The organism is Paracoccus tegillarcae (genome assembly GCF_002847305.1).
Taxonomy (GTDB): Bacteria; Pseudomonadota; Alphaproteobacteria; order Rhodobacterales; family Rhodobacteraceae; genus Paracoccus; species Paracoccus tegillarcae.
Map to the genome: position 1 here is coordinate 592,739 of NZ_CP025408.1, position 111,178 is coordinate 703,916.

General features: G+C 62.1%; 113 protein-coding genes, 2 tRNA genes and 1 pseudogene (2 of these 116 cut by a window edge). 66 read left to right on the plus strand and 50 right to left on the minus strand.

What is annotated here, in order from left to right; genetic code table 11:
• From CUV01_RS02975 to CUV01_RS02995, 5 genes are all read left to right on the plus strand, one after another.
• Positions 1-1,736 carry the 3' portion of a hypothetical protein gene (locus CUV01_RS02975; protein WP_101459162.1) on the plus strand. 499 nt of this gene lie to the left of the window's left edge, so 1,736 of the gene's 2,235 nt are visible here — the last part of the coding sequence; the start codon falls outside the window, past its left edge; the stop codon is at positions 1,734-1,736.
• A 25-nt stretch (positions 1,737-1,761) separates the two neighbouring features.
• On the plus strand, positions 1,762-2,055 hold the full coding sequence (locus CUV01_RS02980) for an FtsB family cell division protein (protein ID WP_101459163.1): 294 nt from the start codon (positions 1,762-1,764) through the stop codon (positions 2,053-2,055).
• Between the two features lie 158 nt (positions 2,056-2,213).
• A complete protein-coding gene (gene pdhA / locus CUV01_RS02985; protein WP_232962457.1) occupies positions 2,214-3,296 on the plus strand; it encodes a pyruvate dehydrogenase (acetyl-transferring) E1 component subunit alpha in 1,083 nt (360 codons plus the stop codon).
• Between the two features lie 14 nt (positions 3,297-3,310).
• Entirely contained in the window at positions 3,311-4,684 is a 1,374-nt protein-coding gene (locus tag CUV01_RS02990; protein WP_101459164.1) for a pyruvate dehydrogenase complex E1 component subunit beta, read from the plus strand.
• Between the two features lie 12 nt (positions 4,685-4,696).
• Positions 4,697-6,022, plus strand: coding sequence for a pyruvate dehydrogenase complex dihydrolipoamide acetyltransferase (locus tag CUV01_RS02995; protein ID WP_101459165.1), 1,326 nt, complete (start codon positions 4,697-4,699; stop codon positions 6,020-6,022).
• 240 nt (positions 6,023-6,262) lie between these two features.
• Here CUV01_RS02995 and CUV01_RS03000 read toward each other — a convergent pair whose 3' ends face one another.
• A complete protein-coding gene (locus CUV01_RS03000; RefSeq protein ID WP_101459166.1) occupies positions 6,263-7,033 on the minus strand; it encodes a division plane positioning ATPase MipZ in 771 nt (256 codons plus the stop codon).
• A gap of 393 nt (positions 7,034-7,426) precedes the next feature.
• On the opposite strand from CUV01_RS03000, the gene CUV01_RS03005 reads away from it, so the two are divergent.
• Positions 7,427-7,873 (plus strand): GNAT family N-acetyltransferase, encoded by a 447-nt coding sequence (locus CUV01_RS03005; RefSeq protein ID WP_101459167.1) that lies wholly within the window; start codon positions 7,427-7,429, stop codon positions 7,871-7,873.
• Positions 7,874-8,097: 224 nt separating this feature from the next.
• On the opposite strand, the gene rpmE is transcribed toward CUV01_RS03005, so the two are convergent.
• The 10 genes from rpmE to CUV01_RS03055 form a co-directional block, all read right to left on the minus strand.
• Positions 8,098-8,319 (minus strand): 50S ribosomal protein L31, encoded by a 222-nt coding sequence (gene rpmE / locus CUV01_RS03010; protein ID WP_101459168.1) that lies wholly within the window; start codon positions 8,317-8,319, stop codon positions 8,098-8,100.
• Between the two features lie 12 nt (positions 8,320-8,331).
• On the minus strand, positions 8,332-8,721 hold the full coding sequence (gene rplS / locus CUV01_RS03015) for a 50S ribosomal protein L19 (protein WP_101459169.1): 390 nt from the start codon (positions 8,719-8,721) through the stop codon (positions 8,332-8,334).
• Between the two features lie 4 nt (positions 8,722-8,725).
• Positions 8,726-9,580, minus strand: coding sequence for a tRNA (guanosine(37)-N1)-methyltransferase TrmD (gene trmD, locus CUV01_RS03020; protein ID WP_101459170.1), 855 nt, complete (start codon positions 9,578-9,580; stop codon positions 8,726-8,728).
• Positions 9,573-10,073, minus strand: coding sequence for a ribosome maturation factor RimM (rimM, locus tag CUV01_RS03025; protein ID WP_101459171.1), 501 nt, complete (start codon positions 10,071-10,073; stop codon positions 9,573-9,575). The genes trmD and rimM overlap by 8 nt, the downstream gene beginning before the upstream one ends.
• A gap of 3 nt (positions 10,074-10,076) precedes the next feature.
• Positions 10,077-10,475 carry a 30S ribosomal protein S16 gene (gene rpsP, locus CUV01_RS03030; RefSeq protein WP_101459172.1) on the minus strand — a complete coding sequence of 133 codons (399 nt, stop codon included), beginning with the start codon at positions 10,473-10,475 and terminating at the stop codon, positions 10,077-10,079.
• Between the two features lie 51 nt (positions 10,476-10,526).
• Positions 10,527-10,823, minus strand: coding sequence for a chorismate mutase (locus tag CUV01_RS03035; RefSeq protein WP_101459173.1), 297 nt, complete (start codon positions 10,821-10,823; stop codon positions 10,527-10,529).
• A complete protein-coding gene (locus CUV01_RS03040; protein ID WP_101459174.1) occupies positions 10,820-11,359 on the minus strand; it encodes a GNAT family N-acetyltransferase in 540 nt (179 codons plus the stop codon). The genes CUV01_RS03035 and CUV01_RS03040 overlap by 4 nt, the downstream gene beginning before the upstream one ends.
• Before the next feature lie 82 nt (positions 11,360-11,441).
• A complete protein-coding gene (locus CUV01_RS03045) occupies positions 11,442-11,963 on the minus strand; it encodes a GNAT family N-acetyltransferase (RefSeq protein WP_101459175.1) in 522 nt (173 codons plus the stop codon).
• Positions 11,963-13,459 carry a signal recognition particle protein gene (gene ffh, locus CUV01_RS03050; RefSeq protein ID WP_101459176.1) on the minus strand — a complete coding sequence of 499 codons (1,497 nt, stop codon included), beginning with the start codon at positions 13,457-13,459 and terminating at the stop codon, positions 11,963-11,965. The genes CUV01_RS03045 and ffh overlap by 1 nt, the downstream gene beginning before the upstream one ends.
• A gap of 288 nt (positions 13,460-13,747) precedes the next feature.
• Entirely contained in the window at positions 13,748-14,335 is a 588-nt protein-coding gene (locus CUV01_RS03055; RefSeq protein ID WP_101459177.1) for an FMN-dependent NADH-azoreductase, read from the minus strand.
• Positions 14,336-14,383: 48 nt separating this feature from the next.
• On the opposite strand from CUV01_RS03055, the gene CUV01_RS03060 reads away from it, so the two are divergent.
• Entirely contained in the window at positions 14,384-15,289 is a 906-nt protein-coding gene (locus tag CUV01_RS03060) for a LysR family transcriptional regulator (RefSeq protein ID WP_232962459.1), read from the plus strand.
• A gap of 65 nt (positions 15,290-15,354) precedes the next feature.
• Here CUV01_RS03060 and CUV01_RS03065 read toward each other — a convergent pair whose 3' ends face one another.
• Positions 15,355-15,804, minus strand: a complete 450-nt coding sequence (locus tag CUV01_RS03065; protein ID WP_101459178.1) for a bleomycin resistance protein — start codon at positions 15,802-15,804, stop codon at positions 15,355-15,357.
• Between the two features lie 213 nt (positions 15,805-16,017).
• Here CUV01_RS03065 and CUV01_RS03070 point away from each other — a divergent pair, with 213 nt between their 5' ends.
• The 4 genes from CUV01_RS03070 (at position 16,018) to CUV01_RS03085 (ending at position 19,270) form a co-directional block, all read left to right on the plus strand.
• The gene (locus tag CUV01_RS03070; RefSeq protein WP_101459179.1) at positions 16,018-16,596 is read left to right on the plus strand and encodes a peroxidase-related enzyme; all 579 of its coding nucleotides are present in this window, start codon (positions 16,018-16,020) and stop codon (positions 16,594-16,596) included.
• Complete coding sequence (locus tag CUV01_RS03075) at positions 16,593-17,531, plus strand: DMT family transporter (RefSeq protein WP_232962461.1); 939 nt, start codon at positions 16,593-16,595, stop codon at positions 17,529-17,531. Before CUV01_RS03070 ends, CUV01_RS03075 begins: the two co-directional genes overlap by 4 nt.
• Complete coding sequence (locus CUV01_RS03080) at positions 17,528-18,436, plus strand: DMT family transporter (RefSeq protein ID WP_101459180.1); 909 nt, start codon at positions 17,528-17,530, stop codon at positions 18,434-18,436. Before CUV01_RS03075 ends, CUV01_RS03080 begins: the two co-directional genes overlap by 4 nt.
• A 78-nt stretch (positions 18,437-18,514) precedes the next feature.
• A complete protein-coding gene (locus CUV01_RS03085; protein WP_101459181.1) occupies positions 18,515-19,270 on the plus strand; it encodes a carbonic anhydrase in 756 nt (251 codons plus the stop codon).
• 58 nt (positions 19,271-19,328) lie between these two features.
• Here CUV01_RS03085 and CUV01_RS03090 read toward each other — a convergent pair whose 3' ends face one another.
• Both CUV01_RS03090 and CUV01_RS03095 read right to left on the minus strand, forming a co-directional pair.
• Complete coding sequence (locus tag CUV01_RS03090; RefSeq protein ID WP_232962463.1) at positions 19,329-21,287, minus strand: protein meaA; 1,959 nt, start codon at positions 21,285-21,287, stop codon at positions 19,329-19,331.
• A 99-nt stretch (positions 21,288-21,386) separates the two neighbouring features.
• Positions 21,387-22,391 (minus strand): acyltransferase family protein, encoded by a 1,005-nt coding sequence (locus CUV01_RS03095; protein WP_157994766.1) that lies wholly within the window; start codon positions 22,389-22,391, stop codon positions 21,387-21,389.
• Between the two features lie 387 nt (positions 22,392-22,778).
• On the opposite strand from CUV01_RS03095, the gene ccrA reads away from it, so the two are divergent.
• Together ccrA and CUV01_RS03105 are read left to right on the plus strand one after the other, a co-directional pair.
• The gene (gene ccrA, locus CUV01_RS03100; protein WP_101459184.1) at positions 22,779-24,071 is read left to right on the plus strand and encodes a crotonyl-CoA carboxylase/reductase; all 1,293 of its coding nucleotides are present in this window, start codon (positions 22,779-22,781) and stop codon (positions 24,069-24,071) included.
• 424 nt (positions 24,072-24,495) lie between these two features.
• Complete coding sequence (locus CUV01_RS03105) at positions 24,496-24,702, plus strand: cold-shock protein (protein WP_101459185.1); 207 nt, start codon at positions 24,496-24,498, stop codon at positions 24,700-24,702.
• 80 nt (positions 24,703-24,782) lie between these two features.
• Here CUV01_RS03105 and CUV01_RS03110 read toward each other — a convergent pair whose 3' ends face one another.
• Positions 24,783-24,989, minus strand: coding sequence for a hypothetical protein (locus tag CUV01_RS03110; RefSeq protein WP_101461824.1), 207 nt, complete (start codon positions 24,987-24,989; stop codon positions 24,783-24,785).
• Positions 24,990-25,076: 87 nt separating this feature from the next.
• Between CUV01_RS03110 and CUV01_RS03115 the strand changes: the two genes are divergently transcribed.
• Positions 25,077-26,612 (plus strand): ATP-dependent DNA helicase, encoded by a 1,536-nt coding sequence (locus CUV01_RS03115; protein WP_101459186.1) that lies wholly within the window; start codon positions 25,077-25,079, stop codon positions 26,610-26,612.
• A 3-nt stretch (positions 26,613-26,615) separates the two neighbouring features.
• Here CUV01_RS03115 and CUV01_RS03120 read toward each other — a convergent pair whose 3' ends face one another.
• The 3 genes from CUV01_RS03120 to CUV01_RS03130 form a co-directional block, all read right to left on the minus strand.
• On the minus strand, positions 26,616-27,134 hold the full coding sequence (locus tag CUV01_RS03120; protein WP_101459187.1) for an ABZJ_00895 family protein: 519 nt from the start codon (positions 27,132-27,134) through the stop codon (positions 26,616-26,618).
• Between the two features lie 88 nt (positions 27,135-27,222).
• Positions 27,223-28,017, minus strand: coding sequence for an EcsC family protein (locus CUV01_RS03125; RefSeq protein WP_232962465.1), 795 nt, complete (start codon positions 28,015-28,017; stop codon positions 27,223-27,225).
• 61 nt (positions 28,018-28,078) lie between these two features.
• Positions 28,079-28,594 carry a GNAT family N-acetyltransferase gene (locus CUV01_RS03130; RefSeq protein ID WP_101459189.1) on the minus strand — a complete coding sequence of 172 codons (516 nt, stop codon included), beginning with the start codon at positions 28,592-28,594 and terminating at the stop codon, positions 28,079-28,081.
• A 135-nt stretch (positions 28,595-28,729) separates the two neighbouring features.
• Here CUV01_RS03130 and CUV01_RS03135 point away from each other — a divergent pair, with 135 nt between their 5' ends.
• Together CUV01_RS03135 and CUV01_RS03140 are read left to right on the plus strand one after the other, a co-directional pair.
• A complete protein-coding gene (locus CUV01_RS03135; RefSeq protein WP_101459190.1) occupies positions 28,730-29,332 on the plus strand; it encodes a flavin reductase family protein in 603 nt (200 codons plus the stop codon).
• Positions 29,329-29,862, plus strand: a complete 534-nt coding sequence (locus tag CUV01_RS03140; protein ID WP_101459191.1) for an adenine phosphoribosyltransferase — start codon at positions 29,329-29,331, stop codon at positions 29,860-29,862. The genes CUV01_RS03135 and CUV01_RS03140 overlap by 4 nt, the downstream gene beginning before the upstream one ends.
• 30 nt (positions 29,863-29,892) lie before the next feature.
• On the opposite strand, the gene CUV01_RS03145 is transcribed toward CUV01_RS03140, so the two are convergent.
• The 9 genes and pseudogenes from CUV01_RS03145 to coxB form a co-directional block, all read right to left on the minus strand.
• Entirely contained in the window at positions 29,893-30,474 is a 582-nt protein-coding gene (locus CUV01_RS03145) for a GNAT family N-acetyltransferase (RefSeq protein ID WP_101459192.1), read from the minus strand.
• The gene (locus CUV01_RS03150; protein ID WP_101461825.1) at positions 30,474-31,682 is read right to left on the minus strand and encodes a M16 family metallopeptidase; all 1,209 of its coding nucleotides are present in this window, start codon (positions 31,680-31,682) and stop codon (positions 30,474-30,476) included. The genes CUV01_RS03145 and CUV01_RS03150 overlap by 1 nt, the downstream gene beginning before the upstream one ends.
• Positions 31,683-31,747: 65 nt before the next feature.
• Positions 31,748-33,130 carry a threonine synthase gene (gene thrC, locus CUV01_RS03155; protein ID WP_101459193.1) on the minus strand — a complete coding sequence of 461 codons (1,383 nt, stop codon included), beginning with the start codon at positions 33,128-33,130 and terminating at the stop codon, positions 31,748-31,750.
• Positions 33,131-33,140: 10 nt separating this feature from the next.
• The gene (locus CUV01_RS03160) at positions 33,141-33,812 is read right to left on the minus strand and encodes an SURF1 family protein (RefSeq protein WP_101459194.1); all 672 of its coding nucleotides are present in this window, start codon (positions 33,810-33,812) and stop codon (positions 33,141-33,143) included.
• 254 nt (positions 33,813-34,066) lie between these two features.
• Complete coding sequence (locus tag CUV01_RS03165; protein ID WP_101459195.1) at positions 34,067-34,867, minus strand: cytochrome c oxidase subunit 3; 801 nt, start codon at positions 34,865-34,867, stop codon at positions 34,067-34,069.
• A gap of 27 nt (positions 34,868-34,894) precedes the next feature.
• Positions 34,895-35,458 carry a cytochrome c oxidase assembly protein gene (locus CUV01_RS03170; RefSeq protein ID WP_101459196.1) on the minus strand — a complete coding sequence of 188 codons (564 nt, stop codon included), beginning with the start codon at positions 35,456-35,458 and terminating at the stop codon, positions 34,895-34,897.
• Complete coding sequence (locus CUV01_RS03175) at positions 35,455-35,682, minus strand: hypothetical protein (RefSeq protein WP_101461827.1); 228 nt, start codon at positions 35,680-35,682, stop codon at positions 35,455-35,457. The genes CUV01_RS03170 and CUV01_RS03175 overlap by 4 nt, the downstream gene beginning before the upstream one ends.
• Positions 35,682-36,599 (minus strand): heme o synthase, encoded by a 918-nt coding sequence (cyoE, locus tag CUV01_RS03180; protein WP_101461826.1) that lies wholly within the window; start codon positions 36,597-36,599, stop codon positions 35,682-35,684. Before cyoE ends, CUV01_RS03175 begins: the two co-directional genes overlap by 1 nt.
• Before the next feature lie 418 nt (positions 36,600-37,017).
• Positions 37,018-37,833: pseudogene (gene coxB / locus CUV01_RS03185) on the minus strand (cytochrome c oxidase subunit II); the annotation flags it as partial.
• 172 nt (positions 37,834-38,005) lie between these two features.
• Between coxB and tldD the strand changes: the two are divergent.
• From tldD to CUV01_RS03245, 12 genes are all read left to right on the plus strand, one after another.
• A complete protein-coding gene (gene tldD / locus CUV01_RS03190) occupies positions 38,006-39,427 on the plus strand; it encodes a metalloprotease TldD (RefSeq protein WP_101459198.1) in 1,422 nt (473 codons plus the stop codon).
• Positions 39,428-39,501: 74 nt separating this feature from the next.
• Complete coding sequence (gene dprA, locus CUV01_RS03195) at positions 39,502-40,674, plus strand: DNA-processing protein DprA (protein ID WP_101459199.1); 1,173 nt, start codon at positions 39,502-39,504, stop codon at positions 40,672-40,674.
• Between the two features lie 215 nt (positions 40,675-40,889).
• On the plus strand, positions 40,890-43,586 hold the full coding sequence (gene topA, locus CUV01_RS03200) for a type I DNA topoisomerase (RefSeq protein ID WP_101459200.1): 2,697 nt from the start codon (positions 40,890-40,892) through the stop codon (positions 43,584-43,586).
• A gap of 84 nt (positions 43,587-43,670) precedes the next feature.
• Positions 43,671-44,336 carry a DUF998 domain-containing protein gene (locus CUV01_RS03205; protein WP_101459201.1) on the plus strand — a complete coding sequence of 222 codons (666 nt, stop codon included), beginning with the start codon at positions 43,671-43,673 and terminating at the stop codon, positions 44,334-44,336.
• 60 nt (positions 44,337-44,396) lie between these two features.
• On the plus strand, positions 44,397-45,101 hold the full coding sequence (locus tag CUV01_RS03210) for a CoA transferase subunit A (RefSeq protein WP_101459202.1): 705 nt from the start codon (positions 44,397-44,399) through the stop codon (positions 45,099-45,101).
• Position 45,102: 1 nt separating this feature from the next.
• Positions 45,103-45,729: a 3-oxoacid CoA-transferase subunit B gene (locus CUV01_RS03215; protein WP_101459203.1), complete on the plus strand. Its 627-nt coding sequence runs from the start codon at positions 45,103-45,105 to the stop codon at positions 45,727-45,729.
• Positions 45,730-45,937: 208 nt separating this feature from the next.
• Complete coding sequence (locus tag CUV01_RS03220; protein ID WP_101459204.1) at positions 45,938-46,366, plus strand: Lrp/AsnC family transcriptional regulator; 429 nt, start codon at positions 45,938-45,940, stop codon at positions 46,364-46,366.
• A 45-nt stretch (positions 46,367-46,411) separates the two neighbouring features.
• The gene (locus CUV01_RS03225; protein WP_232962468.1) at positions 46,412-47,020 is read left to right on the plus strand and encodes a hypothetical protein; all 609 of its coding nucleotides are present in this window, start codon (positions 46,412-46,414) and stop codon (positions 47,018-47,020) included.
• Positions 47,017-47,514 (plus strand): GNAT family N-acetyltransferase, encoded by a 498-nt coding sequence (locus CUV01_RS03230; protein ID WP_101459205.1) that lies wholly within the window; start codon positions 47,017-47,019, stop codon positions 47,512-47,514. Before CUV01_RS03225 ends, CUV01_RS03230 begins: the two co-directional genes overlap by 4 nt.
• A 9-nt stretch (positions 47,515-47,523) precedes the next feature.
• Positions 47,524-47,913 carry a tol-pal system-associated acyl-CoA thioesterase gene (ybgC, locus tag CUV01_RS03235; protein ID WP_101459206.1) on the plus strand — a complete coding sequence of 130 codons (390 nt, stop codon included), beginning with the start codon at positions 47,524-47,526 and terminating at the stop codon, positions 47,911-47,913.
• Positions 47,910-48,815 carry a D-amino acid aminotransferase gene (locus tag CUV01_RS03240; protein WP_101459207.1) on the plus strand — a complete coding sequence of 302 codons (906 nt, stop codon included), beginning with the start codon at positions 47,910-47,912 and terminating at the stop codon, positions 48,813-48,815. Before ybgC ends, CUV01_RS03240 begins: the two co-directional genes overlap by 4 nt.
• 2 nt (positions 48,816-48,817) lie before the next feature.
• On the plus strand, positions 48,818-49,534 hold the full coding sequence (locus tag CUV01_RS03245; RefSeq protein WP_101461829.1) for a sulfotransferase-like domain-containing protein: 717 nt from the start codon (positions 48,818-48,820) through the stop codon (positions 49,532-49,534).
• Between the two features lie 103 nt (positions 49,535-49,637).
• Here the strand turns inward: CUV01_RS03245 and CUV01_RS03250 are convergent, their stop codons facing one another.
• Positions 49,638-50,657, minus strand: a complete 1,020-nt coding sequence (locus CUV01_RS03250; RefSeq protein ID WP_101461830.1) for an alpha/beta hydrolase family protein — start codon at positions 50,655-50,657, stop codon at positions 49,638-49,640.
• 117 nt (positions 50,658-50,774) lie between these two features.
• Between CUV01_RS03250 and CUV01_RS03255 the strand changes: the two genes are divergently transcribed.
• The 11 genes from CUV01_RS03255 to folD all read left to right on the plus strand — a co-directional run bounded on the left by CUV01_RS03255 (position 50,775) and on the right by folD (position 62,299).
• Positions 50,775-51,785 (plus strand): helix-turn-helix domain-containing protein, encoded by a 1,011-nt coding sequence (locus tag CUV01_RS03255; protein WP_101459208.1) that lies wholly within the window; start codon positions 50,775-50,777, stop codon positions 51,783-51,785.
• 235 nt (positions 51,786-52,020) lie between these two features.
• Positions 52,021-52,713, plus strand: coding sequence for a protein TolQ (gene tolQ, locus CUV01_RS03260; protein WP_101459209.1), 693 nt, complete (start codon positions 52,021-52,023; stop codon positions 52,711-52,713).
• Positions 52,714-52,716: 3 nt separating this feature from the next.
• Positions 52,717-53,169, plus strand: a complete 453-nt coding sequence (locus CUV01_RS03265; RefSeq protein ID WP_101459210.1) for an ExbD/TolR family protein — start codon at positions 52,717-52,719, stop codon at positions 53,167-53,169.
• Between the two features lie 4 nt (positions 53,170-53,173).
• A complete protein-coding gene (locus CUV01_RS03270) occupies positions 53,174-54,748 on the plus strand; it encodes a protein TolA (RefSeq protein ID WP_101459211.1) in 1,575 nt (524 codons plus the stop codon).
• A gap of 239 nt (positions 54,749-54,987) precedes the next feature.
• Positions 54,988-56,307: a Tol-Pal system beta propeller repeat protein TolB gene (gene tolB / locus CUV01_RS03275; protein ID WP_422385874.1), complete on the plus strand. Its 1,320-nt coding sequence runs from the start codon at positions 54,988-54,990 to the stop codon at positions 56,305-56,307.
• An 8-nt stretch (positions 56,308-56,315) separates the two neighbouring features.
• Complete coding sequence (locus CUV01_RS03280) at positions 56,316-56,843, plus strand: OmpA family protein (protein WP_101459213.1); 528 nt, start codon at positions 56,316-56,318, stop codon at positions 56,841-56,843.
• Positions 56,840-57,775, plus strand: a complete 936-nt coding sequence (locus CUV01_RS03285) for a tetratricopeptide repeat protein (RefSeq protein ID WP_232962470.1) — start codon at positions 56,840-56,842, stop codon at positions 57,773-57,775. Before CUV01_RS03280 ends, CUV01_RS03285 begins: the two co-directional genes overlap by 4 nt.
• Positions 57,768-59,033, plus strand: a complete 1,266-nt coding sequence (tilS, locus tag CUV01_RS03290) for a tRNA lysidine(34) synthetase TilS (RefSeq protein WP_101459214.1) — start codon at positions 57,768-57,770, stop codon at positions 59,031-59,033. The genes CUV01_RS03285 and tilS overlap by 8 nt, the downstream gene beginning before the upstream one ends.
• Positions 59,034-59,119: 86 nt before the next feature.
• Positions 59,120-61,015: an ATP-dependent zinc metalloprotease FtsH gene (ftsH, locus tag CUV01_RS03295; protein WP_101459215.1), complete on the plus strand. Its 1,896-nt coding sequence runs from the start codon at positions 59,120-59,122 to the stop codon at positions 61,013-61,015.
• A gap of 106 nt (positions 61,016-61,121) precedes the next feature.
• A complete protein-coding gene (locus CUV01_RS03300; RefSeq protein WP_422385860.1) occupies positions 61,122-61,427 on the plus strand; it encodes a chorismate mutase in 306 nt (101 codons plus the stop codon).
• Complete coding sequence (gene folD, locus CUV01_RS03305; protein ID WP_101459216.1) at positions 61,424-62,299, plus strand: bifunctional methylenetetrahydrofolate dehydrogenase/methenyltetrahydrofolate cyclohydrolase FolD; 876 nt, start codon at positions 61,424-61,426, stop codon at positions 62,297-62,299. The genes CUV01_RS03300 and folD overlap by 4 nt, the downstream gene beginning before the upstream one ends.
• 52 nt (positions 62,300-62,351) lie before the next feature.
• Here folD and CUV01_RS03310 read toward each other — a convergent pair whose 3' ends face one another.
• The 3 genes from CUV01_RS03310 to CUV01_RS03320 form a co-directional block, all read right to left on the minus strand.
• On the minus strand, positions 62,352-63,662 hold the full coding sequence (locus CUV01_RS03310; protein WP_101459217.1) for a TRAP transporter large permease: 1,311 nt from the start codon (positions 63,660-63,662) through the stop codon (positions 62,352-62,354).
• Entirely contained in the window at positions 63,659-64,153 is a 495-nt protein-coding gene (locus tag CUV01_RS03315; RefSeq protein ID WP_101459218.1) for a TRAP transporter small permease, read from the minus strand. The genes CUV01_RS03310 and CUV01_RS03315 overlap by 4 nt, the downstream gene beginning before the upstream one ends.
• Positions 64,154-64,242: 89 nt before the next feature.
• The gene (locus CUV01_RS03320; RefSeq protein ID WP_101459219.1) at positions 64,243-65,244 is read right to left on the minus strand and encodes a TRAP transporter substrate-binding protein; all 1,002 of its coding nucleotides are present in this window, start codon (positions 65,242-65,244) and stop codon (positions 64,243-64,245) included.
• 339 nt (positions 65,245-65,583) lie between these two features.
• Between CUV01_RS03320 and CUV01_RS03325 the strand changes: the two genes are divergently transcribed.
• Entirely contained in the window at positions 65,584-65,895 is a 312-nt protein-coding gene (locus CUV01_RS03325; protein WP_101459220.1) for a cupin domain-containing protein, read from the plus strand.
• A 54-nt stretch (positions 65,896-65,949) separates the two neighbouring features.
• On the opposite strand, the gene CUV01_RS03330 is transcribed toward CUV01_RS03325, so the two are convergent.
• The 6 genes from CUV01_RS03330 to CUV01_RS03355 form a co-directional block, all read right to left on the minus strand.
• A complete protein-coding gene (locus tag CUV01_RS03330; protein WP_101461833.1) occupies positions 65,950-66,693 on the minus strand; it encodes an SDR family NAD(P)-dependent oxidoreductase in 744 nt (247 codons plus the stop codon).
• A gap of 20 nt (positions 66,694-66,713) precedes the next feature.
• Positions 66,714-69,068: a DUF4962 domain-containing protein gene (locus CUV01_RS03335; RefSeq protein ID WP_101459221.1), complete on the minus strand. Its 2,355-nt coding sequence runs from the start codon at positions 69,066-69,068 to the stop codon at positions 66,714-66,716.
• Positions 69,069-69,152: 84 nt separating this feature from the next.
• Positions 69,153-70,724 carry a type 2 periplasmic-binding domain-containing protein gene (locus tag CUV01_RS03340; RefSeq protein WP_101459222.1) on the minus strand — a complete coding sequence of 524 codons (1,572 nt, stop codon included), beginning with the start codon at positions 70,722-70,724 and terminating at the stop codon, positions 69,153-69,155.
• Between the two features lie 26 nt (positions 70,725-70,750).
• Positions 70,751-71,632 carry a carbohydrate ABC transporter permease gene (locus tag CUV01_RS03345; protein ID WP_101459223.1) on the minus strand — a complete coding sequence of 294 codons (882 nt, stop codon included), beginning with the start codon at positions 71,630-71,632 and terminating at the stop codon, positions 70,751-70,753.
• Positions 71,633-71,645: 13 nt separating this feature from the next.
• Positions 71,646-72,641, minus strand: a complete 996-nt coding sequence (locus CUV01_RS03350) for an ABC transporter permease (protein WP_101459224.1) — start codon at positions 72,639-72,641, stop codon at positions 71,646-71,648.
• Positions 72,638-73,741, minus strand: coding sequence for an ABC transporter ATP-binding protein (locus CUV01_RS03355; protein ID WP_101459225.1), 1,104 nt, complete (start codon positions 73,739-73,741; stop codon positions 72,638-72,640). The genes CUV01_RS03350 and CUV01_RS03355 overlap by 4 nt, the downstream gene beginning before the upstream one ends.
• A 324-nt stretch (positions 73,742-74,065) precedes the next feature.
• On the opposite strand from CUV01_RS03355, the gene CUV01_RS03360 reads away from it, so the two are divergent.
• Positions 74,066-74,767: a GntR family transcriptional regulator gene (locus CUV01_RS03360; protein WP_101459226.1), complete on the plus strand. Its 702-nt coding sequence runs from the start codon at positions 74,066-74,068 to the stop codon at positions 74,765-74,767.
• 43 nt (positions 74,768-74,810) lie between these two features.
• On the opposite strand, the gene CUV01_RS03365 is transcribed toward CUV01_RS03360, so the two are convergent.
• From CUV01_RS03365 to CUV01_RS03375, 3 genes are read right to left on the minus strand one after another with little or no spacing between them, the layout of a single operon-like run.
• Positions 74,811-75,863, minus strand: coding sequence for a Gfo/Idh/MocA family protein (locus CUV01_RS03365; RefSeq protein WP_101459227.1), 1,053 nt, complete (start codon positions 75,861-75,863; stop codon positions 74,811-74,813).
• A gap of 57 nt (positions 75,864-75,920) precedes the next feature.
• Positions 75,921-76,868 (minus strand): TIGR02186 family protein, encoded by a 948-nt coding sequence (locus CUV01_RS03370; protein ID WP_232962472.1) that lies wholly within the window; start codon positions 76,866-76,868, stop codon positions 75,921-75,923.
• A complete protein-coding gene (locus CUV01_RS03375; protein WP_101461835.1) occupies positions 76,868-77,785 on the minus strand; it encodes a sulfite exporter TauE/SafE family protein in 918 nt (305 codons plus the stop codon). The genes CUV01_RS03370 and CUV01_RS03375 overlap by 1 nt, the downstream gene beginning before the upstream one ends.
• A 134-nt stretch (positions 77,786-77,919) precedes the next feature.
• Here CUV01_RS03375 and surE point away from each other — a divergent pair, with 134 nt between their 5' ends.
• Genes surE through CUV01_RS03390 form a run of 3 tightly spaced genes read left to right on the plus strand, consistent with a single transcriptional unit; the run spans position 77,920 to position 80,565 of the window.
• Positions 77,920-78,714, plus strand: coding sequence for a 5'/3'-nucleotidase SurE (gene surE, locus CUV01_RS03380; protein ID WP_101461836.1), 795 nt, complete (start codon positions 77,920-77,922; stop codon positions 78,712-78,714).
• Complete coding sequence (locus tag CUV01_RS03385; RefSeq protein WP_101459228.1) at positions 78,711-79,367, plus strand: protein-L-isoaspartate(D-aspartate) O-methyltransferase; 657 nt, start codon at positions 78,711-78,713, stop codon at positions 79,365-79,367. Before surE ends, CUV01_RS03385 begins: the two co-directional genes overlap by 4 nt.
• A 43-nt stretch (positions 79,368-79,410) precedes the next feature.
• Positions 79,411-80,565 carry a LysM peptidoglycan-binding domain-containing M23 family metallopeptidase gene (locus CUV01_RS03390; RefSeq protein ID WP_101459229.1) on the plus strand — a complete coding sequence of 385 codons (1,155 nt, stop codon included), beginning with the start codon at positions 79,411-79,413 and terminating at the stop codon, positions 80,563-80,565.
• 86 nt (positions 80,566-80,651) lie between these two features.
• Here CUV01_RS03390 and CUV01_RS03395 read toward each other — a convergent pair whose 3' ends face one another.
• The 3 genes from CUV01_RS03395 to CUV01_RS03405 are packed head-to-tail and all read right to left on the minus strand — an operon-like array spanning position 80,652 to position 83,929.
• Positions 80,652-81,869, minus strand: coding sequence for a hypothetical protein (locus CUV01_RS03395; protein ID WP_101459230.1), 1,218 nt, complete (start codon positions 81,867-81,869; stop codon positions 80,652-80,654).
• A gap of 24 nt (positions 81,870-81,893) precedes the next feature.
• Entirely contained in the window at positions 81,894-83,276 is a 1,383-nt protein-coding gene (locus tag CUV01_RS03400) for a TolC family outer membrane protein (RefSeq protein ID WP_101459231.1), read from the minus strand.
• The gene (locus tag CUV01_RS03405) at positions 83,273-83,929 is read right to left on the minus strand and encodes a protein-L-isoaspartate O-methyltransferase family protein (RefSeq protein ID WP_101461837.1); all 657 of its coding nucleotides are present in this window, start codon (positions 83,927-83,929) and stop codon (positions 83,273-83,275) included. The genes CUV01_RS03400 and CUV01_RS03405 overlap by 4 nt, the downstream gene beginning before the upstream one ends.
• A 138-nt stretch (positions 83,930-84,067) precedes the next feature.
• Between CUV01_RS03405 and CUV01_RS03410 the strand changes: the two genes are divergently transcribed.
• The 11 genes from CUV01_RS03410 (at position 84,068) to CUV01_RS03460 (ending at position 96,767) form a co-directional block, all read left to right on the plus strand.
• A tRNA-Cys gene (locus tag CUV01_RS03410) sits at positions 84,068-84,141 on the plus strand.
• Positions 84,142-84,215: 74 nt separating this feature from the next.
• On the plus strand, positions 84,216-85,421 hold the full coding sequence (locus CUV01_RS03415) for a 3-deoxy-D-manno-octulosonic acid transferase (RefSeq protein WP_101461838.1): 1,206 nt from the start codon (positions 84,216-84,218) through the stop codon (positions 85,419-85,421).
• 21 nt (positions 85,422-85,442) lie between these two features.
• Positions 85,443-85,883, plus strand: a complete 441-nt coding sequence (locus tag CUV01_RS03420) for a DUF1178 family protein (RefSeq protein WP_101459232.1) — start codon at positions 85,443-85,445, stop codon at positions 85,881-85,883.
• A 96-nt stretch (positions 85,884-85,979) separates the two neighbouring features.
• Positions 85,980-86,600 carry a GNAT family N-acetyltransferase gene (locus CUV01_RS03425; RefSeq protein WP_101459233.1) on the plus strand — a complete coding sequence of 207 codons (621 nt, stop codon included), beginning with the start codon at positions 85,980-85,982 and terminating at the stop codon, positions 86,598-86,600.
• Between the two features lie 95 nt (positions 86,601-86,695).
• Positions 86,696-87,952: an aspartate kinase gene (locus tag CUV01_RS03430; RefSeq protein ID WP_101461839.1), complete on the plus strand. Its 1,257-nt coding sequence runs from the start codon at positions 86,696-86,698 to the stop codon at positions 87,950-87,952.
• Between the two features lie 63 nt (positions 87,953-88,015).
• Positions 88,016-90,262, plus strand: coding sequence for a phosphoenolpyruvate--protein phosphotransferase (gene ptsP / locus CUV01_RS03435; protein ID WP_101461840.1), 2,247 nt, complete (start codon positions 88,016-88,018; stop codon positions 90,260-90,262).
• A gap of 112 nt (positions 90,263-90,374) precedes the next feature.
• Entirely contained in the window at positions 90,375-91,631 is a 1,257-nt protein-coding gene (locus tag CUV01_RS03440; RefSeq protein ID WP_101459234.1) for an AGE family epimerase/isomerase, read from the plus strand.
• A 206-nt stretch (positions 91,632-91,837) separates the two neighbouring features.
• Positions 91,838-93,154 carry a flagellar hook protein FlgE gene (locus CUV01_RS03445; RefSeq protein ID WP_101459235.1) on the plus strand — a complete coding sequence of 439 codons (1,317 nt, stop codon included), beginning with the start codon at positions 91,838-91,840 and terminating at the stop codon, positions 93,152-93,154.
• Positions 93,155-93,224: 70 nt separating this feature from the next.
• Entirely contained in the window at positions 93,225-94,649 is a 1,425-nt protein-coding gene (flgK, locus tag CUV01_RS03450; protein ID WP_157994767.1) for a flagellar hook-associated protein FlgK, read from the plus strand.
• 1 nt (position 94,650) lies between these two features.
• Entirely contained in the window at positions 94,651-95,667 is a 1,017-nt protein-coding gene (locus CUV01_RS03455) for a hypothetical protein (protein ID WP_101459237.1), read from the plus strand.
• Positions 95,664-96,767 carry a flagellar basal body P-ring protein FlgI gene (locus CUV01_RS03460; RefSeq protein WP_422385861.1) on the plus strand — a complete coding sequence of 368 codons (1,104 nt, stop codon included), beginning with the start codon at positions 95,664-95,666 and terminating at the stop codon, positions 96,765-96,767. Before CUV01_RS03455 ends, CUV01_RS03460 begins: the two co-directional genes overlap by 4 nt.
• Positions 96,768-96,983: 216 nt before the next feature.
• On the opposite strand, the gene CUV01_RS03465 is transcribed toward CUV01_RS03460, so the two are convergent.
• Genes CUV01_RS03465 through CUV01_RS03480 form a run of 4 tightly spaced genes read right to left on the minus strand, consistent with a single transcriptional unit; the run spans position 96,984 to position 100,529 of the window.
• A complete protein-coding gene (locus tag CUV01_RS03465) occupies positions 96,984-97,745 on the minus strand; it encodes an ATP-binding cassette domain-containing protein (RefSeq protein ID WP_101459238.1) in 762 nt (253 codons plus the stop codon).
• Positions 97,742-98,686, minus strand: coding sequence for an iron chelate uptake ABC transporter family permease subunit (locus CUV01_RS03470; protein ID WP_101461842.1), 945 nt, complete (start codon positions 98,684-98,686; stop codon positions 97,742-97,744). The genes CUV01_RS03465 and CUV01_RS03470 overlap by 4 nt, the downstream gene beginning before the upstream one ends.
• On the minus strand, positions 98,679-99,626 hold the full coding sequence (locus CUV01_RS03475; protein WP_101459239.1) for an iron chelate uptake ABC transporter family permease subunit: 948 nt from the start codon (positions 99,624-99,626) through the stop codon (positions 98,679-98,681). The genes CUV01_RS03470 and CUV01_RS03475 overlap by 8 nt, the downstream gene beginning before the upstream one ends.
• Positions 99,627-99,629: 3 nt before the next feature.
• Positions 99,630-100,529, minus strand: a complete 900-nt coding sequence (locus CUV01_RS03480) for a siderophore ABC transporter substrate-binding protein (protein ID WP_101459240.1) — start codon at positions 100,527-100,529, stop codon at positions 99,630-99,632.
• Between the two features lie 103 nt (positions 100,530-100,632).
• Between CUV01_RS03480 and CUV01_RS03485 the strand changes: the two genes are divergently transcribed.
• The gene (locus CUV01_RS03485; protein ID WP_101459241.1) at positions 100,633-100,926 is read left to right on the plus strand and encodes a DUF2218 domain-containing protein; all 294 of its coding nucleotides are present in this window, start codon (positions 100,633-100,635) and stop codon (positions 100,924-100,926) included.
• Positions 100,927-101,078: 152 nt separating this feature from the next.
• Here CUV01_RS03485 and CUV01_RS03490 read toward each other — a convergent pair whose 3' ends face one another.
• The 3 genes from CUV01_RS03490 to CUV01_RS03500 all read right to left on the minus strand — a co-directional run bounded on the left by CUV01_RS03490 (position 101,079) and on the right by CUV01_RS03500 (position 102,908).
• Positions 101,079-101,261 carry a hypothetical protein gene (locus CUV01_RS03490; protein WP_101459242.1) on the minus strand — a complete coding sequence of 61 codons (183 nt, stop codon included), beginning with the start codon at positions 101,259-101,261 and terminating at the stop codon, positions 101,079-101,081.
• A gap of 90 nt (positions 101,262-101,351) precedes the next feature.
• Positions 101,352-101,428, minus strand: a tRNA-Arg gene (locus tag CUV01_RS03495).
• A gap of 55 nt (positions 101,429-101,483) precedes the next feature.
• Positions 101,484-102,908, minus strand: a complete 1,425-nt coding sequence (locus tag CUV01_RS03500) for a sensor histidine kinase (RefSeq protein ID WP_101461843.1) — start codon at positions 102,906-102,908, stop codon at positions 101,484-101,486.
• Positions 102,909-103,156: 248 nt separating this feature from the next.
• Between CUV01_RS03500 and rpmH the strand changes: the two genes are divergently transcribed.
• From rpmH to CUV01_RS03550, 10 genes are all read left to right on the plus strand, one after another.
• The gene (gene rpmH / locus CUV01_RS03505) at positions 103,157-103,291 is read left to right on the plus strand and encodes a 50S ribosomal protein L34 (protein WP_101459243.1); all 135 of its coding nucleotides are present in this window, start codon (positions 103,157-103,159) and stop codon (positions 103,289-103,291) included.
• 47 nt (positions 103,292-103,338) lie between these two features.
• The gene (rnpA, locus tag CUV01_RS03510; protein ID WP_101461844.1) at positions 103,339-103,737 is read left to right on the plus strand and encodes a ribonuclease P protein component; all 399 of its coding nucleotides are present in this window, start codon (positions 103,339-103,341) and stop codon (positions 103,735-103,737) included.
• The gene (gene yidD, locus CUV01_RS03515) at positions 103,734-104,003 is read left to right on the plus strand and encodes a membrane protein insertion efficiency factor YidD (protein WP_101459244.1); all 270 of its coding nucleotides are present in this window, start codon (positions 103,734-103,736) and stop codon (positions 104,001-104,003) included. The genes rnpA and yidD overlap by 4 nt, the downstream gene beginning before the upstream one ends.
• Positions 103,993-104,874 carry a tRNA 2-thiocytidine(32) synthetase TtcA gene (gene ttcA, locus CUV01_RS03520; RefSeq protein WP_101459245.1) on the plus strand — a complete coding sequence of 294 codons (882 nt, stop codon included), beginning with the start codon at positions 103,993-103,995 and terminating at the stop codon, positions 104,872-104,874. Before yidD ends, ttcA begins: the two co-directional genes overlap by 11 nt.
• Before the next feature lie 64 nt (positions 104,875-104,938).
• Positions 104,939-106,240 carry a GGDEF domain-containing phosphodiesterase gene (locus tag CUV01_RS03525; RefSeq protein ID WP_157994768.1) on the plus strand — a complete coding sequence of 434 codons (1,302 nt, stop codon included), beginning with the start codon at positions 104,939-104,941 and terminating at the stop codon, positions 106,238-106,240.
• 180 nt (positions 106,241-106,420) lie between these two features.
• The gene (yidC, locus tag CUV01_RS03530; RefSeq protein WP_101459247.1) at positions 106,421-108,274 is read left to right on the plus strand and encodes a membrane protein insertase YidC; all 1,854 of its coding nucleotides are present in this window, start codon (positions 106,421-106,423) and stop codon (positions 108,272-108,274) included.
• Positions 108,274-109,020, plus strand: coding sequence for an MOSC domain-containing protein (locus CUV01_RS03535; RefSeq protein WP_232962483.1), 747 nt, complete (start codon positions 108,274-108,276; stop codon positions 109,018-109,020). Before yidC ends, CUV01_RS03535 begins: the two co-directional genes overlap by 1 nt.
• Positions 109,017-109,667 carry a ribosome biogenesis GTP-binding protein YihA/YsxC gene (gene yihA, locus CUV01_RS03540; RefSeq protein ID WP_101459249.1) on the plus strand — a complete coding sequence of 217 codons (651 nt, stop codon included), beginning with the start codon at positions 109,017-109,019 and terminating at the stop codon, positions 109,665-109,667. The genes CUV01_RS03535 and yihA overlap by 4 nt, the downstream gene beginning before the upstream one ends.
• Positions 109,668-109,728: 61 nt before the next feature.
• Positions 109,729-110,628: an acetylglutamate kinase gene (gene argB / locus CUV01_RS03545; RefSeq protein WP_101459250.1), complete on the plus strand. Its 900-nt coding sequence runs from the start codon at positions 109,729-109,731 to the stop codon at positions 110,626-110,628.
• A protein-coding gene (locus CUV01_RS03550) for a ferredoxin (protein WP_232962485.1) crosses the window boundary here: on the plus strand, positions 110,618-111,178 show its 5' portion. It continues 66 nt past the right edge of the window; only the first 561 of its 627 coding nucleotides appear in the window; its start codon is at positions 110,618-110,620; its stop codon lies beyond the right edge, outside the window. Before argB ends, CUV01_RS03550 begins: the two co-directional genes overlap by 11 nt.

Below are 111,178 nucleotides of genomic sequence, written 5' to 3' on the forward strand. Positions count from 1 at the left end.
TTCCGGTCGGCCAGGGCGCGGGCAAGTTGCCCGGCGCATTGCTGCTGGCGATGACAGGCGGGCTGGTATTTGCAGGCTGCCTGATCTGGCTGCGGTACAAACAAAGGCCGCGCCATTCCTACATGATGAGGGCGTTCATAACGGGTCTTGGCGCGATGTCAGCACTCACGATGGCCGCCGCGCTGCTGATCTGGTTGGGTCAGGACACACCCTGGATCGAGGCGTTGCGCCTGTCGGCCTGCCAATCGGTCGAAACGACGGCCTGCTGGACTCGCGACTATCAGGACGTTGCCCTGATCGCCTGGCTGTCGACGCTGTTTACCGGGCTGGTCTGGCTGGTGGCGATGGTCATTCTTCTGGCGCTGTTCATGACCACCACGCTGACGGATCTGGGCCTGCGCCGCACATTGCTGCTGTTCGGCATCCCGATTGTCCTGATGGTTGCGGTGCAGGTCTCTGCCAACCGGACCTGGCCCTGGCTTTTGCTGACAGCCCTTTTCGTGGCCGTGCTGGGACTGGCGCTCAGCCCGCCCGCCCGCGGCATGTTTCGCCGCAGCCTTGACCGCATCACGCGCTTTTTCGGCCAACGCGAATTGATCTATCAATCCATCTGCAACGCGATGCTGATCCTGTGGATGCTGATCACCGCCGCGCTGTGGGCCCTGTTCTCGGGCATGGTGAAGCAAATCGGCGGGTCCGAGGCCGATCCAAGCCTGCTGACGATGATCTATCAGGACTATTCCAGCCTGCTGACCAGCGCCCTGGCCTATGTGATGATCGCGGTCGGCACCTTGCTGGCCATCGGTGCGGTGCCAGTCATCATCCGGGGGGTCAGGCGCAAGCATCTGGCACAGGAAACACCCACCGGGCTGGATGTCTGGTGCGGGCGGCTGATCCTCAATCCGGTGCTGAACCTGTTGCTGTTCATCCTGATCCTGTGGATGGCGTTTGGCGGTCTGTTTCAGGCTGCGGTCACCGCCATGACGGTTTTCGGCGAGGCTTATCGCGATCCGTTCACCGGCGCTGTCTTTCTGAACGGGGTAAACGCGCAGACGGGCCAACAGATCTGGACCGCTGACTCGGCCATCACCCGGCTCAGTAATTTTCACACCGGCATCACAGATCTGAACCGGCTGGCACTCGTGGCAGCGGGTGTCCTGGGATTGGTGATCTATCGCGGTTGGAATTTCATTGCCAACGCTCTGGGCATCGCCCGCGACATTTCGGTTTATGCCGCGCGAACGCACGGGGCCAAACCGATGGACGGCAACACCAGCCGCTATGTCCAGCGCCAGCGGATCCTGGCGCGGTTCAGGCTGGTTCATGACCATCTGGCGCGGCAGATGGATTATGACCGGCTGATCGTCGTGGCCCATTCGCAAGGCACGGTGATTGCGGCGCAGTCGCTGGCGCAGAACGATCTGCCGGACCGGCCGCGCGTGTTGCTGACCATGGGATCGCCGCTCACGCATATCTACGGGCAGTACTTTGCCAAGGCCTTTGGCCTGCAACCTTTGCCCGGCAGGCTGGTGCGCTGGATCAACATCTTTCGCTGCGACGATTTCGTCGGCACCCGCGTGCGCCTGGACGACGGTGTCATCGAAAACCTGCGGGTCGAGGCGAACGGACATACCGGCTATTGGACCGATCGAAATGTCTGGTCGGCACTGCGCAAGGCGCTGGCCATCACCCCTTCTGACAACAGGGATTCCCCTGACGCGCCACATGTGGCATGATTCGCCAAAACAATGAGCAGTCACCATGTCGCAGCGTTTCTCGATCAGTTCAGCCGTTTCCTTCGTCGCGGCAGCAGGCCTTGGCCTTTATTTCGCCTTTGCCGCCGTTCAGGGCCCTTCTGGCATCCTGCGCCGGGTGCAACTCGAATCCGAGACCGTCGCCCTCGAGGCCGAGCGGCAGGCACTGATGGAAGAAACATCGCAGATGCAAAACCTGACGCATCGGTTGTCCGACGACTATCTGGATCTGGATCTGCTGGACGAACGCGCACGCGCCGTTCTGGGCACGATCCGTGCCGACGAAGTCATCCTGCGCTGATCATTCAGTGCCTAGTCGACCAGCATTTACACAGCTTTTGCGCGAATTTCATCTGCCGTGATATCGGCTGACGTTTGCTGCATTGCACCCCCCGTTCTGATCGTCTACGGATAGTTTAACGCTGAACTATTCCGACCTAAGGCAAGGGGGATGACCGAATGGCCAGGAAAACCACAGCCGCCAAATCGTCAAGCACGGCAGAAAAAGCCAAAGCCAAATCGACTCCGTCGAAGGCCAAGGCAAATCTGTCCAAGGACGATCTGCTGAAATATTATCGCGACATGCTGCTGATCAGGCGGTTCGAGGAAAAGGCCGGCCAGCTTTATGGCATGGGTCAGATCGGCGGTTTCTGCCACCTCTATATCGGTCAGGAAGCCGTCGTCGTGGGCCTCGAGGCCGCAGCCGACGAAGGCGACAAGCGCATCACCAGCTATCGCGACCACGGCCACATGCTGGCCTGCGGCATGGAGCCGCGCGGCGTGATGGCCGAGTTGACCGGCCGCGAGGGTGGTTACTCCAAGGGCAAGGGCGGCAGCATGCACATGTTCAGCCGCGAAAAGCACTTTTACGGCGGACATGGTATCGTGGCAGCGCAGGTGCCCCTGGGTGCCGGTCTGGCATTTGCCGACAAATATCTGGGCAATGACCGCGTGACCTTCACCTATTTCGGTGATGGCGCGGCCAACCAGGGTCAGGTCTATGAAACCTACAACATGGCCGAACTGTGGGATCTGCCGGTCGTTTTCGTGATCGAGAACAACCAGTATGCCATGGGCATGAGCGTCAAGCGCTCGACCAAATCGACATCTCTTTTCGGGCGCGGCGAAGCCTTTGGCATTCCCGGCGAACAGGTCGACGGCATGGATGTGCTGGCGGTCAAGGCCGCTGGCGAAAAGGCTGTGGCGCACTGCCGCGCGGGCAAGGGGCCCTATATCCTTGAGGTGATGACCTATCGTTATCGCGGTCACTCGATGTCGGACCCGGCCAAGTACCGGACCCGCGAAGAGGTGCAGAAGATGCGCGACGAACGCGATCCGATCGAAAATGTCCGCACCATGCTGCTGGATGGCAAACATGCCAGCGAGGATGATCTGAAGGCCATCGACAAAGAGATCAAGGAAGTCGTCAACGATTCCGCCAAGTTCGCCCAGGAAAGCCCTGAACCGGCGCTGGAAGAACTGTGGACCGACATTTACGCCAAAGAGCTGCCGCAAGGTGCAGCCGATGAAGCTGAGGCCTGAGGGGGGACATAAACATGGCAACCGAAATTCTGATGCCCGCCCTGTCCCCCACCATGGAGGAAGGCACGCTGGCAAAATGGCTGAAAAAAGAGGGAGACGAGGTCAAATCCGGCGACATCATCGCCGAGATCGAGACCGACAAGGCAACGATGGAGTTCGAAGCCGTGGATGAGGGCATCCTTGGCAAGATCCTGATCGAGGAAGGCACCGAAGGGGTCAAGGTCAACACCCCGATCGCCGTCATGATCGAGGAAGGCGAAAGCGCCGACGACATCGAAGCGCCGGCCGCCGCCGAGGAAAAACCATCCGAGCCAGAGGCCAAGGACGAGCCTGCTTCAGCCCCGGCTGCAGCCACCGCGCCCGCACCCAAGGCCGACCGCAGCCCGGATTGGCCCGAAGGGACCAAGATGAAATCCATGACCGTGCGCGAGGCTCTGCGCGAGGCCATGGAAGAGGAAATGGACCGCGACGACACCGTCTTCCTGATGGGTGAAGAGGTCGGCGAATATCAGGGCGCCTACAAGATCAGTCAGGGTCTGCTCGAGAAATTCGGCCCCAAACGCGTCGTCGATACGCCGATCTCGGAAATCGGCTTTGCAGGGATCGGCACGGGCGCGGCCCTTGGCGGGTTGCGGCCCATCGTCGAGTTCATGACCTTCAACTTCGCGATGCAGGCCATCGACCACATCATCAACTCGGCCGCCAAGACGCTGTACATGTCGGGCGGTCAGATGGGCTGCTCCATCGTGTTTCGCGGCCCGAACGGTGCCGCTGCCCGCGTTGGTGCCCAGCACAGCCAGGACTATGCCGCCTGGTACGCGCAGATCCCCGGCCTCAAGGTGGTGATGCCTTACACCGCGGCAGACGCGAAGGGCCTGATGAAAACGGCCATCCGCGATGCCAACCCGGTTATCTTCCTTGAGAACGAAATTCTCTATGGCCGCAGCTTCGAGGTGCCGGACATGGATGATTTCACCATCCCGTTCGGCAAGGCACGCATCGCCCGCGAGGGCAGTGATGTGACCATCGTCAGCTTTGGCATCGGCATGACCCATGCCCTTGACGCGGCCGAGAAACTTGCCGCCGACGGCATCGAGGCAGAGGTGATCGATCTGCGCACACTGCGCCCGATGGACACCGAAACCGTGCTTGAATCGGTCAAGAAGACCAACCGTTGTGTAACGGTCGAAGAAGGCTGGCCGGTTGCCAGCATCGGCAGCTATCTCGGCTCGGTCGTGATGCAGCAGGCGTTCGATTATCTTGACGCGCCCGTCATCACCCTGACCGGCAAGGACGTTCCGATGCCCTATGCCGCCAATCTGGAAAAGCACGCTCTGATCACCCCGGCCGAAGTGGTCGAGGCGGTCAAGAAAGTCACCTACAAGTAAGGAGAACGCGAGATGCCGATAGAAATCCTGATGCCCGCGCTGTCTCCGACGATGGAGGAAGGCACACTGGCCAAATGGCTGGTGAAAGAGGGCGATACCGTTTCCTCGGGCGACATCATGGCCGAGATCGAAACCGACAAGGCCACGATGGAATTCGAGGCTGTCGATGAAGGCACCATTGGCAAGATCCTGATCGAAGAAGGCAGCGCCGGGGTCAAGGTCAACACCCCCATCGCCGTCCTGCTGGAAGATGGCGAAAGCGCCGATGATATTGGTGACACCTCGTCCAAGGCCGCGCCGGCCAAGGATGACGACGCCGAGGCCAAGGACGAAACGCCAAAAGACGACGCCCCGAAAGAGGCAGATTCAGGCGGATCCAAGGCCGCACCGGCACCAAGCAGCGACAAGGGCGACCGCATCTTTGCCTCGCCACTGGCCCGCCGCATCGCCAAGGACAAGGGCCTCGATCTGGGCTCCATCAAGGGCTCCGGCCCGCATGGCCGGATCGTCAAGGCCGACGTGCAGGATGCCAAGCCCGGTGCCGCACCGGCCAAGGCCGCCGACGCAGCGAAAGCCGATGCACCCAAGGCCGCAGCGGCAGCGCCGGCTGGCCCATCCGCCGAAACCATCCTCAAGATGTATGCGGATCGCGAGACTGAAGAGGTCGCGCTGGACGGCATGCGCCGCACCATTGCCGCGCGCCTGACCGATGCCAAGCAGACCATCCCGCATTTCTATCTGCGCCGGTCGGCCAAGCTGGACGCGTTGATGAAGTTCCGCGGCACGCTGAACAAGCAGCTGGAAGCGCGGGGTGTGAAATTGTCGGTCAACGACTTTATCATCAAGGCCTGCGCGCTGGCCCTGCAAGAGGTCCCGGATGCCAATGCTGTCTGGGCGGGTGACCGCATCCTCAAGCTCAAACCCTCGGATGTCGCAGTCGCCGTGGCCATCGAAGGCGGCCTGTTCACCCCGGTTCTGAAGGACGCGCAGCAGAAGACGCTGTCGACCCTGTCAGCCGAGATGAAAGATCTGGCAGGGCGCGCCAAGAACAAGAAGCTTGCCCCCCACGAATACCAGGGCGGCAGCTTTGCGATCAGCAACCTCGGCATGTTCGGCATCGAGAATTTCGACGCCGTGATCAACCCGCCGCATGGCGCGATCCTGGCCGTTGGCTCGGGCATCCAAACCCCGGTGGTCGAGGATGGCGAGGTGGTGATCCGCAATGTCATGTCCATGACCCTCTCGGTCGATCACCGGGTCATTGACGGCGCGCTTGGTGCACAATTGCTGAAGGCCATCGTCGAGCATCTGGAAAACCCGATGGGCATGCTGGCCTGACAGGTTTGCGACTTACGACGATTAAAGGGGGCCGCGCGCCCCCTTTTTCATGACCGGGGCTCAGTCCGCGCGCAGCGGCCAGAGCGCTACCAGATCACGCAAACCAGCGCCGGTCGGCCCTTTCCTTTGCCCCATCCTCCAGGCCCTTTCTTCTTCATCCAAATATCCGGCGGCGGCACCGCCTGGTGCATCGCGGGTTCGGAAATCCGGCGCGACGAGCAGCCCCGCCCTGGGCGCTGGTCAGAAGCGAACCGAAACGCCCGGCAGCTTCAATTCTGCAATCAGATCGCGCAACTCCTGACGCGCAGCGATGTTGGACATGCTCAGCGACTCGGTGCCGATGTCCTTCAGATCCAGCAGCGTCAAACCACGCGGAAAGAGTTCGCGAAAGATCACCCGCTCGGCAAAGCCGGGCGCTACGCGAAAACCGATGCGGCGCGACAGGTTGCTCAGCGCATCGCCCACCTTGCGCTTGTTGTGCATGGCCTGCGTCCCAAGCCGGTTGCGCAACACCAGCCAGTCGATCGGGCCCGCACCGGCCTGAACGCGCATCTGCCGTGCGGCCCAGACCATTTCTGCATAGATCGACGGCCCCAGTACCTCGCCATCAGGCGACATGCGCGCCAAAAGATCAAAGTCGATAAAGCTGTCATTCAGCGGCGTGATCAGGGTGTCGGCCATCGCATGGGCCATCTGGCTAAGCTTGGTATGAGAGCCGGGGCAGTCCAGCAGAATGAAATCGCAGCGCGTTTCCAGATCGGCCATGACCGGGCTCAGCGGATCGCTGCCCTCGGCCAAACCGGCCAGCTCGGGCGTCGGCAACTCGATCCCTTCACGCGCAGAAAAGGCCATGCGGTTTTCCAGATAGCGGCGAAAACTGCCCTGCCGCACATCCAGATCCAGCCCACCCACGCGATGCCCCATCCGCGCCAGCGCGGTGGCCACATGCATCGAGGTCGTGGATTTCCCGGACCCGCCCTTTTCATTGCCGACGACGATGATATGCGCCAAGAATTCCGCCCCGTTCCGATCCGGCGTGACCCTAGCCGCAACATCTGGTGATGAAAAGCGGCGGCAGCACAAAAAAATGTGGATAGGTCGGGAGGTTGTGGGAGGGGTGCGGCGTGGTACCGCGGTGGAAGAGCGGACGGTGGGTTTTAGCACGCAAGGTCGAATGCTGCACGGGTGTCTGCTATCACCAGAGAACCAAAAATCTCCAACAACTGCGTCGGTTTTGAAGGGAGGTTGTGGCAGCGCCAGATCAGGTGATTTGCGAATGTGCCAAAAACCACCGTTTTAGGCGCGTAGTTTCTGTCAGGGGGTATTTGTCCGGTCTGCGGGACGAAACTGCCGTTCGATGCGGACAATCGACAACACAAATGAGGTGGTTCATGATCAGACAGCATGAACTACGTGTTTCGTCTGGCAGTGCCATCGGACGCTGAAGCCTGCTCCCAAATCATTCAAGATTGGGGCGATGAAACACCGTGGATGGTCCCACTGGATAACCTTGCTCCCATGAAAGAGTTTTGGAGCTTCATATTCGAGGAAGAAATCGGGTGGGTCGCCCACAGAAATGGACAAATCTTGGGGTTTTGTGCCCGTACCGAAGACAACATTACCGGGCTTTACGTCGCCAAGAAGGCGCGCGGCAAAGGTTTAGGCAAGGCATTGCTGGACCTCGCCAAAGAAGATCAGCAGTGGATCACTGTGTGGGCCTACGAGAAAAACGAAGACGCGCGACGCTTTTATCGACGTGAGGGTCTAATTGAAATTGGTCGTGAGATGGAAGTGTTTGAAGATGGATCAAGCCTAATGGACATCGAGCACAGGTGGACCAGAGCCGAGTAAACCTTGGTCACTGCAAGCTCGTTCCTGACCTTCTCCGCACAGCATGATGTGCCAAAACTCAACCGTTTGTGTCACCGGCGCAAACGACCGTTTGTTGCACGGTTCGCCGATCCAGTGGCACCTTTGAAGAGAAGATCTGGCAGGTCCCGCAAGGCGGACCCAGACCCCGAAATGCAAAACGCCGCCCCGAGGGACGGCGTTCGCATCTTGCGCTGGCAGGCAGATCAGAAGCCCAGGCCGGCGTATTTGTTCTTGAACTTCGACACGCGGCCGCCGGCATCCATCAGCTTGGCCGAACCGCCGGTCCAGGCCGGGTGCACGGTCGGGTCGATGTCCAGGGTCATGGTGTCGCCCTCGGCGCCCCAGGTCGAGCGGACCTGATAGGTGGTGCCGTCGGTCATCTTGACGTCGATCATGTGATAATCGGGGTGAATGTCTTTTTTCATCGCTCGGCCTCCTTACGCTTTGGCATCGGCGCTTTTGGGCGCGCGGTAGTTGGTTTTCTCGACGATACGGGCCGACTTGCCGCGACGATCGCGCAGGTAGTACAGCTTGGCGCGGCGGACTTTACCGCGGCGCACAACGGCGATCGAATCGATGTTGGTCGAGTATAGCGGGAACACACGTTCCACGCCCTCACCAAACGAGATCTTGCGGACGGTGAAGCTTGCAGCGATACCGTTGCCACCCTTGCGGGCAATGCAAACGCCTTCGTAGTTCTGCACACGGGTCCGCGTGCCTTCGGTCACTTTGTAACCGACACGGACGGTGTCTCCGGCTTTGAAATCCGGGATATCCTTGCCAAGCGCGGCGATTTGCTCGGCTTCCAGTTGGGCGATCAGGTTCATCGCATTAATCCTTTTCATGCTCGCGGTGATCCCGCGATTGGTCTGATGCGCCCGAGAGCTGTCGGTCCTTTGTCGGGTCCATAACGCTGGTCTCGCAATATGCCCGCCACAGGTCGGGGCGGCGTTCTTTGGTCAGGCTTTCGGCCTGTTCGCGCCTCCAAGCAGCAATGGCCGCGTGATTGCCGGACATGACAACGTCCGGTATCTTGCGGCCTTCCCACTCGGCGGGGCGAGTATACTGAGGGTGCTCAAGCAGACCTTCGGAAAAGGATTCCTCGGCCAGTGACGCCTGATTCCCCAGCACGCGCGGTATAAGACGAACCGTCGCGTCGATCAAGACCTGAGCTGCAAGCTCTCCGCCGGTCAGAACATAGTCGCCAATGCTGATTTCTTCGATGCCTCTCGCGTCCAGAACACGCTGGTCGACGCCCTCGAACCGGCCGCAGATCAGCGTCACACCCGGCCCCTCGGCAAGGGCGCGCGCACGGGCCTGGGTCAGCGGTCGCCCACGCGGCGAGAGGTAAAGCACCGGCAGCCTGGGATCGGCCTGATCAAGCGCCGCGGCCATGACGTCGGCGCGGATCACCAGCCCTGCCCCACCACCCGCAGGCGTGTCATCGACGTTGCGATGCTTGCCCAACCCGTGGTCGCGCAGCGCAATGGTGCGCAGGCTCCACAGCCCCTCTGCCAGCGCCTTGCCGGTCAGTGAAAGGCCAAGCGTGCCGGGAAAGGCCTCGGGGAACAGGGTAACGATGTTGGCCGTCCATGCACCCTTGACCTGTGGTTCCTCCATCAGGTCGCTCGGCGTCAGGCTGGCGCGGATCGACAGACGCCCGTGCGATTTGGGCGCGTCACTCATCTTCGGCCGGTGGATCGACGACGATGCGTCTGACGGTCAGATCAACCGTCGGCACCACCTCACGAGTAAACGGCAGCAACAGGACCTTGGGTCCCGCCACTTCCAGAATATCGCCAGCGCCGTGGTCATAGATGGCACGGACCTGGCCCAGCACACGCCCGCCGGTATCGACGACCTCCAGACCGATCAGATCGGCATGGTAGAATTCATCGTCGGGCAGGTTGGGCAAGGCATCGCGCGGCGCCCAAAGCGTTGTGCCCTTCAGCGCCTCTGCCTGCTCGCGGGTATCGACCCCCGGCAGGCGTGCCCCCAGCCCGCCGGTGACGGGCCGGGTCAGTTTAATGGCGAATGACCGCTTGCCATCCTCGGTCACCAGCGGGCCATAGCTGGCGATGTCCTGCGGATCGGCGGTAAAGCTTTTCAGCCGCACCTCGCCACGGATGCCAAAGGCGCCCGCGATCGCACCGACACAGATCCGGCCCGCATCGGCCATGGATTATTCCGCGCTTTCTTCGGCAGCGGCCTCTGCAACGGGCTCTTCTACCGGGGCGCTGGCTGCTGCTTCACGCTCGGCGCGCTTGGCGGCACGGTCTTGTGCGGCCTTGCCGGGCTCGCCTTTTTTCAGGTTCTTGCGCTCGGACTTTTCCTTGACGCCGGCAGCTTCCAGAAAACGGGCGACGCGGTCGGTGGGCTGGGCGCCCTGGTCCAGCCAGTGCTGAACGCGTTCCATGTTCATCTTGATGCGCTCTTCGCTGTCTTTCGGCAAAAGCGGGTTATAGGTGCCCAGCTTTTCGATGAAACGACCGTCGCGCGGCATACGCGAATCGGTGGCGACGATCGAATAGAACGGACGCTTTTTCGAGCCACCACGGGCCAGACGGATCTTCATTGCCATTGGGTTATCTCCTTTAGAATGGCGGTGTCATGGTGCGCGCAGGCACGCACCCTATGATTGAAAGGTCTCGTGATGCCGTATGACTTCGGCGATCACGAAATTCAGGAATTTGCGCGCGAATTCCGGGTCGATATCGGCCTCGCGCGCGAGGCGTTCCAGCCGTTCGATCTGCTGCGCTTCGCGGGCAGGATCGGACGGCGGAAGGGCGTGTTCGGCCTTGAGGCGGCCGACGGATTGGGTGTGCTTGAACCTTTCGGCCAGCGTATAGACAAGGATCGCGTCCAGCCGGTCGATGCTGTCGCGATGGCCTTTCAGCAGCTCGGCTGCGCGGGCGACGGGATCAGTCATGCGGACCCTTTCCTGTGGCGGTAGACATGGTTGATCTCGTCAGCGCCCGTATCAAGGCTGGGCGCATCCGCGTCCAGCCGCGCGCCAAGACGTTCGGCCAGCGCGATGGAACGGGTGTTTTCGGCGTCGATATAGCTGACCGCCGTGTCCCAACCCAGATCGTTGAACACATGATCCAAGGCGGCGCGGGCGGCTTCGGACGCGATGCCCCTCCCTTCGCCAGCGGGATGCCAGATCGACCAGCCGACCTCGCGTTCGGGCCAGCCTGCGGGGAACCACGGGCCGGTTATGCCCAGTGCCGCGTCGCCGCCCTTTTCGGTGATGACGAACATGCCAAAGCCGCGCATCACCCAATGGCCGATCACATGGCCAAAGGCGCGCCAGCTGTTCCGTTCCGTCATTTGCGATCCGCCGCCGATATATTGCGCACGGTCGGACAAATGAAAATCTCGCCATGCAGGCCAGTCGTCGCCCGTGGGCGCGCGCAGGATCAGACGCTCGGTTTCCAGAACCGGGGTATTGGCGAGCCCGATCATAGGGCACCTGCCGTCCCGGCATGGCCGGGGGCGCTGCCCCCGGACCCCCGGGATATTTGAGTAAAGAAGAAATCCATTGCGGTCATGCTGCCACCTTCGGGTGGCGATAGATCAGGCAGGGTTCGCCCACCACTTCGCCCTCACGCTCTATCGTTGCGCCCATACGTTCGGCCAAGCGGCGCGAGCGCAGGTTGTCGGGGTGGATCTGCGATATCATCGGGGCCAGACCCATTCCCCGATAGGCGTGGTCGCGGATAGCCATGGCTGCCTCATAGGCATAGCCCTTGCCTTCGAACCCTTCATAGATGTGCCAGCCCAGTTCAGGCTCGGGCCAGGCATCATGTTCGATCAAGCCGATGCGCCCGACGATGGTGCCGGTCACCTGTTCTTCGACCGACCAGAAGCCAAAGCCTTTCAACACCCAATGACCAATGCCCGACGTAAAGCTGCGCCACGTGTTCCAGCGATCGGATGGGCCGCCAATGAATTGCGTCCGCTCTGACGCCCCAAAGGCAAGCATAGCGCCAAAGTCCGCCTCGCGCGGTTCGCGCAGGATCAGACGCTCGGCCGTCAGGACCGGAATATCGACGGACAGGGTGGGCATTACTTCTTACCGAACAACCCCGACAAACCACTGGGCAGCCCTGCCCCGCCAAGCTGTCCGCCCAACCCTTTGGGATCCTGCAGCATCTCGGTTGCTTCGGCCATTTTCGATGGATCGACGTCGCCCATATCGGGCAACCCGCCGCCTTTGCCCTGCATTGCGCGCATGGCCTGTTTCAGCATGCCGCCCTTGCCCATCTTGCCCAGCTTTTTCATCGTATCGCCCATCTGCCGCTGCATTTTCAGCAGGCGGTTCAGTTCCGATACGTCCAGCCCGGCACCGGCGGCGATGCGTTTCTTGCGGCTGGCTTGCAGCAGCGCAGGATTGGCGCGTTCCTTTTTGGTCATCGAATTGATCAGCGCGATCTGACGGCGCACGGCGCTGTCATCCATGCCAGCCTCTTCGGCCTGTTTTGCCATCTTGGCCATGCCGGGCATCATCTGCATGATCGAGCCCATGCCGCCCATTTTCTGCATCTGCTCTAGCTGGTTCCTGAGGTCGTTCATATTGAACAGACCCTTCTGGAACCGCTTCATCATGCGCTCGGCCTGCTCGACCTCCAGAACCTCTTGCGCTTTTTCGACCAGCGAGACGATATCGCCCATGCCCAGAATACGGCCGGCGATGCGCTGTGCGTCGAACCCTTCCAGCGCGTCCATTTTTTCGCCAAGGCCGACGAAGCGGATCGGCTTGCCGGTCACGGCGCGCATCGACAGGGCAGCACCGCCGCGACCGTCGCCGTCCATCCGCGTCAGCACCACGCCCGAGACGCCGACCTTTTCGTCGAACTCGGTCGCGACGTTGACCGCGTCCTGACCTGTCAGGCCATCGACGACCAGCAGGGTTTCTCGCGGGTTCGCCACATCACGGACGGCTTGCACCTCGTCCATCAGCACCTGGTCGATGTGCAGACGACCGGCCGTGTCCAGCATATAGACGTCATAGCCGCCAAGGCTCGCCTGCTGCTTTGCGCGCTTGGCGATCTGAACGGCGGATTCGCCCTTGACGATGGGCAGCGTATCGACACCGATCTGTGTGCCCAGGATCGCCAGCTGTTCCATGGCCGCCGGGCGATTGGTATCAAGGCTGGCCATCAGCACGCGCTTTTTCTCGCGATCTTTCAGCCGTTTTGCCAGCTTGGCAGTCGTCGTCGTCTTGCCCGAGCCCTGAAGACCGACCATCAGGATCGGCGCGGGCGGGTTGTCGATGCGCAGCGCCTCGGGTGCATCCTCGCCTTGCAGGACCTTGATCAACTCGTCATGGACGATCTTTACGACCTGCTGGCCGGGCGTCACCGATTTGGTGACCGACGCGCCGGTGGCCTTGCCGGTCACCGATTTGACGAAAGATCGCGCGACGGGCAGCGAAACATCGGCCTCCAGCAGTGCTGTGCGCACTTCGCGCATGGCGGCGGTGACGTCATCCTCGGTCAGGGCGCCCTGCTTGGTCAGGCGATCGAAGACGCCGCCCAAGCGGTCTGACAGGTTCTCGAACATCACGGGCCTCCTGTGGTCCAAAACAAAATTGCCCCCGTGGGCGCAACGCGCTGACGGAGGGCGATCCCCGGTATCAAACGGGGACCGGAAGGATCGACCTTCCGGGAGTTGCGGATCAGATAGGCGATAACGCGTGGCAAGTCAACGCAGGCCGCCGCCGGTTCCGGGGCCGCGAGCCTGACCAACGGGATGCCGGCCTGCGGTCAGGTCCCAACGACAAGCCGCCGAACCACAAAGGGCCCGGCGGCTTATCCAGTTCAGCACGCAACGCGATACGTGCGCGTGGCCTCAGGCGGCCAATTGATCGACAGCCTCATGCGCACGGGCCAGTGTCTCGTCTGCGCCAAAGGCCATGCGGTCGGCTGCGACGAATTCGACATCGGTGATGCCGAAAAAGCCCAGCATATGCCGCAGGTAGCCTGAGGCGAAGTCGATGTCAGAGCCCAACTGCGTCCCATCCGACGACAGCGCAACGATCGCGCGCTTGCCCTTGAGCAGGCCTTCGGGGCCGGCTTCGGTATATCGGAAGGTCTCGCCCTTGCGAGCCAGTTGGTCCAGCCAGTTCTTCAACTGCGCGGGAATGGCAAAGTTATAGACCGGCAGCGCAATGACCAGCGTGTCAGCGGCGCGAACTTCGTTCAGCAACTCGTCTGCATAGGCGGCGATGGCGACCTGATCGGCGTTTCTTTGATCGGCGGGGGTGAAGACCGCGCCCAACCAGTTGCCGTCAATCGCGGGGACGCCGATCACATCGCGAGTGGTTACAACCGCCTTGGGATCGGCAGCGGTCAGGCGGGCGAGGACCCGGTCTGCCAGTCCGGCCGAGACCGAGGCTTCACGCGGTTTGATGGTGCTGTCGATGCGCAGAATGTTCATGTTCTTGTCCTTTGTGTTCCGTTGACTGTCAGATAGACGGTTGCACAAATGAACAAAACGCCGATAAATGCGCATTATCTGTTCACATTCGCACAGGATGACATGGAAGATTGGGACGGCATCCGCACCGCATTGGCGGTCGCACGGGCAGGCACGGTCAGCGGCGCGGCGGCGGCACTTGGCGTCCACCATGCGACGGTGATTCGTCATATCGACGCGCTGGAGGACCGGTTGGGTGCGCGCCTGTTCCAGCGCCACCCGCGCGGCTATACGCTGACCGATGCCGGGCGTTTGCTGGAACAATCGGCGACCGCGGCAGATGCCCGCTTTGCGCAACTGGCCGCACAGATCGCGGGGGCCGCGCAACGGATCGAGGGTGCGCTGACCGTCACCGCACTGCCGGGCCTGACGCAGCGGATCATGCCGGCGCTGTCGGCACTGCTCGCGGCGCATCCCGCATTGCGGCTGAACTACACCACCGATGCGCGGCTGTTCCGGCTGGAAACGGGCGAGGCGCATGTGGCCATCCGTGCGGGTGCGCGACCCTCGGCGCCGGATTACGTCGTCCAGCCTTTTGGTCAAACCCAGGTGCGCCTTTACGCATCGCCGCAATATCTGGCGCGGCACGGGCCTGCCGACGATCTGGCCGGGCATCTGTTCGTCCTGCCCGGCGAAGAGGGCAGCGGCGCACCCTTTATGCGCTGGATCGAAGCCAACCTGATCCAGCCCGAGACCGCGCTTATCAGCAATGACAGCAGCGCCCTGCTGCAGGCGATCCGGCAAGGACTGGGCATCGGCTTTCTGGAAATCGATCAGGCCGAAGGGCTGATCGAGATCACCTCGCGCGAGGAGTGGATTTCCCCGTTGTGGCTGGTGACCCATGTCGATCTGCATCGCACGCCCAAGGTTCAAGCGGCGCTGGCCGCATTGAAGGGCGAGCCGCTGACAGACTGAACCGTTGCACACCGTCCGCTAAGGGGCCCGGCTGCGACAACCACAATCAGCGGCCTGCCGGTTCTTCAGCCCATCGCGCCCGCAGCGTCGCCGGCGCCCGGAGGCCTGGCCCCCAGATCCTCGAAAAAGCGCAGAAGATAGCCGTCGGGATCGGCCACGACGAATTGCCGGTTGCCGACGTCTTCATCATTGCGGCGATACCAGCGATCCTCAAGCGGCAGGAACAGTTCCAGACCGTCGGCCTTTAGCCTTGCGAGAACCGGCGCAACCTCGTCCAGTTCGATCTGCAGGTTCAACCCTCGACCAAAGGGTGGTTGCATCGGACCGCGTGCCTCTTCGAAATTGCGGCCAAGGCCCAATTGATCCAGCATCAGCGCTGAATTGCCCAAGGTCAGATAGGCGAAACCCTGTTCGGGCCGCGAATAGGCAACGGCAAAGGGCAAGATCCGGGTGTAGAAATCCAGTGAGCGGGCAAAGTCAGAGACCTTGATCTCAGCGACGATGGTGGCGGTCATTCTGTCCGTTCCGGTGCAGGCATCAGGATAGGGCGGCCATTCCGGCCAACCGACAAAGCGAGTCAACGGCGGCCTGCACCCTGCCGCAACTGAAGGCGGCAGATCGCGAATGCCGTGCCCGATCTGCGTGCCCCGTTGCGCGCGGCGCGCTCTAGGGTAGAACCGTCTTATATCCGCTACGATCCTACCGCCCTGACCGTCAAGGAGACTGCCATGCAAGACGAACCCAAGCCGATCAGCCGCTTTCCCGTGCCTGATCTTGCCGCCCTGCCCGACGACATCCGACTGGTCATTGAAAAGGTGTCCGAGAAATCCGGCTTCGTTCCGAATGTGTTTCTGGCACTGGCACATCGCCCGGCCGAATTTCGCGCCTTTTTCGCCTATCATGACGCGCTGATGGAAAAGGACGAGGGGCTCAGCAAGGCCGAACGCGAGTTGATCGTTGTTGCCACCAGCGGCCTGAACCAGTGCCAGTATTGCGTCGTTGCCCATGGCGCGATCCTGCGCATCCGCGCCAAGAATTCCCTGATCGCGGATCAGGTGGCAGTAAACTGGCGCAAGGCCGATCTGACCGACCGCCAGCGGGCCATGCTGGCTTACGCCGAAAAGGTGGCGTTGAATGCCCAGCAGATTGACGATGCCGATCACGCGGCACTTGCCGACGCAGGCTTCAGCCAGGACGAGGTCTGGGATATCGGCGCCATCACCGCGCTTTTCGGCATGTCCAACCGGCTGGTGAACGCGGGCGACATCCGACCCAATGACGAGTTCTACATGCTCGGACGACAATGAACCGTCCGCGCATTCCTGTCCTGACGACGGCGATCGAGACGCGCATGGGGCCGGCGGAATGGGGTCAGTTGCTGCTGCTGTCGCTGATATGGGGCGGGTCGTTCTTTCTGATCGCGATCGCCGTCAGGGATCTGCCCGTACTGACCATCGTCAACGCCCGTGTCGGTGTGGCGGCGCTGGTGCTGTGGGCAATCGTCCTGGGTTCGAGGCGGCGCATCCCGCGTGATCCACACCTTTGGCTGGCGTTTCTGATCATGGGGTTTCTGAACAACATTGTTCCCTTTGGGCTGATCGTCTGGGGGCAGACGGCGATTCCGTCGGGGCTGGCCTCTATCCTGAATGCCACGACGCCGCTGTGGACGGTGATGATCTCGGCGCTGCTGCTCAGCGATGAGGGTGCCACCCCGATGAAACTGGCCGGCGTATTTCTGGGCCTGGGCGGCGTTGCCGTGATGATCGGGCTGGATACGCTGGCCGGGTTGGGCCATGCGGTGCTGCCGCAACTGGCAATTCTGGGGGCTGCTATATCTTACGCCTGTGCTGGCGTCTTTGGCCGCCGCTTTCGCTCGATGGGCGTCGATCCGATCGTGACTGCCGCCGGCATGGTCACCGCCTCGACACTTCTGATGGCGCCCCTCACCCTTGGCGTCGACGGGCTGTCCGGTTTTGACGGCAAATCGATCCCGTGGCTGGCCGTGATCGTGCTGGGCGTTTTGTGCACCGGGCTGGCCTATGTTCTCTATTTCCGTATCCTCGCCAAGGCCGGCGCGACCAACCTTTCGCTGGTGACGTTCATGGTGCCGATCTCGGCCATCCTCTTGGGCTGGCTGTTTCTGGGCGAAACGCTTGGCACCGCACATCTGTTGGGGATCGCGATGATTGCTGCGGGGCTTGCTTTGATTGACGGGCGACTGATCGCGCGGCGCCCGGCATGAGCCACGGGATCGCGCATACCGCCCCGCGTTCAGAGGCGCTGCGCGGGCACGCCGCAATGCTGCTGTTTTCGGCGCTGGTCGCAGGCTCTTTCAGCTTGGGTGTGCGCGCCGCCAATCTGATTGATCCGGCAGCCATCAACGCTGCCCGGTTTGTGATCGCGGCAGCCGTGATCGGCGGATATGCCATGACATTTGGTCCGGGGCTGCCGCGCAGCGCATGGACCTCACCCTGGCGCTATCTGTTGCTGGGCGGCGTATTTGCCACCTATTTCGTGCTGATGTTCGAGGGGCTTAAAACCGCGCCACCCGTCTCGGCCGCCGCCGTCTTTACCCTGACGCCGCTGATGGCGGCGGGCTTTGGCTGGTTGCTGATGCGCCAGCGCATGACACCCAACATCGCCTTTGCCCTGGCGCTTGGTGGCGCGGGCGCAATGTGGGTCATCTTTCGCGGCGATCTTGCCGCAATGGCGCGGCTGGATTTCGGGCGGGGCGAGGCCATTTACCTTTTGGGCTGCGCCGCCCACGCGCTTTATACGCCGCTGGTCCGGCGTTTGAACCGGGGCGAGCATCCCGTCACTTTCAGCTTTGGCACGCTGATCGCGGGTGCGATCCTGCTGCTGATCTGGGGCTGGGATGCGATCCTGGCAACCGATTGGACCAATCTGCCACCCATCGTCTGGATCACGCTTGGCTATATCGCGGTCTTCGCCAGCGCGACCAGCTTTGTTCTGGTCCAATATGCGACGCTGCGCCTGCCTGCTGCCAAGGTGATGGCCTATACCTACCTGACGCCGATCTGGGTCATAGCGATCGAAGCAATCGTCGCCCAAACGCAGCCCGGCATGGTGATCCTGCCCGGCGTTGTGGCCACGGTTATCGCATTGACCCTGCTGCTGCGCGACTAAAATCCGAGGTTGAAAATGTTCGGAATAGATCGCGCGATCAAACGTTGAACCATCGGACGCAAACCAGAGGAGCATCCTATGACCACGCTGAATACGATCAAGACATGCGCATCAGTGACAATGGCGCTATGCCTGCTGACCGCGACTGCGGCGGCAAATGAACTGCCGCATTGGGACTATGAGGGCGAGTCCGGACCCGAGGAATGGGCAAACCTGCACGAGGATTACAGCGCCTGTGGCCTGGGCGATCAGCAATCGCCGATTGATGTCGTGACCACCGAGGTGATCGAGGCAGAACTGCCCGAGATCGCGATCAACTGGGGTGACGCCGTGCCGCTGAAAGTGGTCAATAACGGTCACTCGATCCAGGGCATCGCGCCCGAAATGGGCGAAGCGACGATCAACGGGCGTGACGATACGCTGAAACAGTTCCATTTCCACGCCCCATCCGAGCATATGATCGACGGCGAACGCTTTCCGGCCGAGGTGCATTTCGTCCACGAGGCTCCGGACGGGACGCTGGCAGTGATCGGCATTCTGCTGGAAGGCGGCGGCAGCAATCAACTGGTCGAGGACATGATCGCCGTCGCCCCTGAAACAGTCGGCGAAGCCGAGATCGAGGCGCATAACCTGCATGATCTGCAGCCCGACGACCTGTCCGTCTATCGCTATCTGGGGTCACTGACGACGCCGCCCTGCAGCGAGAATGTCGACTGGAACCTGCTGCAGACGCCTGTCCAGATATCGGATGCCGCGCTGGAGCGTCTGACCGAGCTGTCGCATAACGACGCGCGCCCCGTGCAGGATCTGGCCCGACGCTTTGTTCTGAAATAATTTTTCATGATACGCTCGCGGGGCAAGCTTTTCTGCCCCGCGAAACCTGCGCCTTGCGTCAGGCGGCCTTTGCGCCTGGCTCAACCAGCGCCACGATGTCCATCATGATCGTGTTCAACTGGAAATCCTTGGGGGTATAGACGCGCGTCACACCCATGCCCAACAGGCGCTTGGCGTCCTCGTCGGGAATGATGCCGCCCACGATGACCGGAATATGGTCCAACCCGGCCTCACGCATGCGGTCCATCAACTCTTCGATCAGCGGCAGATGACTGCCCGACAGGATGGACAGGCCGACGACATGGGCCTCTTCCTCGACCGCGCGGGTGACGATCTGCTCGGGCGTCAGGCGGATGCCCTCATAGGTGATATCCATCCCGCAATCGCGCGCGCGAAAGGCGATCTGCTCGGCCCCGTTCGAATGACCGTCAAGGCCCGGCTTGCCGACCACGAATTTCAGCCGCCGACCCAGACGGGCACTGACCGCATCGACAGCCTCGCGAATATCATCCAGCCCTTCGGTCTTGTTCGATGGGCTTGCGGAAACACCGGTCGGGCCGCGATATTCGCCATGGACCTGCCGCATCACACCGGCCCATTCGCCGGTCGTAACGCCGGCTTTTGCGGCCTCGATGGAATAGGGCATGACGTTGCGACCTTCCTGCGCGGCCACGCGCAGCGCGGCGAGGGCGGCCTCGACGGCCCCCTCGTCGCGGCCCGCGCGCCAGTCGTTCAACCGGGCGATCTGCTCGGCCTCGACCGCCGGGTCCACGACCATGATACCGCCGTCGCCCGCCGTCAGCGGCGAGGGCTCTCCCTGTTGCCAGCGGTTCACGCCGACAACCACGGTTTCATTCGACTCGATCCGGTTCAGCCGCTCGGCGTTCGATTCCACGAGGCGCGATTTCATATAGTCGATCGAGGCAATCGCCCCGCCCATATCGTCCAGCATATCCAGTTCGGATCGCGCACCCTCTTTCAACTCGGCCACCTTGGCCTCGATCGCCGGATTGCCGTCGAACAGATCGGCATATTCCAGCAGATCCGTCTCATAGGCCAGGATCTGCTGCATTCGCAGCGACCATTGCTGATCCCAGGGGCGCGGCAGGCCCAGGGCCTCGTTCCACGCGGGCAATTGCACGGCGCGCGCACGTGCATTCTTTGACAGCGTCACCGCCAGCGTTTCCAGCAAAATGCGGTAGACGTTGTTTTCGGGCTGCTGCTCGGTCAGGCCAAGGCTGTTGACCTGCACACCATAGCGAAAGCGGCGGTATTTCGGATCTTCGATGCCATAGCGTTCCGCCGTGATCTCGTCCCACAACTCGGTAAAGGCGCGCATCTTGCACAGTTCGGTCACGAAGCGGATGCCCGCATTCACAAAGAACGAGATCCGACCCACCATGGCCGGGAAATCAGCCTCGGGCACCTTGTTCTTCAGATCATCCAGCACCGCGATGCCGGTCGCCAGCGCATAGGCCAGTTCCTGCTGCGGCGTCGCCCCGGCCTCTTGCAGGTGATAGGAACAGACGTTCATCGGGTTCCATTTCGGCAGATGCTCGCGCGTATAAGCCGCAACATCCGTGATCATCGCCAGCGATGGCTTGGGCGGGCAGATATAGGTGCCGCGCGACAGGTATTCCTTGATCAGATCATTCTGCACCGTGCCCTGCAGTTTGCTGACATCGGCGCCCTGCTCTTCGGCTGCGGCGATATACAGCGACAACAGCCACGGCGCCGTCGCGTTGATCGTCATCGAGGTGTTCATCTGTTCCAGCGGGATCTGATCGAACAGCGCGCGCATGTCGCCCAGATGGCAGACGGGCACGCCGACCTTGCCGACCTCGCCGCGGGACAGCAAATGGTCGCTGTCATAGCCGGTCTGGGTCGGCAGATCGAATGCCACCGACAGGCCGGTCTGCCCCTTGGACAGATTGGTCCGGTAGAGCGCGTTCGATTTCTCGGCGGTCGAGTGGCCCGCATAGGTGCGGAACAGCCAGGGTTTGTCCTTCTCGGCCATGACGTCGTTGCCTCGCAAGAATCTTTCAGTTCCGGCACCGATACCGAAACAAAGCTGCGCCGTCAATTCGCTGCAGCGCGGCGACGCCCGAAAATCCCTTTATGCGGCCGCGGCACGAACAGTCTGCCGGTTCCTGGCCCCCGGTCGCAGCCCCAGCAGCATCAGGCGCGTCGGTCCGGTGCGCAATGCCAGCAGGTGCAGCACGATGGGAAACGCGATGCCCGCCAGTGTTCCGATCGCCGCCTGCAACCAAAGCGAATCGATATCCAGGGCCACCATGGCGCGGCGCGCAGCCGACGTCGCAAGGATATGGTACAAATAAATGGTCAATGAGAACGCGCCCAGCCAGCGCAACCAGCCCACCACCGGCAGCGCAAGGAACGCCGCGACGCACAAGCCCGTCCCGAATGCCAGGCTTTGCAGATCCAGCCGGTTCGCCGACAGTTCACCGGTGCGCGACAAATTCGCCAAATTCATCGTCAGTCCGATGGCGACCGCGACCATCGCGACCGCCACGATCATCCAACGCCGCTGCAACAGTTGATGCAGGTTGCGCATGATGGCCACGCCAAGCAGGAAATAGACAAGCAACGTCGTCACCCGATGCGCTGACATCACTTCGGTCGGGATACGCAGACCCAAAGCCGCAGCCAGTGCCGAGGCAGCCAGCGCCGGGTAGAGCACCCGCCCTCCGCTCAGAACATCAGCGGTGCCGTAGAATACAAAGATCAGCAGGATCGCCTGCAGGAACCAAAAGATCGAATAGCTGCGCAGATACGGTTCCCACAGGGGACCGCCAAGCGCGTCATCGGTGCCCAGCACCGTCGCAAAGATCAGGAACACGCTGATCGCGACCAGCCCCGGCAAGGCAAGCCGCCGCAGCTTGCCGGTCATGAAACGGCCCAGATCCGCAGGCTCGACCGGTTTGAGCGCATAGACAGCGCCTGCGATGAACGCGAACAGTGGCATGCGGACATCAACCATCAAGTCGGCGTAATAGCGCAGCGGATGGGGATAGCCGACGTCAAGGCCCCCACCCTCACCGCCGCCGATCACGTGAAAGCTGACAAGCGCAATAATCGCGATGGCGCGGACGGTTTCCATCGGCAATTCAGATGACAATACGGGTCTGTTTTTGTGTACGGTTTCGGGCATCAAAAGACATCCATGGCGTGCCGCCTGAAAATTGATGGACTGTCGGCGGCGTTTTAAAAAATGAATTCTCGCAACCTTAGCGCGACTCGCGACCCAAGGCAGCGCAGGGGCGAGACAGTCGGCATTTCAGGCGCGATACTGCCGATATCGCGAGAATTGAGAGGATTAAGAGGCATATTTCCGCTGCACCGCAGCTAAAATCCCTGCGGGGCGACACCCTCTCGGACACATTGTTACTCAAATAGCCCGGTTTACAGTTGCAATGTTGCGCCGAGCATCTTAGGAAAGCCCAAAGCCGCCGCGATTCTGCACCGCAGCACGAGACAGGAGAAAACAATGGCTCTGGACGCCCCCACCCCGATTGCAACTTATGATGCGCCGGAAAAAGACCTTTACGAAATCGGTGAGATGCCGCCCCTGGGCCATGTCCCCAAGCAAATGCACGCTTGGGCGATCCGCCGCGAGCGTCACGGCGAGCCGGAACAGGCGATGCAGCTCGAGGTCGTTGACGTGCCGGTCCTCGACAGCAACGAGGTGCTGGTTCTGGTGATGGCGGCAGGCGTCAACTATAACGGCATCTGGGCCGGTCTGGGCCAGCCGATCAGCCCGTTTGATGGCCACGGCGCCGACTATCACATCGCCGGTTCCGACGCCTCGGGCATCGTCTGGGCTGTGGGCGACAAGGTCAAACGCTGGAAGGTCGGTGATGAGGTCGTCATTCATTGCAACCAGGATGACGGCGACGACGAGCATTGCAATGGCGGCGACCCGATGTTCTCGCCCACGCAGCGTATCTGGGGCTATGAGACCCCCGACGGCAGCTTTGCGCAGTTCACCAACGTGCAGGCCCAGCAGTTGATGCCGCGCCCGCGCCACCTGACCTGGGAAGAATCGGCCTGCTATACGCTGACCCTGGCCACCGCCTATCGGATGCTGTTCGGCCACGAGCCGCACGAGTTGAAACCCGGCATGAACGTGCTGGTCTGGGGCGCGTCGGGCGGACTGGGGTCCTATGCGATCCAGTTGATCAACGCGGCGGGCGGCAACGCCATCGGCGTCATCAGCGAAGAGGACAAGCGCGAGTTTGTCATGGGACTGGGCGCCAAGGGCGTCATCAACCGCAAGGATTTCAAATGCTGGGGTCAACTGCCCACGGTGAACACGCCCGAATACAAGGAATGGTTCACCGAGGCGCGCAAGTTCGGCAAGGCCATCTGGGACATCACCGGCAAGGGCAACAATGTCGACATCGTCTTTGAACATCCGGGCGAGGCGACTTTTCCGGTCTCGACCCTGATCTGCAAAAAGGGCGGCATGATCGTCATTTGCGCCGGCACCACCGGGTTCAACTGCACCTTTGACGTCCGCTACCTGTGGATGCATCAAAAGCGCGTGCAGGGCAGCCATTTCGCGCATCTGAAACAGGCCAGCGCAGCCAATCAACTGATGCTGGAACGCCGCCTTGACCCGTGCATGTCCGAGGTGTTCCCCTGGGCCGAGATCCCGCAGGCGCATACCAAGATGTACAAGAACCAGCACAAGCCGGGAAACATGGCCGTTCTGGTGCAGGCACCCGTCACCGGCCTGCGCACCTTTGAGGACGCGCTGGAGGCTGGCAAACGCGGATAACGCAGCCACCGACGCCATCACTGACGCAAGCGGCGGGATCATCTCCCGCCGCTTTTCTCATCAGGCGCTATCGTCATGCGTGTGCGCACCGAGGTTTTTTGCGCAGCGCCCAAGGCAAATTTGCCGCCGCCTTGACGGTCCGAGCGCACAGAATTCGTCGCCCCTGATTTGACCGGTCGGTCAGGATATACCCGCGCGCCAGCACAAGGCTTAGGCAGCGCTGCTCTCAAAGCGCGAATCTCTGCCGATCTGCAACGAACATACGCAATACTCTTGATTTTTTGACGATGGACGCGCATATGCCGCTTGCGACGTTACTCTTTCGACCTTCTGTCTCCGTTCTATCCGGCTTCAGTCCTCGATCGTTACCTGACTGCGCCGGGCCACCGCATGTTGCGGGTGGTACATGAAAAGGAGAATCACGATGGCTAAAGGCACCGTGAAATGGTTCAACGCAACCAAAGGCTTCGGCTTTATCGCCCCTGAGGGCGGCAAGCGCGACGTGTTCGTGCACATCTCGGCCGTTGAGCGCGCCGGTATCCAGGAACTGAATGACGGTCAGGCCGTCACCTTCGACATCGAAGCTGGTCGCGACGGTCGCGAATCGGCAACGAACCTGGCACTGGCATAAGCTAGCCCAGTTGCAAAAAGATTGGGCGGTCCCGTGCGGGCCGCCCTTTTTCATTGCGTGATTGATGCAACCTGACGCTGTTACATCTGTATCTCACCCCGATCAGCATAGCGGCATTTCCACTCTCGCACCTGATCCTTTGGATGCGCCTCCAGCCATCGCGCCAACTCGAACTGCCCTTGCAACATGCAGGTAAAAAGGCCGTTCTGTTCCTGAAACAGCAGGCTGTGATCGGTGCACTGATCGGGCGCACGTATCAGGCAGGCGACGAAGAACAGTTCGATCACGGCGGGACCTCCTGCCTGTATCATACATGATTCGACGAAAAGCGCGCGGTCTCTTCGCTTTCCGCGCGGCGCGGTTTATCAGAGTGCATGACCGCCCTTCCCACTCTTTCCCCCGACCAGGCCGAAGCCTGGGATGCCGTGGCCGAAACCTTTGCCCTGGCAGGCGTGGACCTGACCGCCGAAGAATTGATGCCGCCCCAGCCCGGCAAGGGCCGTGTGATGGCGGTGGTCGGCAAGGCGGGCTCGGGCAAGACCATGCTGCTGGCCCAGATCACGGCGGCCCTGCGCGAGGCCGGGGTCGAACTGGTCAGCGGCGATTACGAGGGGAAACGGCGCAAGGATCGCCGCACCGTCGCCATTCTGGCACCGACGAACAAGGCGGCCTTTGTGCTGCGGATGCGCGGTGTGCCGGCGACCACGATCCACCGGATCCTCTATACGCCGGTCTATGACCCCGAATATGAGAAGATTGCCGAATGGCTGGCCGGCAATGGCACACGCCCCACGGTTGAGGGCCTGACGGACACCGCGCTGGATCGCGCCAAGGCCTTTTATGACCAACATGCCAGCATTCCCGGCGCGCTGGCAGCGGCGGGCCTGCGCGGGTCCGACTTTATCAAGGGCTGGAAACGCCGCGAGGATGGTCTGGATATCGGGTTGATCGACGAAAGCTCAATGCTGGACGAACGCCAGTTTGAGGATCTGCGCGAGATATTTCCGACGCTGGTGCTGTTTGGCGATCCGGCCCAGCTGGCCCCTGTGGGGCAGTCCGGGGCAATGGTCTTTGACCGGCTGGCCAGCTCGCAAAAGCTGATCCTGAACCGCATCCACCGGCAGGCCGATGACAGCCCCATCCTTGATCTCGCCCATGCGTTATCCGACGACACCCTCGATTTTGCTGGGTTCGAACGCATGATCCGCGAGGCCGCCGCCTCGGACCCGCGCGTGGTCTGGGCCGAGCGCGTGGAAAGCGACCTGATGGCGCGCAGCCCGGTGCTGGTCTGGCGCAATGCCACCCGGATCCGGTTGATCCACGCCTTTCGGCTGGGTTTCGGCGCACCGGGCGATGCGCTGCTGCCGGGCGAGCCGTTGATCTGCGACGGGCTGGAACTGCCGCTGAAGCATCGCAAGAAGCGCATCGACCTTGAGGCGCGCGGACTGATCAAGGGCGCGCAGGTGGTCTATCTGGGACCGGGCAAAAAGCCCGGCTTTGCCCGCCTGCATGTGATCGGCGCCGAAGAGCCCCGCCTGTCCGCGGCCAGCATCATCAAGATCGAGATGCCGGATATCGAAGAACCCTTTATCCCTTCGGCTGCACATATGGGCGCGGCATTCCTGCATGGGGCTGCGGTCACGATCCACAAGGCGCAGGGCAGTCAGTGGCCCGATGTGCAGGTTTTTGGCCCCGATATCAGCGCTGCCGCATGGTCCAACCGGACCGAGGCGGGCATTCCCCTGTGGAAACGCCTGGCCTATGTCGCCATCACCCGCGCGCAAGAGCGACTGCTCTGGGTCACCCGCGCACGTCTGGCCAGACCGACCCAGCCATTGGGGATCGCGGATCTGCAGCAGCCGAGCGCCGCGCTGGAACTGCAGCCTACCGAAGAGGCCGATCCCGGCTAGGGATCAGCGAGCTTTCGCGTTGGCCTTGGCCGCAGCCTTTTGTTCGCTGGCGTTCTTGCGTTCTTGCCGTTTGACGCCACCGCGCGCCGCTGACCAGAACATCAGCGAATTGCAGAACATCCCGAACGCCGCTGCAAAGATCAACAGGCTCGACAGAACCGGCCAGACATCGCCCTGCTCAAAGGCCACCGGATCGACCATCTGGAACAGCGCATCCAGCCCGCCGCCCTGCCACAGCGCGATAACGCCCAGAAGCAGGATCAGCGTGGTCAACAGCCCAAAGTTCAGCGCCGTGCGCCAGCTTGCCGCACGAGCCGTCTGTTTGAAGAATTCGGTGCCGGCCTGCATTCCTGCGACCATCGGCATCATGAACAGCAGCAGCACAAAGGGATACTGCACGCCGGCATAGGTCTCGAACGCCCAAGCGAGGCCCCACAAGACAGCGGCGGAAAAAATCAGCGTGGCGATATAGATGAGGACCAGCCGCCCCATATCTGCATGCGGTTGAACGTCGTCGGCCATCGAAACACCCCTTGAACACAACTTTACCGCGCACCTAACGCAGTTTTCCGATCATGGCCAGCAGACCGGTTGGCCGCGTCGCGCCGCCCTAGCTGCGGCGGGCGCGGCGGGGTTTCTGTATCCGCTCGATCGACATGCGCAACGCCTCGATCAGGGCCTCTTTCGGAATGCCGGTCTCTCGCGACAGGCGCGCCAGGCCGAAATGCACGCGCGCCAGTTCCTGATAATAGCGCGCAAAGGTATAGTTGATCGACGCCCCGGCCACGGCGCCAAAGATCGGCGTGGCCTGTGCTGCCAGCTTCTGGCCCAGAACCACGGCAAAGCGCGGCGCGACACGGGTGATCAGGGTTTGCACCGTCTGCCCGGTGATCGACAGCCGCGCAGCCAGCAAGGCCAGATCCGCGCCGTCATCCTGGGCCATCGGGCCGCCGGCGGCAAAGATGCGCAGGCATTCTGCCCGAACCTCTTCGGATTGCGGGTCCAGACCGTGTTCTTCGGCAATTTCCAGCATCGCGCGCAGGAACATGGTGATGGTAAAGGGTAATTCGATGATCGCACCCGGCAGACCAGCCACGCCGCCTGCCGCGCCCGACGCGGTGCTGACCAGACGATTGAACCATTCGCCCCGGTCGCGCACCACCTTGCGAGAGCCCTCGGCGGCGTCGAACGCGCGCATCAGCGCATTGCGGGTGAGCCGGTCCAGACGCCCGCGCACGAAACCGGGCAGGCGCTCGATCAGATGCTCGGCACTGGTGCCGACGGTGTTCAGAATATCCAGCCCCAGCCCGCCGGCATCAAGATAGCGGCGTGCCAGACGGTCGATCTCGGTATGAACCGAGGGGTCGTTTATGGGGGGCAGAACATGTTGCTGCAATGCCGTCATCCGAAACATTCCCTTGTCACGAACCGCCTGCGCGGCCCAGTCAGATATGGGGGTTCGGTCGCTATTCCGCCAGTGCAGCCTTGTCCTTGCCGCTGTTCTCGCGGGTGACCGTTCCCCTGATATCAACCCACGCGCCCGGCCTAAGTTCCAGCCCAAGCACCCGATCAGGGTTGGTCGGCGGCGGCATTTCGACATCGCTCAGCCGCGAAAAGCCAAAGCGCGCGTAATAGGGCGCATCGCCCACCAGCAGAACCCGCGACCAGCCGCGCTCGGTCGCGCGGATCAGGCTGTCGCGCATCAGGATCGCGCCCAGCCCTTCGCCCTGCGCGGTTGGGTGCACGGCGATGGGGCCCAGCAGCAGCACCTTGCGTTCGCCGATGCGGGCGGGCCAATAGCGGATCGCGGCCAGCAGGATCTGGTGGCCATCGCGCAACGTCAGGCAGAGATCGGCAATGGGCGGCACGCCGTCGCGCAGGCGGTAAGATGACAGCGCCGTCCGACCGGGTGCGAAGCACAGGTCATACAGCGCCTCGACCTCGTGATAATCGGCATCGGTTTCGGGGCTGATCTGATACATCGAACCTTCCAGTGACTTGCGCCGCTTAGCATGGCAAACCGTCCGCTTGAACCCGCCGCGCTGCGAATGATTGCAGACCCGGCAAAGCAGTGTCACTGTGCCCCCTCAGTGACGGCGCAGTAACGGAGACCCGCGATGTTCTACCAGCCAGAGGCCGGCCATGGCCTGCCGCATAACCCGTTCAACGCCATCGTCGCGCCCCGGCCCATCGGCTGGATCTCGACGCGGGGGCCACAAGGCGACAATATTGCCCCCTATTCATTCTTCAACGCCGTCGCCTATACCCCGCCGCAGGTCATGTTCGCCTCGACCGGGGTCAAGCCCGACCGGACCGGCACCAAGGACAGCGTCGCCCAGATCACCGAAACGGGGGTGTTCTGCGTCAATATCGCCAGCGCCGACATGCAGGATGTCATGAACGCGACCTCGGCCCCCCTGCCCGCCGGCGACAGCGAATTCGAGGCCACGGGGCTGGAGGCCACGGAATGCAAGACCATCGATTGCCTGCGCGTGGCCAATGCCGTGGCCACGCTGGAATGCCGGATGGGCCGGATCGTGCAGTTGGCGGGCGAGGCAAACTACGCCGTCTTTGGTGTGGTCAGCGGCGTCCATATCCGCGACGATTGTCTGGTTGATGGCCGTTTTGATCCACGCGCCGCAGGTGGCTGGCTGGCTCGGCTTGGCTATATGGATTATTGCAGCGTGACCGAACTCTTTGAATTGAAGCGCCCGAAATGACCCGCACCGTCAAGGACTATATCCGGACCATCGCCGACTTCCCGCATGAAGGGATCATGTTTCGCGATGTTACCACGCTGTTTGCGGATGCGCGCGGCTTTCGCATGGCCATCGACCAGTTGCTGCACCCTTATGCCGGGGAACCGATCGACAGGGTTGTGGGCCTCGAGGCACGCGGTTTCATCCTTGGCGGCGCGGTGGCGCATCAGCTTTCAACGGGCTTCGTGCCGATCCGCAAAAAGGGCAAACTGCCCGGCCCGGTGATTTCCGAAGCCTATGCGCTGGAATATGGCGAGGCGGTGATGGAGATCCACGATGACGCGCTGCGCGCCGGCGAACGCGTGCTGATCGTGGATGATCTGCTGGCCACAGGCGGCACTGCCGAGGCCGGGATCAAGCTGTGTCACAGGCTGGGTGCCACGGTGATCGGCTGCGCTTTTGTCATCGACCTGCCCGAACTGGGTGGCCGCAAGCGGCTAGAGGCAATGGGCATGGAAGTGCACGCGCTTTGCGCCTTTGACGGGGCGTGATTGCACGGGCTGGCAGGGGGCCTGACGGATCTATCGTACCTCGGTCCGCCCGCGCCGATCGCTGCGCAAATTGGCATAGAGGACATGATTGCGCCAACGCCCGTTGATCTGCAGATAGCTTTGCGCGACGCCCTCGTATTTGAAGCCGCATTTTTCCAGCACCCCGCGCGAGGCGGTGTTTTCGGGCAGGCAGGCGGCCTCGACGCGGCTGAGTTCCAGCGTGGTAAAGGCGTGATGCACGACCATGTCGATGGCTTCGCGCATATAGCCCCGGCGCGCGTGTTGCTGACCGATCCAATAGCCGATGACGCCCATCTGAGCGGGGCCGCGGCGGATATGGTTCAGCGTGATCGCCCCAAGCAAGGCACCATCACGGCTGAGGATGAACAGAGGCAGCGCCGCATCGCTGCGACTGGTGCGCTGCGCCCAGTAAACCCGGTTGGTAAAGCTTTTCCGGGTCAGGTGATCCTCGGCCCAGACCGGCTCCCACGGGGTGAGAAAGTCGCGGCTGCGGGCGCGCAGAGAGGTCCAGGAATTGAAATCACCATGCGCCGGCAGGCGCAGGATGATCCGTTCGGATTCCAATCGGACCGGACGGCGGCGCAGAAACATCAGGCGGCAAGCCTTTCGGCCAAGGCCTCGCGCGCAGGCGCGGTCGCGACCGGACCATACAGCGCCAGCGCAGGCCGCGCATCGAGCAGCAACCGCTCGGCGTGATCGCGGATCTGCGTGGCTGTGACCGCAGCGATGCGGTCCGCGACCTCGGCGGCATCAGGTACGCGCCCCCAGATGGCCAGCGTCCGGGCCAACCGCTCGGTCTGGTTCGAGGGGCTTTCCAACCCCATCAGCAACCCGGCGCGCAGCTGTGCCTTGGCGCGGGCGATCTCGGGCGCGGACAGGCCATCGGCGGCACGGCGGATCTCGTCCACCGTCAGGTTCGCCAGATCGACGATATCCTCGGCGCCGGTGCCGGCATAGACGGTCAGCATTCCGGTATCATCGTGAAAGCCCGATTGCGCAAAGATCGTATAGCAAAGCCCGCGTTCCTCGCGGATCTTCTGAAACAGCCGCGAAGACATGCCACCGCCAAGTGCATTGGCAAAGATCTGCGCCGCATAGAAATCATCTGAGCGATAGCCCGGCCCTTCCAGCGCCAGCGCGAAATGCGCCTGTTCCAGCGATTTCAGGTGCCGTGCCTCGGCGCCCTGCCAGCGGGCCGGATCGCGCGACACGGATTGGCGCGGGGCCAGATGGCCAAAGGCAGTCTCGGCCATGCGCACGATGCTGTCATGATCGACCGCACCGGCGGCGGACACGATCATGCGATCCGGCGCGTAATGTTCGCTGACAAAGCCTGACAGATCGCTGCGGGAAAAGCCGCTGACACGTTCCGCCGGGCCCAGGATGGTGCGACCGATGGCCTGATCGGGATAGGCCGCCTCTTGCAGCCAGTCGAAAATCACATCATCGGGCGTATCCAGCGCCTGCCCGATTTCCTGCAGGATCACGCCGCGCTCGATCTCGATCTCGCGTGCGTCGAAAACCGGGTTCAGCACGATGTCAGAGATCACGTCAAAGGCCAGCCCGACATCGGCTTGCAGCACCCGGACGTAATAGGCGGTCACGTCGCGCGAGGTATAGGCATTGATGAAACCGCCCACATCCTCGATCGCCTCGGCGATCTCAACCGCACTGCGCCGCGCCGTGCCCTTGAAAGCCATGTGCTCGAGAAAATGCGCAATACCGTTCTGCTCCGCCCGCTCATCGCGCCCACCGGCGCTGACCCAGACCCCAAGCGCGGCCGAATGCAGCCCCGGCATGAACCGGGTCACGACGCGCAGGCCGTTGGGCAGGGTTGTAATGCGCAGGTTGGGATCTGATTGGGTCACGCGATTCTCCGTTCAAGGATCAGCGATTTAAGCGCATCGTTGTCGTTTTCAACCCGCGTGACACGTTCGGGCAAGTCGAAAATATCCGCCATATGCGGCGGCAGGTCGGGGCGAATGCCGATGGCAGCCTCGACCGCATCGGGGAATTTCGCCGGATGCGCGGTGGCCAGCGTGATCATCGGCACGCCCGGTTCCAGATGATCGCGCGCGACCTGTACGCCCACGGCCGTATGCGGGCAGATGATCTGGCCGGTTTCCTCGCGGATGGTGCGGATCATCGCGGTGGTTTCATCCTCGCTGACCCGACCCGAGGCGTATTGATCCTGCAAGGCTTGCAGCGCGCCCTGACTGATGCTGAAGCCACCTGCCTTCAACTCGTCCATCAACTGCCGGATCGCACCCGCATCGCCGCCATAAGCCATGAACAGCGCGCGTTCGAAATTGCTGCTGACCTGGATATCCATGCTGGGGCTGATCGAAGGATGCACCTCGCCCATGCGATATTCGCCGGTGGTCAGCGCGCGGTGCAGAATGTCGTTCTGATTGGTTGCCACGACCAGACGGCGGATCGGCACGCCCATGGCACGGGCAATCGAGCCTGCGAAAATGTCACCGAAATTGCCGGTGGGCACAGTGAAATCAACCTCGCGATATGGCGCGCCAAGGCTGACAGCCGAGGTGACGTAATAGACGATCTGCGCCAGAACCCGGCCCCAGTTGATGCTGTTCACGCCCGCCAGCCCGACCTGATCGCGGAAGGCATGGTCATTGAACAGATCCTTCAGCCGGGCCTGACAATCGTCGAAATGTCCGTCCATCGCCAGCGCATGCACATTGGCATCATCGGGCGTGGTCATCTGGCGGCGCTGCACCTCGGACACGCGGCCATGCGGGAACAGGATGAACACATCCACATTGGACAGACCACGGAATGCCTCGATCGCGGCGCTGCCGGTATCGCCGCTGGTCGCGCCGACAATGGTGATCCGCTGACCCGAGCGCGCAAGCGCGATCTGGAACAGCTGACCGATCAGCTGCATGGCGAAGTCCTTGAAGGCCAGTGTCGGGCCGTGGAACAATTCCAGCAGGTGATGGCCGGGGGCCAATTGCGTCAGCGGCGCGCGCGCGACGTGACGAAAGCCCTGATAGGCACGGGCGATCGCGCCCTGCAATTCCTCGTCGGAAAAGCTGTCGCCGGTAAAGGGTTTCAGCACGCGAAAGGCTGCCACTTCGTAGGGCAGCCCCTCCAGCGCGCCAATATCTGACAGGGCCGGCACCGTCTCGGGCAGATACAGCCCACCATCGCGGGCCAGGCCCGTCAGCATGGCCTGTTCGAAGTTCAGCACCGGGGCCTCACCCCGCGTCGAGACGTAACGCATCCGCAGTTCCTTAGTATTTCCGCTGCCTGATACGCCAGATCAGACCGACTGTCATCCCTGCCCAGACAGCCGCGATCATGAACCATTGCGCGGCATATGACAGGTGATTGTTGGGAATACCCTCGATTGCCACGGGGATCGGTTCGACCCCCTGCGCATCCCCCCGAACAAAGCTGGCCACGACAAGGATCGGCTGCGTGTTCAGTTGCGCGGCCATTGCGGGCACGTCGCGGGCGAACCAGATATTCTCGGACAGGTTCGGATCAGGGGTCGAGCTGCCCTTTTCATCCGGCCAGTGCAGATTGCCGCTGACCTCCAGCCGCGTGGGCGGGCGGGCGATATGGCGCGCCTCTTGCGGAACAAAACCCCGATCCAGCATGATCCGGCGGCCATCATCGGTGACAAAGCTCGAAACGATCTGATAGCCGCCGCCCTGCTCCTTGGTGCCCGACAATACGTCGATCTCCTCGCCCGTCGTGGTGCCGCTGACGGTGACAGGGGCGTATTTCATCGACGGATCGACGGTCGCGGGCAAGGCCATGGCGGGCGCATCGATCTGAGCCTGAATTTCGTCCAGCATGCCCTGTTTCCAGTCCAGCCGCTTGAGCTGCCAGACGCCAAGGCTGATCAGGATGGCACAACCGATCACACCGATCAGAAGGGGGGCGATAATGCGGCGCATGTCAGTGAGGGTCTCCAAGCGATGGCATGGCGTGCTGCGCGAGGAGGTTGCGCCGACAAGTCCGCGTGACATCATTTGCGGGGTTGGTCCGCAGCCGACGAGCATTACATTGACAGATAAACGGCTGCCACCGCGCGCCCGATATGCGGGCTGTCGCGGCACCGTATCCATGCCCGGCTTTCAGCATTGCGCACCTCCAATGAAAAACGCGCGGAGCATTACCCCCGCGCGTCTGCTATTTTGCTGTCGCGGGATCAGCCGCCCCAGATATAGACCGCGAAGAACAGGAACAGCCAGACCACGTCAACGAAGTGCCAGTACCAGGCAGCAGCCTCGAAGCCGATGTGATTTTCCTGTGTGAAATGACCGCGCATAAAACGGATCAGGCAGACGGTCAGGAAGATCGTCCCGATGATCACGTGAAAGCCGTGAAAGCCGGTCGCCATGTAGAAGACGGCACCATAGATGTTGCCCGACAGGCCAAAGGCCGCGTGGCTGTATTCGTAAGCCTGCAGGATGGTGAAGAACACACCCAGCACGATGGCGATGGCCAGACCCCAGATCGTGGTCTTGCGGTCATTGTCATGGACAAAGGCATGGTGCGCCCAGGTCACGGCAACACCCGACAGCAGCAGCACCAGCGTGTTGATCAGCGGCAGATGCCAGGGATCGAAGGTGACGATGCCCTCGGGCGGCCAGACCCCATCCTTGATCGGGCTTTCGGGGCCCATCGGATACAGCGCATTCTTGAAGAAGGCCCAGAACCAGGCGACGAAGAACATCACCTCGGACATGATGAACAGGATAAAGCCGTATTGCAGGCCGATCCGCACGACCGGTGTGTGATCGCCTTCCTGGCTTTCATGGATCACGTCGGTCCACCACGAGAACATGCAATACAGCACGCCGGCCAGCCCCATCAGGAACATCCACGGCCCCTGATCCTGCATCCACATCACGCCGCCAAACAGCATGACAAAGACCGAAATGGCGCAGATAAACGGCCAGATCGAGGGCGGTAGGATGTGATAATCGTGGTTCTTAGCGTGCGCCATGTTTCGCCCCGTCGTTCCTGGATTTCGTCAGTTTACAGCGTCGGCTGGCGCAAGGTCCAGCGCCGCCTGTTTTGGTTCTGTCCGGTGAAAGGTATAGGACAGCGTGATATCCCGCACCCATTTCGCGTCGCGATCATCGACCAGTTCCGGATCGACGTAAAAGTTGATCGGCATCTCGACCCGCTCGCCGGGTTGCAGCGTCTGTTCGGTAAAGCAGAAGCATTGCACCTTGATGAAGTAATACCCCGCCACATCAGGCGCGACATTGTAGCTGGCCGTGCCGGTGATTGGCTCGTCCGAATTGTTGACCGCCTCGTAAAAGGCCATCGCATTCTCGCCGATCTTCAGCTCCATCTTGGTTTCCATGGGGCGGAAGGTCCAGTCGAGGTTTTTGTCGGTATTCGCGTCAAAGCGGACCCGGACCACCTCGTCGATCATCTCATCCGAAGGCTGCTCGGCTGTTTGGGTCGTGCCGCCATAGCCGGTCACCTTGCAGAACCAGTTGTAAAATGGCACCGCAGCCCAGGCCAATCCGCCCATCAGCACGACGACGCCAACCAGCATCGAGACTGTCCGTTGTTCGCGGGTCATTGGCTTGCCTCCTCTGCGGTCTCGCCGGCAGCCGCCGGTGCTTCCTCTGCGGGCAGGACCGATACGCGCGGCTGATGGTCATAAGCTTCCATCGTGTCGCCATTCTGCACCTTGACCACGGTCAGGGCAAATACCAGGGCGACAAAGCAGACCAGCACCAGTCCCAGCCCGACATTACGCGAGCGGCGGCGCTGGTGGATCTCGTGTTCGGTGCGCAGCGCCATCACCATGCCCCCACCCAGCTTTGAACCAGCAGCGCCAGGAAATGCAGAAACAGGTAATAGAGCGACAGCCGGAAATATCGCTTTTCCACAGTATAGCCGTCTTGCTCGGCAGCCAGTTCGTCGCGGCGCATGATCCGCCAGCCACCCAGAATGAACAGCAGGTTCAGCACGGCCGCGACGGCCAGATAGATCGGCCCGCCGACGCTGGTAAAGCCCAGCCACAGCGCAAAGGGTGCCAGCACCAGCGAATAGGCAAAGATATGACGGCGGGTCGCTGCGCGGCCATGCGTGACCGTCAGCATCGGCACGCCGGCCTTGTGGTAATCTTCCTTCATGAACAGCGCCAGCGCCCAGAAATGCGGCGGAGTCCAGAAAAAGATCAGCGCGAACATCAACAGCGATTCGATGCTGATACCGCCGGTGGCACAGGCCCATCCGATCATCGGAGGGAACGCGCCGGCGGCACCACCGATGACGATATTCTGCGGCGTCGAACGCTTGAGCCACATCGTATAGATCACGGCATAGAAGAAGATGGTAAAGGCAAGAAAGCCGGCCGCGAACCAGTTCGCCGCAAGCCCCAGCATCAGCACCGCCACACCTGACAGCGCCACGCCAAGGGCCAGAGCCTCGGGCCGCGCCACGCGGCCTGCAGGGATCGGCCGCCCCTGCGTGCGGTGCATCACCGCGTCGATATCGGCATCATACCACATGTTCAGCGCACCCGATGCACCGCCACCCAAAGCGATGAACAACACCGAACAGAAGGCGACAAAGGGATGCATGTCGACCGGCGCCACCCACAGCCCGACAAAGGCTGTGAACACCACCAGCGACATGACCCGCGGCTTCAGCAGCGCGACGTAATCGCCAAACTGTGCCTCGGGGGCGCCTTCATATGCGTGGATATCCGCCATTGCCCGATCAGTTGCCAGCCGGAGCGGCTTCGCCATCGGCGGCGGGTTCTTCTGCAGCGGCTTCGTCTGCCGCGGGCGCATCGGCGGCAGCCTCGTCCGCAGCAGCTTCATCTGCCGCAGGCTCTTCGGTCGCAGCGGGTTCTTCTGCCGCAGCTTCGTCCGTGGCAGCGTCCTCGGCGGCCGGCTCTTCTGCTGCGGGTTCTTCCGTCACAGCTTCCTCGGCGGCAGGTTCCTCCGTCGCAGCTTCTTCAGCGGCAGGCTCTTCAGCAGCCGGCTCTTCAGCGGCAGCGTCCTCTGCGGCGGGTTCTTCTGCAGCAGCAGCCTCACCCTCAGCAGGCGCTTCTGCGGCAGCGGCTGCACCAGCCGGGACGTCGGCCTCGGCGATGGCTTCCTCACCACCCATGCTGCCACCTTCCTGGGCGACCCAGGCTTCAAACTTGTCCTGCGAAACGGCTTTGACGACGATCGGCATATAGGCGTGGTTGATGCCGCACAGCTCGCTGCACTGACCGAAATAGATGCCCTCTTCGCTGACATTGAACCACAGTTGCGCAATCCGGCCCGGCACGGCGTCCTGCTTGACCGCAAAGGCCGGAACGGCCCAGGCGTGGATCACGTCATTGGCGGTGACCTGCACCAGCACGTCCTGATCGACGGGGATCACGACGGCAGTGTCGGTGGCCAGCAGGTATTCATCTTCGCTATAGCCATAATCGGCCAATTCTTCCTTTGCCAGCATGAGGCTGTCAAAGCTGAGCCCGTTATCGGGATATTCATAGGACCAGTACCACTGGTTGCCGATCGCCTTGATCACCAGATCGGGATCTTCCGGCATCTCCTGCGAATAGAACAGGCGCGGCAGCGAAAAGACACCGATCACGATCAGGATCAGCACTGGCACAATCGTCCAGACGACCTCGACGGGGGTGTTGTGGGTGAACTTGGCGGGAACCGGGTTCGCGCGGCTGTTAAAGCGGAAAATCACGATCAGCAGCAGCGCACAGACGAACACCGTCACCACCGCGATGATGATCAGGACGAAGTGATCCAGCCAATGCTGCTGCACCGCAATCTCGGTGACCGCAGGCTGAAATCCGGTTCCGCCGTTTACCGGTTTCCCGATCGTCGGCAGATCGCCCAACACGCCTTGCGCAAAAGCGGCACTCGCCGCCAATCCACCCGCCGCGAACCCCGTTGCTGCCGCGGTTGCACGGCGAATCATCGCTTTTGCCATCGTCCCATCCCGTTGCCTTGGCGCGTCCACTGGGACACGCATGGGTCAAGGGCCGCCAATAGCCGCCCCTTTTCCTTGCTCAGTGACCGTTCTATGACCATATCTCAGCCCATCCGGCAAGACGTAGGAATGTCTTGAGCACGAAATTTTCCCGCCAGAAAGGACGCTTTCGATGAGTCGCAAGCCTTTTGCCCCCTTCGATGAACACCTGGATCGGGATGCCGCGCTGTCGGTTCTGCAGGGTGCGGTTGCGGGTGCCGATGATGGCGAACTGTTCCTGGAACGCTCGACCGCCGAGACGCTGGTCTTTGATGATGGCAGACTGCGCAACTCTGGCTATACCGTGCAGCAGGGCTTTGGCTTGCGCGCCGTCCGCGGCGAGGTGACGGGCTACGCGCATTCGACCGATATTTCGCAACAAGCCCTGACACGTGCAGCAGAAACAGCACGTCTGGCGGTTGGTGAGGGCGGTGGCGTTTTGGCAGCACCCCCTGCCCCTCGCGGCCCCGATCTCTATGCCGCCATTGACCCCGCCGGCGATATCCCCATTGCCCGCCGCATCCAGACCCTGCGAGAGATCGACGCCTATGCCCGCGCCGCCGATCCGCGCGTCGTACAGGTCACGGTCTCAATCGCGACCTCGCTGCAAGAGGTCGCGATTCTGCGACCCGAGGGCGGGCTGGTCACCGACTTTCGTCCCATGGCGCGACTGAATGTCGCAGTCATCGTCGAAAACAATGATCGCCGCGAATCCGGTCATGCCGGCGGCGGCGGCAGGATCGCCATCGATAGCCTGATCGATCCCGCCCATTGGCGCGGTCTGGTCGACGAAGCGCTGCGCATCGCGCTGGTCAACCTGCGCTCGGTTCCGGCGCCGGCAGGGGTGATGGATGTGGTGCTTGGCCCCGGCTGGCCGGGCATCCTGCTGCACGAGGCCGTGGGCCACGGGCTGGAGGGCGATTTCAACCGCAAACAGGCCAGCGCCTTCGCCGGTCTGATGGGTCAGCGCGTCGCCTCGCCGGGTGTGACGGTCGTCGATGACGGCACCATCCCCGACCGGCGCGGCAGCCTGTCGGTCGATGATGAGGGCACGCCGCCTGCGCGCAATGTGCTGATCGATAACGGCATCCTTGTGGGTTATATGCAGGACCGCCAGAACGCCCGGCTGATGGGCGTCGCGCCCACCGGAAATGGCCGCCGCGAAAGCTTTGCCCATACACCGATGCCGCGCATGACCAATACCTACATGCCCGGCGGCGATACCGATCCGGCCGCGATTCTGGCCGATCTGAAAGATGGCATCTACGCCGTGGGCTTTGGCGGCGGGCAGGTCGATATCACCAATGGCAAGTTCGTGTTCAGCTGCACCGAGGCCTACCGCGTCAGGAACGGCGTTGCAGGCGACCCGATTCGCGGCGCGACTCTGATCGGCGACGGCGCGACGGCGCTGCAGCAGATCCGCGCCATCGGCAATGACATGGCGCTGGATCCCGGTATGGGAAATTGCGGCAAACAGGGCCAATGGGTACCCGTGGGCGTCGGTCAGCCGACGCTGATGATCGGCGGGCTGACGGTGGGCGGTTCGGCGGCCTGAAAATTATTCCAGCGCTAACGAGTTGTTAACCATTGCCGCGCTAGACCTAGCTTCAGGATGAGGCGAGGGCAGCAATGACGATTGGAAATTTTTCTTTCGACACCCCCAACACCCCACCCACCGCGAAAGAAGATGACCTCAGCTTCCTTCGCCTCATCCGCTCTCGCCGCGTTGGTCCGGCGACCTTCCACCGGCTGCTTGCCGAACACCAGACCGTCGCCGCCGCGCTGGACGCGCTGCCGCGCATCGCCAGCGACGCCGGCATCGAGAAATACGAGATCTGCTCCGAAGCCGTGGTCGAGGCCGAATTGCGCGCAGGCCGCCGGTCCGGCGCGCAACTGATCCGCTGTGATCACCCCAGCTATCCGGTCGCCCTGCGCGAGATCGACGGCGCGCCGCCGGTCTTGTGGCTGCGCGGCGATGCGCGCTGGCTGCACGCCGCGCCCTTCGCGGTCATTGGCGCGCGCAACGCCTCGTCTCTGGGTCTGCGCATGGCGCGCGGCATGGCGGCGGGACTGGGTGAGGCCGGACATTGCATCGTCGCAGGCCTCGCGCGCGGCATCGACACCGCCGCCCATAACGCGGCGCTGGCAACCGGGACCGTTGCGGTCATGGCCGGCGGCATCGACAAGATATATCCGTCAGAAAATACCGTACTGGCTGCCCAGATCGCCGAGAAAGGCGCGCTGATATCCGAACAGCCCCCCGGCACCGAACCCGCCGCGCGCCACTTTCCCGCCCGCAATCGCATCATCAGCGGTCTGTCGCGGGCGGTGGTGGTGATCGAGGCCGCACATAGATCCGGCAGTCTGATCACGGCCAGGAATGCGCTGGATCAGGGGCGCGAGGTCATGGCGGTGCCCGGTCATCCGATGGATGCCCGCGCCGCAGGCTGCAACATGCTGATCCGCGACGGTGCGCTGCTGGTGCGCAGCGCCGCCGATGTAATCGCAGCCGCAGGACATGGCCGCGCCGATCATCCGGCGCCACCGATGCGGACCGACGCGCACAGCAGTTCGCGCGCCCCGGCCCCGATCCCGCCCACACCACAACGGCCTAACGATGCAGGGGGACCGGCAAATCTGGAACGCCGCATTCTGGCCTGGTTGTCGCCCAGCCCCAGTGACGAGGACGACCTGATCCGCCGCCTCGGCGTCCCCGCATCCGTCGCGAACACCGCGATTCTGTCGCTTGAATTGCAGGGGTTGCTGACCCGTCTGGCCGGCGGGCGGCTGTCACGCAGCTAGCACAGGCGCCTACCTCGCGGCTGCGGCGAGCGCGCCATCAGCACCTTGGTCGGCCTGCCATCCGCGTGATCTGACGAGCGATTTCGGCGCGTCTGCCGCGCCCCGATCACCGCCAGACAGGCCTGATCCGCCGAACGCCGACAGAAAGCACCCGTTGACAGTGTCCGCCGCGCTGCCCATGTTCCCGGCCCAATCGCAAGTGCAGTGAGTTGCCAATGCCCGTTGTTGTCGTCGAATCCCCCGCCAAGGCCAAAACCATCGAGAAATACCTCGGCGGCGACTATCGTGTGCTGGCCAGTTTCGGCCATGTCCGCGACCTGCCCCCCAAGGATGGCAGCGTCGAGCCCGACAATGATTTCGCAATGAAATGGGAGGTCGCCACCGACAGCAAAAAGCACCTCAAGGCGATCCGGGACGCGCTGAAGGACGACCAGAACCTGATCCTGGCGACCGACCCCGACCGCGAGGGAGAGGCGATCAGCTGGCATTTGCTGGAGGCACTGCAACCCGCGCTGAAAAAAGGTAGCGAGGTCAACCGCGTCACCTTCAATGCGATCACCAAGAACGCCGTGACCGAGGCGATGGCCAACCCGCGCATGATCGACCAGCCGCTGGTCGATGCCTATCTGGCGCGCCGCGCGCTGGATTATCTGGTAGGCTTCAACCTGTCGCCAGTGCTCTGGCGCAAGCTGCCCGGCGCGAAATCGGCAGGACGCGTGCAATCGGTGGCGCTGCGCGTCATCGTCGATCGAGAAATGGAGATCGAGGCCTTCAAGGCCCGCGAATACTGGTCGGTCCATGCGCGGTTGGCGACGCCCGGCGGCGCGGAATATGATGCCAGCCTGACCTCGCTGGCCGGCAAGAAACTGGAACGCTACGACCTGCCGACAGCGGAAAGTGCGGCGATGGCCCTCAGCGCCGTGGCCAGCCGCGATCTGAGCGTGACCGATGTTTCGGCCAAGCCTGCCAGCCGCAATCCCTGGCCGCCCTTCATGACCTCGACCCTGCAACAAGAGGCCAGCCGCAAGCTGGGCATGGGCGCCAAGGCCTGCATGTCCACCGCGCAGCGCCTCTATGAGGCGGGCTATATCACCTATATGCGGACCGACGGCATCGACATGGCCCCCGAGGCGGTGATGTCGGCGCGCGATGCGATCAAGGCGAAATTCGGCGATAAATACCTGCCGAAAAGCCCGCGCATGTACAAGAACAAGGCCAAGAACGCGCAAGAGGCGCATGAATGTATCCGCCCCACCGACATGATGATGTCGCCCGACAAGCTGCGGGTCACTGCCGAGGATCAGCGCAAGCTCTATGACCTGATCTGGAAGCGCACCATCGCCAGCCAGATGGAAGCCGCCCGGATGGAACGCACCACCGTCGAGATCGCCAGCAATGACGCTCAGGTCGGCTTGCGTGCAACTGGGCAGGTGATGCTGTTCGACGGTTTCCTGCGGGTCTATGATCAGGGTCGCGACGATGATGAGGGCGAAGACAGCAACCGCCTGCCGGTGATCGAACAGGGTGAGCCTGCGAAAAAGGTCGCGGATGCCTTTGCCGCAGAACTGGAAAAGGCCCGCGAAAAAGGCGGCGATCTGCCCGAGGCACCCAAGGCGCAACTGACCGCGCCCGGTATGCTGGCGGATCAGGCCGGCGCTTTGGCCGCACGTCAGCATTTCACCCAGCCCCCGCCCCGCTATACCGAGGCCACGCTGGTCAAACGCATGGAAGAACTGGGCATTGGCCGGCCTTCGACCTATGCCAGCATCGTCACCACGATTCAAGACCGCGAATATGTCCGCAAGGACAAGAATCGCCTCTTTCCCGAGGACAAGGGACGGCTGGTGACGGCCTTCCTGGTCAAGTATTTCCCGCGCTATGTCAGCTTTGACTTTACGGCCAATCTGGAAAACGAGCTGGACGAGATCAGCGCCGGCGATCTGATGTGGCGCGAGGTGATGGGCCGCTTCTGGCGCGATTTCACCAAGGCGCTGGAAGGCACCAGCGAGTTGCGCATAACCGAGGTGCTCGAGGCAATCGACGACGCGCTGGCTCCGCATCTCTATCCGGCCCGCGCCGATGGCGGCGATCCGCGTGAATGCCCGCTCTGCGGTCAGGGGCGGCTGAACCTGAAAACCGCGCGTTCGGGCGGGGCCTTTATCGGCTGCTCGCGTTATCCCGAATGCCGGTTTACCCGGCCCCTGTCGGCGCCCGATGGCGAAGAGGCCGTGGGCGACCGTATCCTCGGCGATGAGAATGGCGACCAAATCAGCCTGCGCAACGGGCGCTTTGGCCCCTATGTCCAGCGCGGCGAGGCGACCGAGGAACAGCCCAAGCCGCCACGGATGAGCGTGCCCAAGGGTTGGGATCCCAACGCCGTGGATCTGGAAAAGGCCGTGATGCTGCTTAGCCTGCCGCGCGAGATCGGCCCCCATCCCGAGGACGGCGAGGTGATCGAAAGCAGCATCGGGCGCTATGGTCCCTATGTGAAGCACGGGAAGAAATACGCCAACCTGCCCGATGTCGAAGAGGTGTTTACCATCGGCATGAACCGCGCGGTCGAGGTGCTGGCCGCCAAGCAGACGCGCGGGCGCGGCGCTGCCGCCACGCCGCTGAAAGAACTGGGCGATCATCCCGATGGCGGAGCCATCAACGTGATGAACGGGCGCTATGGTCCTTATGTCAAATGGGAAAAGATCAACGCCACTCTGCCGCGCGATGTCGAGCCAGCCGATCTGACGATGGAGCAGGCGCTTGAACTGATCGCGGCCAAGGCAGCCAAATCGCCAAAGAAAGCCGCAAAGAAACCGGCCGCCAAAAAGCCCGCAGCGAAAAAGCCCGCCGCCAAGAAAAAGGCACCGGCGAAGAAACCGGCGGCCAAGAAACCCGCGGCCAAGAAAGCGGCTGACTAGGTTCTTCACCGACGGCACCGGGCCGGGGATAACGCGGCGATGGGATAACCTGCCCCATCGCCGAACTCAGACGGAGCAGTCTTGATGTCTCGTTTCGAATACCTGCCCGAGGACACGCAGATAAACCCGGTGCTGATGCGCGCCATGGCCGTTCTGGCGGTCTCGGGATGCGCGGCAATGCTGATCGCGACGGTCGCCGCCGCCGCCGTGGTCGATGACAAGAACTGGATGGCCGACACGATCTCGGATCTGGCGGCGGGGCGATGGGAACAGATCCAGGATTTCGGGATCTATGCGCTGATCATGGCAACAGCGGCGGCAGCCACGGGCGCGGCCAACCTGCATCTGGGCGGCACGCGATGGGCCTTGGGCTGCATCGCGCTGGTCATCGCGGTCCCCTGCATGGTCATCATTGCTGCACGCGAAGCCTATAGCCCCACCAATGACGGCACGCCGGTGCATTATTACGTCGTCTTGCTGATGGGCGCGATGCTGACGGCGGGACCGCTGCTGATGGCGCCGGGCGCGGCGCGGGTCGCGCGCGGATGGCAAACGACCTTTGTGATTGCCGGCCTGGGCTTTGGTGCGCTTGTTCCTATCTTCTTTTTCGTGGTGCCAACCAGCCATGACGGGCTGGTGGAACGCGTGATGGGTCTGTTTGCAATGCTGTGGATCGGTGGCTTGGGCGTGATGTTCTGGAACGCCGCCTCGCATATCGAACGTCGCTATCGCGGGCCCCGACGCAATTGACAGTGCCCGCCTTGCGGGCGACAACTGCAGCGATTTTGACATCATCAGGGGGGGTGGCCGATGAAAAAGGTCTATGCCAATGCAAACGAGGCGCTAGACGGCCTCTTGAAGGACGGGATGCTGATCGCCGCAGGTGGGTTTGGCCTGTGTGGCATTCCCGAATTGCTGATCGACGCCATCGTCGACAGCGGCGTCAAGGACCTCACGGTTGCCTCCAACAACGCGGGCGTTGACGGCTTCGGTCTGGGCAAACTGCTGGACACGCGCCAGATCAAGAAAATGATGTCCTCCTATGTGGGCGAGAACGCCGAATTCATGCGGCAATATCTGTCGGGCGAATTGGAACTGGAATTCAATCCGCAGGGCACCCTGGCCGAACGGATGCGCGCCGGCGGCGCCGGCATTCCGGGCTTTTACACCAAGACCGGCGTCGGCACCGTGATCGCCGAGGGCAAAGAGGTAAAGGAATTTGGCGGCAAGGATTACATCCTCGAACGCGGGATCTTTGCCGATCTGTCCATCGTCAAGGCGTGGAAAGCCGATGACACCGGCAACCTGATCTTCCGCAAGACCGCGCGCAACTTCAACCCGCCGGCCGCGATGTGTGGCAAGGTCTGTGTGGCCGAGGTCGAGGAAATCGTGCCGCGCGGCAGCATCGACCCCGACCTGATCCACCTGCCGGGCATCTACGTGCATCGCATCGTGCAGGGCGAACATGAAAAGCGCATCGAACAGCGTACCACCCGCAAGCGTGAGGAGGCCTGATATGCCCTGGGACCGCAACCAAATGGCCGCGCGCGCGGCCGAGGAACTGGAAGACGGCATGTATGTGAACCTCGGCATCGGGATACCGACGCTGGTGGCCAACTATGTCGGCGACAAGGACATCACCCTGCAATCCGAAAACGGCATGCTGGGCATGGGCCCCTTCCCCTTTGAGGGCGAAGAAGACCCCGACCTGATCAATGCCGGCAAGCAGACGATCACCGAATTGTCGCGCACCAGCTATTTCGACAGCGCCACCAGCTTTGGCATGATCCGCGGCGGCAAGATCGCAGCCGCGATTCTGGGCGCGATGGAGGTTGCCGAGAACGGCGATCTGGCGAACTGGATGATCCCCAAGAAGCTGGTCAAGGGCATGGGCGGCGCGATGGATCTGGTTGCCGGCGTGGGTCGCGTGATCGTGGTCATGGACCACACCAACAAGCACGGCGAATCCAAGGTTCTGACCGAATGCACCCTGCCGCTGACCGGCAAGGGCGTGGTGGACCGGATCATCACCAATCTGGGCGTGCTGGACGTGACCGAAGGCGGTCTGAAGATTGTCGAACTGGCCGATGGCGTGACCGAGGACGAAATGCGGGCCGCGACCCAGGCGACCATCGTCAACTAGGCCCCAGCCTCAGACAAGATGATGGGCGTTGCGCGAGACCTCGCGCAGCGCCCTTTTTCATGTTCGGCCCATCGCCTGCCTGTCTGCGCGCCGCAGGAAATAAAGTGACGTGTTTAGCGATCTGATTGACGGTGGCACAGGCACAAGACGAAGATCGCCCCGGAACAGCGCGGCTGGCCTGGCGCCGGCATCGCGATCTACGGGGCGAATGGACGGTATGGATCTGGACCACCACGACAGGCATATCCTGTCTCAACTGGACAAGAACGGGCGAATGTCGCTGGCCGGGCTGGGTCGCGAAATCGGGCTTTCGCGCCATGCTGTGCGCGACAGGATCACTCGAATGGAAAAGGCCGGCATCATTCTGGGTTTCCGCGTGGTGCAGGGCGACGGTGGTGTGGCACAGGAACGCGCGCTGATTTTTGTCGCCCTGAACGATCCATCCGACGACACCGCGATCCAGTGGCTGGCGGCCTTGCCCAGCACCCGCCGCCTATGGCAGATCGCCGGCGAATGGGATGTGGTGCTGGCCGTAACTGTCGCCGGACCTGCTGATCTGGCGCGACTGAACGCCAAGATCGAAGGCCGCGCGCTGATCGCAAGATCGGTCGGACATATGGTCGACCGCGCGATGTAGCGCCACCATCTGGACCCCGCAGCAAGGGCGGCGTATCGGTGCGGGATGGATAGCAGCGCCCTGACAATGACCCCCGATGAGATCGCCGCCCTCTTCACAACCGAGGATGGCGGCTTCCTTTGCGCCCGGTGGGGGCGCCCGATTGCGCCGGTCATCTTTGGCCTGGCCGACGAGACTTTGGATATCTTTCGCGCCGCGATCCGGGCGGTGGCGGAGGATGCAGGCACCGGGGTGGTGGAAATCGACCCCGATATGGGCAGCAATATGATGACCTTCTTTGTCCGCGACTGGCAAGAGCTGCGCGGCGTGCCCGATCTTGACCGCCTGACCGACCGCCCTGACCTGCCCGATCGTCTGGCCGATGCCTCGGCCGATCAATACCGCCTGTTCCGCTTTGATGCCGATGGGGGCATTCGCGCCTGCCTGACCTTTCTGCGCCTGTCGGGCGCGCTGGCCGATGCGCACCCGGCCCAACTGGCCGAGACGCTGGCGGTCCGCGCCATGCTGACATTCGCACGCGACGTGACGCCCACCCCGCAACTGGCCGCGCTGATCCGCGCTGCCTATGATCCGGTGCTGCCGATTGCCGCGACAGATCCCAGCCATGCGCTGCGACTGGCCGCGCGGATGACAGCCTCGGACGCGCAGGGATGAGCACGCGACTGTCCTACATCAAGGTCGGCCAGTTCAACCTCGATCAGGTCATGGCGTTGTCTGTGCGCGACAGCGAAAAGCACCTGATTGCCAGCAACGCCGAATGGCTTGCAGATGCGGCGCATGAACCCGACGCGCTGAGTTTCGCAATTCATGCCGGGCCACAGGCGGTGGGTCTGATCTCGGTCATTGATCCGCGCGTGATCGAGGATGCCGAGGAAGACTTTCAGCCGCAGCATCTTTATGTCTGGCGGCTGATGATCGACCAGGCGCATCGCGGATACGGCTATGGCGCGGCGGCGATCGCCTTTGCCGCCGAACTGGCCCGGATCATGGGGCTCAAGGGCGTGTCGCTGACCACGATGGACCGCGCGGCAGGCAATGCGCTGCCGTTCTATAACAGCCTGGGGTTTCAGCCGACCGGCAGGCGCCTGAACGGTGAGGTCGAGCTGCTGCGTGACGGGGTGATTGCAGGCGACAAAACCCACGCCTAGACTGCTGCCATGACACATTGCCTGCCAATCCGCGTCTATTACGAAGATACCGATTTGGCGGGCATCGTCTATTATGCCAATTACCTGAAATTCATTGAACGCGGCCGCACCGACTGGCTGCGCGATCTGGGCGTCGATCAGGGCGCTTTGAAAGATCGCGAAGGCGTGGTCTTCGCCGTCAGGCGGGTCGAGGCGGACTATCTGTCGCCCGCCCGTTTCGATGATCTGCTGACGGTCGAGACCGCGCTGCACCAGATGACCCCGGCGCGGATTGTCATGGATCAGCGGGTTCTGCGTGACGATGCGCTGCTGTTTACCGCGCGCGTTACGGTGGCCTGCCTGTCGCCCAATGGCCGACCGGCCCGCATTCCCCAAATTGTCAGAAAGGCGGTCGCATGACCCAGCACCGGTCCAGCCATGATGCGGCAGATGATCCACGCAATGACGATATCCTGATCTGGGTGAATGGCGCGTTGAAACCGCGCGCCGAAGCCGTGGTCAGCGTCTATGACAGCGGCTTCATGATGGGCGACGGCGTGTGGGAGGGGCTGCGGCTCTATAACGGTCGCTGGACCTTTCTGGATCTGCATGTGGCGCGGCTGTTCGAAGGCGCAAAGGCGCTGGATCTGGATATCGGCATGACCGCCGATCAGATCATCGCCGCACTTGATGAAACGGCCAGGGCCAACGGCATGACCACGGATGCCCATGCCCGCCTGATGGTCACGCGCGGTCCCAAGACCCGCCCGTTTCAGGACCCGCGCCTGTCACAATCCGGCCCGACGGTCGTGATCATCATGGAACACTCGGTGCCCGTCGACCGGATGGCGCAGGGCATCAGGCTGGCCACGGTGCCCAATGTGCGCGGGCAGCCCATGGCCCAGGACCCCAAGCTGAACAGCCATTCCAAGCTCAACTGCATCCTGGCCTGCATCGCCGCGCAAAAGGCGGGCGCTGACGAGGCGCTGATGCTGGACCCGCAGGGCTTTGTCTCGACCACCAATGGCTGCAATTTCTTCATTGTGCGAAAGGGCGAGGTTTGGACCTCGACCGGCGATTACTGCATGAACGGCATTACTCGGCGGGCCGTCATCGACCTGTGCCACGAAAACGGCATCACCTGCCGTGAAAAGAACTTTTCGCTGGTCGAAGTCTATTCCGCGGACGAGGCCTTTCTGACCGGTACGTTCGGCGCGCAAACCCCGGTGGCGGAAATCGACGGGCGGCAGATCGGCGATGGCGGCGGCGGGCCGCTGACCCGGCGGTTGCAATCGTTCTACAAGGCAAAGGTGGGCGCATGACAATCCGCATCGCCATGTGGTCGGGGCCGCGCAACCTGTCGACAGCCATGATGCGCTCTTTCGGCGCGCGGGGCGATTGTGCCTGCGTGGACGAACCCTTCTATGCCCATTACCTGCTGCAGACCGGGCTGGACCACCCAATGCGCGACCAGATCATCGCCAGCCAGCCGCATGACTGGCGAGCGGTGCGCGATGCGCTGATGGCGCCGGTCGGTCAGCCGATTCAGTACCAGAAACACATGGTCCAGCACATGCTGCCCGAGGTCGAGACCGACTGGCTGAACGGCCTGGTCAATGTGTTCCTGATCCGCGAGCCCGAACGCGTCGTTGCCAGCTTTTCCGCCAAGCGCGGCGCGCCAAGCCCGGCCGAGCTGGGCTTTTGCCGGCAGCGAGAGTTGTTCCAGCAGCTCAGGACCCGTGGCCGAGAGCCGGTCGTGATCGACAGCGCCGATATCCGCCGTGCGCCCGAAGTGGCATTGCGGGCGCTGTGCAAGGCCGCAGGCATTGATTTCACCGAACGGATGCTGGCCTGGGAACCCGGCGCGAAACCCGAAGACGGGGTTTGGGGCGCGCATTGGTACGACGCGGTGAACGCATCGACCGGCTTTGCCGGACCGGAGGCGGAACTGCCTGTGCTGGAGGGCAAACTGGCCAATTTGGCGCAAAGCCTGCAGGCCGATTATCAGGCGGTGGCCGCGCATAAGCTGGTGATCGACTAAAGGCAGAGCGCTGATCTTTGCGATGGCGGGCATCCCGGGCGCTGATAAGCAAAGCCCCCTTGCGCGGCAAATGCGCAAGGGGGCTAAAGCCGTCAACTTCGGATCAAAGCTCTATGAACCGCGCAATCTCCTCGATCGAGGTTGCATGAGCCGTGGCGCGGTCCCAGCCTTCGGGATCATCGCAAATCGGGTCCTCGCCTTCCTCGATCAGCATCTGCGCCGCGTTCTTGGTACATATCGGCAGGAACGAGTAATGATGCGCGTTCGGGATGACGACATATTCGACTTGCGGCAACAAATCGACCAGCCCGCTGCCCTCTGTTCGTAGATCGACCGCCGCCCATGGAAATGTGTCACCCAAGGTCACCAACTGCACCGGCAGGTCGACCTCGGCTGCACTTTCAGGGGTCGCGGCATAGGTGAAGCCGGGATCAACAGCCACAATTCGCGTGAAGCGGTCATCCGTCATGTCAGCGGAAAACTCTGGCGGCAGATTGTCCAAATCCACTCCACCGCGCGACAAGAACAGGCAATCTTGCGCTGCATCGCCAAAACGCTTGCAGTAATCCCTATAGGCCACCGGATCGAGACGCAGGCCGCCGATGCCCAGCACGGTTGCCCCTCCCAGTGAAAAGCCCAGGCCAGTGATGCGATCCGTATCGATCCGATCTGCGAAATAGGGGTCCGCCAACACCTGATCCAGCGCAGCGCTCAGGTCCGAGGCCCGTTCCGAAAGGCGCGCCGTCCTGCGCGGCGAACTGTCGCCCGAGGTGGTGCCGGGATGGTTCATCACCAGCACCAGCGCGCCCCGTTCGGCCAGACCCGCAGCCAACCACGCGGTGCCGTCGATGCTGCTGCCCGAGCCATGAGAGACGACAACCAGCGGCATCTTTTTGTCAGGCAGGGCCGCACCGATATAGGCTTGCGTGCTTTCGAAAACGATGCCGTCGCCCACCGGCGCGGCATGGGTGGGTTGCCCGACCGGCGACCAGATTGCGGCAGCGATGGGCGCTGAGCGGTGATCGGCACGAACATCGAAGCGATCGAATCCGACAGTCGGCTCGGCGATTGCGGGGCTGGCGAGGGCAAGGCCGAAAAGGGCGGACAGAAAAGCGGGTTTCATCGAGGTCTCCATGTAAAAAATGAACGTCTGATGTCATCTGCAGCATTCCGACCGCGTCGCGCGTCCTCGAACCGGTTTCAGGTCGCGCAGAACCGAATATCGGTCTAGGCAACGGTCATGTTGACGCTTCCGATCCCCCTATTTGTGGCGCTGGTTCTGGCCTTTCTGGCGCTTCGTCACGCGATTGCGCAGGATCGCTCGCCGATTTTCCTGATTCTGCTTGCCGCCTGCGCGACCCAGGCGTTGCTGATTTCGCTGACCCAGCATTACGGGCTGACCTTTCTGTTGCATCTGCAGCCGGTCACGGCAGTTGCCGTGCCCCCTTTGGCCTGGCTGACCTTTCAGTCCGCTGCATTGCGCCCGCTTGATCCTCATCGCGACGCGCTGCATCTGCTGGTGCCCGTCTTTACGGCCTTTTGCGAGTTCTTCGCCCCCGTCACGCTGGATATGGTCGTGCCCGTGGTTTTCCTGAGCTACGGCGCTGCCATCCTGATCCGGCTGAACCGCGACGATACGCTGCCGCTCGCCCGGCTGGAGGCTGGTCCCCTGCCCGTTCGTGTCTGGAAAGCCATCGCCATTCTGCTGATTTTGTCCGCGCTTGCGGATGTCCTGATCGTCCTCGCGCTAACCCTTGGCCGCGAAGATTTGCGCCCGATGATCATCAGCGTCTTTACCTCGGTCACGCTGTTGGGAATTGGTCTTGTCAGCATGTCCCGCGACGCCAGCGGTACCGCTGACAGCGACCCAGCCCCGCCAGTGCCCGACCCAAACCTTATCGAGGAAGACGCAGCACTGATGGCGCGACTGGACGCGCTGATGGTTCAAGATCGCCTTTATCTTGATGCCGATCTGACGCTGACCAGACTTGCACGCCGCCTGCACGTCCCGATCAAGCAGCTTTCGGCGGCGATCAACCGCACAAAGGGCGAAAACGTCTCACGCTATGTCAACGGTTACCGCATTGATAATGCATGCGAACATCTGATTTCTGGAACGAATGTCACCGAGGCGATGCTGAACAGCGGATTCAACACCAAATCCAACTTCAACCGAGAGTTCGTTCGTGTCACGGGACAATCGCCATCTGCGTTTCTTCAGTCCAGGGCGCAGGCGGGCACGACTGGCTGAGCCCTGGATGCCGCGAGCCGGTAACCGCACGCGCAGTGGTTCGCCACAACAGACACTGGCCCGATCGCATCCGCACGCGACCGGCCCGGCCTCGCGGATCAACGCCGTTGACGAACAGAGCGACGCCTCACACCTCACTCGCACCTTTGTGTTGGCCAACCCCCTGACCCTTCTGGTAAACATTCGCTAGAAGGCCGACCGAAGAACGGCAGCACACGACCCATGAGGCAGTGAGATGGACCCCATTCAGGCCGCGCAGGCCATTGATTTTTCGTTGATTGCGCTGTTTACGCAAGCATCGCTGACCGTCAAGATCGTGATGATCGTGCTGGTGCTGGCCAGTTTCTGGGCCTGGGCGATCATCATCCAAAAGCTGGTCGCCTATGCCGCCGCGCGTCAGGATGCCAGCCGCTTTGACCGCCGCTTCTGGTCGGGCGAACCGCTGGACGACCTGTATGACCGCATCGGCGACCGCCCCAAGGGCGCGACCGAGCGCGTCTTTGCCGCCGGCATGACCGAATGGCGCCGTAGCCACAAGGATGATGGCGGGCTGATCCCCGGCGCGACCCAACGCATCGACCGCGCCATGAACGTCGCCATCCAGCGCGAGGAAAGCCGGCTTTTGCGGGGTCTATCCTTTCTGGCCACGACCGGCTCGACCGCGCCGTTCATCGGCCTTTTCGGCACGGTCTGGGGCATCAAGACCGCGTTCGAGGGCATCGCTGTCAGCCAGAACACCAACCTTGCCGTCGTGGCCCCCGGCATTGCAGAGGCGCTGGTCGCCACCGCGCTAGGTCTGCTGGCCGCCATCCCGGCGGTGATCTTTTACAACAAGCTGTCCGGCGATGCCGACCGGATCGTCGGCAACTGGGAAAACTTTGCCGATGAGTTCTCGGCCATCCTGTCGCGGCAACTGGACGGGGAATAACCGATGGCAGATGTCGTCACCCGCGAAGGACGCAAGGGACGGGGCCGCCGCCGCAACAAGCCCATGTCCGAGATCAACGTCACGCCCTTTGTCGACGTGATGCTGGTGCTGCTGATCATCTTCATGGTTGCGGCACCGCTGCTGACGGTCGGCGTCCCGCTGGAACTGCCCCGCACCGCCGCAACCTCGCTGCCCTCGGAGCCCGAGGAGCCGCTGGTCATTTCGGTCACGACCGAGGGGCCAATCGTGCTGATGAACGAGGAAATCGCCGAAGCGGACCTGATCGGCAAACTGCAGGCGGTGATCGAACAGCGCCAGAGCGACCGCATCTTTTTGCGCGCAGACGGCGCGATCCCCTATGCCCGCGTGGTTCAGGTCATGGGTGCGATGAACGCGGCAGGCTTTACCAATATCGTGCTGGTTACCGAAGCCGGTGGCCCGAGCATGGACGGTTGACGCCATGGAACGGGCCGAACGCATCGGCAGATGGGTCTCGGGCGTCGGCCATGTCGGCGTTCTGACATGGGCGGCCTTTGGCGGTGCCCTGTTCGGTCCGCAGCCCAGCCCGCCCCTGCAGATGACGCAGGTGGCCACGATGACCGAAGCCGAATTCCAAAGCTTCGCCGCCGTCTCACGCGGGGCCGGTCCGGTTCAGGGGCAGGCGCAGGAAGTGGCCGCCCTGCCTCAACCCGCTGCCGAGGATCTGCAATCGGGCGCGCTGGAAGCCAGCCAATCGCCCGAACCAGAGGCGGAGGCGCAGCCCCTGCCCGATCCCAGCACCGCAGAGGATGCGCCCGATCTGACCGATCTGGCCGCTGCGCCGCAGGCCCCGGCCGGGCTGACGACAGCCTTGCCGCAGCCCGATCTGCCGGCACAGCCCGAGCCAGAGATAGAAGAGGCCAGGCCGACGCCGCCTGCGCCCGCGCCGCAACCCGAAACGACGCCGACCCAGCCAGAAACCCTGCAAAACCCCGCCGCCCCGGACAGCACGGTCGAGACGCCGGCTCAGCCCGCGCCGCCGCGCTCGGAGCTGGCGCTGGACAATTCGCCCCGTCCGCGCGGCAGGCCCGATGGGCTGGTCGAAAACCGCAACCGCCGGTTGGCCGAAGCCGCCGAAGAGGCGCGGCGACAGGCGGCCGCGGAACAGGCGCGACAAGACGCCGCCGCCCAGGCTGAACGCGAAGCCGCAGAAGAGGCCGCCCAGGCCCGCGCCCGCGCCGAGGCCGAGGCCGCGCGCGCCGCTGAAGAGGCCGCCCAACGCGAGGCCGAAGAGGCGCGTCGCGACGAGGAAGAGCGTCTTGCAGCAGAGGCCGCAGAAGCCGCCGCCGCTGAGGCTGCACGCGCCGAGGCCGAACAGGCCGCCGCCGAAGAAGAACGGCTGGCCGCAGAAGAGGCCGAGCGTCAGCGGCAAGAAGAAGAACGGCTTGCCGCCGAGCAAGCCGAACAGGAACGTCTTGAACGAGAGGCCGCCGAACAGGCAGAGCAGGCTGAACGCGACCGCATCGCAGCCGAAGAGGCCGAGCGCGCAAGGCAAGAGGCCGCCGCCGCCGAACAGGCCGTCCGCGATGCCGATGCCGCAGCCGAGGTCGCCCGCCGCCGCGCCGAAGAGGCCGCACCCAGCCAGGACGCCCTCGCCGCAGCACTTAGCGAGGCCTTGGGCGATGCATCCCCGGGCGGCGCCAGCGATCCCAGCGATGTAGCCGCGGACGGCCCGCCGCTGTCGCTGAGCGAACGCGAGGGCTTCCGCCTGGCCATCGACGCCTGCTGGCGCGTCGGCACGCTGTCGCGCGAGGCGCAGGGCACCAGCGTCAGCGTGGCCTTTTCGATGTCGCCTGACGGCATGCCCGAACCGGCCACCATGCGGCTGATGGGTCATTCCGGCGGCGGTCCTGCCGCCGCGCAACAGGCCTATGATTTCGCCCGCAATGCGATCCTGAACTGCGCTGGCACCGGCTATGAATTGCCGGCCGAAAAGTACAACCGCTGGAAGGAAGTCATCGTCGATTTCCATCCCGGCGGCGTCGGGGTGCAGTGATGTGCCCGGCCCCGATCATACTGACCCGTGCGATGGACCGCAGTGGACTGTCAGCGACAAATGCCAATCCCCGCCATGCGCTGTCGCGCTGTGCTGGCCAGCGCTCTGCCGTAACAGCCGGAAAACGTGAAAAATTGAAAGAAGATTGTCATGTAATTCCTGCCTCTGGCCGAGGCAGCGGAATGATTGTGCTTCCCCGCGCCATGATACAAAGGTAGAACGTGACCATGATCCGACACCTGACCCTGGCCCTTACACTTGGCCTTTCCACCGCTTTGCCGCTTGCCCTGGCTGCCCCTGCCTTCGCGCAGGACGATGGCCCCTTGCGGATCGAGATTACCGATGGCGTCGTCGAACCGATGCCCATCGCCATCGCCGCCTTTCAGGGCAGCGATGAGGTCACCGGGTTGGTAAAGAACCTGATCGCCGCTGATCTGACCGGCACCGATCTCTTCCGCGAGATCCCGTCGGATGCCCATCTTTCGCAGCGCGACAGCTTTGAAGAGCCGATTGCCTACGAAGACTGGCGCGCCATCAATGCCGAGGCGCTGGTCACCGGCGAGGTCAGTGTCGAGGGCGACACCGTGTCCGTGAAGTTCCGGCTGTTCGACGTGATTTCGGGCCATCCGCTTGGCGACGGCATGCAGATGCAGGCAGCCAAGGGCGATTGGCGCCGCGCCGCGCATAAGGTCGCCGATCAGGTCTATGCCCGGCTGACCGGCGAAAAGCCCTATTTCGACAGCCGCGTCGCCTTCATGCAGGAAACCGGCCCGAAGGATGCGCGCCGCAAGCGCTTGGGCGTCATGGATTATGATGGCGCCAATATCGACTGGCTGACCGACGATTCGGCGCTGGTCCTGTCGCCACGCATGTCGCCCGACGGCAACTCGATCCTGTATACCAGCTTCGAGACCGGCTTTCCGCAGATCGAGGTGATGGACGTTGCCAGCGTCACCTCGCGTCCGATGACACAATCGGCCGACAGCATGTCATTCTCGCCGCGCTATTCACCGGATGGGCGCTGGATTGTCTATTCGATGGACAAGGCCGGCAATTCCGACATCTGGCAGATGGACCCGGCCACTGGCGCCAGCCGCCCCCTTATCGAAAGCCCGGCGATCGAGACCTCGCCAAGCTACAGCCCCGATGGCACGCAGATTGTCTTTGAAAGCGACCGCTCGGGGACGCCGCAGCTTTACACCATCCCCGCCGATGGCAGCGCCGAGCCGACCCGGATCAGTTTCGCCGATGGCCGTTACGGCACGCCCGTCTGGTCGCCATTGGGCGATCTGATCGCCTTTACCCGCCAGATCGGTGAAAAATTCCACATCGGCGTCATGCGCGCCGACGGATCGAACGAGAAAATCCTGACGGAATCGTTCCTTGACGAGGGCCCGACCTGGGCACCCAATGGCCGGGTGGTGATGTTTACGCGCGTCACGCCCGGCGGTGATGGCGAACCGCGGCTGCATTCGGTAGACATCACGGGTCGCAACATGCGGCCACTGGATCTGGATTTCGCGGCCTCGGACCCCGCCTGGGGGCCGCTGCTGCCATGAGGAAAAAGATGAAACATCATGCCATGATCGCAATGCTGGGGGCTGCGCTGATTGCCTCTGCTTGCGCCCGCCCCGTCCCGCAGCAGATCGTCGGCGATCCCTATGCCAATTCCGGCAATGTCGCGATTTATCAGGGCGATGTCGGCGCCGGCTCGTTGGGAGGCACCGCCACCGCCGAGTATTTCCGTAACACGGTTGGCGACACGGTGATCTTTCCCATCGACCAAACCACCCTGACCGCAGAGGCGCGTACCGTCCTGACGCGACAGGCGACATGGCTTAAGGAAAACACCGGCTTTACGGCCAGTGTCGCCGGCCATGCGGATGAAAAAGGCACGCGAGAGTTCAACCTTGCCCTTGGTGCACGCCGCGCGAATTCGGTTCAGGAATATCTGATTGCCCAGGGCGTCGAATCGGGGCGCATCCGCACCAATACCTTCGGCAAGGAGCGCCCGCTGGAGGTCTGCTCGACCGAGATCTGCTTTGCCAAGAACCGTCGGGCGCAGACCGTCGTCTCACCGGGTGCCGGCACATGATCCTGCGCGTCGTCGCGATCATCGGGCTTTGTCTGATGGCCGGCACTGCGACGGCACAGGACGCGGCACCCGATAGCGCGCAGAATACCACCACACTCGCCGATCTGCGTCAGCAGTTGCAGCAGCTCAAGGCGGACGTGCAGTCGCTGCGGACCGAATTGGTTGCCTCGGGCGCTGCAGGGTTTCAAGCGGCGGGGGGCGATACCGCCATCGACCGCATGAACGCGATGGAACAGAAACTGACGCAACTGACCGGCACGACCGAGCAGTTGCAGAACCGCATCCAGCAGATCGTCAAGGACGGCACCAACCGCATCGGAGATATCGAATTTCGTCTGTGCGAGATGGACGACGGCTGTGATCTCGGGGCGCTGATGACAGTGCCGCAATTGGGCAGTGTGACGGGTGGCGGCGGATCCGGTGGCGGGTTGGTCATTACGCCTTCGGGCGGCAATGCCGAGCCGCCTGAGACAGCGGCCAAGCAACCCACCGCAGCCGAACAACAGGCGTTCGACCGGGCCCAAGCGGCACTGGGCGAAGGTAATTTTCAGCAGGCCGCGCAGCTTTTTGCTGAGGTCGCAGAAACCCATGCCGGCGGCGCATTGACCTCTGAGGCGCTGTTCCTGCGCGGTTCGGCCCTGGAAAGCGCTGGCGAGCCACCACTGGCGGCGGCAGCATGGCTGGAGTCCTTTGCTGCTGACCCGAACGGGGATCGCGCAGGCGAAAGCCTGCTGGGCGTCGCCCGCCTGATCGGCGACCAGGGCGATCCCGTGGCTGCCTGCCTTTATCTGGCGGAAATTCCAGTTCGCTTTGCTGGCAGCGATACCGCAGACGAGGCGCAACGGCGCATGCAGGATCTGGATTGCGGTGCGGGCGAATTGCCGCAAGGCACGGATCCAGAGGCCGCAGCAGACCTGATGATCGATGAGTGATCCCGTCAGCGTCGGTGATGACGTCACCGCGCAGGTGCACACTGTTCTCGACCGCCTCGCCGGCGATCTGCCTGCGCTGGGCATCGCCCTGTCAGGCGGCGGCGATTCCACGGCGCTGATGCATCTGGTTGCCAGTTGGGCGCGGGGCCGCCGGATCATGGCCGCAACCGTCGATCACGGCCTGCGCGACGACAGCGCCGCCGAGGCTCAGACGGCGCATCGCGCGGCGCTTGCGCTGGACATTCCCCATGCGACGCTGCTTTGGCGGCGTGATACGGATGCCGGCAACCTGATGGCCGGCGCCCGCGACGCGCGGCTACGGCTGCTGTCGGGCTGGGCGCAACGCAACGACCTGCCAGCGATCGTGCTGGGCCATACGCAGGACGATCAGGCCGAAACGCTGCTGATGCGGCTCGCGCGCGGCGCGGGCGTAGACGGGCTGGCCGGGATGGCAGATTGGCGTGACGCCTTTGGTCTGCGATGGCTACGCCCGATGCTGGGCGTCGGGCGCGCCGAACTGCGCGACTGGCTCGGCGCGCGGGGCGCAAGCTGGATCGACGATCCCAGCAATGATGATGACAGCTATGATCGGGTGCGCATCCGCAAGGCCATGGCCGCGACCGAACTCGGCGCCAGACAACTGGCGATGGCGGCCGATAATATCGCCTCTGCACGTGACGCATTGCAATTCTATGCCGCCGAGGCCGCCGGCGACGCGATCGCCAGCAATGCCAGCCTGATCCTGCCTCGCAGGCCTTTCACGCGCAGCCCGCCCGAAATTCACCGGCGTCTGATCATTGCCGCCACACGCTGGATCACCGGCGCGGACTACCCCCCGCGTCGCAGTACCGTCAGCCATGCGCTGGCCGGCATTGCCGCGGGCAACCGCGTCACGATGGATGGCGCGCTGTTCGAACCCTCGGGCGACCGCATCTTCGTCATCCGCGAACCAGCCGCCGCCCATCGCGCGCCTGCCGTCCAGGCCGAACCAGAGGAAAGCGCGGTGATCTGGGACAAACGCTGGCGCGTCGAGGGGCTGACACCCGGCCAGCATGTTTCGGCCCTTGGTCTGGAATCGCTCAGTCTGCCCGAAGCAGGCTGGCGGGCCTCGGGGATGGGACGAGACGAGGCCGCTGCAACGCCCGCAATCTGGCAGGACCAGCGACTGATTGCCGCGCCCGTCTTGCGACGTTCGAGCCATCTGGCACGGCCTTTGCGCGGTTCGGACGCGTTTCGCAGCGTGATCTTTGCGCATTAACCGGCTGAGACCGGCAAAGCCGCATTGAACCCCGGCCGATAATCCCTATTTTCTAACTCAACTGTTTCCGCCTGGGAGGACCCGTTTTGGGCAACGCACGCAATCTGGCCGTTTGGGTCGTCCTGTTCCTGATGATCCTGATGCTGTTCAATGTCTTCAGTGATGGCGGCGCACCGCTGAACAGCCGTCAGATCAGCTATTCCGATTTCATTGAACGGGCCCAGTCCGAACAAATCGCGTCTGTAACCATCGACGGCGAGGATATCGCCATCGTCGGCACCGATGGGCAAAACTATGTCACCGTGCGCCCCATGGGCGAAGAGATTACCGACAAGCTGATCGCGCAGGGCGTCGAGGTTCAGGTCGTCAAGCAACAGCAATCGGGCTTTATGTCGATGCTGGGCGTTTGGCTGCCGTTCATCCTGCTGATCGGGGTCTGGATCTTCTTCATGAACCGGATGCAGGGCGGTGGGCGCGGTGGTGCCATGGGCTTTGGCAAATCCAAGGCCAAGCTCTTGACCGAAAAGCACGGCCGCGTGACCTTTGACGATGTCGCCGGCATCGACGAGGCCAAGGAAGAGCTGGAAGAAATCGTCGAGTTTCTGCGCAACCCGCAGAAGTTCAGCCGTCTCGGTGGCAAGATCCCGAAAGGCGCGCTGCTGGTCGGCCCACCGGGCACCGGTAAGACGCTGCTCGCCCGCGCCATCGCAGGCGAGGCCGGCGTGCCGTTCTTTACCATCTCGGGTTCGGATTTCGTGGAAATGTTCGTCGGCGTCGGCGCATCGCGTGTGCGCGACATGTTCGAGCAGGCCAAGAAAAGCGCACCCTGTATTCTGTTCATCGACGAGATCGACGCCGTGGGCCGTGCGCGTGGCGTTGGCATCGGCGGTGGTAATGATGAACGCGAACAGACGCTGAACCAGTTGCTGGTCGAGATGGACGGCTTTGAGGCCAATGAAGGCATCATCATCATCGCCGCCACCAACCGCAAAGACGTGCTGGACCCGGCTCTGCTGCGCCCCGGCCGCTTTGACCGTCAGATCCACGTCCCCAACCCAGATATCAAGGGCCGCGAGAAAATTCTGGGCGTCCACAGCCGCAAGGTTCCCGTCGGCCCCGATGTCGATCTGCGCATCATCGCGCGCGGCACGCCCGGTTTTTCGGGTGCGGACCTGATGAACCTTGTGAACGAGGCCGCGCTGGCCGCCGCCCGCATTGGCCGGCGTTTCGTCAGCATGGAAGATTTCGAGAACGCAAAGGACAAGGTCATGCTGGGTGTCGAACGCCGCAGCATGGTGTTGACGCCCGAGCAAAAGGAAAAGACCGCCTATCACGAGGCTGGCCACGCCGTCGTCGGCCTGTCGCTGCCGAAATGCGATCCGGTCTACAAGGCCACGATCATTCCGCGCGGCGGTGCCCTGGGGATGGTTGTGTCCCTGCCCGAAATGGACCGGCTGAATTTCCATAAGGACGAGGTCAAGCAAAAGCTGGCCATGACCATGGCCGGCAAGGCCGCCGAAATCATCAAATACGGTGAAGAAGGCGTGTCGAACGGCCCCGCTGGCGACATTCAGCAGGCCAGCCAACTGGCCCGCGCGATGGTCATGCGGTGGGGTATGTCGGACAAGGTCGGTAATATCGACTATGCCGAGGCGCATGAGGGCTATAACGGCTCGACCGGCGGTTTCTCGATTTCCGCTTCGACCAAGGAACTGATCGAACAAGAGGTCCATGACCTGATCGAACAGGGCTATGAGGACGCGCGTCGCATCCTGATCGAGAAGGAAGAGGAATTCGAGCGTCTGGCCAAGGGCCTCTTGGAATACGAGACCCTGACCGGCGAAGAGATCGGCAAGATCCTTCGCGGCGAACAGCTGGGCGGCGATGACGACACGCCCGGCAGCTCGATCCCGTCGGTGACGGCGGTGCCCAAGGCAGGCGAGACCAAGCCTGCACCGGGCGGCGATCCCGCCCCCGCCTGAGCCCCGAACGACCGAACGCAGTTATGAACCCCGGCCCATGCGGCCGGGGTTTTCCTTTGCCGCTGCCCTCTTGCGCGCCCGGCGCCAAGGGTGCATGTCCTGCGACATGACCATGGCCACCGATGACATCCCCGACATGCCTGCCCTGCGCGCCCGCATCGACGCGCTGGATGCGCAGTTGATCGCGCTGTTGGCGCAACGCAGTGCGCTGATCGACCGGGCAGCCCGGATCAAGGCGCGCGACGATTTGCCCGCCCGCATAGAGGCCCGTATCGAAGAGGTGGTGACAAACGCGCGGCGGCACGCCGAGCGCGCGGGATTGGACCCCGACCTGATCGAAAGCATCTGGCGACGGCTGATCGAGGCCGCTATCGCCCAGGAAGATCGCCACCTGAAAGGAGACCCCGCATGAGCGCCACCCGTATCGACGGAAAGGTCTTTGCAGCAACGCTGCGCACCCGCATCGCAGAGGGCGTTGCGGCGATGGCGGACCGGGGCATCACGCCCGGGCTGGCCGTCGTGCTGGTGGGCGAGGACCCGGCCAGTCAGGTCTATGTCCGCTCCAAGGGCAAGATGACCCGCGAGGTCGGCATGAATTCCTATGAACACCGGCTGCCTGACGACACCTCGCAAGGCGATTTGCTGGCGCTGGTCGATCAGTTGAACAAAGATCCATCGGTGAATGGTATTCTGGTGCAACTGCCCCTGCCCCGGCACATCGACGAAGAGGCTGTGATCAACGAGATCCTTCCGGAAAAGGATGTCGACGGCTTTACCGTGCTGAATGTCGGTCGCCTCGCCACCGGGCAAAAGGCGATGGTGCCTTGTACACCACTGGGCTGCCTGATGATGCTGCGCGATCAGTTGGGCGATCTTTCGGGCAAGAACGCGGTGGTGGTCGGTCGGTCGAACATCGTCGGAAAGCCGATGGCGCAACTGCTGCTGCGCGACAGCGCCACGGTGACCATCGCGCATTCGCGCACGCAGGATCTGCCGGGGCTCTGCCGCAGCGCCGATATTCTGGTGGCTGCGGTCGGGCGACCCCATTTCGTCAAGGGCGACTGGATCAAGCCGGGTGCGACGGTGATCGACGTCGGCATCAACCGCACCGATGACGGGCTGGTCGGCGATGTGGATTATGCCGAGGCCGAGCAGGTCGCGGGCGCTATCACGCCCGTGCCTGGCGGTGTCGGGCCAATGACCATAGCCTGCCTGCTGGCCAATACGTTGACGGCCACTGCCCGCGCGAACGGCTTGCCCGATCCTGAGGGGCTGACACCCTGACGCGGGTTTGCGCGGAAAAGGTGCCGCCCCGGGTCCGGGCCGGCACCGATTTTCATCGGAAGCTTCCCGGCATCAGTGTCTGAGGCAGCCACAGCGCGAGCTGCGGGAAGAGGATGATCAGCAGCAGGATCAGCAGCATCGGCAACAGGATGATGACCACGTCGCGCATCACCTGCACCACGTTCATCCCCCCGATGGCCGCTGATATCAGCAGGCATAACCCATAGGGCGGCGTCACCAGACCGAATGCCAGCGAGATGATCCCGATAATTGCGAAGACGACCGGATGAATATCGGCCGCCGTCGCGACGGGCAGCAGCACCGTGCCCAGAATGATGATCGTCGGGATCGCATCGATGAACAGCCCGAAGAACAGGAACAGGCCCGCGATGACCAGCGCGGTTTCGAACGGACCGACCTCCAGCGAGACCATGAAGGCCACGATCAGCCGCGGCACGTCGAAAAACGCCAGCATCCACCCAAAGGCCGAAGCCGTCCCGATGGCGAACAGAGAGATCGCGGCGAAACGCCCCGTATCATAGAAGATATGGCCCAGATCGCGGAACGTCACCGTGCGATAGACGAACATCCCCAGGATCAGCGCATAGGCCGCCGCGATGATCGCGCTTTCGGTGGGCGTGACGATGCCGCCCACGATCCCGCCAACCACCAGAACCGGGGTCAGCATGGCCAGCGCGGCACCGCGCAGGGCCTTCCAGAAAGCACGCAGGCTGGGGCTGCCCTCGGTTGGGTAATCATAGACCTTGGCATAGCCAAAGACCGTGGCCATCAGTGCCAACCCGATCAGCAGGCCGGGTATTGCGCCCGCCAGAAACAGCGCCCCCACTGACACTTGCATGACGCCGCCCCAGACCACCATCAGGATACTGGGCGGGATGATGACACCCATGACGGATGAGCAGGCGGTGATGGCGATGGCAAAACGCCGGTCATAGCCCTCTTTGACCATCGCAGGGATCAGGATCTTGCCGCAGCCCGCAGCGTCGGCGGTGGACGATCCCGAGATACCGGCAAACAGCATCGACACCGCGACATTCACATGACCAAGACCGCCGGGCATCCAACCGGTCAGGACGCGGGCCAGTTCGATCAGCCGGTCGGTTATCTTGCCCGAATTCATCAGGTTTGCAGCCAACAGAAAGAACGGCACTGCCAGCAGGATAAACGAGTTATAGGACTGAAACATCCGGTCCAGGACGATGAACGGCGTCAGGCGCAGATCCATCAGCACCAGAGGCACGGTCGCGATCCCCAGTGCAAAGGCCACGGGCACCCGGATCAGCACCAGCAGCATAAAGCCCCCGACCAAGATGGCGCAGGCAAGCCCGGTCGAGACAATCATGATGCAGCCCTTAATGAGGTTCGGTATTCGCCGATGGCTTCGGCCAGCCGGTAAAGAGAAAAGATCGCCCATACGGCCCCGGCGATGGGCACTGAAATGAAGGTGATCAGCTTATTGGCCCGCATCATCGGCGATTCCTGCAATGCGCCGAATTTTGCGTATTCGATGCCGTACCAAAAGAAGATCAGGGCAAATCCCGCGACCAGCACCAGAACAACGCCCTTTTGCAGCAAGATGCCCAAGGGGGTCTTCGCATCCGGCAGCACCTGAACATCGAAATGGGTGCCATCCCAGACCGCGACCATTGATCCGATCATCACCACCCAGACAAAGATGAAGGTCGACAGTTCTTCGGTCCAGAGATAGGGAGGAAGCAGGTCGGTATAACGAGAGATCACCTGCAACCCGACCGGAATGGCGAGGGCTGCGACAAGAATGCCCAGCAGAACCCTCAGCCCGTTGCAGAACGTGTCCAGCACCCGCTTCATCATCTTTCCCCCCCGGTGATGTAGGCTTTTCATACGCGTGAAGGCGTGCTTCGGGTTCTTTTCCCGAAACACGCCTCGCAGCCCTGAGCTTGTTATTTGGCGCGGATCGCCGTCAGCAGTTCGGTCGCACCCAGTTCGGCGGCATAGTCATCCTGTACCGGAACCACCATTTCCAGCAGCTGGTCGCGCTCGGCAAATTCCTGCAGCGTCAGTTGCCCTGCATCGACCATTTCCTGCAGCTTTTCGCCATCTTCACGCGATTCCAATTCGCGACCAAAGGCACCGGCCTCTTCCCCCGCCTTCATCACTGCGGCTTGCAGGTCCTCGGGCATGTTCCGAAAGCTTTTGCCGCTGACCACGATGGGGCGCACGGTGATGGCGTGTTTGGTCAGGGTCAAATACGGCGCGACCTCATAGAACTTGAGGTTCTGGATGCTGGCAGCTTCGTTTTCAAAGCCGTCGATGACGCCGGTCTGGATCGCATTATAGACCTCGCTATAGGAAATCGCCGACGGGGCGGCGGTCAAGGCCGAAAATATCTGCGCCTGAATCGGGGCGCCCATCACCCGCATCTTGAAGCCCGCCAGTTCTTCCAGATTGCTGATCGGCTTGTTCGATATCACATTGCGCACGCCACCGCCGGTATAGCCGACGATCATGATATCGGCCTTTTCCAGCAGTTCTTCTTCCAGCGGCTTCAGCACGTCGCTGGACAGAACGGCCTCCCAATGGGCCTGATCGCGGAACAGGAACGGCATGTCCATCAGCGGAATGGATGGCGCGAAGGTCGCCATGTTGGACGGCGCCATGATCGTATAATCGATGGCGACGCCTTGCTGCAGGAAGGTGACGTAGTCGGCCTCCATCCCAAGCTCGCCATTCAGACGCAGATCAAAAGCGACCTCGCCGTCGTAATATTCATTGGTCAGTTCGGCGAACCGTTCCATGGTTTTGGTAAAGGCATGATTTTCGTCAAACTGACTGGCCCCGCGCAGGGTGATGTCCTGCGCCTGTGCGGCGGTAAATGTTGCGGTCACCGTGGCCACGATGGCGGCTGCGCGCACCAAGCCCTTGGTTGAATTCACTAGCGTCATCTGTCCCTCCCTGGAACTTGCAAAAGACGTCGAAACGAGTCCGTCGTTGGTATCTTCGCATGAACCAAACGGGCGGCGGCGTTTTGTTTTCAGTGCTTTCACAGCCTGATCCGCATTGATTCGCAGATGTACACTAGCAATTATAAGACTAGTATACTAGATAGTCCGTCATGATCTTTCAAAGGCTTTTCGGCAGCGACCGGTCTGTCTGCATTGGCTATGATGCCAGTGCGCGGCCAGGCAGACACTCGTCAATGGACATGACGCCCCTGCCATGGTTCCCTCAGGTCGGCCTTTCAACGACATATCCCCAGACACATATTCAAAGGGTTGATCGACATGAGTGACTATCCGGTGGTCAAGACAGGTGAGGACGTAAGTCGTCAGGTTCTGGCGGATCATCCGCAACTGATGGTCGTCGCCTTTCGTTTCGGCAAGGCCGGGGCCGAGGGCGCGCTGCACGATCACCCGCATGTTCAATCCACCTATGTCGAAAGCGGCCGGTTCCGCTTCACGATCGGCGATGAGCTGTGCGAGGTCGGGCCGGGCGATAGTTTCGTCGTGCCCTCTGGTGCGACACATGGCTGCATCTGCATCGAGCCGGGAACCCTGGTCGATTGCTTTACGCCACGGCGCGACGACTTTCTCTGAGGCAACAGAGGAAGGGCGATTGGCAGCCAGCCGCCCTTCCCGTGATTGCATTGGTCAGCTGAACAGGATGCCGCCATTGATGTCGACATTCGCGCCGGTGATGAAGGCGGAATCGTCGCAGGCGAGGAACAGAACCAGATTTCCGATATCCTCGGGCGTGCCCTGACGCTTGACCGGTGAGGCTGCCTCGAAGCCCCTGCGCGCCTCGTCCCTGGTGTGGATATTGTGAAAATCGGTGTCGATCATGCCGGGGCACAGCGCGTTGACGCGAATATCGGGGCCCAACTCCTTGGCCAGTCCGCGCGTCATCGTCATCACCGCGCCCTTGGACGTGGCATAGGCCACCGAACCCGGCCCGCCGCCATCCCGCGCGGCCTGACTGGCCAGATTGACAATCGCACCGGATTTCAGATGCGGCAGGCAGGCTTTGACCATCAGGAAAACACTGGTCAGATTCAGGTCCATGACCGCCTGCCAATGTTCGAGCGACATTTCGGAAATGGTCTTGCGCGAGATCAGCCCGCCGGTGTTGTTCACCAGTATATCGACGCCGCCGAATTCCTCGACGGTCTTGCCGACCAGTCCGTCAACGCCCTCTTGCGTGTTCAGGTCGCCCTGCAGCGCAAAGGCGTTGCCGCCAGCGGCCTTGATCTCTTCGACAGCGCGGTCCGCGCCCTCGCTGCTGGAGAAATAGTTGATCGCGACATTCGCGCCCTCGCTGGCAAGCTTGATCGCGCAGGCCCGGCCGATGTCGCGACCACCGCCGGTGATGATCGCCGTTTTTCCCTGAAGTTTCATGGTATTTCCTTTCATGGATCTTATTTGGCCGGTGTATTGCCGACGTCAAAGGTTTTGGGGACGATAACCTTGAAGCTGCGCTCATCGGCATCGGTAAAATACAGGTCGCAATCGTAGCCCTGATCGTCGAGAAAGCTGAAGACACGCCGTGGCGCGGTCAGCGGATAAGGAACCAATAGCGTTGCGAGCCGGTGCCGGGTGGCCTTTGGGAACGTGGCTTTCAGGCAGGTGCTGAGCGGCAGACCTTCGATTTCTGCCTGGTCCACGCCGTCAAAACCGGTTTCCTGAGACAGCGCAGGCCCGCCCGCCTCGGACCACAGAAACTGGCCGTAGAAACCAGCCCGCTCGCCGGTATAGCGAAAGGTGCTGCCGCCCAGTACCATCGGCGCATTGGCATGCAGCAGCCAGTCGATTTCGACCGGCTTGTCGGCGTCGATGTTGTCGACGATCACGAAGTACTGGTTGTTGACGAAATACACCTCGCGCAGCACGGACGTGACCTCGGGCGAGCGCGACTGATAGGCGGCGGTCGCGTCGCCCTGCACAAAGATGTGGTCGCCGCGATCCTCGGCTGTGACGATCCGCCCGGCAGCCCGCATCGCCTGCGCCTTGTCCTTGTCGGCATATTGCCCATGACCATTGATCAGGATGGCGTTCTTTGACCGGGTCTGCCGCCGCCAGCCCTGATGCATGGTGCTGTTGAAGGCGACGTAATGGCCTGACTGGATTGCCAGATCCTCACCAAAGGCCGATAGACAAAACGCATTCTGATCGCCGTGGCTGTGGCTGATAGAACCATAGGGTGAGGACTTCATCACGAACTGGATATGGTTCGCCGGATCCTGCATTCGGTATTGCATCCCGACCCAGCCAATACCCTTGAACCAGCGCAGAACGTCGTCATCGGCGGGCGGCACGGCCTCGATGATCGGGAAATCTGTGCGATAGGCCATCTCGTCGAAGTTGAAGTCCCACCAGCCCCAATTATAAAAGGCTTTTTCCGTGCCCGGATTGGTGCGCTTGATCTGATCATAATACCACTGATAGGCGCCATCGCCCGTCACGCCCGCATACTGGCGCAGGTTGTAGCCGATTTTGACAGCGGGCAGATCGCCCATCGTGCTGTCGTCGCCAAAGGTGGCACGCCTTGTATCGGGTGCCTTGGTATAAAGCGGGAAGTCCCCGGTTTTCTGGAAGAACGGGCGCTCGTACAGATTGATGCCGGAATAGCCCTTCAGCAGATTTGCCGCGTCGATCAGATAGGCCATGCCCGTCATCCAGTAATGCGGCCCCTCGGCCCAGCCACCCTGTTGATCGCCCCAGGGTGAATAGACCGTGAAGAGGAATTCCACCGAATAGTTCAGCCAATCCTCGGCCTCGGCCTCATCGTCGAGCAGCGCGATAGAGGCCGGGATCAGCACAGCCGACACGGCACGCACCGCATGGCTGTCATAGGGAAAGAGGTGGATCCTGGCATTGTTGATCAGATGTTCGGCAGTTTCGCGCGTCCGGGCCAGCAGGGCCGCGCGCACGTCGGCGCGTTCATCCTCGGTCAGGTGATCATGCAGCCAGTCATAACCCCAGGCCAGCGCCAGATTGACGCGAAACGCCCATTCATCGGTATAACTGCGCGAGGTGGTGCCGGCCGGGTTCCAGCCCGCAGCCGACAGCAACCATTCCTTGGCCCGCGCGATCATATCCGCGTCCTGCGTGACAGCGCCGCCGATGGCAAGGTGACGGATGGCGTAAAGCAGTTCCTGGCAGTCGATATAGGTCTGCCGCCAGATCGAGGCCACGCGCTTGTTATCCGGGTAGCCCGCAGGTTCGTCCATGACAGGCCGGTCCATCCATGGCTGGACGGATTCCTCGTAAAAGGTCGACCATGTGCAATGATCCGCGTCCCGGGTGACGTCCTTGCGGAACTGCGCCAGCCGATCAGGGGTCAGCCACAGCCGGGGATGCGCGCGGGTGGCATGCGCAAACCGCGACGCACGGCGGGCCAACGGGGTTTGCGGCAAATCATCGGCCAGATCAAAGCTGCGATCGCTGCTCCATTGCGTGACGGGCTTGCCGGTCTGGGCATCGCAGACCGCATAGGACCAGTGATAGCGGCCCGGCGGCAGCGGCGCATCCGGGGTAAAGAAATTCAGCGCCACATCGGTAAAGACATGCGTCTTGTCAGCCGGATATCCCGCATCGGTCGAGATCCGCAGCACATAGCGCGCCTCGTCCTCGATCACGGGCAGCCAGGTAAAGCGCGGCGGGTTCTCGACCAGCGTATCCGCCTCGGTCGGACCGTATTGAATCGTCAGGCGGCCGGCCTTGGGCTCATCCAGCGCGGGCAATTTCGATTTGGGTCTGACGGCCGTATTCATTGGAATGGGTTCCTTGGGAAACGTGTGTGAGATGCCAGGCGGGCGTGGGGGCGCGGCAGCAAACCTGCCGCGCCAAGGTGATCGTCACGCGTCGCCATATTGGCGCTGATAGGCTGAATTCATGACCTCGATGACATCCTGATAGCCCATCTTTTCCAGCGTCTGGATGTAGTCGTCCCAGTCCGCCACGACGTCGCCGGTGCCCAGTATCCAGGCCTGTTGACGTTCCAGCATATAGGTCCGGATCGAAGGCCAGTATTTGTCGTAGACGGCCTGTTCTTCGGGATTGAACGAAACGCCCAGGAACTGGTCGATCAGCAGATCATTCGCTTCGTAGAGTTCAATCCCGGCCCGTGCCTCTTCGGAGGTCCACTGCCATTCATAGCGATAGTCCATCCAGTAGCCGCGATAGATCTGAGCACCTTCCAGATACATCTGGCTGTTCACAGGCGTCGCGCTGTTCAGAACCTCGGGCTTGAAGGTGGGCTCGCCATCGACCATGTCCCAGGTCTTACCCTCGACACCAAAATTCGACAGGTTGCGGCCCTCGGGCGTGAACCAGAAGTCGAAATACCTGATCGTCTCGACCGGATGCTCGTTCATATAGCTGATCGCCCAGCCATCCGGTTTGATCGGAATGCGACGATGTTCTTCGATCCGCTTGCCCGAAACCGATGCCGGCGGCAGGAAGGGGACGAAGTTGAAACCTTCTACCGTGTCCTTCAGGGCCAGATTGTAGCCAGAGGTCGAGGCAAACCAGTCATGGGTCATGCCGCCAAGGTTTTCGGACAACAGAAAATCGCGCGACGACGAGCCGCGGGTAAAGATTTCCGGGTCGATCAGCCCTTCGGCATACCACTTGGCGATATTGGCGATACCATCGCGATAGGCATCCTGGGCATAGGGATGCACCAACTTGCCTTCGTCATTGACGTAGAAGTCATGATAGGTGTCCGAACCCGAGGACCGCGCATCCCAAAGTGTAAGCAGACGGTTCACCTCTTCCCAATCGCGGGCGAAATATGGGATTTCGTCCTTGCGGCCATTGCCATTGGGATCGTCGTTACGAAATGCCGTCAGCACTTCGTAAAGCTCGTCCACGTTCTGCGGCTGCTCCAGACCCAGCTTGTCCAGCCAATCCTGACGGATATACCAGGCGCGACCGAACTCTCCATCCGGCAGGTAGGGGATATAGTAGTAATTGCCGTCTGCGGCCGAAATAGCGGCCTGCAACTCGGGATGGGCATCCCAAAAGGCCTGAATATGCGGGGCATGTTCCGCGACCAGCTCGTTCAGCGGCACAAAGGCACCCTCTGGGCCATACTGGTTGACGGGCTGCTTGATCTGGTTTCCGCCCACGATATCAGGCAGGTCGCCCTGCGCGATCAGCAGGTTCATGGCCTCGGCCGCGTCGGTGCTGTTCCGGCCCGCGGTGGCGTCTGTCAGGTGAATGCCCGTCATCTCACGCGCGGCTGTTTCGACCGGATATATGTCGCTGGGTGAGCCGCCAACGCCGTAGCCCTGGGCGCGCGGCCAGTGCAGGTGGATCGTCAGTTCCAGCGGATCATCGACGATCCGAAGATTGTCGTGTGCGAGGGCGGGGGCCGTCAGGGCAGTCGTTGCCAGAATGGCCAGTGCCGGTGTCAATTTAAGCATGGTTTCCTCCCTAAAAGTTTTTACGGTCATTCCTTCACCCCACCCAGAAGCAGGCCCTTGTTGAAGTATTTCTGCATGAAGGGGTAAATCAGCAGGATCGGAATGATTGAGCAGACGATGATCGCGGCGCTGACGGTCTCGAACGAATAGGCCGCGCTCAGCAGCGAGGTTGCGAACTCCTCATCATCCGACAGTTCGACGATGACCTGGCGCAGATAGACCTGCAGCGGGATCTTGTCCTCATCCTGCAACAGCACCATGGCCCAGAAAAAGCCGTTCCAGCGCGAGACGATGCAAAACAGCGCAACCGTCGCAATCGCTGGCTTGGACAGCGGCATATAGACCTTCCACAGCACCTGGAATTCATTGGCGCCGTCCATCCGTGCGGCCTCTTCAAAGCTTTGCGGAATGCCCTCGAAGAAATTGCGCAGCAGGATGATGTTGAAGCCGTTGACGGCAAACCCGATGATGATGCCAAAGTAGCTGTCGAGCAGGCCCAGATCGCGCATGTTCAGAAAGAACGGGATCAGGCCGGCGTTGAACCACATGGTAAACGCCACCGTCAGGTTCCAGAAGCGCCGCCCGAAAAGCTGCGGGCGCGACAGGGCGTAGGCGCCGGGAATAATGAACGCCAGGCTCATCAACGTCCCGAAGATCGTGTAGATGAAGGTGTTCGCATACGAGGTCCAGAACAACGGCTCGCTGAGCACCTGCTTATAGGCTTCGATGGTGAAACCGACCGGGGTCAGGATGACGTTGCCCGCCCGCGCCTCAAAGCCGGTACTTAGCGACAGCGAGGTGATGTAGATGAACGGGTACAGTGTCGAAAGGGCGAACAACCCGATCAGGATCATGTTGATAATGACGAAGATCCTGTCGCCGCGAGAATAGAGATTCATATTGGTCATGACATGCCCTCCCTTACCAAAGCGAGGTGCGCGAATAGCGCTTGGAGATTGTGTTTGCGGTCATCACCAGGACGAATGCGACAACGGCGTTGAACAGCCCGGCTGCGGCGGCAAGATCGTATTGACCGCCTTGCAGGCCCTGCCGGTAGATGAAGGTGTTCACCACGTCGGCTGTCTCGTAAGTCGCAGGCTGATAGAGCAGGATGATCATCTCGAATGACACTTCGAGCATGTTCCCGATGCGGATGATCAGCATGATGATGATCGTGGGAAGGATCGACGGAAGCGTGATTTTCCACATCATCTGCCAGCGCGAGGCACCGTCCACGACCGCGCTTTCGTAAAGCGTGGGCGAGATACCGGCGATGGCTGCCAGATAGACGATCGACTGAAAGCCTGCTTCTTGCCAGATCCCGGTGCCGACAAAGATCGGCCTGAACCATTCAGGCTTGGTCAGGAAATAGATCGGCTCGATCCCGAACCAGCCAAGGGCCGTATTCACGATGCCGGCGGATGGCGAGAAGGCCGTGATCACAATCCCCGCGATAATCACCGATGAGATGAAATGCGGCAGATAAACAATGGTTTGGGCGCTTTTCTTGAAAAACTGATTCAACACCTCGTTGAACATCAGCGCCAATATGATCGGCATTGGAAAGCCGAAGATCAGGCTGAGCATACTGATATAGATCGTGTTGCGCACGGCCCGCAGGAACTGGTCATTGCTGAACAGAGTCTGGAAATGCTCCAGCCCGACCCAGGGGCTGCCCGCGACGCCGCGAAAGACGCTGTAATCCTTGAACGCGATTTGCAGCCCGTACATCGGTTTGTAGAGAAAAATCAGCAGCCACAGGATCGTCGGCAGCAGCAACACATACAGTTGCCATTCGCGGCGAAGGTGGTCGCCAACGCGCTGCATGCGACCGGGCGGCGTATAGTGCAGCGCCTCTTGCGCCTCGATCACCAACTCCTCGGTGGAACCGGTGTTTCCCTGACCCGTGATACTCATGCTGCACGCGTCTGGCCGGCGAGGGCCATACCCGTTTTGGCGTCAAAGACCTTGATCAGATCCGCAGGGACGGTGAAGCCGGTCACGGCATCCAAGCGGTCCATATTGCCCAGTGTGTCGGTCCGTATCACGAACAGATTGCCGTCGATATTGGCGTGCAACAATGCCTCAGAGCCAAGTGTCTCGACCAGATCGACCTCGCATTGAACCGATCCCGGCACGGCTTCGGTCGCGATCTGGGCATATTCGGGGCGAATGCCCACGATCACCTCGCGCCCGACTGCATTCTGCAACTCGGGCAAGGGCGCCAAGGCAATGCTCTGCCCGGCAAATTCTGCGGCGGGTCCGTTTTCACCTGCGGCGATTACGGCGTTGATCTGGTTCATCGGCGGCGAGCCAAGGAAACCCGCGACGAATGCATTGGCGGGGTTCAGGAACAGCTCCATCGGGGTGCCGATCTGCTCGATCCGGCCGTCATGCATGACGACGATCCGGTCAGCCAGCGTCATCGCCTCGACCTGATCATGGGTGACATAGATGCTGGTTACGCCAAGTCGTTTGTGCAGCCGTTTGATTTCGGCGCGCATCTGTGTGCGCAGCTTGGCATCCAGGTTCGACAGCGGCTCGTCGAAGAGTAAGACCTTGGGCCGCCGCACAATCGCGCGACCCATCGCCACGCGCTGCCGCTGCCCGCCCGACAAGTCTGCCGGACGACGTTCCAGATACTGGGTCAGGCCAAGAATGCCGCCGACCTCTTCCACGGCGGCGGCGATGTTATCCTTGCTTTCCTTGCGGATGCGCAGGCCGAAAGCGATGTTATCAGCCACGTTCAGATGCGGATAAAGCGCGTAGTTCTGGAAAACCATCGCCACATCGCGATCTTTCGGCGCGACGCGATTGACCATTCGCCCGTCGATGATCAGCTGCCCGTCAGAAATCTCTTCGAGGCCCGCGACCATCCGCAGCGTCGTTGATTTGCCGCAACCCGAGGGCCCGACCAGAACGACGAACTCTTTCTCTTTCACCTCAAGGTCGATCCCATGAACCACCTGAACGGCGCCATAGGCCTTGACGATGCTTTTAAGCTGAACCCCTGACATTTCGCCTCCCTCTGATGCGGCCACCCTGCAAAACAGGGCTACGGAACGTGCGATCCTCGGTCGCGCATCCCGGCTGATCTTGCCCCTGCCAGACAAATGATTCGCCAACAGGTCAAATTTGGTATACTAGTAATATAACTGGAATACTAGTAAAAATAGCGCATAGGTTGTTTGCCGCCAGAAACGCGAGACGCGATGAGAACTTTCGAGATCACTGCCCTGCCGATTGCGGCAACCGACGCGCCGCCCGAGGGTCAGGCCGCCAACGCGCTGGATTCGCCACCAGTATCTGGTTATGTAGCCCAAGCTTTGGAGGCGATACGAATGGAGCGGGCAAGACAGACCGGCGACCGACGCACGAGTGTGGACGAGATTTTCGACTACCTCTATGACGAAATCGGGACCCTGCAACTTCGGCCCGGCGACAAGATTTCCGAAGCCGAGATCGCCGCGAAATTCGGGGTCTCGCGACAGCCTGTTCGCGACGCCTTCAGCCGTCTCGCCAATCTTGATCTGTTGTTGATCAGACCGCAGAGAGCGACCGAGGTAAAACGCTTTTCATCGAAAGAGATCGAAAAGTCCCGTTTTGTCCGTGCCGCGGTCGAGACCGAGGTCTTGCGGCGCGCGGCTGCAAATAGCGATGCGGCGAGCGCTGAAATAATGGACAGGGCCCTGGCAGAACAGCGCAAGGCAATCGAGGCGGATGATTTCGAAACCTTTGGCCTGCTGGATTATGATTTCCACAATCGTCTGTGCCAAATCGCCAAGGTCGGTTTCGCCTTCGATGTGATCGCTGCCGAAAAGGCCAAGGTCGATCGGCTGTGCATGCTGGGCCTGTCGAAAGAGGCCAGAATGCCGCAACTGCTGGAAGATCATCAGGCAATCGCGCAGGCGATCAAGGATGGCGACGCAGACGGCGCCGTTGCGGCAGGCATGCTGCACCTGTCCCGACTGGACACAACCATCGAAGCGATTTCAACGCTCAACGCCAATTACTTTGAACCCGAAACGGGCCAGGCAGGCTGAGTATCCGCCCCGTGGCTGCCGAACGCACGCCGCCGCCCGACGTTCACGACAGGATATCGACCGGACGCCCTGTGCGCGACGACGCCTCGATTGCAGCGATCAATTGCTGCGCGGCAAGCGCCTCGCGCCCTGAGACCAGCGGTGGTCGCGCCTCTTGAATGGCATCGGCGAGATCCTCGATAACGGCTTGATGCCCTGCGTGATTTTCGACGATCGGACCGCTTTCGCCGGCATCTTCTGTTCCGACAACCTCGTGTTCGACACGCCCGTCGCGCCAGAAAAGATCCATCCCATCGGCACTGAGGCGCAGCGTGCCGTGCTGACAATGCAGTGTGATTATCTCTTTTCCCTGCGGAAAGCTTGCGGTGCTGGCCACAAGAGAGCCAACCGCACCATTTGCGAAACGCAACCCGGCCACGGCGAAATCCTCGGCCTCCATCTGATGCAGCGGTGTCGTAGCGGTCATCGCCTGCACGGTCGTGACAGGGCCGGTCAGGCTGAGCGCAAGGTCGATCGTGTGGATCGCCTGCGTAAGCAGAACGCCGCCACCGTCACGCGCATAGGTGCCACGACCAAGCTCATCATAGTAGGACTGATCGCGCCATAGCGGTGCAGCAATCTCGACATGCCCCAGCCTGCCCAATTCGCCGCTGGCCATGCGTCGCGCTGCAGCCTTTGCTGGTGCACGCGTCCGATGTTGAAAGACCACGCCCAGCAGCACGCCGGCCGCTTCGCAGATCTCGACAACCTGCAGGGCCTCTTCCATCGTCCGGGCAACCGGCTTTTCCAACAGGATGTGCTTTCCGGCCTTGGCCAGGGTTTCAATCAGTTCAATTCGCACGCTAGGCGGTGTTGCGACGATCACCATCTGAACAGCCGGGTTGTTGGCGACCTCCGCCAGGTCAGAGGTGAATCTGGGCCTGAAACCGGCGTAGTGCTGGGCCAGATATTTCGCGCGGTCAGGGTTGCGCGACACGATCGCATGCAGCCGCAGCCGATCGCGCGCAGCCGATAGCGCGGCCACTTGGGTCCTGGCGATCATGCCCGCGCCGATAAGGGCGACCCCGATCTGCTGCGCCTCATTTGCGTCTGACATGAGCTTCCCCCTTTTCCGCGCCAGATCTGGCCCGACGAGAATACGCAGGGTCCTTTCCTACGCCCGCCGCAACCACCGCGCCATTGTCGACGCACCCCAGCCAGCCAGCACCGCAACCGCCAGCGACATCAGCCCGTAGATCAACGGCCAGTCAAAGGCGAGACGATAGAGCCAGCGTTCCAGCCCCACCTTGCGAACCTCGATCGGCGCGCGATGAACATCGACGACCTGGCCGTTGCGCAACAGCAGGATCCGGGTCTTGTAATCGCCTTCGATCAGGCTTGCAGGCAAACGGATATTGGCGCGGAACAGCGTCTCTTCGGTCAGTGTCACACTGCCCGTGTCCTGCCGGTACACCCGCTCATCCTCGCGCAACCGGATCATCGCCTGCGTAAAGGGCACCGTATCCGCGACGTCCACAGGCCCCGCGAAACTGCGCATCGCTAAGGGGATCGAGATGCGATAGCGCATGTCCCATTCCGGCAGCAGAATCTGGTCAAGCGGACCCGTCGTCGCCACGGCATAAAAGCTTGGGGCTGCGCCGATATTGACGCGCTCTGTGTTGATCCAGATGCCCAGCTTGCGCTCTTTGCGCCAAATGGTCAGCGGCTGAGCGGGACCCTCGACGGTCACCACAACATCCAGTTTGCTATCGGTTGGGATCGGCGTCTCGCGCTTGACCGCGCCGAAGATCAGGATATCCGACCCATCGAAAGTGGCCGTGATCGAAACCGCATCCTGCGACAGACCGGCCACGACTTTCTCGGGCACCTCGGCCTCGTTTTCGGGAACCACCGCCCGAGGTCGGCCCGGATCGGGATATAGCAGAAAGTCATCTGCCGCGGCGCCGCTGTCAGGCGTCGCCCGGCCCATATCGCGTTGCGCCTCGGCCTCGGCCTCTTGTTCGGATGCCTCCGGTCCGGCCTGCTGCGCCAAGAGCGGCGGCGCGGCAAGCATTGCCAACAGCAGCGCAGGCAAGGCGATATATCGCGGCGGCCAAGCCATCAACGCCCCCCCGTCGCGATCGAGTACAGATCGTCGGGCGTCAGAAACAGGTCCAGAGCCAGCTTGCCGCAGACTGCCAGCACCAGAAGCGCCAGCAGGATGCGCAACTGCTCGGCCCGCAACCGGGCGCCGAGAACGGTGCCGATCTGCGCGCCAACCACACCGCCAAGGATCAGCAGCACCGCCAGCATGATATCGACAGTGTTATAATTCACCGCATGCATCAGCGTGGTAAACGCGGTCACAAAGATGATCTGAAACAGCGAGGTGCCAATCACCACCTTGGTCGGCATTCCCAGCAGATAGATCATCGCCGGCACCATGATAAAGCCGCCACCCACCCCCATGATTGCGGCCAGAACACCCACCGCCAGCCCGATCATCAAGGGCGGAATGGCGCTGATATACAGGCCCGAGGCGCGGAATTTCATCTTCAAAGGCCAGCGATGCACCCACATGTGCTGGTGCAAACGACGCCTCCCCGTCGAGGGCTGTCGCGAACGCAGCAAAGCGCGCAGGCTTTCCTGCAGCATCATCAGCCCGATCAGACCCAGAAAGACAACATAGCAAAGCTGCACGGCCAGATCGACCTGCCCCTGGCTTTGCAAAAAGTTGAAAACCATCACGCCCAGCCATGACCCGACCAGACCGCCGGCCAGCAACACGCCGCCCATTCGGAAATCGACGGTGCGTCGTTTGACATGCGCCAACACCCCGCTGACCGACGAGGCAACCACCTGGTTGGCCCCCGTGGCCACGGCAATCGGGGGGGGTATGCCGATAAAAAACAGCAGTGGCGTGATCAGAAAGCCGCCGCCAACGCCGAACAGGCCGCTCATCAGACCGACTACGCCGCCAAGCCCCACCAATATCAGGGGATTGACGACAATTTCGGCAATAGGAAGATAGATTTGCATCAGCGGCCCTGATTTTGGCGTCGCCATCCTGCCTGTCACTTTTGCCATCGTCAAACCGCAATCGACCATCACCGCGGGTTGAAGGGCAGGCGCTCGCTCGTTAAGCAGAACAGGACAGGATCAGCGGAATGGCCATGCGTATCCTCATCACGAATGACGACGGCATCAACGCGCCCGGACTTGAGGTCCTGCGCGAGATAGCGGCCGAGCTGGCGGGCCCTCAGGGCGAGGTCTGGACCGTCGCGCCCGCATTCGAGCAATCGGGTGTCGGACATTGCATCAGCTATGCGCATCCCACGATGCTGGCCGAACTGGGCCCGCGCCGCTTTGCGGCAGAGGGCAGCCCGGCCGATTGCGTACTGGCAGCACTGCACGACATCATGGTCGACACGCCACCCGATCTGGTGTTGTCGGGCGTCAATCGCGGCAACAATGCCGGTGAGAACGCGATGTATTCGGGGACCATCGGCGGCGCCATGGAGGCCGCCTTGCAAGGTCTGCCAGCCATCGCCTTGTCGCAATATCTGGGTGCTCAGACTGCCGGCCTTGACGATCCTTTCGAATGCGCGCGCAAACATGGCGCGCAGACGGTGCGGCGGCTGCTGGATCTGGGCGACTGGACGGCGGATGATGATTTCCGGCTGTTCTATAACGTCAACTTCCCGCCCTGCCCCGCCGACGCGGTCCGCGGGCTGCGGGTCGCACCACAGGGACGGCGCGGTGGCACGCGGTTCGGGATGAAGCCCTTCGTTGCGCCCAACGGACGGCGCTACCTCTGGATTTCCGGCGGCGCACAGGACGCCGAGGCCACACCCGGCAGCGACGTCGCCGCCAACCTTGCCCAATATATTTCGGTCACGCCGATGCGCGCTGACCTGACCTGCCATGCCTCGCTTGCCGGGCTGGCCAAAGCTCTGGATGAGGGATGAGCGACGAGGCCGCAGATACCCCCGCTGAACGGCAGATGCGCTTTCTGTTTCAGCTGCGCTCGCGCGGGGTGACCGATCCACGCGTGCTGGCCGCGATGGAACGGATCGACCGCGGCTTGTTCGTGCGCGGCCAGTTTTCCGACCGATCCTACGAGGACACGCCGCTGCCCATTCCCTGCGGCCAGACGATCAGCCAGCCATCTGTCGTGGGATTGATGACGCAGGCGCTGAACCCCGGCCAACGCGACACCGTGCTGGAGATCGGGACCGGATCTGGCTATCAGGCCGCCGTGCTGGCGGGGCTGTGCCGCCGGGTCTACACCGTCGACCGCCACCGCCGTCTGGTGACCGAAGCCGAGGCCCTGTTTCAGAAACTGGGACTGCACAACATCACCGCACAGATCGCGGATGGCTCTCGCGGGCTGCCCGATCAGGCGCCGTTCGATCGCATTCTTGTCACCGCCGCCGCCGAAGACCCGCCGGGGCCCCTATTGGCCCAACTCAAGATCGGCGGTATCATGGTGGTGCCAGTCGGGCAGTCGGATGCAGTGCAAACGCTGATCCGCGTGACGCGCTCGGAAAGCGGCTTTTCTTATGATGAGTTGCGGCAGGTACGGTTCGTGCCGCTGGTCGAGGGGTTGGGACAGACATGACCCCCGAATTGGCGGCCTAGAGGCAGGCAGGAAGGCAAGGAAAATGGGCAGCAGGTCAAGGTCACTCGCGGTCGCCACATTGTCGGTGGCGGTGCTGGCGTCATGCGGCGGAAACGGGATGTTCGACCCCGATCTTCGCGGCATCTTCAGCGGACCATTGGATACCGCGCAGGCGGCACAGGCAGCGCAACCGCGTCCCAAACCGGATTCGCGCGGATTGATCAGCTATCCGGATTATCAGGTGGCGATCGCAAACCAGGGCGACACCGTAAGCACGATCGCCGCGCGGCTTGGACTGAGCCCGCGCGAACTGGCCCAGCACAACGCGATCGACGCGAATGCGGTGCTGACGCCCGGTGCGGTCGTCGCATTGCCGCGCCGCGTGGCCCCCGGCGCGCCTGCTGCAGGCGCAACGGTCAGCAGCACCGGACAGGTCAGCGATCCCTTTGCAGGGCAAGGCGCCCGGCAGCCCACGACGCCGTCCACCTCAGGCGCGGCCGCCACTCAGACCACCACGGACGGGGCACAACCCCGGCAGCATCAGGTCGCAGCAGGCGAGACTGCCTGGTCGATCGCGCGGAAATACGATGTGACGGTCGCGGATCTGGCCAGTTGGAACGGCCTGCCCTCGGACATGACGATCCGTGTCGGCCAGCGCCTGCTGATCCCCGTGGCCGGCCAATCGCCAAGCCCGGCGCAAGAGACCGTGACAACACCCGGCAGCGGCAGCCCCACCCCGCGCCCGCCATCGGCAGCCCAGCCATTGCCGGCCGAAAAGACCGAACCCGCCGCGACGCCTGTCGAAACACCCGATTCACCTGATCTGGGCGCCTCGCGCACCCAGGCATCGGGCAGTGGTCGTTTTCAGATGCCCGTCGCGGGCGCGATCATCCGCACCTATCAAAAAGGCCGCAATGACGGCATTGATATCTCGGCGCCGCAGGGCACCTCGGTCAAGGCGGCAGGCAGCGGCACGGTTGCCGCGATCACGCGTGACACCGACGGCGTGCCCATCGTTGTCATCCGTCATAGTGGCGATCTGATGACGGTCTACGCAGGGCTGGACAATTTACAGGTGGCAAAGGATGCGACCGTCAGCGCGGGGCAATCGCTTGGAACCTCTGCCGCATCCGGGATCCTGCATTTCGAAATTCGCCGCGGCTTTGAAAGCGTCGACCCCGAGGAATATCTGAACTAGGCGACTGGCCCGCTGGCCGTCCGGACAGAAACTTAAAGGCCGCCTGTTCGAGGCGGCCTTTTTTTTGCTGGCAAGCGCCTATCGGTTCACAGGCGTTCCAGATGTTCGTCAATCGAGGCAGCCACTTCGCGCCGGATCACCGCGCGCAGATTGCGGGAAAACCGCTGACCCAATTCGCCATGCAGCTCTTCCTGGATAAGTTCGCGAATGACCTCCCGGATACTGGCCTCATCGACCCTTTCGTTGACCTCGCAGGCGTCGGCGAGATCGGCGGGGCCGGCCCCCTTGATGTCTTCCGCAGGGGCTTCGTCTGCTGACGCCAACGGGTGGGCACCATCCGCCAACACCTCGTCACCAGCATCTGCGGATCGCGCGTCATCCGTATAGGCCGGTATGCTCAGGCCTACGCGCTGCATCTGAACCGCGTCCTCGACAAGATCGCTGACTGCCGGCAACACTGCATCCTCGGTGTCGTCAGCCGGCTGCGGATCGACGTCGTGCACGGATGCCTGAGCGGAATAAGCCTCCCAAAACGGATCGGCGGCTGTTGGTTTGGCGTGTTTTCCCTCGACCGCCTGCCGCGCCGCCGTGTTCGTGAAGGGATCATCGTCAACCGGATCGGCCGACGCGCCTTCCCAACCGGCGGGCATTGCCGCGTCCCAGCCAGCAGGCGCTGTCCGCGGCCGTGCCTTGGCGTCGAACGCCTCGTCAAAGCCGTCCGATTCTTCGACCGCCTCATCAGCGGCACCGGCTGAAATCTCTGCCATGGGCGCATAGGGCGTGGGGGACAGATCATCCCGCGACAACTCGTGATCGTCAGAATCTGCGTCATCCTCGACCAGCGCACTGACGCGATCCGACTGGCTCAGACGCAGCGGCAGAGGGTCGGAAAAGCGATCCGATGTCAGACTTGCCGTGCCCTGCCGGACCGGCGGATCACGCAATGCGACGATCTCGGCGGCCATGGGACGCGCCGTGGGGACCTGACGATCAGCCACCAGATGCGAACGGGTGCGACTGTCAGCCGCAAACGTCTTTTCAGCATCGGTGCGCCGGTCAGCTAGCGCAGCACTGTCTTGCACCATTCGCCGCGCCAACGCTGCAGGCCCGCCGAACCGCGCGGCAAGCGCCTGCCCGTCATCGCGTTCGGGACCGCCTTTGCCGTGATCTGTCGGTTGCTGGACGCTGTCGCGGGTATAATCCATCGCCTCATCGTCTGCGATAAGGCGACGAATGGCGCTCAGAACGTCACCGATATCTTCGGAGATGCGAGAGGCGCTTTGCTGGCGGGGCATCTGGTTCATTGCCCCACCTCATTGTTCAGCGTGTCAGTTGCTTTTGCCCAATGCACGCAGCACTCGATCAAGGTTTTCACCTTGGCGGCTGGTGAAAGGCGCGTCGCGGACCGCGTTGTAATATTCCGATGGGTCATAGGTCGGGATCCCTAGCTGAAGGTTTTCTACCGTCAACAGACCCATAGCGGACAAAAGTTGATAATGAGCTAATTGCAGATTGGCTTCAGCGTCGATTTTGTTCGCCCGCGCCTCGAGCAGCGATTGTTCGGCGTCCAGCACGTCCAGTGTTGTCCGCGCACCCAGGGTCGCCTCTTCGCGAACACCGTCATAGGCCTGTTGCGCCGCCGAGATCTGTTGGTTGATCGCCACGATTTGCGCGCGCGCCACATCGATATTTGCCCAGGACTGACCCACGGCCAGATCGATCTGCCGTGCCGCGTTCAACAGCAGAGCCCGCGCCTCATCGCGACGCGCCATTTGCTGACGCAGCACCGATGAAAGCTGACCACCTGAATACAGCCGTTGTGACAGGGTCACGCTGGCCTCTGCATTGCGCCCGGTCACATAATCGTCGGGCGCCTGCCGCGAGGATTGCCGCGCGATGCCGGCCGACAAACTGCCGGTCAGGCGCGGATTACGCTCGGCCTTGGCGCTGGCAACACCCAGTTCCGCAGCCGCTGCCTGGTGCTGCACCTGTTTCATCGTCGGATGGTTGCGCTGCCCGATGCCACGCGCCGCCGCCAGCGATTCGGGCAGGCTGGGCAGTGGCGGCGGTGCAGCCAGCGCCCCCGGCGCCCCGCCAGTGGCCGCGCGATAACCTTCGCGGGCAATTTCCAATGACCCCTGTGCGGCGGCCAGTGAGGCGCGCGACGACGCCAACTGGGCATTCGCCAGCGACACGTCAGTCAGCGTGATTTCACCCACGTCAAAGCGATCCTGAGCCGCTTGCTGTTCCTGTTGCAGCACGCGGACCGAGTTCTGTTGCAATTCAACCTGCTCGGCCGAACTGCGCACATCAAAGAAACTGCGCACGGATTCGAGCAGCACCTGCTGTTCGACATCGACCAGGCTTTCGCGCGTGGCCAGAACCAGTTCCTTCTTGGCGTCGATATCCAGTTGCGAGCGGCCCCAGTCATAAAGCGTGATCTGCGCTTCCAGGCCAAAGCTTGTCGAATTGACGCCACCGCTGCTTAGCCGGTGCGTCGCAGCCCAGTCCAGCACCGGGCGCAGTGTCGAGACGGCCTGCGCCACGTCTTCGTCAGCGGCGCGCAGAACCGCGCGGTTCTGATCCATCAACGGCGAGTGGCGATAGGCCGACACCATCGCATCGGCAAGCGATTCGGCGGCAACCGGCAGGGCAGTGAGCAACGTGAGCACAGAGGCGGCAGCGACCCTGCGAAACGGCAGACGGCTCATAGTGCAAACCCTCGGCTGATCGCGAATCCCGGCAACAAGGGCGCATGCGCGTTGAAGCCATAACGCCAGTTGATCCGGCCGTTCACCTTCAGCCCGCTGCGCACGACCCCCAGATTTCCTTCCTGGAACAGGGCCACGATGCGGCCGCCGTCTTTCAACTGTTCGGTCAGGGCGGAGGGCACGTGTTCAACGGCACCGCCACCGACGAGGATCGCGTCATAAGGGCCCTGTTTGGGGCAACCGACCCCCAGCGAATTCTGCAGCACCACAACATTGTCGATGCCATTGGCAATGATCCGGGCCTCGGCCTCGCGGACGAATTCCTCGCTGTCTTCGATCGCCACGACGGCCTGCGCCATCTGCGCCAGAACAGCGGCAGAGTAGCCGTAGCCACAGCCCAGATCCATCACCAGATCAGTAGGTTCGATGTTCAACTCTTCGATCATCTTGGCCAGCGTACGCGGCTCTAGCAGGACGCGGCCATTGCCCAGAGGCAGGTTTTCGCCTGAATACGCGACACTGCGCCGGGCATCCGGGACGAACTCTTCGCGCGGGACGATCAGCATCGCTTCGATCAGCGGATATCTGGTAACGTCATTCGGACGAACCTGGGTATCGACCATCATGGTCCGGTTAACTGCGAAATCTGGCATGACAGTTTGCCCCTCGGCCTCGAAATCCATTCGTTATTGTGCTGAAATACTGCCACGAATGCACGGCAGGGGCAACGCCACGCGATCGCTGCTTGCAAGGTTCTGCGCGATCCATTATTCCGTGCCCACTCGAAGGGCGGTGGGTTGGCGGAGAGGTTACGCACCGGATTGCAAATCCGTGAAGACCGGTTCGATTCCGGTACCCACCTCCAACTTCGATCCGCTCGGCCGCAACCTGCGGCCCCAGCCCGACCGCCGGCGACGTCCCTTCGATGATGCAGACCTCATGATCCTTGCCGCAACGACCCGCCTTGCCGAGACGTTGCTGCGCTGGCGCACCCTGTTTGGGGGTGCCGGGAAACTGCGCAAACGGATGCTGTTGGACGGCCAGCCCGGACGGGCCGATATCTGGGTTCACGCGGCCTCGGTCGGTGAGTTGAATTCCGCCGCCATGCTGATCGAGACGCTGGCCGCGCGCCACACCCTTCTGGTCACCACCAACAGCGAAACCGGACTGGAACGCGCCCGCGCCGCCGGTTGGAACGCGGCGTTGGCGCCGCTCGATCTGCCGGACACGCTGGCGCGGTTTCTGAATGCCGTTAGCCCCCGGGTCGCCGTCACCGTCGAGGCAGAGCTTTGGCCCCTGCGCGCAAAGCTGCTGGCCGCGCGCAGGGTGCCGCATCTGATCGTGGGCGCGCGCATGTCCGAACGCTCTGCCAGGCGCTGGTCGCGACTGCCGGGGTTGATCGGGCCGGTCCTGCGCAATGTCACGGCCCTTTCCGCGCAAAATGGCGACAGCGAGACGCGTCTCTTGGCGCTTGGGTTGCCAAGGTCCGCACTGCTGCCGCGGCTGGATCTGAAACTGCTGGCACCGGCGCGGGTGACGGCACCACCTGCATCAGAGATGCGTGATCGCACGATCCTTGCGGCCTCGACCCATCCCGGCGAGGACGAGCCGATTCTGGATGCCTTTCTTGCGCTGCAGGCCCGCCGACCTGATCTGCGACTGATTCTCGCGCCGCGTCACCCTGATCGCGCGGACCAGTTGGCCACGGCGATCAGGGCGCGCGGCATCGCCTTTGCGCAGCGCAGCGGCGGTGCCAATGACGGGCCGTTATTGCTGGCCGATACCCTGGGCGAGATGCCGCTATGGTATGGTCGTGCGGGCATCTGCCTGACCGGCGGCTCTTTGGTCGATCACGGCGGCCATACCCCGTGGGAGCCGGCGGCCCATGGCTGCGCGATCCTGCACGGGCCGCATGTGTCCAACCACGCAGAGCCTTATGCCGCGTTGGAACAGGCCGGCGGCGCGCGTGTCACGGATGCGACCAGCCTGCCGGCTGTGCTGTCGGAATTGCTGGCGGCACCGGATCAGGCCCGCCGGATGGGACAGATTGCCCGTGGCGTTCTGGATGAACAGGCCGGCGATCCGGCGCCCTTGCTGGACCTGATCACCGGTCTTGCGCAAAAGGCGCCCGATACCGATATATAGAGAGGATTGAAGGATTTCGGCATGATCCGTTATACGCTGCGCTGCACGTCCGGCCATGACTTCGACGGCTGGTTCCGCTCTTCCGGGGGGTTCGATACGCTGCGCGCTGCCGGTCAGGTCGCCTGTACCATCTGCGGTGATACCGACGTCAAAAAGACCCTGATGGCGCCCGCCCTTCCCGCCGGGCGCGAGGCCACGCCACCGACAAGCCCAGACCAGGATCCGCTGACGACGCCGCGCGATGGCAAGGAGCAGGCCTTGCAGGCCCTTCGAGAGCATGTCGAAGCAAATTCCGATTATGTCGGACTGCGCTTTGCCGACGAGGCGCGCGCCATGCATGAAGGCAACAGCAAGAGCCGCGCGATCCACGGCGAAGCCCGCCCCGAAGAAGCCCAGAAGCTGATCGAAGAGGGTGTGCCCATCGCCCCCCTGCCATTCATCCCGCGTCAGAAGGCGAACTGAGAAAGCGGCGGAGGACATGTCTTGTTTTGCCGTCCAGGGCCGATCCGGGGCAACAATGGCGATATTGAGGCGCTCATCGAACCGCATGGGGAGAGAATGACACAACCACATGTCACCGACGGACCCGGCTTTGTCATCCAGGCCGGCATCCGCCCCGACTATCTGGATGCGGTGGCAGAGGGCTACTGGCAGGCCTTTGCAGGGAAACTGCGCTATCCGCTCGGCCCCAAATCCAAGTGCATCGCCTTTCTGCGCGACGTGATGAACCCGGCCTGTGCCATCAGCGCCGTGTCAGACGATGGCCGGTTGTTGGGCGTAGCGGGCCTGAAGTCCCGCCAAAGCGGCTTTGTCGGCGGTGATTTCCGCGATCTCGTCCGCGCTTACGGGCTGCTCAGCGCCATCGTCCGGTCCCCACTGATCAGCCTGCTGGAACGGCCTGTCGAGGACGGCATCTTGCTGATGGACGGTATTTTCGTAACCCCGGACGCCCGCGGCCTCGGCGTCGGCACCGCATTGCTGAGCACCATCGAAACATACGCGGCAGAGCTTGGGCACGGTCAGGTGCGGCTGGATGTCGTCGACAGCAATCCCCGGGCCCGGTCGCTCTATGAAAGACAGGGATTCGTCGCGCAATCAGAGACATCAACCGGCATACTGGCGCCGCTGCTGGGTTTCCGCCGTGCGACCACGATGATGAAACCAGTGCCAGCGGTCTGACAGGCGATGCCAAGATGCGGCAAACCCCTTGCCCTTTCCGGTCCCCGCCCATAAAAGCCCCGCGGATGATCCAACCCCTGCGCTGGAGGCATGAAATGCCGCTTCTGGTCATGAAATTCGGCGGCACCTCGGTGGCCGACCTTGATCGCATCAAGAACGCCGCCCAAAAGGTGAAGCGCGAGGTGCAGCGTGGCTATGACGTCATTGTCATCGTCAGCGCCATGTCGGGCAAGACCAACGAATTGGTCGGCTGGGTAGAATCGACCTCGCCTCTGTTTGACGCGCGCGAATATGATGCGATCGTCAGCTCGGGCGAGAACGTGACCGCCGGACTGATGGCCCTGACCTTGCAGGAAATGGACATCCCGGCGCGCAGTTGGCAGGGCTGGCAGGTTCCGATCAACACCACCGCCCAGCATTCGGCCGCGCGTTTCCTGGATATTCCGCGCCCCAATCTGGACCAGAAATTCGCCGAGGGCTTCAAGGTGGCCGTCGTGGCCGGTTTTCAGGGCCTTGGCCCCGATGGCCGCATCACCACGCTTGGCCGGGGCGGCTCTGACACCACCGCCGTTGCCTTTGCCGCCGCCTTCGAGGCCGAACGCTGCGACATCTATACCGATGTGGATGGTATCTATACCACCGACCCGCGCATCACCTCCAAGGCGCGCAAGCTGGGCAAGATCGCCTTTGAAGAAATGCTGGAACTGGCCAGCCTTGGCGCCAAGGTGCTGCAGACCCGTTCGGTCGAGCTGGCAATGCGCTACAAGGTGCGCCTGCGGGTGCTGTCCTCGTTCGAGGATACCGACGAAAACTCGGGAACGCTGGTTTGCGATGAGGAAGAGATCATGGAATCGAAAGTCGTCAATGGCGTCGCCTATTCGCGCGATGAAGCCAAGATCACGCTGGTCACCGTCGAGGACCGCCCCGGCATATCTGCCGCAATCTTTGCGCCGCTGGCCGATGCCGGGGTGAATGTGGACATGATCGTCCAGAATATCTCGGAAAAGGACTATGAGGATCATCCGGGTTCGGTCACCGACATGACCTTTTCGGTTCCGGTGAACCAGGTCGAACGCGCCAAGAAGGCCATGGAAGAGGCGCGTCAGAGCGGCATCATCACCTATGAGGAACTGATCGTCGATATCGACGTGGCCAAGGTCAGCGTTGTGGGCATCGGGATGCGCAGCCATACGGGTGTGGCCGCGCGTATGTTCAAGGCACTTGCCGACGAAAACATCAATATCAAGGTCATCTCGACCAGCGAGATCAAGATTTCGGTCCTGATCGACCGCAAATATATGGAACTGGCGGTGCAGGCGCTTCATGATGCGTTCGAGTTAGAGAAAGCCTGACCTGACAGGGGCTGAGACGGGGCGACCCGTTCCGGCCCTGCGCCGGGCCGTTCAGGGGGGATGATGCCGAACCGTAGGGACAGTGATTCACGCAAGCTGCTGAGGCGGCTGCGCGACAGTCTGGCCACGGCGGGGGCCAGCCAGGATCGGCTGGACAGCATCACCCATGACATCGCCGATTCCATGGGCACGCAGGTCTGCTCGATCTATCTGTTTCGCGATGCCGACACGCTGGAACTGTGCGCGACCGAAGGACTGAAACCGGAATCCGTTCACCAGACGCGCCTGCGCCTTGGCGAGGGGCTGGTCGGTCGCGTCGCGCGCACCGGGCGGAATATCAATTCGGCGAATGCGCCTTCCGAGCCGGGGTTCCGCTTTATGCCGGAAACCGGCGAAGAGGTATTTCCGGCCTTCCTTGGCGTCCCGATCCAGCGCGTCGGCGAAAAACTGGGCGTGCTGGTCGTGCAATCGCGCGAACAGCGACAGTTCACCGAAGACGAGATCTATGGTCTCGAAGTGGTCGCAATGGTGCTGGCCGAGATGGCCGAGCTGGGCGCCTTTCAAGGCAGCGCAAGCGATGGCCTGCCACTGGAGCATCGCTTTCCGGTCATGTTCCGTGGCGCAACCGGACAGGAAGGCGCCGCCGAAGGGCGGGTCTGGCTGCATGAACCGCGCGTCGTTGTCGCAAACCCGGTTGGCGACGATCCCGATACCGAGGCTGAACGGCTGCGCGCGGGTGTCAGTCAGTTGCGCGACCGGGTCGATGCGATGCTGGCCGACAGCGACATGGACGCGGACGGCGACCATATGCAGGTGCTGGAGGCTTATCGCCTGTTCGCCCATTCCCGCAGTTGGCTGACCCGCATGGAAGAGGACATCCTGCGCGGTCTGTCGGCAGAGGCCGCCGTCGAAAAAGAGCAATCCCTGGCGCGTGCGCGGCTGGAACGCGCCGCCGATCCCTATCTGCGCGACCGACTGCACGATCTGGATGATCTGTCCAACCGCTTGCTGCGCATTCTGACAGGACAAGGCAGCGATACCGGGGCCGAGATGCCCGACAACCCGGTGCTGATCGCCCGCAATATCGGTCCGGCCGAATTGCTGGATTACGGGCGTCGGCTCAGGGGAATCGTGCTGGAAGAAGGCAGCGTCGGCAGCCACGCCGCCATCGTCGCCCGCGCACTGGCGATTCCTCTGGTCATCCACGCCACCCGCATCACCAGCGAGGCACTGAACGGCGATCCGATCCTCGTCGATGGCGATCAGGGCGTCGTCCATCTGCGTCCCGAGGAAACCGTCGCCGGTGCTTTTCGCGACAAGATGGCGATGCAGGCCGAGGCGCAGAACCGCTATGCCGATCTGCGCGGCCTGCCGGCCACGGCCACCTGCGGCACCACCATCCAGCTATACATGAATGCCGGTCTGATGGCGGATCTGCCCTCGCTGGCGGGCTCTGGTGCCGAGGGCGTCGGGCTGTTCCGGACCGAGTTGCAGTTCCTGACCCGCAGCAAGGTGCCGCGCCGGGCCGAACTGGCCGCGATCTATTCGCATGTGCTGGACAGTGCCGCTGGCAAGCCGGTGATGTTCCGCACGCTGGACATCGGTTCCGACAAGGTACTGCCCTATATGAAGCCGCAGGACGAGCCGAACCCGGCGATGGGCTGGCGCGCGATCCGCGTGGGTCTGGACAAGCGCGGTGTCCTGAGGATGCAGTTGCAGGCGCTGATCCGCGCTGCCGTGGGCCGGCCACTTTACGTCATGTTCCCGTTCATTGCGGACATTTCCGAATACGAGGCCGCCTACAAGATCCTGATGGAGGAACTGGCCCGCGAAAAGCGCCTTGGACATGCAATGCCCAGTGATATCCGCGTCGGCGCGATGCTGGAGACGCCGTCGATGGTCTTTGCACCCAAGCGGTTCTACGAAATGTGCGATTTCATCTCGATCGGCGGCAATGACCTGAAACAGTTCTTCTTTGCCGCTGACCGAGAAAACGAACGCGTGCGCAGGCGTTATGACACGATGAACGTGGCCTTTCTGGATTTCATCGAACAGATCATCCACCGCTGCGACGATGCCCGCGTGGCCCTTTCCTTTTGCGGTGAGGATGCCGGACGCCCGGTCGAGGCATTGACTTTTGCCGCCCTCGGTCTGCGCCGCTTGTCGATGCGCCCAGCCTCGATCGGGCCGGTCAAACACCTGATCCGCCGCGTATCCATTGCCGACCTGCGCGCCGTCATCGATTCTGCCCGCGCATCCGGCGTGACCAACCTGCGCCGCACCGTGACCGAGTGGCTGGCCCAGCATTGATGCGCCAAGCGCGCCCATGAAATCGATCCCGCGTCTGATCGCAGCTATTCTCACCCCTCCGATCTGCGGCTAGTGTCGCGCCGTGGCACGCCGCCCGACACAGGAGAGCCAGATGAGCAACGACCTTCTCGCCTCGCCCGATGCCGCCACCTGGCTGCAAGACGCGACGCATCGGGCCTATCTGGCCCGCGACGCGCATCGGCAACTTGGCTTTTTCGATGCCAGCCTTGGTGCGAACGGCGGTCTGGTGACGCTGGATTTCGCCGGGCGCCCCCTGCCCGGTCCGCAGGAATTGCACACCACCACGCGCCTGATCCACAGCTATGCACTGGCGGGGCTGGCGGGCCGCCCTGATCACGCGGGCATCATTGACAGAGGGATGGAGGATCTGTGGACGCGGCACCGCGACAACCGGCATGGCGGCTATGTCTGGGCAGTGGACGGCGCGGATGTGGCGGACGGGGTCAAGCTGGCCTACGGTCATGTCTTTGTCCTGTTGGCTGCCTCGACCGCAAAGCTGGCCGGCCATCCCGAAGCCGACCGACTTCTTGCCGATGCGTCCGACGTGCTGGAGCGTCATTATTGGGATGAAAGCGCGGGCCTCTTGCGCGACGAATTCACACAAGACTGGCAGCCATTCTCGACCTATCGCGGCATGAACGCCAACATGCACGGGGTCGAGGCCTTGCTGGCCGCGCATGAGGCCACAGGCGAGCGGATCTACCTCGACCGCGCCAAGCGGATTTTCGACTTTTTCCTTGGCCGGATCGCGCCCGCGTCGGATTGGCGCATACCCGAACATTACACGCAGCACTGGCAGGTCGATCCAGATTACGAGGGCAATCCGATGTTCCGCCCGGCCGGATCGACGCCTGGTCATTCCTTCGAAATGGGGCGTCTGCAATTGCAGCTTTGGGATCTGATGGGACGCCCGGATGACGGCGCGCCGGATCGGGCGCGCTTGTTGATAGATCGTGCATTGGGCGATGCATGGGACGGGTCGCGCGGCGGCTTTGTCTATACCTTGTCGCCCGATGGCACAGTCGCCCGCCGTGCGCGCTATTGGTGGCCGGTGACCGAGGCAATCGGGGCAATGGCTGCCTTTATCAAGCTATCCTCAGGCCCGGATGATGAAGAATGGTATCGAAAATTATGGCGTTTCGCAGATCAGCATCTGATTGATGCCGAACGCGGCGGCTGGCTGCCGGAGCTTGACGCGAACAACCAGCCGGCAATGACCCAGTTCAGCGGAAAGCCGGATATCTATCATGCGCTGCAGGCCGATCTGCTGCCTTTGGCAGACGGTATCTCTGCTGCGGCAAGGGCGCTGCAGTCATCGAGCCCGCTGGCGGATCAAGGGTCCAACTGAACGATCAATCCGGCGCACAGGACGCCGCAACGCCAGCGCGGCAAGCGCCCAGTTCTGCTGTGTGCGGAGCGGGATCAGGCGCTGCGTTTCAATAACATTGTAGGAATTCGGCGGCCCGGCGGGTGAAAACGCCGTGGTAGGTTAGGCGAATCTTAAAGTTTCGCGGCCATGTTGAAGCCCACGAATTCATACAAGGATTACTGTCCATGTCGATGTCCTCTGCCCTGAATGCCGGCGTTTCCGGTCTTGCCGCAAACTCGACCAAGCTCGCCACCATTTCGGACAACATCGCGAATTCCGGGACCTACGGATACAAGCGGGTGGAAACCAATTTTGATTCAATCGTCCTGAACCAGACCCGCAATTCCGGGTCGTATTCCGCAGGCGGTGTTCAGGCCTCGTCGCGGCGCGTGATCAGTGAAAGCGGCGCGATGATATCGACGTCGAACGCCATGGATATCGCCATCGCCGGACGCGGCATGCTGCCTGTCACATCCGCCGTCGACCTTGATAACGGCTTTTCGGATCTGCCGATGATGATGACCCGCACCGGGTCGTTCCATACCGATGCCCAGGGCATCCTGCGCACCGATTCCGGGCTGGTTCTGTTGGGTTGGCCGGCACGCTCGGACGGGTCGGTTCCGACCATGACCCGCGATACGGCAATCGGGCTGGTGCCGGTGCAGGTCGAAACCAACCAGACCTCAGGCGATCCAACGACAGAGGTTTCACTGGGGGTTAACTTGCCGGCACAGGATACGCTCGCCGGTTCACCTGGCGACCCTTTGAACCTGCAGATCGAGTATTTCGACAACCTCGGCGCATCCGAATCCCTGAACCTGACATTTGTTCCCGATGTGTCGGGCGCCAGCGGCCGTTCAAATACATGGACCTTGGAAGTGCGCGATGGGGCCACTGATCCGGCATCAAATCTGCTTGGCACCTATGAGGTCGTGTTTGACGATTCGCAGGCCGCAGGAGGCAATATCCTGTCGGTGACGACGCTTTCCGGCGACCCCTATGACGTGGCCTCGGGCGAAATCATGCTGAATCTGGCCGGCGGACCAATGGCCTTGGATATCGGCATGCCCGGCGCGATCAGCAAGCTGAAGCAGCTGTCAGCCAGCTTCTCTCCAACCAACATCACCAAGAACGGCTCTCCGGTGGGGCACCTGACCACGGTCGAGATCGACGAGAACGGCTTTATTCGCGCGACCTATGATACCGGCTTCATCAAGACCCTGTATCAGATCCCGCTGGTCGATGTGCCGAACCCGAACGGCCTGGTCTCGATGGATTCTCAAACTTATATGGTTTCGCCCACATCTGGCTCTTTCTTCCTGTGGGACGCTGGTGATGGGCCGACAGGGTCTGTCAACGGGTACGCGCTTGAGGCGTCAACGACAGATGTGGCTGCCGAGTTGACGGATCTGATCCAGACCCAACGTGCCTATTCGTCGAACGCCAAGATCATCCAGACCGTCGATGAGATGCTGCAGGAAACCACCAACATCAAACGCTGATCACTTACGGTGATCTGGCCCCTTACCGGGAGTTAGCAGCATGAGCATCGCGAAAGCACTGTCGAATGCGGTGACCGGCCTCGCCGCAACCTCGCGCGGCACGGAAACCGTCGCCGCAAACATCGCCAACGTGATGACACCCGGCTATGCGCGGCGCGAAATGTCGCTGTCGGCGCAGTCCTTGGGCGGGCAATCCGGGGGCGTCCGCATCGACGGCGTCAACAGGATCGTCAACACGGCCCTGCTGTCAGAGGCGCGCCTGTCTTATGCCGCCCGATCGGGCAGTTCGGATCTGGCCGCATTTTTCAACATGGTCGAGAATGCCGTCGGCCTACCCGGCGAAACATCTGCAATCAGCACCGCGTTGACGCAGTTCGAGACAGCACTGATTGACGCCGCATCGCGCCCCGACGAGGACCTGCGTCTGCTCAAGGTCGTCGAAGCAGCCGAAAGCCTGACAGATCGGCTGCAGCAGGCCTCACGCACTGTGCAGGACGCCCGCACGGCCGCAGATATCAGCATTGATACCCAAATCACCGCACTGCAAAGCGGGCTGGAAAAAGTAGCCAAACTGAACAAGCAGATCGCCGGATTTAGCTCGAGTGGTCAGGACATATCGTCCCTGCATGACGAGCGGCAGGCCGTCATCGACAGCATCTCTGACATCGTCCCTCTGCGCGTCGTCTCGCGCGATGCTGGAAGGGTGTCGGTTTTCACCGCGGAAGGTGCCGTCCTTTTGGACGGGCTGACACCTGCCCAGCTGTCCTTCACGCCGGCCGGTCAGTTTACCGCAGACATGACGCTTGGCACCGCCGGTGTCGGAGGCATTGTCTTCAATGGCGATGAGATTTCCGGTTCCGGACTTCGACTGTTCGAGGGCGGTTCGCTTTCGGCGGCGTTCGCAATTCGTGACTCCCACGCGCCGCAAATTCAGGCTGAGCTGGATTCACTCGCATACGATATCTATCATCGCTTCGCAGATCCCGCGACCGATCCGTCGCTTGCGCCTGGGCAACCCGGATTGTTCACTGACGCGGGCACGATTGCTGCCCCTCTGCCTAGCCTGGGTTTCGCAGCGCGAATATCCATAAACGCGACCGTCACCCCGGCAGGCGGAGATATCTGGCGGCTGCGCGCCGGGATCAACGCGGCAGGGCCCGGCCCCGTTGGCGACGCTTCATTGCTTGATGGGATGTCTCGTGCGCTGAAAGCCGTCCATGCTTTACCGCCAGGCGGCCATCTTAGCGGACGTCACGACGCTTCAGGCTTTTTCGCCAAGCTCGAGTCTCAGATCGCCGGCCGCAGAATCAGCGCCGAAGCTGACGCGACGCTGCACGAAACGCGCGCAGTCAGCCTATCTGAACGCCTGATGGCAGATGGCGTCGACACCGACAGCGAAATGCAGCGCTTGTTACAATACGAACAGGCATATGCAGCAAATGCGCGCGTCATTCAGGCGATCGACGAAATGATGAACACTATTCTGAGGGTATGATATGGCCATTCATTCCGTAGGCGATCAAGCACGTGCATTCGTGCTGCAAAACCAGACAGCGCACCTCAGAAACAGCCTGAACGTGCTCACGGACGAACTTGCAACAGGGCTCGTCGCAGACAAGGCGGGACGCCTTGGCGGGAATACGACGCAATTGCATCATTTCGAAAGCCAGATCGCTATCCTGAACCAGTACAAGTCTTCCGGCCAGGAGGCGGCAAATATCGCTGAGGCGACACAACAAGTTCTGGCGGCCCTCCACTCTGATGCGGCTGGGTTCGCTGCCGACGCTCTGGCAACCAGGCCAGCGACGAACACAACGGCCGTTTCATTGCGCGCCAGCCAAGCCCAGGCGCTGTTCGGGGCCGCCGTTGCGCGCCTGAATACCAACGTGGCTGGCCTGCATCTTTTTGCCGGTCAAGCAACGGACACGCCGGCATTGGCTGGTGCCGAGGCCATCCTGACGGAACTGCAGGCCGTGACCGCTGGCATGTCGACAGCAGCCGATGTCGAAACGGCAATCATTGACTGGTTCGATGCAGCGCCGGGCGGCGGTGGGTACCTGGACTTTGCCTATAACGGGACGATCGGCGAGCCAAGATTGGCCCAGATCGCCGAGGAACGCGTGATCTCGTTTTCGACAAGCGGTGCAACGCCGGCGATCAGAAATCTGCTAAAAGGCCTCGCGGTCGCAGCGCTTTCGAACGCCCCCACCCTGGCCGCCGCTGACACCGAGCGACTGAGCATGGTTGATCGTGCGGGCGCATTGCTGCGATCGAACGAAACGGCTGTTCTGGACGAAATGGGGAGGGTTGGACTGTTGCAGTCTTTGGCAGAGAGGTTCGGGACCGAGCATTCAAACGCGCTGGCCGTTGCTGAGATTGGCCGATCGAACCTCATCACGGCCGATCCATTTCTGACCGCGACCGCGCTGCAACAAGTGCAGGTCCAGATGGAAACCCTCTACACGCTGACCGCTCGCCTTTCGGGCCTTAATCTGGTGGACTATCTGCGGTGACATTCATTTTCAAACTGATCGCGGCTTTCGTGCTGCTGGTTTCGACAGTCTCTGCGGCGCCCGTTCGCATCAAGGATCTGGCCGATTTCGATGGCGTCCGCGGCAATGACCTGATCGGCTATGGGCTGGTCGTTGGTCTTGATGGGTCGGGCGATAGTCTAAGGAATGCACCTTACACCGAGGAAATTCTGGCAGGCATTCTGGAACGTCTAGGGGTAAATGTCGGTGATCAGGAACTTCGATCAAAAAACGTGGCGGCGGTGGTCGTCACCGCGGAGCTGCCCCCCTTTGCACGCTCGGGCAGCCGGTTGGATATCAACGTCGCCGCGATCGGCGACGCAAAAAGCCTGCTCGGCGGCACCTTGGTCCTCACGCCGCTGAAGGCCGCAGACGGGAACGTTTATGCCGTCGCGCAGGGCTCAGTCATCGCGGGTGGCACCGCGGCCGGCGGAGAGGCCGCACGCGTGGTTGAGGGGGTGCCGACCACCGTCTCCATCCCGGTCGGCGCACGCGTCGAGCGCGAAGTTGATTTTGAGTTGGGCGAGATTGAGAACATTCGGATTGCGCTGCACAATTCTGATTTCACGACGGCGACACAGGTCGAGGCAGCGGTCAACCGTGCCCTGAACCGGCAAGTTGCGACAGCACTCGATTCAGGTACGGTTCAGGTCGATTTTCGGGCATTGGGTGATATCAATCCCGCCCATGTCTTGGGCCGGATCGAAAACCTCGAGATTCAGCCGGACAGCCGCGCGCGTGTCGTCATCGACCACAAATCCGGGACAATTGTCATTGGTGAGCGTGTGCGGATCTCTCGGGTCGCCGTCTCGCAGGGAAATCTGACGCTGAGAGTGCACGAAGCACCCGAGGTTTCACAGCCGAACCCCTTCGCGGCGGGTGAGACGGTCGTGGTGCCGCGCAGCTTTGCAGAGATTCGTGAAGAACCCGGCATCGGATTCGCCGAACTGCCGTCCGAGGCATCTTTGACCGACGTTATCGCCGGGCTGAATGCGCTGGGTGTGGGGCCTCGGGATATGATTGACGTCTTGAAATCAATCCACGCCGCCGGCGCGCTGCATGCCGAATTGATCGTGCAATAATGCAGAACTAGTACAAGCAAGGCGTTCGTCAACGTCGAAATCCAGGTGCACATTGCTTTCCACTTTCCGATAGTTCTCTGCACCCTCTGGTCGCGCCCAGTGGCATGACGGCCACGAACTTGTCGCATCGCAGCGTCGACCAAGGCCTACGAACTGCTGTCGCATTGCAAGGTTACCGGCCATAGATTTCGACGAGTAGCGCAGGCGCGTTTCAGATCACTCGACGATCACAACTGGGCAGCCTTTCACCTGCTCGACGGTGATGGCCGTATCGAACAACTCACTCAGGGTGTTGCTGGTCACGACCTCGGCGCGTGGCGCGGATTTGAACAAATGTCCGTCCTTTAGACACAGGATCCAGTCGGCGTACCGCGCGGCCATGCCAAGATCATGAAGAACAACGACGGGACCCCGTATATCGGCGCCGGGACGGGACAGGGCATGAATACGACGCATGATATCGATGGCATATTTGGGATCCAGCGCAGACAGTGGCTCATCAAGCAAAATCCATGGGGTCGATTGCGCGTATGCCATGGCGACAAAGGCGCGCTGCCGCTGGCCGCCCGACAGCGTGTCCAAGCGCCGATCGGCCAATGCCTCCAGATCAAACACCCGCAGAGAGGCGGCGACAATTTCGTGGTCCTGCGGGCCGGGGCGCCCTCGGTGATGCGGCCACCGCCCAAAGGCCACCAGATCGGCAACCGTCAGGCGCGGCAGGGACGACGTCCCTTGCGGCAACAAGGCAACGACACGAGCCCTCTCTTCCGCGCGAGCCGCGATGATATCAATACCGTTGACCCGAATACTCCCTTCGCTCGGGGCCACGAGGCCCGCAAGGCAGTGCAACAGGCTGGACTTGCCCGCCCCGTTCGGTCCGATAACCGCAGTCAGCCCCGACGCGGGTATTTGCGCATCGATATCCTTCAGGATCTGCTGGCCGTCATGTTGCAGATAGAGGCCCGATATCTCTATCATCGCGGGCGCCTTCGCAGCACCAGTGCCAGGAATACCAGCCCGCCCAGAAACTCGACGATGACGGCGAGCGTCGATTGCAGTGCCAGAAGACGCTCGAACACGAACTGGCCGGCGACAAGGATCAGCGCCCCCAGCATCGCGGCCGCCGGGATCAGGATCGCATGCCGCCATGTCGGCAAAAGCGCCGCAGCAAGGCTGGCGGCAAGCAACCCCAGAAAACTGATCGGTCCGATCAGTGCCGTCGACGTCGCGACCAAAGCGGCGATGATGATCAACGTGATCAGAGCCAGCCTGTCGTGGTCGACCCCAAGGCTTCGCGCATGGGTTCGGCCCAAAGCGGCAACATCCAGGGCCGGTGCCAGGCGCAGGCATGCGGCCAAGGCGAACACCACAAATGGCGCGGCAATAGCAAGTTGCACCGGCTCTATCCCGGAAAAGCTGGCAAAGCTGGCACCCTGGACGATGGCGAATTCGGAGGGATCCAGAATGCGCTGCATGAAACCCGTCAGCCCGCGCATGAGAATGCCCATGATCACACCTGTCAGTACCAGTCGGGTCATGTCATGGGCACCAAACCGCAGGACCGTGCCAAAAAGCGCCGTGGCCGCGCCAGCCAGACAGGCGGTCTCTAACAGAAACTTGGGCAGGGTCGGCAATGTCGCAAAGCCAATTCCACCCAACAGCAGAACCAGCAGCGTCTGGATCAGCACGAACAGCGCGTCGAAACCCACGATGCCGGGGGTAAGCAACCTGTTTCCGATGATGGTTTGAAAGATCACGGTCGCCGCCCCGGCCGATGCCCCCACCAGCACAAGGGCAGTCAATTTCGCGCCTCGCAGCGACAAGATGATCTGGTAGGGGCTGCGCAGCCCCCAACACAGGTAAAGCGCCGAGGCCAATAACAAGGCCAGCGCCAGTAAGATCAACCGACGTTCAGCCATGGTCGGATCGCGCAGCCGGCGCGGCATAGAGCAGCCACAGGAATATCGCGGCACCGACCACGGCAAAAATCGCACCGGCGGGAATTTCATAGGGCCAGCGGATCACCCGTCCGATGACATCGGATGCCAGTACCGCTAACCCACCGGCCAGCGCGATCCACGGCAGGTTGGCACGCAGATGATCGCCGCGCCAGCGCGAGATGATATTCGGCACCACCAGACCCACGAATGGCAGCGCCCCGACCGTGACCACGGTGGCTGAGACCATGACCGCCACCAGCACAAGGGCGGCAAGCATGGTCTGACGGGCGTCCAGCCCAAGGCTGCGTGCGCGATCTTCGCCCAGCCCCAGCAGGGTGATCCGGTCTGCCGCCAGGTACAGCAGCACTGCCGCCAGCGCGATCACCCACAGCAATTCATAGCGCCCCCGCAGGACGCCGGAGAACTCACCAGCCTGCCAGGCACCCAGATATTGCAGGAGATCCGTCGACCAGGCGACCGCCGTCACACCGGCCCCCAATATGCCGGCATAGATCAACCCGACCAGAGGCAGCATCACGGGATCCTGCCTCGGGATATGGCGGGCGAGGATCAGGAAACCCCCGGTCCCCACAACCGCCGCCAGCGAAGCAACGATCATCTTGACCATCAACGCGGCCCCCGGATCAATCAAGGTGACCGCCAGCAGGCCTGCCATCGCGGATTCGGGCGTGCCGGTCAGGCCCGGCTCAACCAGCCGGTTTTGCACCGCCAGTTGAACCACCGCACCGGACAGCGCCAGCCCAGCACCGGCCAACAGCGCGGCAGCCGTTCGAGGCACGCGGCTGACCAGCATCAAAAACAGCCCGCCATCGTCCTGCGCGCCCAGATCGGCAGCCCCGACGGAAAGGCTGGCCAGCAACAGCAGGGCCAGCCCGATGATCGTGGCCAAGCGCAGCATTCGTCAGCTATTCGCGCCGGCGAAGGCGGTCTTCAGCTGCTCTAGCGTCAGCATGATGGACTGGATGCCGCCGCCCGCCAGATACATCGCTGCCGCGTCGAGGTAGATGATCTGTCCGTTCTGCCCCGCCTTGGTTGCCGCGATCAGAGGGTTGTCCAGCGTCGCTGCGGCTGCCTCGCCCTCTTGTCCGACCGCAGCGCCCCGGTCGATGACCAGCAGCCAGTCAGGGTCCGCATCTGCAACGAACTCGAAGGACACGGCCTCGCCATGGTTGCCGGCCTCCAGATTTGGAACGGCCTCGGTCAGGCCCACTTCGCCATGCAGCCAGCCAAAGCGTGAATTGGCGCCATAGGCCGAAATCTTGCCACCATGTGTCAGCAGGATCAGTGCGTCACCCTTGTCGCTGACGGCCGCGGCTGTTTCCGACATAGCCGCGTCCAACCGGGTTTTCAGCTGTGCTGCCTGCTCTGTCTTTTCGAAAATGGTGCCGTAGGCATCGATGCGCGACTTTATCTGGTTGACCAGATCCTCACCGGAAATCGTCATGTCGATTGTCGGCGCCAGCTTTGACAGCGCAGGAACCTGCGTTTGCGAACGGCCCCCCGCAACGATCAGGTCTGGCGCCATGACGGCGAGCGCTTCGAAATCGGGTTCGAACAGGGTGCCGACGGTCGGAATGCCGGTCACCGCGTCGGCCAGATAGGCCGGCGGCGTGAAATCGGGCCGCCCCGCAACAGCCACACCCAGTGCGTCCAACGTGTCCAGCGCAGCAAAATCCAGTGCAACGACCTTGGCCGGGGCGACCGCCACCTCGGCCGGGCCGGCGGCGCTGTCGATCGACACGTTTTGGGCGTGCAATGTTGTGGGCAATGTCAGTGCGAGGGCACAGAGAAACGCTTTCATCACGGAATTCCTTTTGCTGCGTGTGCGGGTTCGGATGTTGACAATTGATCCCCGCCGATGCCAATCAGATGATTGTTGATTAAAAAACTCAGGAACATGGGAAATGCAAGAGCAATTCGAGATCACAGGCAATTTTGAGACAGAAAACTCAAGCAAGTATCTGATTCAGCTATGTAAACACTTCGCCCACAAGATCCCGGCTACCGTCGAGGGCGACAAGGGCCAGATCAATTTCGATATTGGAACAGCGGCGCTGACCGCCCACGACACTGCCCTGACAGCAACGCTGGTGGCGGGGAACGCAGAGGCGCTGGCCCGCCTGCAGCACATTGTTGATGATCATTTGAAACGATTTGCGTTTCGCGAGGATTTCGCCGGCATGACTTGGCAAAATTAGCCGTTGGTCCGCCGGGATTGATCCAGAACTGGCGATCTTGGCCAGGCACCGAGGCGCTTTTTCAATCGGCGCGCGATCAGCCCGGACGCCGTGGCGTCATCGCTCAAACTGCGAAAGCGAGTAAGCCCCTCAGCCGTTGATAACACGCATGATCAGCGCCAGCTACGCCAAGCCAGATAGCCGACAATCGCGACGGCAATGGCAAAGATGATCAATGTTTCCAGCGTCATTTGCTTGCTCCCTTCGAGAAAACCCTCAGTCAATGTGGTCTGACACCAAGTAATCCAGAGCGGGATCGTACTTACAAGGTCGACCGTGGCCGTTCTGACATCCATCACGAAAGACCCGGTTTCCTTGCCCGATTGCAAGCCGGTCTGGACGTGCCAGCAAGGTCAGTTTTGCCTGACAGGTGGGCTGGAGGGAAATGGCGGACCCGGAGCGATTCGAACGCCCGACCCCTAGATTCGTAGTCTAGTGCTCTATCCAGCTGAGCTACGGGTCCGTCGTCGGGGTGATCTAATTGCAGCCCAAAGGGGATGCAAGCGCAAAATTCGGCGCTATTGGGCTGCAGTGGCCTCGCCCATCGGCAGCACCGTCATTTCGCGCGGTAAATGGATCATGAATTCGCTGCCCTGTTCATCGCTGCGCAACAATTCCAGCCGCCCGCCATGACCCCGGATCAAGTCGGCGGCGATGGTCAGGCCCAGACCGGTCCCGCCCTTGCGGGCACTGCCGGTAAAGGGTTGGAACAGATATTCGCGCGCCTTGCTGGGCAAACCCGGCCCTGTATCGCCAACCCTGATCCACCAACCGGCATCATTCTCGCCGGCACCGATCTCGACCGCCCCCGCGCCGCCGGTGCCTTCGATAGCCTGCCGCGCGTTCCGTGATAGGTTGGTCAGCACGCGATAAAGCTGATCGCGATCCGCGCGGATGTTCAGGCTGACGGGGATGTCGGTCACGAATTCAACCGGATGCGCGACGCCATCACCTGCCAGCGTTTCGGCCTCGATCACCTCGGCCGCAAGTTGACTGATGCTGAAGCGGGACAGCGAAGGGGCCGGCTCTTCTGCCTTGCCAAATGCCAGTGTCGTCTCGCACAGATTGACCGCGCGGGTGATCGAATTGACCAGCTTTGGCGCGGCGCGGCGAACCTGAGGATCGGCGCTGTCTTCCAGCCGGTCGGCAAAAATCTGGCTGGTGGTCAGGATATTGCGCAGGTCGTGGCTGATCTTGGCAACGGCTTGCCCCAATTGCGCCATCCGTTCCTTTTGCTTCAGCGAAGAGGTCACGGTCTTTTGCATGGCAGCCAGTGCCGCCTCTGCGTCGCGCAGCTCGACGATGCGGGCATCGGGCGTGATGATATGCCGCACATCCTCGGGTGCCTCGGCATAGGCGGTCATATGCTGGATCACCCGGCGAATGGGTTTGAGAATCAGCCGCTGCGCCACGAGGTTCAGCATCAATGCGGTCACCACTGAAAACAACGCCGAGATGGCCAGAATGCGCAGCCCGTAATCGACCATCGCAACCTGCAGCGGCTGCGCGTCCATCGTGATCTCGATCAACTGGCCCGCCTGATTGACCGGTGCGCCGATCACGCGGATCACCCGCTGCTCGGCATCGAAAAGCTGCCTGAGCGAATCGTCGATGCTGCCCAAAACGGTCATCTCACGCAGATCATAGGTCTCTTCGACCGGTCCGGGCAGTTGCGAGGACAGCACAAGCTGTCTGATATCATCCCGTCGCAAGACGACGTTGAAAACGCCCGCATTTTGCAGCAATTCGCTTTCCAGCTCCGATGCGATGGTTTCATCCGTGGTCAGCAGCGCAAGACTGGCGATTTGCGCGCGCTCCAACCGCGATTCCAGATAGTCACGGCGAAAATCCGAGAGGGCAGGCAGCAGGATAAACAACTCGGCCAGCACGACGAACATAATCGTCAGTGCGGCAAAGCGGCCCGAAAGGGTATTCAATCGCATCATGTTTCCGGTTCTGACGCCGTGCGCATTGCGCTTCAAATGGGGGCTCGTTCCTCAAAGGTCAAACAATCGTGACAATGATCCGGTTCCGCCGCATCGCTGACCGATTTCGGTGGTTGACTTGGTGGCGACCCTGGCCTATCCACCGCTTCTCGAATAACCGGCGCTGTCGCGCACGGGCGTTTGGCTATTATCTTGCCTGCCTGTGTTGACCGCCATCCGCAAGAACCCGATCCGGAGAAACGACCATGAAGCGCACTTTCCAACCCTCGAACCTCGTTCGTGCGCGTCGCCACGGCTTCCGCGCTCGCATGGCGACCAAAGCTGGCCGTCTGGTGCTGAACCGTCGCCGCGCCAAAGGCCGCAAGCGTCTGTCGGCCTGATCATGTCGGCGGGGCAACCCGCCGCCGCTAGACCGGAGGCCCGGACAATGCCGCCTCTGCCCCATCCTGTCGCTGATCCGCAGCAAAAGGGTGCCGGCAAGGCGGCTTTTGCTATGCCTGGAACCCTGCGCAAGCGTGCCGATTTTCTTGCTGCCGCCAAAGGGCGGCGGCAGGGTATGCCCGGCTTTTTGCTGCAGGCGCGCGCGCGCGACGATCAAGGTGGCGCGCGAATCGGGTATACCTGCTCGAAAAAGCTCGGCAACGCCGTGTTGCGCAACCGGGCCAAGCGCCGTCTGCGCGCATTGGCCCGCGACATCATGCCCGGCAACGCGCGTGAAGGCTGGGATTATGTGCTGGTTGGCCGCCCTGAGGCGACCGTCAGCCGCGATTTCGCCACGATGCTGGCGGAACTGGCCAAGGCGCTGGACAAGGTACACAAGACATGAGCCCGCTGGCACATCTGTTGGCACTGCCCGTCCGAACATACCGGCTGGTCGCTTCGCCCTGGGTCGGGCATGGCTGCCGCTTTCAACCAACCTGTTCCGCCTATGCGCTAGACGCGCTGGAACGACATGGCGCACTTAAGGGCGGCTGGCTGACAATCCGTCGGATCGGGCGTTGTCACCCATGGGGCGGGCATGGATATGATCCGGTTCCGGGGACAGCCCATGACCCCGACCCCGACAAGGAAAGACATTCCGATGCTGGATGAGCGCGAAGGCAATGAGACCGAGATCCACCCGCTGTTCCATGGCGCCCCCTCGTCGACCGAGTTCCGCAAGCTGCGCAAACGGCTGGTCCGCGACACCCGCGCCGCCATCGACGATTACGGCATGATCCGCGAGGGTGATCGCTGGCTGGTCTGCCTGTCGGGCGGCAAGGACAGCTATACTCTGCTGGCGGTCTTGCACGAGTTGAAATGGCGCGGGTTGCTGCCGGTCGATCTGCTGGCCTGCAATCTGGATCAGGGCCAGCCCGGATTTCCGGCGACCGTCTTACCCGAATTCCTGACCAAGCGTGAGGTCGCGCATCGGATCGAATATCAGGACACTTATTCGATCGTGAAAGACAAGGTGCCCACCGGCCGCACCTATTGCGCGCTATGTTCGCGTCTGCGCCGCGGCAATCTGTACCGGATAGCGCGCGAAGAGGGATGCTCGGCCGTAGTACTTGGTCACCACCGCGACGACATCCTGGAAACGTTCTTCATGAACCTGTTTCATGGTGGTCGGCTGGCGACGATGCCGCCCAAGCTGTTGAATGAAGAGGGTGACCTGAACCTTTTGCGACCGCTGGCCTATATCGCCGAATCCGATTGCGACCGCTTTGCGCGGGCGATGAACTATCCGATCATTCCCTGCGATCTATGCGGAAGCCAGGAGGGTCTGCAGCGGGTTCAGGTCAAGAAATTGCTGGATGAATGGGAAACGCGCAGCCCCGGCCGCCGTCAGGTGATGTTCCGGGCGCTGATGAACATCCGCCCGTCTCATCTGCTGGATCCCAAGCTGTTCGATTTCGACAGCCTTTTTCCAGATCCTTCAAATTCGAGTGATTTTCCTGCCGTTCCAGATCAGGAACATTAATCGAACAAAAACATTTGTGGCGTAGACACCTCGTCAGGGAAACCGATGCGAGGAAGGCATGCGCATGAATTCGATCATCTGGCTGAAAGAACGTTGCCTTGGCCGTGTTGCGCGCATTTTTGGCAGGCAGCCTGCCCGCGACCGGATTGTGCTGCTGCTAAGGCTGGAAAATCTGTCACCTCTGGCAGATCATCTTGGTCAGGCAGGTGTCGCGCATCTGTTTGCGCAGTTGTCGATGCGCATGATCGACACGGTTCGCCCGCAGGATTTCGTCCAGAATGCCGCGCCAGGCGTCTTTACGATCCTGCTTCGCACCAGATCCGAGGTCGAGGCGCTGCGGATCGCGGAGAGATTGCAGCAAACCTGTCAGGCTGAATGTCCGGTGAATGGCATCACCGTAAAGCCTGTCCTGACCGGCGTGCTGGTCCAGAACCTCGACAAGCCGCCGCGGCACGTCGCGCAGCTCGTGCGTTGCGGAATGCGGCACCTGAATGACAACCCGGTTGAGCAACTGGGCAGGATCAAACTGGTCGCCTATGATCGCAATGGCTGCGGCGATCTGATCCCTGCGACGGTCAAGGACGCGGCCATCAAGGGGCAAATTCAGGCTTATTTTCAACCTCAGGTCTGCTGCGACACCGGCGACGTGACGGGGTTCGAGGCACTCGCCCGCTGGAACCACCCGGTGCGCGGCCTGCTGGGACCGCAGGATTTCATCCCCAGCATGAACAAGGCAGATCATAACGCGCTGACGCACGCGATGCTGTTGCAATGCCTGCTGGCACTGCAGCTTTGGGACGCACAGGGCTGGAATATCAAGAACGTGTCGCTGAATGTCGAACAAAGCGATCTTTCGGACCCGGCTTTCGTCGATATGGTTCTGTGGGAACTGGACCGCCATGAAATCAGTCGTGATCGTCTGATCATCGAAGTCCTGGAAAGCATCGGCCCGATGAACAGCAGTGACCAGATCCGCAGCAACGTCATGCGACTGTCCCAGGCCGGCTGTCTTCTGGACCTAGACGATTTCGGGATTGGGTACGCCGGACTTGGCTCGCTGCATCACTTCGGCGTCAACCGCATCAAGATCGACCGCGGCTTTGTCACCGATTGCCATCGCGACCCACGTCAACGGCGCATGGTTCTGGCGATCCTGGCCATGGCCGAGCGGCTGGAGATCAAGACGCTGGCCGAGGGTGTCGAAACCTCGGATGAACACAGCTACCTGGCGCAGATCGGCTGTGGCTTTGTTCAGGGATACGCAGTCGCGCGTCCGATGCCACTGGACGAGACGGGTGCGTTCATGTCCAAATTCCTCGACGCACGCCCCACCCTGCCAAAGCTGAGCGGTCGCCGGGCAAGCTGACGGCGCGCGCGGGCGCAAAGTGGACTGCGCGACTGACGACCGCCGGCGAACCCAAATCCAAAGAGAGAAAAGACCTGCCAGATGCACCAGGCGCAATGCCGCTGCATGGGATTCCGCTTGACCTTTGATCCCCCCTTCTGTTGAACCGGCGCGACTGACGCGACTGACGGTGGAAACTGAATGGACGACAATAACCGCAATCTCATCCTGGCGACTGTTTTGTCGTTTCTGGTGATTCTGGTCTGGTACACCGTCTTCGCCCCGACCCCACCCGAACCAGCGCCCAATCAGCCAGACGCAACCATCAGTCAGGACCTGGCCGGCGGCGTCGCAACGCCTGCGGCAGATACGACAACGGCTACGGGTGGCGCTGACCTGGGCACCGAGGCTGGCAATACCGATCCGACGGCAACCGCCGATCGCGTCGAAATCCAATCGCCGTCCCTGTCGGGCTCGATCTCTCTGGCTGGCGGTCGCATCGACGACCTGCTGCTGCGCGAGTATCGGGAAACACAGGATGATGGGTCGCCGCTGGTTCGCTTGCTCTCGCCCACCGCGCCGAGTGCAGACCAGCAAATCGCGACGACGGGCGCCAAGCCCTATTACGCCGTTTATGGCTGGATGCCCGCAGCCGGCACCGATCCCGCACTGGTTCCGGGTCCGGCAACCGCTTGGCAGGTTGAATCCGGCGAACGTCTGGCCCCCGGCCAACCGGTTACGCTGGTCTGGGATAACGGCGCGGGACAGATCTTTCGCCGCGTATTCGAGTTGGACGACCACTACCTGTTCACCGTCACGCAATCGCTGGAAAATACCGGCGACAGCGCGTTCGCGGCAGCACCCTACGGCATCATCGCGCGGCACGGCTATCCCGACACCCAGAATTTCTTCGTTCTGCATGAGGGCCTCGTCGGCATGCATGACGGCGAGCTGATCGAGCAGGATTACGACGACATCTCCGATCTCGAGCCGATTGATCGCGAAGGCCGCGCGGAACTGTTCGACGTGGCCGAGAATGGCTGGATCGGATTTACCGACAAATACTGGATGACGACGCTGGCGCCTGCACCGGGCCAGTCCTTCACCGCGGTCGCCAAATACGCCGAGGGCGTCGACATTTACCAGACCGAAGCACGCTTTCCGCTCGAGACGGCAGCACCCGGCGCGACCGTCAGCGCCAGCAGTTATCTCTTTGCCGGCGCCAAGGAATGGGAGGTCATCAACAGCTATCAAGAGACCCCCGGCATCCAGCGCTTTGTCGATTCGATCGACTGGGGCTGGTTCTATTTCCTGACCAAGCCGATCTTCCGCGTGCTGCATTGGCTGCACGGCATGATCGGCAATATGGGCTGGTCGATCATCGCCCTGACCTTCATCCTCAAACTGATCGTCTTTCCGCTGGCGCGCAAATCCTATGTCTCGATGGCAAAGATGAAGGAATTGCAGCCGCAGATGGAGGCGCTGAAAGAGCGTACTGGCGATGACCGAGCCAAATTCCAGAAAGAAATGATGGCGCTCTACAAGAGCGAAAAGGTCAATCCTGCTGCGGGTTGTTTGCCGGTGCTGCTGCAGATCCCCATTTTCTTCAGCCTCTACAAGGTGATCTTCGTCACCATCGAACTGCGCCATGCCCCGTGGATCGGCTGGATCACAGACCTTTCGGCCCCGGATCCGTCCAGCCTTCTGAACCTGTTCGGCATGCTGCCCTTTGATGCGCCTGCGCAAGGCACGCTGCTGCACTCCCTGTCGCTGCCGGTTCTGGCGATCCTGTTGGGCATCAGCATGTGGCTGCAGCAAAAACTGAACCCGGCCCCCACGGATCCCGCGCAAAAGATGATCTTTGCCTGGATGCCATGGGTCTTCATGTTCATGCTGGGCGGTTTCGCCAGCGGCCTGGTGCTGTACTGGATCACGAACAACGTCATCACGATCGTTCAGCAATATACGATCATGTCGATGCATGGCTCTCGGCCCGACCTGTTCGGCAACATCAAATCCTCGATGCCATCAAGGCCCAAAAAAGGCGATAAGTGATGGCAAGGCTGGCCCGTATCCGCCGCCATCCGGTCAAATCGGTTGGCGGTGAGGATCTGGACGAGGTCAGCCTTTCAGCACATCGCCGCCTGCCGGGCGACCGGGAATGGGCCGTCTTGCACGAGGCAGGTGAACGCCTTGCGCAGAGGCAGACAGATGCGGATTGGCTGCCGAAATCGGTCTTTCTGAACACCGCGAAAAGCCACCCGTTGCAGGCGGTTCAGGGCGGTTGGTCGGGCGAGGTTTTGAATTTGACCCATCCCGAGCACGGTCAGGTCAGCGCCAACCCTGATACCGATGGCGAGATGCTGATCGACTGGCTGCAACCGCTGTGGCCCGATGACCGAGGCGCCGCGACCCGGCTGGTCCACAGCCCGAGCGGCTGGACCGATGAGCCCAAGCCCTTTGTCTCGATCCTGTCGCTCTCCAGCCTTGCCGCGCTGGAACAGGCGATGGGCCAAAAGCTGGATGTCGAACGCTGGCGCGGTAATCTTTGGGTCGACGGCTGGGCAGAATTCGCCGAACGCGACCTGCTGGGCAAGACCATTCGGATCGGCACTGTCGAACTGCGCATCGATGAACCAATCGGCCGCTGCACCGCCCCTTCGGGCAGTGCTACAACCGGGGAAACCGATTGCGATATGCTGGCCAGTCTAAAGCGTTTTTATGATCACACCGATTTCGGCGTCTTCGCGACTGTGATGACCGATGGCGCGATCTCGGTTGGCGATGAGGTGGTGTCGTGAAGGTTGCCTTTCCAGTTGCGCCGGAACCGACACCCGAGGACGCCGAGGCGTCGCGGTTGCTGTTCGCCGGCCCGGTCGATTTTCTGAAAGGTGTCGTGGCCATGGACGGCCTGCCGCCGGCGGACCGGCCCGAGGTCTGTTTTGCCGGGCGCAGCAATGTCGGCAAATCCAGCCTGATCAATGCGCTGACTGGCCGCAAGGGTCTGGCGCGTGCATCCAACACACCGGGCCGGACGCAAGAGATCAACTATTTCACCCTTGGCGAACATGGCTATCTGGTCGACCTGCCCGGCTATGGCTTTGCCAAAGCACCGGTTGCTGTCGTCGCAAAATGGCAGGCGCTGCTGAAGAACTATCTGGCCGGGCGGCCCACATTGCGCCGCGCGTTTTGCCTGATCGACGCGCGTCACGGGGTCAAGCCCGTCGACCACGATATCATGAAGCTGCTGGACAGATCGGCCGTCCCGTTTCAGGTCGTTCTGACCAAGGCGGACAAGCTGGGGCCGAACGCCATCAAGCCGGTCATTGCGCAAGTTGAAACCGAACTGCAAAAGCACCCCGCAGCCTACCCCGAACTGGTCGTGACCTCATCCGACAAGGATCAGGGCATCGCCACGTTGCGCGCGATCATTGCCGGGCTGGACTGAGGCGCAAAGCCGCCCTAACCTGCTGCAGTTCATCAAGGGGCAAAGGATGAGAACGCAGAAAATGAACCGGGATTGGATCGCCACCGCTCGTACCTTGTCAGAGGCCCTACCCTATCTGCAGCGCTATTCCGGCGCGGTCGTGGTGGTGAAATTCGGCGGTAACGCGATGGGGGACGATGCGGCCATGGCCGAATTCGCCGCCGATATCGTGCTGATGAAGCAGGTCGGCGTGAACCCGGTCGTGGTGCATGGCGGCGGCCCGATGATCAACGACCTGCTTGGCAGATTGGGCATAGAAAGCCACTTCGTCCGCGGCAAGCGCGTGACCACCAAGGAAACCGTCGAAGTGGTCGAGATGGTGCTGTCGGGTCTGGTCAACAAACGCATCGTTCAGGCGATCAATGATGCGGGCGGCCGTGCCGTCGGCATCAGCGGCAAGGATGACGACATGATGGTTTGCGAGGTCGACGATCCCGAACTGGGCTTCGTGGGCCGCCCGGTCGAGATGAACATCCAGATCATCCGCGATCTCTACAAGGCCGGCATGATCCCCGTGATCGCGCCCGTCGCGACCGGCATGGCCGATAATGAGACGTTCAACGTCAATGGCGACACGGCTGCAGGTGCCATCGCTGGTGCATTGCAGGCGGATCGCCTGCTGCTGCTGACCGATGTGTCGGGGGTCAAGGATGCCTCGGGCGAGGTTGTCACCGCGATGCATCCCGATCAGGTGCGCGCCATGATCAACGATGGCCAGATCGCTGGCGGGATGATTCCAAAGACCGAAACGGCGCTGGCTGCGATTGACGAAGGCGTTCGCGCCGTCGTTATCCTGGATGGCCGTGTCCCCCATGCCTGCCTGCTGGAACTCTTTACCGAACATGGCGCGGGCAGCCTGATTCGGTCGACCGCGCCGCGCGTCGCCCCTCATGGACTGCGGCAGGGTGAGGGTGGGCTGTAATCTGACAGCAGCACCAGAAGGCCTGTTCATCTCTGGCCATTGCCGAATTGGCGACGCGGCGATTGCGCTGATCTCGCCGGACGAGCCCGGCTTTTGGGATATCTTTACCGCTTCTGCGGAACTCGGCGACGGTGCGCCGGACCCCATGGACCGCTGGTCCAAGCGGGTAATCGGCGCATGGGCGGCACGTCTGGGCGGCAGGGCGGTCTTTCCATCGGATGGGCCACCCTACCCCGATTTCGTCCAATGGGCACTGGCCAGCGGCCGCTTTTGGCAATCACCGGTCGGGATGCTGGTGCATGACCGAATGGGGTTGTTCGCCAGTTTTCGCGGCGCGATCATCCTGCCAAATGCGCTGGCGGTCACCCTGCCCGCCGGGGCCCACGACACACCCAGCCCCTGCGAAACCTGTCCTGCACCCTGTCTGTCGGCCTGTCCCGCCGACGCGTTCACACCCGCCTATCAGGTTGCGCGCTGTCATGACTGGCTGGACCGATCTGGCAAAAAAGACTGCATGTCACAGGGTTGCGGTGTCAGACGGGCTTGCCCG

Bases quoted from the DNA above. Each gene is read 5' to 3' on its own strand.
- CUV01_RS03150 (WP_101461825.1), bottom strand. From the start codon at position 31,682: ATGCCGGGGCTGCATTCGGCCGCGCTTGGGGTCTGGGTCAGCGCCGGT.
- CUV01_RS03035 (WP_101459173.1), bottom strand. From the start codon at position 10,823: ATGACTGATCCCGTCGCCCGCGCAGCCGAGCTGCTGAAAGGCCATCGC.
- CUV01_RS03345 (WP_101459223.1), bottom strand. From the start codon at position 71,632: ATGACCAATATGAATCTCTATTCTCGCGGCGACAGGATCTTCGTCATT.
- tilS (WP_101459214.1), top strand. From the start codon at position 57,768: ATGAGTGATCCCGTCAGCGTCGGTGATGACGTCACCGCGCAGGTGCAC.
- CUV01_RS03120 (WP_101459187.1), bottom strand. From the start codon at position 27,134: ATGGCCGACGACGTTCAACCGCATGCAGATATGGGGCGGCTGGTCCTC.
- CUV01_RS03125 (WP_232962465.1), bottom strand. From the start codon at position 28,017: ATGACGGCATTGCAGCAACATGTTCTGCCCCCCATAAACGACCCCTCG.
- CUV01_RS03165 (WP_101459195.1), bottom strand. From the start codon at position 34,867: ATGGCGCACGCTAAGAACCACGATTATCACATCCTACCGCCCTCGATC.
- CUV01_RS03370 (WP_232962472.1), bottom strand. From the start codon at position 76,868: ATGGCTTGGCCGCCGCGATATATCGCCTTGCCTGCGCTGCTGTTGGCA.
- CUV01_RS03170 (WP_101459196.1), bottom strand. From the start codon at position 35,458: ATGACCCGCGAACAACGGACAGTCTCGATGCTGGTTGGCGTCGTCGTG.
- CUV01_RS02980 (WP_101459163.1), top strand. From the start codon at position 1,762: ATGTCGCAGCGTTTCTCGATCAGTTCAGCCGTTTCCTTCGTCGCGGCA.
- CUV01_RS03475 (WP_101459239.1), bottom strand. From the start codon at position 99,626: ATGCTGCGCTTGGCCACGATCATCGGGCTGGCCCTGCTGTTGCTGGCC.
- CUV01_RS02990 (WP_101459164.1), top strand. From the start codon at position 3,311: ATGGCAACCGAAATTCTGATGCCCGCCCTGTCCCCCACCATGGAGGAA.
- CUV01_RS03425 (WP_101459233.1), top strand. From the start codon at position 85,980: ATGACACAACCACATGTCACCGACGGACCCGGCTTTGTCATCCAGGCC.
- CUV01_RS03270 (WP_101459211.1), top strand. From the start codon at position 53,174: ATGGAACGGGCCGAACGCATCGGCAGATGGGTCTCGGGCGTCGGCCAT.
- folD (WP_101459216.1), top strand. From the start codon at position 61,424: ATGAGCGCCACCCGTATCGACGGAAAGGTCTTTGCAGCAACGCTGCGC.
- CUV01_RS03130 (WP_101459189.1), bottom strand. From the start codon at position 28,594: ATGTATCAGATCAGCCCCGAAACCGATGCCGATTATCACGAGGTCGAG.
- CUV01_RS03355 (WP_101459225.1), bottom strand. From the start codon at position 73,741: ATGTCAGGGGTTCAGCTTAAAAGCATCGTCAAGGCCTATGGCGCCGTT.
- pdhA (WP_232962457.1), top strand. From the start codon at position 2,214: ATGGCCAGGAAAACCACAGCCGCCAAATCGTCAAGCACGGCAGAAAAA.
- CUV01_RS03105 (WP_101459185.1), top strand. From the start codon at position 24,496: ATGGCTAAAGGCACCGTGAAATGGTTCAACGCAACCAAAGGCTTCGGC.
- CUV01_RS03040 (WP_101459174.1), bottom strand. From the start codon at position 11,359: ATGATCGGGCTCGCCAATACCCCGGTTCTGGAAACCGAGCGTCTGATC.
- CUV01_RS03500 (WP_101461843.1), bottom strand. From the start codon at position 102,908: ATGCGATTGAATACCCTTTCGGGCCGCTTTGCCGCACTGACGATTATG.
- dprA (WP_101459199.1), top strand. From the start codon at position 39,502: ATGACGATTGGAAATTTTTCTTTCGACACCCCCAACACCCCACCCACC.
- CUV01_RS03160 (WP_101459194.1), bottom strand. From the start codon at position 33,812: ATGCGCCGCATTATCGCCCCCCTTCTGATCGGTGTGATCGGTTGTGCC.
- CUV01_RS03325 (WP_101459220.1), top strand. From the start codon at position 65,584: ATGAGTGACTATCCGGTGGTCAAGACAGGTGAGGACGTAAGTCGTCAG.
- CUV01_RS03175 (WP_101461827.1), bottom strand. From the start codon at position 35,682: ATGGCGCTGCGCACCGAACACGAGATCCACCAGCGCCGCCGCTCGCGT.
- CUV01_RS03405 (WP_101461837.1), bottom strand. From the start codon at position 83,929: ATGCCAGATTTCGCAGTTAACCGGACCATGATGGTCGATACCCAGGTT.
- CUV01_RS03250 (WP_101461830.1), bottom strand. From the start codon at position 50,657: ATGAAACCCGCTTTTCTGTCCGCCCTTTTCGGCCTTGCCCTCGCCAGC.
- tldD (WP_101459198.1), top strand. From the start codon at position 38,006: ATGAGTCGCAAGCCTTTTGCCCCCTTCGATGAACACCTGGATCGGGAT.
- CUV01_RS03070 (WP_101459179.1), top strand. From the start codon at position 16,018: ATGCAAGACGAACCCAAGCCGATCAGCCGCTTTCCCGTGCCTGATCTT.
- ffh (WP_101459176.1), bottom strand. From the start codon at position 13,459: ATGTTCGAGAACCTGTCAGACCGCTTGGGCGGCGTCTTCGATCGCCTG.
- rnpA (WP_101461844.1), top strand. From the start codon at position 103,339: ATGCCGCCTCTGCCCCATCCTGTCGCTGATCCGCAGCAAAAGGGTGCC.
- CUV01_RS03310 (WP_101459217.1), bottom strand. From the start codon at position 63,662: ATGATTGTCTCGACCGGGCTTGCCTGCGCCATCTTGGTCGGGGGCTTT.
- ptsP (WP_101461840.1), top strand. From the start codon at position 88,016: ATGCCGAACCGTAGGGACAGTGATTCACGCAAGCTGCTGAGGCGGCTG.
- CUV01_RS03465 (WP_101459238.1), bottom strand. From the start codon at position 97,745: ATGATAGAGATATCGGGCCTCTATCTGCAACATGACGGCCAGCAGATC.
- yidC (WP_101459247.1), top strand. From the start codon at position 106,421: ATGGACGACAATAACCGCAATCTCATCCTGGCGACTGTTTTGTCGTTT.
- yidD (WP_101459244.1), top strand. From the start codon at position 103,734: ATGAGCCCGCTGGCACATCTGTTGGCACTGCCCGTCCGAACATACCGG.
- CUV01_RS03280 (WP_101459213.1), top strand. From the start codon at position 56,316: ATGAAACATCATGCCATGATCGCAATGCTGGGGGCTGCGCTGATTGCC.
- CUV01_RS03315 (WP_101459218.1), bottom strand. From the start codon at position 64,153: ATGATGAAGCGGGTGCTGGACACGTTCTGCAACGGGCTGAGGGTTCTG.
- CUV01_RS03095 (WP_157994766.1), bottom strand. From the start codon at position 22,391: ATGGAAACCGTCCGCGCCATCGCGATTATTGCGCTTGTCAGCTTTCAC.
- CUV01_RS03090 (WP_232962463.1), bottom strand. From the start codon at position 21,287: ATGGCCGAGAAGGACAAACCCTGGCTGTTCCGCACCTATGCGGGCCAC.
- cyoE (WP_101461826.1), bottom strand. From the start codon at position 36,599: ATGGCGGATATCCACGCATATGAAGGCGCCCCCGAGGCACAGTTTGGC.
- rpmH (WP_101459243.1), top strand. From the start codon at position 103,157: ATGAAGCGCACTTTCCAACCCTCGAACCTCGTTCGTGCGCGTCGCCAC.
- CUV01_RS02995 (WP_101459165.1), top strand. From the start codon at position 4,697: ATGCCGATAGAAATCCTGATGCCCGCGCTGTCTCCGACGATGGAGGAA.
- CUV01_RS03080 (WP_101459180.1), top strand. From the start codon at position 17,528: ATGAGCCACGGGATCGCGCATACCGCCCCGCGTTCAGAGGCGCTGCGC.
- CUV01_RS03350 (WP_101459224.1), bottom strand. From the start codon at position 72,641: ATGAGTATCACGGGTCAGGGAAACACCGGTTCCACCGAGGAGTTGGTG.
- CUV01_RS03060 (WP_232962459.1), top strand. From the start codon at position 14,384: ATGAACAAAACGCCGATAAATGCGCATTATCTGTTCACATTCGCACAG.
- surE (WP_101461836.1), top strand. From the start codon at position 77,920: ATGCGTATCCTCATCACGAATGACGACGGCATCAACGCGCCCGGACTT.
- ccrA (WP_101459184.1), top strand. From the start codon at position 22,779: ATGGCTCTGGACGCCCCCACCCCGATTGCAACTTATGATGCGCCGGAA.
- CUV01_RS03225 (WP_232962468.1), top strand. From the start codon at position 46,412: ATGGATAGCAGCGCCCTGACAATGACCCCCGATGAGATCGCCGCCCTC.
- ttcA (WP_101459245.1), top strand. From the start codon at position 103,993: ATGCTGGATGAGCGCGAAGGCAATGAGACCGAGATCCACCCGCTGTTC.
- CUV01_RS03485 (WP_101459241.1), top strand. From the start codon at position 100,633: ATGCAAGAGCAATTCGAGATCACAGGCAATTTTGAGACAGAAAACTCA.
- CUV01_RS03360 (WP_101459226.1), top strand. From the start codon at position 74,066: ATGGAGCGGGCAAGACAGACCGGCGACCGACGCACGAGTGTGGACGAG.
- CUV01_RS03240 (WP_101459207.1), top strand. From the start codon at position 47,910: ATGACCCAGCACCGGTCCAGCCATGATGCGGCAGATGATCCACGCAAT.
- CUV01_RS03440 (WP_101459234.1), top strand. From the start codon at position 90,375: ATGAGCAACGACCTTCTCGCCTCGCCCGATGCCGCCACCTGGCTGCAA.
- thrC (WP_101459193.1), bottom strand. From the start codon at position 33,130: ATGCGTTACGTCTCGACGCGGGGTGAGGCCCCGGTGCTGAACTTCGAA.
- CUV01_RS03335 (WP_101459221.1), bottom strand. From the start codon at position 69,068: ATGAATACGGCCGTCAGACCCAAATCGAAATTGCCCGCGCTGGATGAG.
- CUV01_RS03395 (WP_101459230.1), bottom strand. From the start codon at position 81,869: ATGAACCAGATGCCCCGCCAGCAAAGCGCCTCTCGCATCTCCGAAGAT.
- CUV01_RS03255 (WP_101459208.1), top strand. From the start codon at position 50,775: ATGTTGACGCTTCCGATCCCCCTATTTGTGGCGCTGGTTCTGGCCTTT.
- CUV01_RS03340 (WP_101459222.1), bottom strand. From the start codon at position 70,724: ATGCTTAAATTGACACCGGCACTGGCCATTCTGGCAACGACTGCCCTG.
- CUV01_RS03385 (WP_101459228.1), top strand. From the start codon at position 78,711: ATGAGCGACGAGGCCGCAGATACCCCCGCTGAACGGCAGATGCGCTTT.
- CUV01_RS03265 (WP_101459210.1), top strand. From the start codon at position 52,717: ATGGCAGATGTCGTCACCCGCGAAGGACGCAAGGGACGGGGCCGCCGC.
- CUV01_RS03140 (WP_101459191.1), top strand. From the start codon at position 29,329: ATGACCCGCACCGTCAAGGACTATATCCGGACCATCGCCGACTTCCCG.
- CUV01_RS03490 (WP_101459242.1), bottom strand. From the start codon at position 101,261: ATGGATGTCAGAACGGCCACGGTCGACCTTGTAAGTACGATCCCGCTC.
- argB (WP_101459250.1), top strand. From the start codon at position 109,729: ATGAACCGGGATTGGATCGCCACCGCTCGTACCTTGTCAGAGGCCCTA.
- CUV01_RS03470 (WP_101461842.1), bottom strand. From the start codon at position 98,686: ATGGCTGAACGTCGGTTGATCTTACTGGCGCTGGCCTTGTTATTGGCC.
- CUV01_RS03065 (WP_101459178.1), bottom strand. From the start codon at position 15,804: ATGACCGCCACCATCGTCGCTGAGATCAAGGTCTCTGACTTTGCCCGC.
- rimM (WP_101459171.1), bottom strand. From the start codon at position 10,073: ATGGCCGATGCGGGCCGGATCTGTGTCGGTGCGATCGCGGGCGCCTTT.
- ybgC (WP_101459206.1), top strand. From the start codon at position 47,524: ATGACACATTGCCTGCCAATCCGCGTCTATTACGAAGATACCGATTTG.
- CUV01_RS03535 (WP_232962483.1), top strand. From the start codon at position 108,274: ATGGCAAGGCTGGCCCGTATCCGCCGCCATCCGGTCAAATCGGTTGGC.
- rpmE (WP_101459168.1), bottom strand. From the start codon at position 8,319: ATGAAAAAAGACATTCACCCCGATTATCACATGATCGACGTCAAGATG.
- CUV01_RS03230 (WP_101459205.1), top strand. From the start codon at position 47,017: ATGAGCACGCGACTGTCCTACATCAAGGTCGGCCAGTTCAACCTCGAT.
- CUV01_RS03445 (WP_101459235.1), top strand. From the start codon at position 91,838: ATGTCGATGTCCTCTGCCCTGAATGCCGGCGTTTCCGGTCTTGCCGCA.
- CUV01_RS03455 (WP_101459237.1), top strand. From the start codon at position 94,651: ATGGCCATTCATTCCGTAGGCGATCAAGCACGTGCATTCGTGCTGCAA.
- CUV01_RS03480 (WP_101459240.1), bottom strand. From the start codon at position 100,529: ATGAAAGCGTTTCTCTGTGCCCTCGCACTGACATTGCCCACAACATTG.
- CUV01_RS03330 (WP_101461833.1), bottom strand. From the start codon at position 66,693: ATGAAACTTCAGGGAAAAACGGCGATCATCACCGGCGGTGGTCGCGAC.
- CUV01_RS03375 (WP_101461835.1), bottom strand. From the start codon at position 77,785: ATGCAAATCTATCTTCCTATTGCCGAAATTGTCGTCAATCCCCTGATA.
- CUV01_RS03390 (WP_101459229.1), top strand. From the start codon at position 79,411: ATGGGCAGCAGGTCAAGGTCACTCGCGGTCGCCACATTGTCGGTGGCG.
- CUV01_RS03430 (WP_101461839.1), top strand. From the start codon at position 86,696: ATGCCGCTTCTGGTCATGAAATTCGGCGGCACCTCGGTGGCCGACCTT.
- CUV01_RS03220 (WP_101459204.1), top strand. From the start codon at position 45,938: ATGGACGGTATGGATCTGGACCACCACGACAGGCATATCCTGTCTCAA.
- CUV01_RS03525 (WP_157994768.1), top strand. From the start codon at position 104,939: ATGAATTCGATCATCTGGCTGAAAGAACGTTGCCTTGGCCGTGTTGCG.
- CUV01_RS03300 (WP_422385860.1), top strand. From the start codon at position 61,122: ATGACCATGGCCACCGATGACATCCCCGACATGCCTGCCCTGCGCGCC.
- CUV01_RS03415 (WP_101461838.1), top strand. From the start codon at position 84,216: ATGATCCTTGCCGCAACGACCCGCCTTGCCGAGACGTTGCTGCGCTGG.
- CUV01_RS03075 (WP_232962461.1), top strand. From the start codon at position 16,593: ATGAACCGTCCGCGCATTCCTGTCCTGACGACGGCGATCGAGACGCGC.
- CUV01_RS03400 (WP_101459231.1), bottom strand. From the start codon at position 83,276: ATGAGCCGTCTGCCGTTTCGCAGGGTCGCTGCCGCCTCTGTGCTCACG.
- CUV01_RS03205 (WP_101459201.1), top strand. From the start codon at position 43,671: ATGTCTCGTTTCGAATACCTGCCCGAGGACACGCAGATAAACCCGGTG.
- CUV01_RS03085 (WP_101459181.1), top strand. From the start codon at position 18,515: ATGACCACGCTGAATACGATCAAGACATGCGCATCAGTGACAATGGCG.
- rpsP (WP_101459172.1), bottom strand. From the start codon at position 10,475: ATGGCAATGAAGATCCGTCTGGCCCGTGGTGGCTCGAAAAAGCGTCCG.
- topA (WP_101459200.1), top strand. From the start codon at position 40,890: ATGCCCGTTGTTGTCGTCGAATCCCCCGCCAAGGCCAAAACCATCGAG.
- CUV01_RS03320 (WP_101459219.1), bottom strand. From the start codon at position 65,244: ATGACGCTAGTGAATTCAACCAAGGGCTTGGTGCGCGCAGCCGCCATC.
- rplS (WP_101459169.1), bottom strand. From the start codon at position 8,721: ATGAACCTGATCGCCCAACTGGAAGCCGAGCAAATCGCCGCGCTTGGC.
- CUV01_RS03115 (WP_101459186.1), top strand. From the start codon at position 25,077: ATGACCGCCCTTCCCACTCTTTCCCCCGACCAGGCCGAAGCCTGGGAT.
- trmD (WP_101459170.1), bottom strand. From the start codon at position 9,580: ATGAGTGACGCGCCCAAATCGCACGGGCGTCTGTCGATCCGCGCCAGC.
- CUV01_RS03145 (WP_101459192.1), bottom strand. From the start codon at position 30,474: ATGTTTCTGCGCCGCCGTCCGGTCCGATTGGAATCCGAACGGATCATC.
- CUV01_RS03420 (WP_101459232.1), top strand. From the start codon at position 85,443: ATGATCCGTTATACGCTGCGCTGCACGTCCGGCCATGACTTCGACGGC.
- tolQ (WP_101459209.1), top strand. From the start codon at position 52,021: ATGGACCCCATTCAGGCCGCGCAGGCCATTGATTTTTCGTTGATTGCG.
- CUV01_RS03365 (WP_101459227.1), bottom strand. From the start codon at position 75,863: ATGTCAGACGCAAATGAGGCGCAGCAGATCGGGGTCGCCCTTATCGGC.
- CUV01_RS03135 (WP_101459190.1), top strand. From the start codon at position 28,730: ATGTTCTACCAGCCAGAGGCCGGCCATGGCCTGCCGCATAACCCGTTC.
- CUV01_RS03215 (WP_101459203.1), top strand. From the start codon at position 45,103: ATGCCCTGGGACCGCAACCAAATGGCCGCGCGCGCGGCCGAGGAACTG.
- CUV01_RS03055 (WP_101459177.1), bottom strand. From the start codon at position 14,335: ATGAACATTCTGCGCATCGACAGCACCATCAAACCGCGTGAAGCCTCG.
- CUV01_RS03005 (WP_101459167.1), top strand. From the start codon at position 7,427: ATGAACTACGTGTTTCGTCTGGCAGTGCCATCGGACGCTGAAGCCTGC.
- CUV01_RS03045 (WP_101459175.1), bottom strand. From the start codon at position 11,963: ATGCCCACCCTGTCCGTCGATATTCCGGTCCTGACGGCCGAGCGTCTG.
- CUV01_RS03210 (WP_101459202.1), top strand. From the start codon at position 44,397: ATGAAAAAGGTCTATGCCAATGCAAACGAGGCGCTAGACGGCCTCTTG.
- CUV01_RS03285 (WP_232962470.1), top strand. From the start codon at position 56,840: ATGATCCTGCGCGTCGTCGCGATCATCGGGCTTTGTCTGATGGCCGGC.